The organism is Streptomyces sp. TP-A0356 (assembly GCF_001417775.1).
Classification (GTDB): domain Bacteria; phylum Actinomycetota; class Actinomycetes; order Streptomycetales; family Streptomycetaceae; genus Streptomyces.
The window spans coordinates 287,910-403,252 of sequence record NZ_BBZJ01000014.1; the positions used below are offsets into that span (position 1 = coordinate 287,910).

The 115,343-nt window shown below is 72.2% G+C and carries 94 protein-coding genes (2 of these 94 cut by a window edge); 40 read left to right on the top strand and 54 right to left on the bottom strand.

What is annotated here, in order from left to right; translation table 11 throughout:
• Positions 1-1,291, bottom strand: partial view of a hypothetical protein gene (locus ASC56_RS07305; protein ID WP_234376867.1) — the 5' portion only. Its footprint begins 773 nt before the window's first position; the window shows 1,291 of its 2,064 coding nt (coding positions 1-1,291); it begins with the start codon at positions 1,289-1,291; its stop codon lies beyond the left edge, outside the window.
• A 165-nt stretch (positions 1,292-1,456) separates the two neighbouring features.
• The gene (locus tag ASC56_RS07310; RefSeq protein WP_055490399.1) at positions 1,457-2,209 is read right to left on the bottom strand and encodes a hypothetical protein; all 753 of its coding nucleotides are present in this window, start codon (positions 2,207-2,209) and stop codon (positions 1,457-1,459) included.
• A gap of 405 nt (positions 2,210-2,614) precedes the next feature.
• On the opposite strand from ASC56_RS07310, the gene ASC56_RS07315 reads away from it, so the two are divergent.
• A complete protein-coding gene (locus ASC56_RS07315; RefSeq protein WP_055490400.1) occupies positions 2,615-3,142 on the top strand; it encodes a Pycsar system effector family protein in 528 nt (175 codons plus the stop codon).
• An 18-nt stretch (positions 3,143-3,160) separates the two neighbouring features.
• Here the strand turns inward: ASC56_RS07315 and ASC56_RS07320 are convergent, their stop codons facing one another.
• Positions 3,161-3,859, bottom strand: a complete 699-nt coding sequence (locus ASC56_RS07320) for a Crp/Fnr family transcriptional regulator (protein WP_055490401.1) — start codon at positions 3,857-3,859, stop codon at positions 3,161-3,163.
• Positions 3,860-3,908: 49 nt separating this feature from the next.
• The gene (locus tag ASC56_RS07325) at positions 3,909-5,135 is read right to left on the bottom strand and encodes a hypothetical protein (protein WP_055490402.1); all 1,227 of its coding nucleotides are present in this window, start codon (positions 5,133-5,135) and stop codon (positions 3,909-3,911) included.
• Between the two features lie 78 nt (positions 5,136-5,213).
• Here ASC56_RS07325 and ASC56_RS07330 point away from each other — a divergent pair, with 78 nt between their 5' ends.
• Complete coding sequence (locus ASC56_RS07330) at positions 5,214-6,182, top strand: helix-turn-helix transcriptional regulator (RefSeq protein WP_055490403.1); 969 nt, start codon at positions 5,214-5,216, stop codon at positions 6,180-6,182.
• A 35-nt stretch (positions 6,183-6,217) separates the two neighbouring features.
• Positions 6,218-6,727 (top strand): glutathione peroxidase, encoded by a 510-nt coding sequence (locus tag ASC56_RS07335; protein ID WP_055490404.1) that lies wholly within the window; start codon positions 6,218-6,220, stop codon positions 6,725-6,727.
• A gap of 172 nt (positions 6,728-6,899) precedes the next feature.
• On the opposite strand, the gene ASC56_RS07340 is transcribed toward ASC56_RS07335, so the two are convergent.
• The gene (locus tag ASC56_RS07340; RefSeq protein WP_055490405.1) at positions 6,900-8,945 is read right to left on the bottom strand and encodes a hypothetical protein; all 2,046 of its coding nucleotides are present in this window, start codon (positions 8,943-8,945) and stop codon (positions 6,900-6,902) included.
• Positions 8,946-9,198: 253 nt separating this feature from the next.
• Positions 9,199-11,865 (bottom strand): serine hydrolase, encoded by a 2,667-nt coding sequence (locus ASC56_RS07345; protein WP_055490406.1) that lies wholly within the window; start codon positions 11,863-11,865, stop codon positions 9,199-9,201.
• A gap of 228 nt (positions 11,866-12,093) precedes the next feature.
• On the opposite strand from ASC56_RS07345, the gene ASC56_RS07350 reads away from it, so the two are divergent.
• From ASC56_RS07350 to ASC56_RS37680, 3 genes are all read left to right on the top strand, one after another.
• Complete coding sequence (locus ASC56_RS07350) at positions 12,094-12,846, top strand: GPP34 family phosphoprotein (RefSeq protein ID WP_055490407.1); 753 nt, start codon at positions 12,094-12,096, stop codon at positions 12,844-12,846.
• A 416-nt stretch (positions 12,847-13,262) separates the two neighbouring features.
• A complete protein-coding gene (locus tag ASC56_RS07355) occupies positions 13,263-14,120 on the top strand; it encodes a helix-turn-helix transcriptional regulator (protein ID WP_055490408.1) in 858 nt (285 codons plus the stop codon).
• A gap of 227 nt (positions 14,121-14,347) precedes the next feature.
• Complete coding sequence (locus ASC56_RS37680; protein WP_079102349.1) at positions 14,348-14,536, top strand: DUF397 domain-containing protein; 189 nt, start codon at positions 14,348-14,350, stop codon at positions 14,534-14,536.
• Between the two features lie 150 nt (positions 14,537-14,686).
• Here the strand turns inward: ASC56_RS37680 and ASC56_RS07365 are convergent, their stop codons facing one another.
• Positions 14,687-15,526 (bottom strand): hypothetical protein, encoded by an 840-nt coding sequence (locus ASC56_RS07365; RefSeq protein WP_055490410.1) that lies wholly within the window; start codon positions 15,524-15,526, stop codon positions 14,687-14,689.
• Positions 15,527-15,623: 97 nt separating this feature from the next.
• On the opposite strand from ASC56_RS07365, the gene ASC56_RS07370 reads away from it, so the two are divergent.
• Together ASC56_RS07370 and ASC56_RS07375 are read left to right on the top strand one after the other, a co-directional pair.
• Entirely contained in the window at positions 15,624-16,409 is a 786-nt protein-coding gene (locus ASC56_RS07370) for an SDR family oxidoreductase (RefSeq protein WP_055490411.1), read from the top strand.
• 372 nt (positions 16,410-16,781) lie between these two features.
• Positions 16,782-18,353: a sodium:solute symporter family protein gene (locus ASC56_RS07375; RefSeq protein WP_055490412.1), complete on the top strand. Its 1,572-nt coding sequence runs from the start codon at positions 16,782-16,784 to the stop codon at positions 18,351-18,353.
• Between the two features lie 248 nt (positions 18,354-18,601).
• Here ASC56_RS07375 and ASC56_RS07380 read toward each other — a convergent pair whose 3' ends face one another.
• On the bottom strand, positions 18,602-19,717 hold the full coding sequence (locus ASC56_RS07380) for an ADP-ribosylglycohydrolase family protein (RefSeq protein WP_055490413.1): 1,116 nt from the start codon (positions 19,715-19,717) through the stop codon (positions 18,602-18,604).
• A 343-nt stretch (positions 19,718-20,060) separates the two neighbouring features.
• Here ASC56_RS07380 and ASC56_RS07385 point away from each other — a divergent pair, with 343 nt between their 5' ends.
• Positions 20,061-20,555, top strand: a complete 495-nt coding sequence (locus ASC56_RS07385) for a DUF2165 domain-containing protein (protein WP_055490414.1) — start codon at positions 20,061-20,063, stop codon at positions 20,553-20,555.
• Between the two features lie 32 nt (positions 20,556-20,587).
• On the opposite strand, the gene ASC56_RS07390 is transcribed toward ASC56_RS07385, so the two are convergent.
• The gene (locus tag ASC56_RS07390; RefSeq protein WP_055490415.1) at positions 20,588-23,176 is read right to left on the bottom strand and encodes a bifunctional FO biosynthesis protein CofGH; all 2,589 of its coding nucleotides are present in this window, start codon (positions 23,174-23,176) and stop codon (positions 20,588-20,590) included.
• Positions 23,177-23,400: 224 nt separating this feature from the next.
• Between ASC56_RS07390 and ASC56_RS07395 the strand changes: the two genes are divergently transcribed.
• Positions 23,401-24,921, top strand: coding sequence for a CehA/McbA family metallohydrolase (locus tag ASC56_RS07395; RefSeq protein WP_055490416.1), 1,521 nt, complete (start codon positions 23,401-23,403; stop codon positions 24,919-24,921).
• An 87-nt stretch (positions 24,922-25,008) separates the two neighbouring features.
• Positions 25,009-25,404 carry a nitroreductase/quinone reductase family protein gene (locus ASC56_RS07400; RefSeq protein ID WP_055490417.1) on the top strand — a complete coding sequence of 132 codons (396 nt, stop codon included), beginning with the start codon at positions 25,009-25,011 and terminating at the stop codon, positions 25,402-25,404.
• A gap of 25 nt (positions 25,405-25,429) precedes the next feature.
• Here the strand turns inward: ASC56_RS07400 and ASC56_RS07405 are convergent, their stop codons facing one another.
• From ASC56_RS07405 to ASC56_RS07430, 6 genes are all read right to left on the bottom strand, one after another.
• Positions 25,430-26,881 (bottom strand): aldehyde dehydrogenase family protein, encoded by a 1,452-nt coding sequence (locus ASC56_RS07405; protein ID WP_055490418.1) that lies wholly within the window; start codon positions 26,879-26,881, stop codon positions 25,430-25,432.
• Entirely contained in the window at positions 26,878-28,608 is a 1,731-nt protein-coding gene (locus ASC56_RS07410; protein ID WP_055490419.1) for an amidohydrolase family protein, read from the bottom strand. Before ASC56_RS07410 ends, ASC56_RS07405 begins: the two co-directional genes overlap by 4 nt.
• A gap of 12 nt (positions 28,609-28,620) precedes the next feature.
• A complete protein-coding gene (locus ASC56_RS07415; RefSeq protein WP_079102350.1) occupies positions 28,621-29,739 on the bottom strand; it encodes an LLM class flavin-dependent oxidoreductase in 1,119 nt (372 codons plus the stop codon).
• A 100-nt stretch (positions 29,740-29,839) separates the two neighbouring features.
• Entirely contained in the window at positions 29,840-30,616 is a 777-nt protein-coding gene (locus ASC56_RS07420) for an SDR family NAD(P)-dependent oxidoreductase (RefSeq protein ID WP_055490421.1), read from the bottom strand.
• 8 nt (positions 30,617-30,624) lie between these two features.
• Positions 30,625-31,530 carry an LLM class F420-dependent oxidoreductase gene (locus ASC56_RS07425; RefSeq protein WP_055490644.1) on the bottom strand — a complete coding sequence of 302 codons (906 nt, stop codon included), beginning with the start codon at positions 31,528-31,530 and terminating at the stop codon, positions 30,625-30,627.
• A gap of 20 nt (positions 31,531-31,550) precedes the next feature.
• The gene (locus ASC56_RS07430; protein ID WP_055490422.1) at positions 31,551-32,801 is read right to left on the bottom strand and encodes an amidohydrolase family protein; all 1,251 of its coding nucleotides are present in this window, start codon (positions 32,799-32,801) and stop codon (positions 31,551-31,553) included.
• Between the two features lie 209 nt (positions 32,802-33,010).
• Between ASC56_RS07430 and ASC56_RS07435 the strand changes: the two genes are divergently transcribed.
• Together ASC56_RS07435 and ASC56_RS07440 are read left to right on the top strand one after the other, a co-directional pair.
• Complete coding sequence (locus ASC56_RS07435; protein ID WP_055490423.1) at positions 33,011-35,953, top strand: BTAD domain-containing putative transcriptional regulator; 2,943 nt, start codon at positions 33,011-33,013, stop codon at positions 35,951-35,953.
• Positions 35,954-36,147: 194 nt separating this feature from the next.
• Complete coding sequence (locus ASC56_RS07440; protein ID WP_055490424.1) at positions 36,148-36,327, top strand: hypothetical protein; 180 nt, start codon at positions 36,148-36,150, stop codon at positions 36,325-36,327.
• 88 nt (positions 36,328-36,415) lie between these two features.
• Here the strand turns inward: ASC56_RS07440 and ASC56_RS07445 are convergent, their stop codons facing one another.
• Complete coding sequence (locus ASC56_RS07445) at positions 36,416-38,053, bottom strand: FadD3 family acyl-CoA ligase (RefSeq protein WP_107309199.1); 1,638 nt, start codon at positions 38,051-38,053, stop codon at positions 36,416-36,418.
• A gap of 74 nt (positions 38,054-38,127) precedes the next feature.
• On the opposite strand from ASC56_RS07445, the gene ASC56_RS07450 reads away from it, so the two are divergent.
• From ASC56_RS07450 to ASC56_RS07460, 3 genes are read left to right on the top strand one after another with little or no spacing between them, the layout of a single operon-like run.
• Complete coding sequence (locus ASC56_RS07450) at positions 38,128-39,294, top strand: lipid-transfer protein (protein WP_055490425.1); 1,167 nt, start codon at positions 38,128-38,130, stop codon at positions 39,292-39,294.
• Positions 39,295-39,309: 15 nt separating this feature from the next.
• Positions 39,310-39,726, top strand: a complete 417-nt coding sequence (locus ASC56_RS07455) for a Zn-ribbon domain-containing OB-fold protein (RefSeq protein WP_055490646.1) — start codon at positions 39,310-39,312, stop codon at positions 39,724-39,726.
• Entirely contained in the window at positions 39,723-40,502 is a 780-nt protein-coding gene (locus tag ASC56_RS07460) for an enoyl-CoA hydratase/isomerase family protein (protein ID WP_055490426.1), read from the top strand. Before ASC56_RS07455 ends, ASC56_RS07460 begins: the two co-directional genes overlap by 4 nt.
• Before the next feature lie 128 nt (positions 40,503-40,630).
• On the opposite strand, the gene ASC56_RS07465 is transcribed toward ASC56_RS07460, so the two are convergent.
• Positions 40,631-42,955: a serine/threonine-protein kinase gene (locus ASC56_RS07465; protein WP_055490427.1), complete on the bottom strand. Its 2,325-nt coding sequence runs from the start codon at positions 42,953-42,955 to the stop codon at positions 40,631-40,633.
• A 391-nt stretch (positions 42,956-43,346) separates the two neighbouring features.
• On the opposite strand from ASC56_RS07465, the gene ASC56_RS07470 reads away from it, so the two are divergent.
• A complete protein-coding gene (locus tag ASC56_RS07470; protein WP_079102352.1) occupies positions 43,347-43,994 on the top strand; it encodes a TetR family transcriptional regulator in 648 nt (215 codons plus the stop codon).
• Positions 43,995-44,138: 144 nt separating this feature from the next.
• Here the strand turns inward: ASC56_RS07470 and ASC56_RS07475 are convergent, their stop codons facing one another.
• The 3 genes from ASC56_RS07475 to ASC56_RS07485 are packed head-to-tail and all read right to left on the bottom strand — an operon-like array spanning position 44,139 to position 46,297.
• The gene (locus tag ASC56_RS07475; RefSeq protein ID WP_055490429.1) at positions 44,139-44,600 is read right to left on the bottom strand and encodes an Lrp/AsnC family transcriptional regulator; all 462 of its coding nucleotides are present in this window, start codon (positions 44,598-44,600) and stop codon (positions 44,139-44,141) included.
• Positions 44,601-44,654: 54 nt separating this feature from the next.
• Positions 44,655-45,128, bottom strand: a complete 474-nt coding sequence (locus tag ASC56_RS07480) for a nitroreductase family deazaflavin-dependent oxidoreductase (protein ID WP_055490430.1) — start codon at positions 45,126-45,128, stop codon at positions 44,655-44,657.
• Complete coding sequence (locus tag ASC56_RS07485; protein ID WP_055490431.1) at positions 45,125-46,297, bottom strand: acyl-CoA dehydrogenase family protein; 1,173 nt, start codon at positions 46,295-46,297, stop codon at positions 45,125-45,127. The genes ASC56_RS07480 and ASC56_RS07485 overlap by 4 nt, the downstream gene beginning before the upstream one ends.
• Before the next feature lie 98 nt (positions 46,298-46,395).
• Here ASC56_RS07485 and ASC56_RS07490 point away from each other — a divergent pair, with 98 nt between their 5' ends.
• Both ASC56_RS07490 and ASC56_RS07495 read left to right on the top strand, forming a co-directional pair.
• On the top strand, positions 46,396-47,568 hold the full coding sequence (locus tag ASC56_RS07490) for an acetyl-CoA acetyltransferase (protein ID WP_055490432.1): 1,173 nt from the start codon (positions 46,396-46,398) through the stop codon (positions 47,566-47,568).
• Positions 47,569-47,634: 66 nt separating this feature from the next.
• Complete coding sequence (locus ASC56_RS07495; protein ID WP_055490433.1) at positions 47,635-48,300, top strand: pyridoxal 5'-phosphate synthase; 666 nt, start codon at positions 47,635-47,637, stop codon at positions 48,298-48,300.
• A 65-nt stretch (positions 48,301-48,365) separates the two neighbouring features.
• Here the strand turns inward: ASC56_RS07495 and ASC56_RS07500 are convergent, their stop codons facing one another.
• From ASC56_RS07500 to ASC56_RS07510, 3 genes are read right to left on the bottom strand one after another with little or no spacing between them, the layout of a single operon-like run.
• The gene (locus tag ASC56_RS07500; RefSeq protein ID WP_055490434.1) at positions 48,366-48,971 is read right to left on the bottom strand and encodes a GNAT family N-acetyltransferase; all 606 of its coding nucleotides are present in this window, start codon (positions 48,969-48,971) and stop codon (positions 48,366-48,368) included.
• A 31-nt stretch (positions 48,972-49,002) separates the two neighbouring features.
• Positions 49,003-49,416: a Zn-ribbon domain-containing OB-fold protein gene (locus ASC56_RS07505; protein WP_055490647.1), complete on the bottom strand. Its 414-nt coding sequence runs from the start codon at positions 49,414-49,416 to the stop codon at positions 49,003-49,005.
• A complete protein-coding gene (locus ASC56_RS07510) occupies positions 49,413-49,865 on the bottom strand; it encodes a hypothetical protein (protein WP_055490435.1) in 453 nt (150 codons plus the stop codon). The genes ASC56_RS07505 and ASC56_RS07510 overlap by 4 nt, the downstream gene beginning before the upstream one ends.
• A gap of 252 nt (positions 49,866-50,117) precedes the next feature.
• On the opposite strand from ASC56_RS07510, the gene ASC56_RS07515 reads away from it, so the two are divergent.
• From ASC56_RS07515 to ASC56_RS07530, 4 genes are all read left to right on the top strand, one after another.
• Entirely contained in the window at positions 50,118-51,317 is a 1,200-nt protein-coding gene (locus ASC56_RS07515; protein ID WP_055490436.1) for an NAD(P)/FAD-dependent oxidoreductase, read from the top strand.
• A 121-nt stretch (positions 51,318-51,438) separates the two neighbouring features.
• Complete coding sequence (locus tag ASC56_RS07520) at positions 51,439-53,664, top strand: acetate--CoA ligase family protein (protein WP_055490437.1); 2,226 nt, start codon at positions 51,439-51,441, stop codon at positions 53,662-53,664.
• 31 nt (positions 53,665-53,695) lie between these two features.
• Positions 53,696-54,511 (top strand): enoyl-CoA hydratase/isomerase family protein, encoded by an 816-nt coding sequence (locus ASC56_RS07525; RefSeq protein ID WP_234376868.1) that lies wholly within the window; start codon positions 53,696-53,698, stop codon positions 54,509-54,511.
• Between the two features lie 53 nt (positions 54,512-54,564).
• Positions 54,565-55,170 carry a flavin reductase family protein gene (locus ASC56_RS07530; RefSeq protein WP_055490648.1) on the top strand — a complete coding sequence of 202 codons (606 nt, stop codon included), beginning with the start codon at positions 54,565-54,567 and terminating at the stop codon, positions 55,168-55,170.
• A gap of 232 nt (positions 55,171-55,402) precedes the next feature.
• Here the strand turns inward: ASC56_RS07530 and ASC56_RS07535 are convergent, their stop codons facing one another.
• Positions 55,403-56,650, bottom strand: coding sequence for an MFS transporter (locus tag ASC56_RS07535; protein WP_371330044.1), 1,248 nt, complete (start codon positions 56,648-56,650; stop codon positions 55,403-55,405).
• Positions 56,651-56,802: 152 nt separating this feature from the next.
• Between ASC56_RS07535 and ASC56_RS07540 the strand changes: the two genes are divergently transcribed.
• Entirely contained in the window at positions 56,803-57,924 is a 1,122-nt protein-coding gene (locus ASC56_RS07540) for a GlxA family transcriptional regulator (RefSeq protein ID WP_079102354.1), read from the top strand.
• Here the strand turns inward: ASC56_RS07540 and ASC56_RS07545 are convergent.
• The 3 genes from ASC56_RS07545 to ASC56_RS07555 form a co-directional block, all read right to left on the bottom strand.
• Positions 57,914-58,963 (bottom strand): Zn-dependent alcohol dehydrogenase, encoded by a 1,050-nt coding sequence (locus tag ASC56_RS07545; protein ID WP_055490440.1) that lies wholly within the window; start codon positions 58,961-58,963, stop codon positions 57,914-57,916. The two genes, ASC56_RS07540 and ASC56_RS07545, sit on opposite strands and share 11 nt — an antisense overlap.
• 10 nt (positions 58,964-58,973) lie before the next feature.
• Positions 58,974-60,128 carry an acyl-CoA dehydrogenase family protein gene (locus ASC56_RS07550; protein WP_055490441.1) on the bottom strand — a complete coding sequence of 385 codons (1,155 nt, stop codon included), beginning with the start codon at positions 60,126-60,128 and terminating at the stop codon, positions 58,974-58,976.
• A 73-nt stretch (positions 60,129-60,201) separates the two neighbouring features.
• Entirely contained in the window at positions 60,202-61,113 is a 912-nt protein-coding gene (locus ASC56_RS07555) for an SDR family oxidoreductase (RefSeq protein ID WP_055490442.1), read from the bottom strand.
• Positions 61,114-61,197: 84 nt separating this feature from the next.
• Here ASC56_RS07555 and ASC56_RS07560 point away from each other — a divergent pair, with 84 nt between their 5' ends.
• Positions 61,198-62,124, top strand: coding sequence for a cyclase family protein (locus tag ASC56_RS07560; RefSeq protein WP_055490443.1), 927 nt, complete (start codon positions 61,198-61,200; stop codon positions 62,122-62,124).
• Between the two features lie 405 nt (positions 62,125-62,529).
• On the opposite strand, the gene ASC56_RS07565 is transcribed toward ASC56_RS07560, so the two are convergent.
• The 4 genes from ASC56_RS07565 to ASC56_RS07580 form a co-directional block, all read right to left on the bottom strand.
• On the bottom strand, positions 62,530-63,021 hold the full coding sequence (locus ASC56_RS07565; RefSeq protein ID WP_199835937.1) for an ATP-binding protein: 492 nt from the start codon (positions 63,019-63,021) through the stop codon (positions 62,530-62,532).
• 477 nt (positions 63,022-63,498) lie between these two features.
• Positions 63,499-64,392, bottom strand: coding sequence for an acyl-CoA dehydrogenase family protein (locus ASC56_RS07570; protein WP_055490445.1), 894 nt, complete (start codon positions 64,390-64,392; stop codon positions 63,499-63,501).
• Between the two features lie 7 nt (positions 64,393-64,399).
• The gene (locus ASC56_RS07575) at positions 64,400-65,554 is read right to left on the bottom strand and encodes an acyl-CoA dehydrogenase (protein ID WP_055490446.1); all 1,155 of its coding nucleotides are present in this window, start codon (positions 65,552-65,554) and stop codon (positions 64,400-64,402) included.
• On the bottom strand, positions 65,554-66,747 hold the full coding sequence (locus ASC56_RS07580; RefSeq protein ID WP_055490447.1) for an amidohydrolase family protein: 1,194 nt from the start codon (positions 66,745-66,747) through the stop codon (positions 65,554-65,556). The genes ASC56_RS07575 and ASC56_RS07580 overlap by 1 nt, the downstream gene beginning before the upstream one ends.
• A 152-nt stretch (positions 66,748-66,899) precedes the next feature.
• Here ASC56_RS07580 and ASC56_RS07585 point away from each other — a divergent pair, with 152 nt between their 5' ends.
• Positions 66,900-68,414 carry a class I adenylate-forming enzyme family protein gene (locus ASC56_RS07585; protein WP_055490448.1) on the top strand — a complete coding sequence of 505 codons (1,515 nt, stop codon included), beginning with the start codon at positions 66,900-66,902 and terminating at the stop codon, positions 68,412-68,414.
• Here the strand turns inward: ASC56_RS07585 and ASC56_RS07590 are convergent.
• Together ASC56_RS07590 and ASC56_RS07595 are read right to left on the bottom strand one after the other, a co-directional pair.
• Positions 68,393-68,905, bottom strand: coding sequence for an EF-hand domain-containing protein (locus ASC56_RS07590; protein WP_055490449.1), 513 nt, complete (start codon positions 68,903-68,905; stop codon positions 68,393-68,395). The genes ASC56_RS07585 and ASC56_RS07590 overlap by 22 nt on opposite strands.
• 175 nt (positions 68,906-69,080) lie before the next feature.
• The gene (locus tag ASC56_RS07595; protein ID WP_055490450.1) at positions 69,081-69,461 is read right to left on the bottom strand and encodes an STAS domain-containing protein; all 381 of its coding nucleotides are present in this window, start codon (positions 69,459-69,461) and stop codon (positions 69,081-69,083) included.
• Between the two features lie 358 nt (positions 69,462-69,819).
• Between ASC56_RS07595 and ASC56_RS07600 the strand changes: the two genes are divergently transcribed.
• Together ASC56_RS07600 and ASC56_RS07605 are read left to right on the top strand one after the other, a co-directional pair.
• Complete coding sequence (locus ASC56_RS07600; protein WP_055490451.1) at positions 69,820-70,401, top strand: sigma-70 family RNA polymerase sigma factor; 582 nt, start codon at positions 69,820-69,822, stop codon at positions 70,399-70,401.
• Positions 70,398-71,915 carry a zf-HC2 domain-containing protein gene (locus tag ASC56_RS07605; RefSeq protein WP_055490649.1) on the top strand — a complete coding sequence of 506 codons (1,518 nt, stop codon included), beginning with the start codon at positions 70,398-70,400 and terminating at the stop codon, positions 71,913-71,915. Before ASC56_RS07600 ends, ASC56_RS07605 begins: the two co-directional genes overlap by 4 nt.
• 36 nt (positions 71,916-71,951) lie before the next feature.
• Here the strand turns inward: ASC56_RS07605 and purU are convergent, their stop codons facing one another.
• A complete protein-coding gene (gene purU, locus ASC56_RS07610; RefSeq protein ID WP_055490452.1) occupies positions 71,952-72,833 on the bottom strand; it encodes a formyltetrahydrofolate deformylase in 882 nt (293 codons plus the stop codon).
• 71 nt (positions 72,834-72,904) lie between these two features.
• The gene (locus tag ASC56_RS07615) at positions 72,905-73,405 is read right to left on the bottom strand and encodes a hypothetical protein (protein ID WP_079102355.1); all 501 of its coding nucleotides are present in this window, start codon (positions 73,403-73,405) and stop codon (positions 72,905-72,907) included.
• A gap of 117 nt (positions 73,406-73,522) precedes the next feature.
• Between ASC56_RS07615 and ASC56_RS07625 the strand changes: the two genes are divergently transcribed.
• A complete protein-coding gene (locus tag ASC56_RS07625; RefSeq protein WP_079102356.1) occupies positions 73,523-74,854 on the top strand; it encodes an ABC transporter substrate-binding protein in 1,332 nt (443 codons plus the stop codon).
• A gap of 53 nt (positions 74,855-74,907) precedes the next feature.
• On the opposite strand, the gene ASC56_RS07630 is transcribed toward ASC56_RS07625, so the two are convergent.
• Both ASC56_RS07630 and ASC56_RS07635 read right to left on the bottom strand, forming a co-directional pair.
• Positions 74,908-76,623 (bottom strand): hypothetical protein, encoded by a 1,716-nt coding sequence (locus ASC56_RS07630; RefSeq protein ID WP_055490455.1) that lies wholly within the window; start codon positions 76,621-76,623, stop codon positions 74,908-74,910.
• Between the two features lie 306 nt (positions 76,624-76,929).
• Positions 76,930-78,312, bottom strand: a complete 1,383-nt coding sequence (locus tag ASC56_RS07635) for a hypothetical protein (protein WP_055490456.1) — start codon at positions 78,310-78,312, stop codon at positions 76,930-76,932.
• Between the two features lie 379 nt (positions 78,313-78,691).
• Between ASC56_RS07635 and ASC56_RS07640 the strand changes: the two genes are divergently transcribed.
• The 3 genes from ASC56_RS07640 (at position 78,692) to ASC56_RS07650 (ending at position 81,869) form a co-directional block, all read left to right on the top strand.
• Entirely contained in the window at positions 78,692-79,366 is a 675-nt protein-coding gene (locus ASC56_RS07640) for a bifunctional DNA primase/polymerase (protein ID WP_055490457.1), read from the top strand.
• Between the two features lie 122 nt (positions 79,367-79,488).
• Positions 79,489-80,280 carry an ABC transporter ATP-binding protein gene (locus tag ASC56_RS07645; RefSeq protein ID WP_055490458.1) on the top strand — a complete coding sequence of 264 codons (792 nt, stop codon included), beginning with the start codon at positions 79,489-79,491 and terminating at the stop codon, positions 80,278-80,280.
• Positions 80,277-81,869 (top strand): hypothetical protein, encoded by a 1,593-nt coding sequence (locus ASC56_RS07650; RefSeq protein WP_055490459.1) that lies wholly within the window; start codon positions 80,277-80,279, stop codon positions 81,867-81,869. Before ASC56_RS07645 ends, ASC56_RS07650 begins: the two co-directional genes overlap by 4 nt.
• A gap of 69 nt (positions 81,870-81,938) precedes the next feature.
• Here ASC56_RS07650 and ASC56_RS07655 read toward each other — a convergent pair whose 3' ends face one another.
• Together ASC56_RS07655 and ASC56_RS07660 are read right to left on the bottom strand one after the other, a co-directional pair.
• Complete coding sequence (locus tag ASC56_RS07655) at positions 81,939-82,799, bottom strand: alpha/beta fold hydrolase (RefSeq protein ID WP_055490460.1); 861 nt, start codon at positions 82,797-82,799, stop codon at positions 81,939-81,941.
• A 784-nt stretch (positions 82,800-83,583) separates the two neighbouring features.
• Positions 83,584-84,276, bottom strand: a complete 693-nt coding sequence (locus ASC56_RS07660) for a metal-dependent transcriptional regulator (protein ID WP_055490461.1) — start codon at positions 84,274-84,276, stop codon at positions 83,584-83,586.
• A gap of 275 nt (positions 84,277-84,551) precedes the next feature.
• On the opposite strand from ASC56_RS07660, the gene ASC56_RS07665 reads away from it, so the two are divergent.
• The gene (locus ASC56_RS07665) at positions 84,552-85,340 is read left to right on the top strand and encodes an SIS domain-containing protein (protein WP_055490462.1); all 789 of its coding nucleotides are present in this window, start codon (positions 84,552-84,554) and stop codon (positions 85,338-85,340) included.
• A 48-nt stretch (positions 85,341-85,388) separates the two neighbouring features.
• On the opposite strand, the gene ASC56_RS07670 is transcribed toward ASC56_RS07665, so the two are convergent.
• Both ASC56_RS07670 and pdxH read right to left on the bottom strand, forming a co-directional pair.
• The gene (locus tag ASC56_RS07670) at positions 85,389-86,780 is read right to left on the bottom strand and encodes a PAS domain-containing protein (RefSeq protein ID WP_055490463.1); all 1,392 of its coding nucleotides are present in this window, start codon (positions 86,778-86,780) and stop codon (positions 85,389-85,391) included.
• 470 nt (positions 86,781-87,250) lie between these two features.
• Positions 87,251-87,910, bottom strand: a complete 660-nt coding sequence (gene pdxH / locus ASC56_RS07675) for a pyridoxamine 5'-phosphate oxidase (protein ID WP_055490651.1) — start codon at positions 87,908-87,910, stop codon at positions 87,251-87,253.
• Between the two features lie 482 nt (positions 87,911-88,392).
• Here pdxH and ASC56_RS07680 point away from each other — a divergent pair, with 482 nt between their 5' ends.
• The gene (locus tag ASC56_RS07680; RefSeq protein ID WP_055490464.1) at positions 88,393-89,493 is read left to right on the top strand and encodes a citrate synthase 2; all 1,101 of its coding nucleotides are present in this window, start codon (positions 88,393-88,395) and stop codon (positions 89,491-89,493) included.
• Positions 89,494-89,548: 55 nt separating this feature from the next.
• Here the strand turns inward: ASC56_RS07680 and ASC56_RS07685 are convergent, their stop codons facing one another.
• The 9 genes from ASC56_RS07685 to ASC56_RS07725 all read right to left on the bottom strand — a co-directional run bounded on the left by ASC56_RS07685 (position 89,549) and on the right by ASC56_RS07725 (position 100,953).
• The gene (locus ASC56_RS07685; RefSeq protein ID WP_055490465.1) at positions 89,549-90,565 is read right to left on the bottom strand and encodes an isopenicillin N synthase family oxygenase; all 1,017 of its coding nucleotides are present in this window, start codon (positions 90,563-90,565) and stop codon (positions 89,549-89,551) included.
• A 234-nt stretch (positions 90,566-90,799) separates the two neighbouring features.
• Entirely contained in the window at positions 90,800-91,399 is a 600-nt protein-coding gene (locus tag ASC56_RS07690) for a TetR/AcrR family transcriptional regulator (RefSeq protein WP_055490466.1), read from the bottom strand.
• On the bottom strand, positions 91,387-92,124 hold the full coding sequence (locus ASC56_RS07695) for an enoyl-CoA hydratase family protein (protein WP_055490467.1): 738 nt from the start codon (positions 92,122-92,124) through the stop codon (positions 91,387-91,389). The genes ASC56_RS07690 and ASC56_RS07695 overlap by 13 nt, the downstream gene beginning before the upstream one ends.
• On the bottom strand, positions 92,121-93,683 hold the full coding sequence (locus tag ASC56_RS07700) for a 4-coumarate--CoA ligase family protein (RefSeq protein ID WP_055490468.1): 1,563 nt from the start codon (positions 93,681-93,683) through the stop codon (positions 92,121-92,123). Before ASC56_RS07700 ends, ASC56_RS07695 begins: the two co-directional genes overlap by 4 nt.
• Before the next feature lie 41 nt (positions 93,684-93,724).
• Entirely contained in the window at positions 93,725-94,885 is a 1,161-nt protein-coding gene (locus tag ASC56_RS07705) for an acyl-CoA dehydrogenase family protein (protein ID WP_055490469.1), read from the bottom strand.
• A 79-nt stretch (positions 94,886-94,964) separates the two neighbouring features.
• Positions 94,965-96,812: a biotin carboxylase N-terminal domain-containing protein gene (locus ASC56_RS07710; RefSeq protein WP_055490470.1), complete on the bottom strand. Its 1,848-nt coding sequence runs from the start codon at positions 96,810-96,812 to the stop codon at positions 94,965-94,967.
• A gap of 6 nt (positions 96,813-96,818) precedes the next feature.
• Complete coding sequence (locus tag ASC56_RS07715; RefSeq protein WP_055490471.1) at positions 96,819-98,417, bottom strand: acyl-CoA carboxylase subunit beta; 1,599 nt, start codon at positions 98,415-98,417, stop codon at positions 96,819-96,821.
• Positions 98,414-100,159 carry an acyclic terpene utilization AtuA family protein gene (locus ASC56_RS07720; protein ID WP_055490472.1) on the bottom strand — a complete coding sequence of 582 codons (1,746 nt, stop codon included), beginning with the start codon at positions 100,157-100,159 and terminating at the stop codon, positions 98,414-98,416. The genes ASC56_RS07715 and ASC56_RS07720 overlap by 4 nt, the downstream gene beginning before the upstream one ends.
• Positions 100,156-100,953, bottom strand: coding sequence for a TIGR03084 family metal-binding protein (locus ASC56_RS07725; protein WP_055490652.1), 798 nt, complete (start codon positions 100,951-100,953; stop codon positions 100,156-100,158). The genes ASC56_RS07720 and ASC56_RS07725 overlap by 4 nt, the downstream gene beginning before the upstream one ends.
• Before the next feature lie 370 nt (positions 100,954-101,323).
• On the opposite strand from ASC56_RS07725, the gene ASC56_RS42755 reads away from it, so the two are divergent.
• The 3 genes from ASC56_RS42755 (at position 101,324) to ASC56_RS07735 (ending at position 104,837) form a co-directional block, all read left to right on the top strand.
• Positions 101,324-101,458, top strand: coding sequence for a hypothetical protein (locus ASC56_RS42755; RefSeq protein ID WP_267887608.1), 135 nt, complete (start codon positions 101,324-101,326; stop codon positions 101,456-101,458).
• A 138-nt stretch (positions 101,459-101,596) separates the two neighbouring features.
• Positions 101,597-103,711 carry an ABC transporter ATP-binding protein gene (locus ASC56_RS07730; protein ID WP_055490473.1) on the top strand — a complete coding sequence of 705 codons (2,115 nt, stop codon included), beginning with the start codon at positions 101,597-101,599 and terminating at the stop codon, positions 103,709-103,711.
• Positions 103,712-103,883: 172 nt separating this feature from the next.
• The gene (locus tag ASC56_RS07735; protein ID WP_055490474.1) at positions 103,884-104,837 is read left to right on the top strand and encodes a DMT family transporter; all 954 of its coding nucleotides are present in this window, start codon (positions 103,884-103,886) and stop codon (positions 104,835-104,837) included.
• Between the two features lie 122 nt (positions 104,838-104,959).
• Here the strand turns inward: ASC56_RS07735 and ASC56_RS07740 are convergent, their stop codons facing one another.
• The gene (locus ASC56_RS07740; RefSeq protein ID WP_055490475.1) at positions 104,960-106,084 is read right to left on the bottom strand and encodes a peptidoglycan bridge formation glycyltransferase FemA/FemB family protein; all 1,125 of its coding nucleotides are present in this window, start codon (positions 106,082-106,084) and stop codon (positions 104,960-104,962) included.
• Positions 106,085-106,266: 182 nt separating this feature from the next.
• Complete coding sequence (locus tag ASC56_RS07745; RefSeq protein WP_055490476.1) at positions 106,267-109,203, bottom strand: FAD-binding and (Fe-S)-binding domain-containing protein; 2,937 nt, start codon at positions 109,201-109,203, stop codon at positions 106,267-106,269.
• A gap of 207 nt (positions 109,204-109,410) precedes the next feature.
• Between ASC56_RS07745 and serC the strand changes: the two genes are divergently transcribed.
• From serC to ASC56_RS07760, 3 genes are all read left to right on the top strand, one after another.
• Complete coding sequence (serC, locus tag ASC56_RS07750) at positions 109,411-110,529, top strand: phosphoserine transaminase (protein ID WP_055490477.1); 1,119 nt, start codon at positions 109,411-109,413, stop codon at positions 110,527-110,529.
• 144 nt (positions 110,530-110,673) lie between these two features.
• On the top strand, positions 110,674-111,357 hold the full coding sequence (locus ASC56_RS07755) for an SGNH/GDSL hydrolase family protein (RefSeq protein WP_055490653.1): 684 nt from the start codon (positions 110,674-110,676) through the stop codon (positions 111,355-111,357).
• Between the two features lie 71 nt (positions 111,358-111,428).
• Positions 111,429-112,418, top strand: coding sequence for an aldo/keto reductase (locus tag ASC56_RS07760; protein WP_055490478.1), 990 nt, complete (start codon positions 111,429-111,431; stop codon positions 112,416-112,418).
• A 1,182-nt stretch (positions 112,419-113,600) separates the two neighbouring features.
• Here ASC56_RS07760 and thpR read toward each other — a convergent pair.
• Together thpR and ASC56_RS07770 are read right to left on the bottom strand one after the other, a co-directional pair.
• Positions 113,601-114,173, bottom strand: a complete 573-nt coding sequence (thpR, locus tag ASC56_RS07765) for an RNA 2',3'-cyclic phosphodiesterase (RefSeq protein ID WP_055490479.1) — start codon at positions 114,171-114,173, stop codon at positions 113,601-113,603.
• Between the two features lie 147 nt (positions 114,174-114,320).
• A protein-coding gene (locus ASC56_RS07770) for an MFS transporter (RefSeq protein WP_107309200.1) crosses the window boundary here: on the bottom strand, positions 114,321-115,343 show its 3' portion. 435 nt of this gene lie beyond the right edge of the window; only the last 1,023 of its 1,458 coding nucleotides appear in the window; its start codon lies off the right edge, out of view — the gene reads right to left on this strand; the stop codon is at positions 114,321-114,323.

A 115,343-nucleotide genomic window follows, 5' to 3' on the forward strand; every position in this document is an offset into this window, starting at 1 on the left:
TCTCCGCGACCTCGTCGAAGGCGGGCCGGGCGAGCAGGGCGAGACCGGCGGCGACGGACAGCTGCAGCCCGGGGTCGGGCTGGGTGCGCAGGAGTTCGGTGAGCCAGTTCCGCACCCCGTTCCAGTACGAGGTCGACCGCGTGGCCCACAGCTCCTCCAGTACCCACTGCCGGTACTGGGGGTTGGGGAAGACCAGCACCGTGCGGGTCAGCGCTCCCTGCTTCCGCTTCTCGACGGCGACCAGGGTGTTGCGGTTCAGCGAGAACCGGCGGTCGACGGCCGGCCGGGGCGCGTCGGCCGCCGCGCCCTCGGCGGGCGGTTCCCACACGGCCGGGGCCAGCCACTCCTCCAGCCGCTCCTGGCAGGTCTCGAAGTCGCGGTAGCCGGCCCCGGTGACGAAGGCCAGCGTGGTCACCTCGGCCAGCTCCTGCAACGAGCGCTCCGCCGCGAACCAGTCGCGCACGGGCCTGGCCGCACTGCTGCCGTACTCCCGCCAGACCTCGGCGGGGTCGGACCCGCGCGCGATCCGGTCGGCCGCCACGGCGACCTCCGTGATCCCGCACCCGGCGGGCAGCAGGGCGACGGCCTGCTCGACGGTGTCCCCGGCGCAGCCGGCCCGCACCAGCCGCACCCGCAGGACGGCCGCCAGGTCCGGAAGCTGCCAGGGCACATGGCGTACGGAGCCGGGCGCCTCCCCTTCCACCTGGTGGACGGTGGTGACCACCAGGTGGGCGCCGCTCTCCCGCACGGTGTCCCGGACGCGACGCCAGTCGAAGTCCGCCGTCCCGGACGGTCCGTCGTGCATCCGGTCGAGCAGCACATACCCGACGCCCTTCTCGAAGGCGGGGCGCCCGGTGGCGAGATCCTCCAGGCTGCGGCCCGGGGAGAGCACCACGTACTCCCTGCCCCCGGCGACGGCGGCGACGAGGGCCACCGCCCCGGACCGCTTCCCGGTGCCTGGCGGCCCGACGAGGACCACCACACCGTCCTGCTGAAGGGCGAGCACGGCCTCGTCGAAGCACGGGGGCTCCACATAGGACGCCAGCACCACGTCCGCCTCACCCGCGTCGAGGCGGCCGACCGCGCGGCGCCGGGCGTTGGCGGAGTCGGCGGAGCCGATGCCGAAGAGGGCCTGCGTGGCGTCCAGGGCACCGTAGAAGTACTGGTTGACGTTGTTGTGGTGCACCTGGCCGGCGGCCCCCTCGGCGCGGGAACCCTGGTCGGCGGCCCCCTCGTCCCGCGGACCCTGGCCGTCGGCGCCGGGGACTGGTCCCTCCTGAGCGGGGGCCACCGGCTCCTGCGTGGGCGCTCCTTGCGTCGGGGCCCCGTGGTCCGGGGGCGGGACGACCGCCCCCGCGAGGTCCTCAGGGGCGGATCCGGCTTCCGGCTGTCCGCCCTGGGCTCTCGGTTCGCCCTGTTCTTTTCGTTCCTCGTACATCCTCAGCCGTCACTCGGGTCACTTGGAGATTCCGAAGACGGCGCCCTCGGCGTGGACGGTTCCATGGAAGGACTGAACTACCGTGTCTCTGGGAGTAGTTGGCGCACTCAGGGGGCGCGCGCCGGCCCCTTCACCACCCCCGCCCCCACCACCACCGCCGGCGTGCGGCCCGTCGCCGTCCAGACCCAGCGCCCGGACGTCGTATCCGGGCACCCAGACCCACGCCCGCCCCGCGTACTCCTTCTCCTCGATCAGCACCTCGCGGAACTCCTGCGCCCGGATGGTGGTGTAGGCCTCGCGGACCACGTCGTTGAAGACGGTCGCCGAGACCGCGACGGCCAGGCACGCCCCCGGTGCCGCGGCCAGGGCGGCCCGCAGCACCCTGCTGTCCAGCATCCGGCCGATCTCGACGGGGGCGCGGCCGACGAAGCCGTTGGCCGCCGGGGACGCCGTGCCGAAGTGCACCACGGCCCGCAGGCGCAGCCATGCCTCCGGCAGCCGACCGTGGTTGAAGGCCCGCAGGCCGGCGTCCAGCTGCCGCATGAAGGTGTCGACGAGGGCCGGCTCCGAAGCTCCCTCGGGCAGGACGGCGAGCACCGAGTCACCGGCCTCCTGTGTGCTCCACCGCTCCCGCTGCAGACCGGCCACGGCGGCGGCCTCCCCGAGCAGCCGCTGGATGGCCTCCTGCAACTGCCGCTGCGTCAGGACGTCGACGCCCCCGTAGCCCTTCGCGTCGACCGCCAGCAGCAGTCTGCGCCCGAACGTTTCCATGCTTGAACTCCCCGCTCACTCAATGGAGTCACACCCCAGTGCCCCTCGGGTCCGGGGCGCGCTCCGGAACACGGCCGGCGTCCGCTCCCCCGGGCGCGGACGCCGGTACGCCAGTGGTACACGTCGCGCCCCGCGCGGACCCCGTCGAAATACGGGATGTGGTAGAAGGCGAAAACATACAAGGGCCGACGGACGTTACGGGCGGGTTCAGGAAGAGGGGAGTGCGGAATCGGACAGGGGGTTCACCACACGACCAGCCGAGCCCCGGAGCCCAAACGCCGAGGAATCCCGCAAGGCGGCCGCAGGCCCGCAAGAACGCCGAATCCCGCCCAAATGCCAGGTCCTTCCGCCGGCGAGCGGGTGTACTCGGTGACGACGAGCGTGCCACCGACCCGAGGAGGCCGTATGCCGTCCGCCGGTGCCGACCCGGACGACCGCCCCGCGCGGTACATGTTCACCGCCCTGCAAACCGCCCACCAGCACGCCGACACGAAGGCCGGGATCCTGGCGGCCGCGCAGGCGGCGCTGGTCGGCACGGCGGGCTCCTGGAGCGGACAGGCCCTGCACACCGCGGAACGCGGCGGGGCGGCGGGGGTGCTCGCCGGATCCCTGCTCGCGCTGTTCCTCGTCGGGCTGTTCGGCGGTGCGGGCTTCCTGGCCGCCACCCTGCGGCCCAGGGTGCTGCGCTCCGCCGAGGCCAACCGGTACGGCTTCGCCCATCTCGCGACGGGACCCGACATCCTTCCGGCAGAGGGTGCGGAGGATCCGGACGGTGACGTGGTCGTGGAGCGGCGGGAGTTGTCGCGGGCGATCCGGTTCCTCGCCCGCGTGGCCCTGCGCAAGTACCGGTGCCTGACCGGCGCTGTGGTGTGCACGACCGTGATGGGTGTCAGCGCCGGGCTGCTCGTGGCGCTGTGCCCGTTGCTGTCCTGACCGGCGCCGTGGGCGGCCTCACTCCTCGGGCCCCAGATCCGCAAGCCATCTGAGCCGGGGCAGATCACGGATGGTGGTGGAGCGGTAGCCGGTCTCCAGCAGGCCGTCCTCGCGCAGTTCCCGCAGCGCCTTCTGGACCGTGGACTCGGCCGCCCCGGTGAGCGCGGCGATCTCCGGCTGGGTCAGCCGGCAGCCGACGACCACGCCACCGTCGACCGGCTGGCCGTAGGCGGTGGCGAGTTCCACCAGCAGCCGGGCCAGCCGTACCTTCGCCGGATAGCCGCGGAACTCCAGGCGCCGCCGGTTGGCCCAGCGCAGCCGGTCGGCGACGATCCTGGTCAGGGCCATGGACACCTCCGGCCGCCGCATCATCAGGGCGTGCAGCACACCGGGTTGCAGCACCCGGGCCGTCATGGGACCGCAGGCCGTCACCGTGGCGGAGCGCGGCGAACCGTCCATGGCCGCCATCTCCCCGACCGTGTCACCACCGAAACGGACGGCGAGCAACGACGTCTCCCCGTTCTCCACCCTCGCCGTCACCTTGGCGAAGCCGGAGAGCAGTACCAGGACGTGCCGGTCGTGCGCGCCCTCGCTCAGGAGCACATCGCCCGGCTCGAACGGTCTCTCCGCCCCCAGCTGGAGCAGTTCCTGCCGGACCGGCGGCGACAGCACCCCCAGCAGGCTGCGTACGGGCCACTCCGCGGAGCTGTAGGGCATGACGCGCTCTCCCCATGCGACGGCGAATACCCCTCCATGCTGCCGCTGATCACATCGCCGGGCGACGGACTTGCTCCACACCGTCCTGCGCGGCCCCGGAACCACCCGCGACGCCCCGCGGCCGGCGCCTGGCCGCCGCCGCCAGCGTCAGCGTCACCCCCACCGACCCGGCAGCCATCACCGTCATCGCCACCGCCGGCGCGGTGAGTTGGGCCACCGCTCCCGCCAGTGCCGCGCTCACGCCCTGCATCGTGAGCCTGCCCGCCGAGTCCAGGCCCAGGGCGTGACCGCTCAGTCCCTCCGGGACCAGGGCCATCAGGCGCTCCTGCTGGACGAGGCCCGCGCTGAAGCCGACCGAGGCCAGAGCCACACAAACGGCCGCCACCGGTACGGCGGGACGCAGGGCGAACAGCAGATACGGGGTCGCCAGGAGCAGCAGGAGCGGGATGCCGAGGCGGCGGCGCAGGGCGAGCGGCAGGATGCGGCCCGTGGTGACGTCCCCGACGAACATGCCGAACGCCGCGCACGCGAACAGCACACCGGCCCGGTCCGGCGCGTAGGACACGTACAGCGACTCGCAGCCGACGACCAGGCCGTTCGGGACCCACAGGAGGAGGTAGACGGTCCAGCGTTCCCGGGACGACCACAGCAGCGCGTTGGTGCGCCAGGTCCCCGCGACCGAGGGGCGGCCCGCGGTGCGGGGGGCGCGGCGGGTCAGGCCGGACCGGGCCGCCAGGGCCCCGCCCAGGTGGAGCGCCGCGGCCGTCAGGAGCGTCCCGCGCGAGGAGAGCAGCGCCACCAGGACGCCTCCGGTCGCGTAACCGGTGATCTGCATGATCCCGTTCATCATGTTGAAGGCCGAACGGCCCAGCAGATAGCCGTTGTCGGGCAGGATCTCGTTCAGCAGGCCCCAGCGGACCCCACCGCCGAGCGACTGGACCAGGCCGAGGACCAGGATCAGGGCGAAGACCGCCGCGATCGGCAGGCCCGGTGCCGCCAGCAGCGCCGTACCGGCCGCGAACGCGCACGCGATGCCCGTCATCGTCGCGCGCGGCGGCAGTCGGTCCGCCGCCGACAGCAGCGTCGTCGCGCCCACGACCTGCGCCAGCTGCGGGCCGAACATGCTGACCGCGGACAGCAGCGGTGAGTCGGTGGCGCGGTACACCAGTGTGCCGAGGGCCAGGCCGCCCAGGGTCGAGGCGGCCGTCTGGAGGGCGGTGGACAGGAAGAGCGGGGTGAACTCCCGGGAGCGGAAGAGATCGGAGTAGCTGCGCATGCGCGGAGTCTGAGCGGGCGCGGAAGGCGGTCGTTATTGTTTCGCGTGCGCGCGAAACACGGGGAGGGCGGACGGACCATGGGTCTCTGGTACGTCAACGCCGACACCCTCGCCGGGAGCCGGTTCGTGCTGTCGCCGCTCGCCGAGGTCTTCGCGAGTCTGAAGCTGCTGCACGCGGGCACCGCCTGCCACCCCGGTGAACGCGCCTGGCTGGACGCCCACCTGCCCGCATACCGCCGGCGGCTGGCCGCCGACCCCGTCACCGCGCTGCTCGTCCGCAGCGGGCTGGGCCAGGAGTGGATCGCCGACTTCCTCACCCCCACCCCGAGGGACGGGGAGACCTTCGAGGAGGGCGTCGCCCGGGTGCGCGCCGCCTCACCGGCCGGGGCCCGCGCCCATCTCACCGTCTCGCTGCGCGGCCCGCTCCCCGCCCCGCTGGACCGTGACGACCTGCCCCGGCGCGCCGCCGATCTGCTGACCTACGTGTGGACGCGGACGGTACGCCCGTCCTGGGACCGGCGGCGGCGCGTCCTGGAGGCCGATGTGGTCGCGCGGACCGCACGGCTCGGCCGGGGCGGCTGGGCGGCCGCGGTGGACACCCTGCGGCCTGGCCGCACGCGCTGGCTCGGCGGGAACCGGCTCCAGGTCAACCTGCACGAGTACCCGCCGCGCGAGATCTCCGGCGCGCAGCTGGTCTTCGTCCCCGTCACCCCGCAGCGGACCGGCTGGGTGTCCTGGGAGGAGCGCGATCGGTACGCCGTCGTCTATCCGTGCGCGGGAGTACTGGCCCAGGGGCCGCGCGAGGCGGTGCCAACCGGCCTCGGCGCGCTGCTCGGGCCGGCCCGGGCCGGGGTCCTCGTCCTTCTCGACTCCCCCATGAGCACGAGCCAGTTGGTCGCCGTGACGGGGCAGGGCCTCGGGTCGGTCGGGCGCCACCTCAAGGTGCTGCTGGACGCGCGGCTGGTGGAGCGGCGGCGGGCAGGGCGGTCGGTGCTGTACTCGCGTACCGTCGCCGGTGAGGTGCTCGTCACAGCGCAGCGGGTCTGACGGGCCCGTCACGAACCGGAGTTAGCATCCGCTTCATGACGACTACTGACAACACCGCCGGCTCCGTCCTCGACGTCGAGATCGACGCCCTGCGGGGCGGCCCCGCGAACCTGTCCCAGTACACGGGCAAGGCCGTCCTCGTGGTGAACGTCGCCTCCAAGTGCGGGTTGACGCCGCAGTACGCGGGCCTGGAGCGGCTGCAGGAGCGGTACGCGCCGCTGGGCTTCACCGTGCTCGGGGTGCCCTGCAACCAGTTCCTCGGGCAGGAGCCCGGGACCTCCGAGGAGATCGCGGAGTTCTGCTCGGCCACGTACGGCGTGACCTTCCCGATGACCGAGAAGATCGAGGTGAACGGCGAGGGGCGGCACACGCTGTACGACCGCCTCGTCGGATTCGCGGACGCCGAGGGACACAGCGGGGACATCCGCTGGAACTTCGAGAAGTTCCTGATCGGGAAGGACGGCCGGGTCGCCGCCCGCTTCTCGCCGCAGACGGAGCCGGAGGCGGCGGACATCGTGGCGGCGGTGGAGAAGGCCCTCGCCTGACGCCGGGCCCCACGGGCGGCCGCCGGGCCGGACACCCGACCGTCCGGCCCGGCGGTCGACCTTGCCCCTGGGGCAGAGTTGACCCTGCCCCTGGGTCAGAGGGGAGCGTCCTCGTCACCGGGCGGAAGGCGTCCGGTGGGCCGGCCGGGGTTGCCCGCGAGGCGGGCAGCCCTCACCGCAGCTCCGGCGGGCACGGTGTGCCCCGGGGGAGCTGGTAGGGAGCAGCCAGACGGTAGGTGCCCGGGCGGGGGGCCACCAGTTCCGTCCACTTGTCGCCCGACGCGTCCTGAGCCGTCTCCATCAGACAGCCGTTGACGTTGTCGTACGTCTTCGGCGTGCCCTCCGGGCGGTGCTTCGACGTCTCCGTCTCCTGCGGCGGCTTGACGCCCTTGCCCTGTGCGTCGACCAGGCCCAGCCACGGCGAGTACGGGACGCGGATGAGCACGCGGCCCGCCTTCTTCACCTCGATCGTCAGCTCGCCCTGCTCCGCCCGGTCGACGACCGCCGGCGGATCCACCAGCGGAGTGGGGTCGGTGACCGCGAACAGCTGCCAGTTGGCGTCGCCCCAGATCTGCGTCAGATACGGCATGCCCCGCTGGACGAGTTGGCGCTCGCGCTGACCGCCGTCGCCGTCCGGCTCCCCCTTCGGCAGCACCACGTAGTGCACCGCCCAGCGCTGCAGCCAGGAGTGGTAGTTCGCGGAGTTGAGCGTGTCGTCGTAGAAGAGCGGGTTGCGCTCCATGTCGGCCTGACGGTTCCAGCCACGCGCGAGGTTCACGTACGGGGCCAGCGCCGACGCCTCTCGGTGCGAGCGCGCCGGCACGACCTCCACGCGGCCCTTCTCGGCGCCGACCACCTGCAGCTGGTTCACCAGCGGTGCCAGCTCGCGCGCCCAGGACGCCGCCGGGGTCGTGTGGACGATGTCGTCGACCGTCTTGAAGCCGATCCAGCCGGCGAAGCCCGCGACCGCGAGGACGAGGGCGTACCACTTCCGGCTGCGCGGCACCGCGAACGGGAGCGCCGCGACCAGCGCCACCCCCGCGAACAGCATCGCAAGCCGTGTGATGTTCGAGCCGATCTGCGAGCTGATCAGCCAGACCAGGAGCACGGAGAGCCCGTAGACCGCCGCCGTGATCCGTACCGTCTTCCACTCCGTGGGGACCAGCAGGAAGACCAGGACCGCGAAGAGGAAGGGCAGGGTCGCCGACGCCCATGTCATCGGCTGCGTACCGGAGAACGGGAACAGCCAGGCCGACAGCGCGACCACGACTGCCGGCGCCAGGCCCAGCGCCCAGGCGCCGGGGCGCCGCTTCTGGAGGAACAGCGCCACCGCCACGAGGCCGACGAACAGGCCCGCCACCGGGGACGACATCGTGGCCAGCGCGGCCAGCGGCGCGGCGCAGAGCGCCTTCGCCCAGCGTTTGTAGCGCCAGCGGTAGGGCCAGCAGAAGACGACCGCCGTCGCGCCCAGCGCGAACATCGTGCCCAGGCCGAACGTCACACGCCCCGAGATGGCGTTGCACAGCAGCCCGAAGACCCCGGCCAGGGCCGGCCACCACGGCTCACTGACCGCACGGCTGCGGATCAGGACCAGCGTGAGCAGCCCGGCCGAGATCGTCCCCGCGATCATCATCGTCGTACGGACGCCGAGCACCGACATCAGATACGGCGACACCACGCTGTACGACACCGGGTGCATGCCCCCGTACCAGGCGAGGTTGTACGCCGAGTCCGGGTGCCGTCCCACGAACTCCGCCCACGCATCCTGCGCGGCGAGGTCGCCGCCACTGTTCGCGAACGTGAAGAACCAGACGAGATGCAGCAACCCGGCGAGGGCCGTGACCGCCAGGACGGGGTGCCCGCGGGCCAGGTCCGCGCCGCGTGAGGACCTCAGGCGGGCGAGCAGGGCGCGGCGACGGGGCGCCGTCGCCGCCTCGTCGGCAGGGGGTTCGGAGCCCCTCGCGGGGGCCGGGGCCGGTGCCGGGGCCGACGGCCGGGCGGCGCCGCGGGGCGACGCGTCCTCGGCCGTAGACCGGGGAGCGTCGCCGGAGGACGTGTCAGCGGCCCGGGACCGGGGGCCTTCGCCGAGGGCCCCGGTGGCCGGGTGCCGCGTCGGGCCGGCGTCGGGCGCGCGCAGCGGTATTCGCGAGTCGGCCGTCCGGCCCGGTTGACGGCCCGGATCGGCGTCGTCGGCGTGTGTCGGCTCCGCTGTGGCCACCTGAAGGCACTCCCCGTGTCCCGTTTCCGTTCTCGCCCCGCGTCCGGTTCCGTTCTCGGCCCGTGTCCGGACATCCGCAAGAGTTCCGTCACCGTTCCGTCGGGGTTCTTCCGGGGGTCCGTCCCGGGCCAGGATCGACTGCTACAGACCTGCCCCGATCTCGCGACGCTAGCACGCACCCCGCCGACGGGGCCCCGGGTGGGGGCCCCGTCGGCGGGGTGCGGGTGCCCGACCGGACGTCCGGTGCGCCGGTTCAGCCCAGTCGGGTGAACTTCGCGCCGTAGCCCGGTTCGGTGAGGTCCTTCTGCAGGGCGACCGGGATGGTCACCGCATGGCCGGAGCCGTCGCCGACCGTCAGCTCGCCGACCACCTTCCCGGCCTTCGCCTCGTGCGGGACCGCTGAACCGCCGTCACCGATCGTGATCCTGGTCCGCAGGCCCGGCCAGCCGATAGCGGTCATGTCCTTGGTGGCGACCACGGGGGCCTTCCCGCCGAGCCGGTCGTCCACGTACCCGACGACCTGGCCCTTCTTCACCACCGTCGCGGTGGTCAGGCTCTGCTGGATCTTGCTGATCAGCTTCTGGCTGTTGGTGAGCGCCAGCTGGAGGCTGTCCCAGACGCGACCGGTGTGGGCGTCCTGGTTGAGGACCACGCCGTAGATCGTCTGCGTCTTGCCGTCGACCACCTTCGTGGCCGCCCACACCAGGTTGCCGCCGGCCGGGGTCGACGAACCGGTCTTCAGACCGATCACTCCGACCTGCTTCACCAGCAGGTCGTTGTTGTTGTAGATCGGCTTGGACAGCCCCGGGACGTCCGCCTTCGCCATCCCGACGATGCTGCGGAAGACCTGGTTCTGCATGACCGCCTTCGCCAGCTTCAGCTGGTCGACGGCCGTGCTCACGGTCGTCTTGTTCAGGCCGCTCGGGTCCGTGTACGTCGTGCCCGTCATGCCGAGCTTCTTGGCGGCGGCGTTCATCTTGCCGACGAAGGTCGCGTTGTCGGAGTCCCAGCGGGCCAGCAGCCGTGCCGCGTTGTTCCCGGACGGGATCATCAGCATCTGCAGCATCTGCCGCTCGGTGAACTTCTGGCCCTTGGAGATGGCCGCCGTCGATTCGTCCGGGTTCTTCGACTCGTCCGCGGCCTGCTGGTCCACCGTGATCTGGGGGCCGCCCTCGTTCCCCTTGAGCGGGTGCTCCTGGAGGGTGACGTACGCCGTCATGATCTTGGCGACGCTCGCGATCGGCTGCGGGGCCTGCTTGCCCTCGGAGCCGATCGTGCCGACGCCGTCGACCTCGACCGCCGACTGGCCCTGTCCGGGCCAGGGCACGTCGAGCTTGCCGCCGCCGAAGGTGTACGTGGCGTCGGCGGTCAGCGCGAGGGTGGGGGTCGGCAGCGGCCGGACGGCCTGCACGATCGCAAAGATGATCAGTAGCAGGGCGGCGAGCGGCGTCCAGATCTTGACCCGCCGCAGGATGGTGCGGACCGGGGTCTCCGGGGGCGGCGGGGTGTTCGTCAGCTCGGCGAGCAGGTCCAGCGGGGGCTTCGGGGGAAGCGGCTGCTGGGCGGTGCGCTCCGGGCCGACCTGGGACAGCGCGGCGGTGGCCTCGGCCGGGCTGATGGCGGGCTTCGGCTGCGCGGGCTTCGGCTGCGCGGGCTTCGGCTCGTCCAGCGGCTTCAGAGCGACGAACTTGCCGGGGCGCTCGGCGCCGGACTCGGCGGTCGGCTTCTCGGTGGACTTCGCGTCGGTGGACTTCGCGTCGGTGGCCGACGCCTCGGACTCGGTCTTGTCGGCCTTGTCGGCCTTGCCGGGCCCGGGGGCGCCCGCCTTGTCACCGGCCGCCCAGCTCGGCCTGGCGGCGGACTTGTCGGACGACTTGGTACCGCCGAGCTTGAGCATGGTCGTGGGCTGGTCCACGGGGGGCTTCGCGTCGCCCAGCTTGAGCATCGTCGTGGGCTGGTCCACGGGGGGCTTGGCGTCGTCCTTGTCGGCGGGCTTGTCCGACGGCTCGTCGGCGAGCTTGGCGGCGGTCTTGGCGTCGCCCAGCTTGAGCATCGTCGTGGGCTGATCCACCGGGGGCTTGGCGTCGTCCGCCTCCTTGCCCGATGGCTCGTCGGCGAGCTTGGCGTCGTCCTTGTCGGCGGGCTTGTCCGACGGCTCGTCGGCGGACTTGGCGGCGTCCTCAGTCTTGGACTCGGCCTCGGACTCGGCCTTCGACTCGGCCTTCGACTCGGCCTCGGCCCCCGCGGCAGCCTCGGCAGCCGACCCCTCGTCCTTCGCGGCCGTCTCGGAGTCGTTCTCCCCGGACTCCGCAGACTCCCCGGACTCCGCCGACTCCGCCGACTCCCCGGACTCTGCCGACTCTGCCGACTCCGCGGCCTCCGCGGCCTCCGCGGACGACGCACCCGCGGTCTTCCCCCCCGACGTCTCCGCGCCCCTCCCGGCGGCCGCCTCCTCCGCCTCACCGGAAGCCTCGCCATCCGAACGGCCCTCCGCCGCACCCGACTTGGGCTGCGAGTCCGCATCGGACGCGACGTCCTCCTGGTCCTCGGTGTCCTCCGCGCTGTGCACCCAGGAAGCCAGCGACGCACGTTCCCGGGCGTCGCCCCGGCCGCCGGAACCGGCGTTCGCGCGCGCCGAGTCGTCCTTCTCACCCGACTCCTCGGAACCCGCGGAACCGGCCGAACCCGCGGCCTCCTCGGACACCGCACCGGCCTTGTCCACGGCCCCGCCGGCGGAGTCATGCGACGCCCGCTTGGAGATCACCGCTGTCGCCTGGTCGACCCGCACCTTCTCGCCGGCCATCACGAGCCGGGGATCGCGGTCGCCGGTGGCCGGCGCCGGAACCGGAGCCCCGCTCCCCGACGTCCGTTCTGCCGACGACTCGTGCTGCTTCGACCTGTCGGGGGACTCGCCCGCCACCGATGCCTCCTCCTTGCGCCGCGCACCCACTCGCGCGCCTTGCCGAACCGTGAACCGCCGCCCGGACAGTGCTGTCCGAACCATGTACCAGTGTCCTGTGTGAGGGATTGACCCCTGGGCTAGACGAGAACGACATACCTACCGGTTCCACTACATTCCGGTCACGCACCCTCGACAGACCAATGTGAGAGGGGTCACCCTGTCATTCATCCACGCGGGGAGGCATGGATGGGCAGGAGCCGCAGAACAATTCCGGAGGAGCTTCTGCTGCTGGCACTGGACCCGACCACGGGTACCACTGCGCAGCCGCAGTCGCTCGACCTCGGTCTGGCCGGAGCACAGCTAGTGGAGCTGGCGCTGGCCGGACGGATAGCCCCAGACGGGGATCGTATCGCCGTGGTCGTGCCACGGCCGACTGGAGATCCAACCCTGGACAGCGCGTTGGAGTTGCTGCGCAGGCGCGGCGCTCCCGTACGAGCTGTCCACTGGATCGGCGGACCCCGTCTCGGGCTCCGCCAGATCTACCTGTCGCACCTGGAACGGTGCGGCATGGTCCAGGCCGTCCCCGGCCAGATGTGCGGGGTGCTGCCGACGACTCGGTACCAGGCCACCGACACGGCCATCAGCCGGGAGATCAGGTCCCGGCTGGATTCCGCGATCCGTACCGGCGTCCCGCCGGACCCACGGACCGCGGCGCTCGCCGCGCTGGCCCACGCGGTCGGTCTCGGCAAGCACCTGTATCCGGGCAACGAGGGACGCTCGTCCCGCTCCCGGCTGCGGGACCTGATCAGGCACGACCCCATGGGCGGTCTCGTGGCGCACGCCGTGATGGACGTCCAGAGCGGCGCGGCCGCACAGCCCCGCCGCGGGCCGGCCCCGGCCGGCCGTCCGGCCGCCACGGCCAGGCCCGCAACGGAACCCGCTGGCGGTGTTCCGATGCAGCCGCGCCGCGGATCCATGGCGCGCGTCGTGGCCCACTGAGCCGCAGCCCCACGGCCCGCAGGACCACGGCACGACCACCGGCTGAACCTGCAGGATCGGTACAGCAGGCTTGGGCGCCCACGGGCGGACAAGCCGGAGAACACAGTCCCGGTTCGGGAGCCGCCGGCCCGCGCGGGGCGATGAGACCGTACGTCCGGACGACGACACGGTCCCACCGCCCCGCGCGGCCGCATGCGTGCGTCGCGCGACGGCGTTCGGCGTACGGCAACCAGTACGACGGGACGCACTGCTGTACGACAACGGTGGCATCCTGAGCCCAACCATGGCCAAGGAACGGCCAAGTGGCGGGCAGCCACCGCATATCCGCTGTTTCCCAGCGGTAGGTAGCACCTTGGTGGCAATCTGCTCAACAGCAGATACGCAAAGTAGAGGCACGCAGCCGGAGGTGCACGTCCGTGGCGTCGAATGTCAATCCCACCGTCCGGCGGCGTCGGCTGGGCCAGGAGCTGCGCCGGCTCCGTGAACTCAAGGGCATGACGGCCGAAGAGGTCGCCGAACGGCTGCTCGTCTCCCAGTCGAAGATCAGCCGTCTGGAGAACGGCCGCCGCAGCATCAGCCAGCGTGACGTCCGCGACCTGTGCGGAGTGTACGAGGTCGAGGACCAGCGCATCGTCGACTCCCTGATGGAGATGGCGCGGGACTCACGCCAGCAGGGTTGGTGGCACGCGTTCGGGGACATCCCCTACAGCGTCTACATCGGCCTGGAGACCGATGCGGAGTCGCTGCGGGTGTACGAACCCCAGGTCATCACCGGCCTGTTGCAGACCCGTTCCTACGCCGAGGCCCTCATCCATGGCGCGCTGCCCGAGACGTCGCCCGCCGACATCGAGAAGCGCGTCCAGGTGCGGATGCGCCGCCAGGAACGTATCGCCGCCGAGAACAACCCGCTGCGCCTGTGGGTGGTCCTGGACGAGGCGACGCTGCGCCGGGTCGTGGGCAACAACCTGGTGATGCGCGAGCAGTTGGAGCACCTCGCGGAGATGTCCCGGCTGCCGCACGTCACCGTGCAGGTGCTGCCGTTCGAGGTGGGAGCGCATCCGGGCCTCAACGGCCAGTACGCGATCCTGGAGTTCGCCGACACGGCCGATTCGAGCGTGGTGTACCTGGAGGGCGTCACGAGCGACCTCTATCTGGAGAAGGCGCCGGACGTGCAGAAGTACGCCGTGATGTACGAGCATCTGCGGGCGCAGGCCCTCAATGTGGAGCAGTCCCGTCAGTTCATCGCGGACGTGGCGAAGGAGTACGCGCGCTGAGCGCCTGGGCCATGGACCGGCGAATTTTACACCAGTGAGATCTTCGCGCGTAAGGCCTCACTGGAATATGCCATCCAGTCGAGTGAACGAGCCCTCCGGACAGGGATGTTGACGAGTAGCTTCGATCACGCCATCAGTCAGAACCAGTTGGCGCGAATCGCACCGCGGGCACCGATTGGAACCCGTGGCGCGATGACAGCACTCAGCAACTCGCTACCGGAGTGAACATGGCAGTTCTCCAGGGGGCCACGGCAACGTGGACCAAGTCGTCGTACTCAGTCGGCAACGGCGCCTGCGTCGAGGTCAAGTCGCCCACCCGATCCGAGCTGGCGGTACGCGACTCGAAGGCTCCCGAGGGCCCCACGCTCGCCTTTCCGCCCGAGGCATGGACGGCCTTCGTGGCGTCCATCAAGTAGACCGAGCAGAGGATCCCCAACAGGCCCACCAATAGAGCCCTCTCGACTGGTCCGCCGTCCCGGCCGAGGGGGCCCGCTCGTCTCTACCGGGCTCGGTCCGCCTCCGGTCGCCGAGTCCCCGCTCGCCGCATGAGCCGCATGGCTGAGCCGTCAGCGGAGGTCGTCCACGTACCGGTCCGTCCCCGGCACCGTGGGAATGAACGGCGCCACCAGCTCCACCCTCCCCAGCCCTCCTTCCGCCACCGCCGCGTCCAGCCCCGTGAAGTGCTTCTCCCAGCACTCCCTCGGATCCGCCTCCAGGAACCACAGCAGGGTCAGGCGCGTGTCCACACCCTCCACCTGCTTCACATACGTCATACGGTCGCCGGGCAGCGGGGTCGGCCGGAAGACCGTGACCATGGCCGCCGGGGAGCCCGCCAGGCGCCCCGGGAGGTGACGGGTGCCCAGCCACTCCAGCAACGCGGCACGCTCCTCGGGCCCTTCCGCGTCCACCACCTCCAGGACCAGCCCCGCGTACGGGTGGTCCAGCGCATGGACATCACGCGGGCCCGCGGCGCCGTCCCGGTACACGGTCACCTCATGGTCCTGGAAGGCCGTGAAGACATGGGTGCGGTCCCGGTAGACCCGAGCGTCGCGGTTGAGACGCTTGTTGATCGCGACGGTCCAGCGCATGTGGTCGTCGTAGCGCCCGTCCGTGATCCAGTACGTCGAGAGGTAGCAGCCCGTGGTCACCGGCCGCGCCACCGCCGACTTCTCGGGACGGCGCAGGAGTTGCAGCTCCCGGGTGGCGACCCAGCGGCGGCCCGCGAACATCCACGGCATGGCCATCGCGCCCGCGTAGTAGTGGTCGTCCTCGTACCAGCGGTTGTACGCGTACTCGCGCCCCGGGTGCGGCTGCACCATGGTGATCAGGGCATGGCCCGGACGGACGCCATAGGGCCCCACGGCCGCCAGTTCCGCGTACACCTCACTGCGCGTGTCCTCACCCATTGCCGTACCCCTTCCTTCCTCCGCCGCACAGCCCTACTCTGACGCTTCGTCAGATAATTGGCCAGAGTCGCGACCGCCGCCGGGACGAGGGGGCTCGATGTCACTGCTCCAGGGCAAGACCGTCGTCGTCTCAGGGGTCGGTGCCGGACTCGGCCACCAGGTCGCGGCGGCCGTGGTGCGCGACGGCGGCAACGCGGTGCTCGGCGCGCGCACGGAGGCGAATCTCGCCAGGTCCGCCGCCGAGCTCGATCCGGACGGAGCGCACACGGCGTACCGGACGACGGACATCACCGACGAGGCGCAGTGCGAGGCGCTCGCGGCGCTGGCGCTGTGTCGGTTCGGGCGGATCGACGCGGTGGTCCACGTCGCCGCCTGGGACAGCTACTTCGGTGGCCTTCAGGACGCGGACTTCGCCACCTGGCACTCGGTCGTCGATGTGAACCTGCTGGGGACCCTGCGTATGACGAGAGCGTGCCTGCCGGCCCTCAGGACATGCGGAGGCTCGGTCGTCTTCATCGGCACTCAGTCGTCCGTGGCCGCGCCCTCCCAGGTACGGCAGGCGGCGTACGCGGCATCGAAGGGCGCACTGACCAGCGCGATGTACTCGCTGGCCCGGGAGCTCGGCCCGTACCGGATCCGGGTCAACACCGTGCTGCCCGGCTGGATGTGGGGCCCGCCCGTCGAGGCGTACGTGCAGTTCACCGCGCACGCCGAAGGCCTGCCGGAGGCGGAGGTGAAGCGGCGCCTGACGGACCGGATGGCGCTGCCCGAACTGGCCACGGACGGCGATGTGGCGGACGCGGCGGTGTTCCTGGCCTCCGACCGGGCGCGGGCGATCACGGGGCAGTCCCTGCTCGTGAACGCCGGAGAACTCATGCGCTGACCCGGTGAACCCCTGGGCAGGAAGGGTGCGTCGGCCCTTCCATCACGTCCCGCGACTCCTCTCCGGGCCGCACGGGACCCGCATCCCGTAAGCCCGATCCCTCGGATGTCCTCACTGGCGAAGTGCCCGCTCATGGTGTGTTCCGCGTCACGGGCGCGACAACCGCCACGAAGGCCAAGAGAAGGTAAATTTGTTCGCCTCACTGATCTGTGTTCACATCCGTGACCGGGAAAGGTCTTGACCGCCCGCCTGACCGGCGGTTCAATCCTCCAAGTCCCCCGCTCCCGCACGGGGGCGCCGCCCGTGTGCTCGTACTGGCGAAGTGCCGTCCGGTATCTGCAAGTTCACAAGGCGGACCCCTGGAGGGGGCACATGAACGGTCTCGACTGGGCCGTCCTGGTCGCGTACTTCGGCGTGATGACCGCGATCGGCGTCTGGTCCCACAAGCGCGTCGACGACGTCAGCGACTTCTTCACCGCGGGCGGCAGGATGCCGTGGTGGCTGTCCGGCATCTCGCACCACATGTCGGGCTACAGCGCCGTGATGTTCACGGGCTACGCCGGCATCGCCTACACCTACGGCATCACGTCCTACGTCACCTGGGCGCTGCCCATCGCCATCGGCGTGCTGATCGGCGCGAAGCTGTTCGCGCCACGCCTGAACCGGCTGCGCTCCCGGCTGCATGTGGCCTCGCCGCTGGAGTACCTCAAGGACCGCTACAACGTGCCCACGCAGCAGGCGCTGGCCTGGTCCGGCATCCTGCTGAAGATCGTGGACGTGGGCGCGAAGTGGGCCGCGATCGCGACGCTGCTGAGCGTCTTCACCGGGGTCTCGCTCACCCAGGGCATCATCATCACCGGCGCCATCACGGCCGTGTACTGCACGATCGGCGGCCTGTGGGCCGACGCTCTGACGGAACTGGGGCAGTTCGTCATCCAGTTGCTGGCGGGTCTGGCGATGCTGATCATCGCGCTGAACAAGATCTCCGACCAGGGCGGTCTGTCCAAGGCGCTGGACTCGCCGAAGCTGGCCGGGCACGGGCACGGATTCGCGGGCCCCTACATGACGGTCTTCTTCATCGCGTACCTGTTCATCAAGCTGTTCGAGTACAACGGCGGCATGTGGAACCAGGCCCAGCGCTACATGGCGACGGGCAGCGCCGGGCAGGCGACCCGATCGGCGCTGCTGTCGGCGGGTCTGTGGTTCGTCTGGCCGGTCATCCTCTTCATCCCGATGTGGCTGTCGCCGCTCCTGGTCACGGCGAAGAAGCCGGACGGCTCGGACGCGTACGGCCTGATGACCGAACAGCTGCTGCCGCACGGTCTGCTGGGCCTGGTGGTCGTGGGCTTCTTCTCCCACACGATGGCCATGTGCTCCTCCGACGCCAACGCGATCGCGGCGGTCTTCACCCGGGACGTGGTGCCGGTGCTCTCGAAGGCGGCACGGGCGTGGAACGCCCGCACGGGCCTGATCGCGGGCCGGGTGACCACGGTCGCGTTCCTCGGCCTGTCGATGGCGGTGGCGACGCAGGTCAACTCCCCCACGTTCAAGGACATCATCACGGTGGTCATCAAGTGGGTGGCCGGCCTGATGGGCCCGATCGCGATCCCGTTCATCCTGGGCCTGCTGCGCCCGTTCCGCAGGTCGGGCCCGACGGCTGCGCTCAGCAGCTGGGCGGCCGGTCTGCTGGCCTTCTTCGTCGTCAACTACCACCTCGACTTCTCCCAGCGCACGGATGTGAAGCTGGAGTACCAGGTGGCGCTGCCGATGGTGATCTCGCTGCTGCTGTATGTCCTGATCGGCCTGGTGAAGCCGGAGGACACGCCCGAGAGGGACGGGATCATCGAGAAGGTCAACACGGACGACGACGGGGCTTCGGCGGCGCTGCCGACGACGGATGCCGTTGAGCCCGCTCCGGGCACAACCAGCCCGTCCGGCGCTTGAGGACGAGGCCGTTCAGACCGAAGGAGGCTGGGGGCGCAGCTCCCGGTACGGCCCTTAAGAGCTCCGAACAAAATGGGCGCCCGGCTCGCGGCGCCTGGCACGCCCTCCCCCAAGCTCTTCGAGCAGGGGGGACCCCCAGCTGCGTTGCCGAAAGGCCCTAGTAGCTCCGCTACGAGGACCTTCCGGCGCCTTGCGATCGCACGCACCAGACGCCGCGAGCTGATCGGACTCCCATTTTGTTCGGAGCTCTAAGCCCGGGGGTAGCGCGCCAGCCATCCCGGCGCGGATCCCGTAGGGCCGTGCAGCGCAGCGCCCTGCGTCATCTCCATCGCGAAGTCGTCCGCCAGCACCAGCAGCGTGGAACGGCCCTCCAGCTCGGCCAGCCAGGCCGGCGGGAGGGCCGTTTCGCCGTACAGTGCTCCGAGCAGTCCGCCGGCCAGCGCCCCCGCGGTGCCCGAGGGCCCCCCGTGGTTCACCGCCAGGCACAGCCCGTGCCGGACGTCCTCCCCCACCAGCGCGCAGTACACGGCGACGGCCAGCACCCCCTCCGCCGTACCGGCCCCGGCCAGCTCCTCGATCCGTTCGGGCGTGGGCATCCCCTGCCGCATCGCGCCCAGCGCGTGCTGCAGCGCATCGGCGACCGGCTGCTGCCCCGGCCGGGGGGCCAGCAGTGCGAGAGCCCGCTGCACGGCCCCGTCCAGGCTCTCGCCGCGCGCCAGCGCGTGCACGATCACGGCGTACGCGCCCGCCGACAGATACGCCGTGGGGTGCCCGTGGGACTGGGCCGCGCACTCGATCGCGAGCTGCAGCACGAGCTGCGGATCCCAGCCGACGAGCAGCCCGAACGGCGCGGAGCGCGCCGCCGCCTCGGGCCCCCGCTCGCCGGGGTTCTTGGGCGCGTCCAGCGTGCCCATGATGTCGTCGCCGAAGCCGAGCAGACAGGCCCTGGCCGGGGAGCGGCGGGCGTACAGCCACTCCTCCCGGGCCAGCCAGCCGTCGTCCTTGCGGCGCTCGTCCGGCCCCCAGTCCCGCTGGGTGGCCGCCCAGCGCAGATACGCCCGGTGCAGATCGGTCGGCGGATGCCAGGCGCCGGTGTCCCGGCGGACCTGGGCGCGCACGAGCCCGTCGACGGAGAACAGGGTGAGCTGGGTGAGATGCGTGATCGCACCGCGTCGGCCGTGCCCGAACGCGAGGTCGCGGAGCCCCTCGTGACCGTGCGCCTCACGGATCTCCTCCAGCGTGAGTCCGTCGAGCGGCGCGCCCAGGGCGTCGCCGACCGCAGCGCCGAGCAGCGTCCCTCGCACGCGACTGCGAAAGTCCTGCTGCTCGGTGCGGCCCCAGACGGCACCGGCTGTCGCACCCACCCAGGCCTCCTCAGGGCACCATCCGCATGTCCGACAGTCCAGCACTGTAATCGAACGGGAACGGCCGCTTCAGCGGGCGGATCCGTATACGGTCCGTGACCTCCTCGTCCCCGACCGGCCGGTGGTCAGCCTCACCTGGTCACGCTGCGCACGGATCCGCCACTGAGCGTGTTCACCCCTGCGGGTGATCACCGCCGCGTCGGGCGTCAGTCTGCGACGGCCGCGCCCGCGCCACTCGTACACCCCCTCCACCGCCCCCTCCACCCGCACCGGAGCCCGTCCGGCTCCAATTCTGGCTCAATGTGCGCGGGCCGCACCCGGCCGCGCGGGGAAGGCCCCTGTCATGACCACCACCTCACGCACGCTCCCCCTGACCGCCACCCTGCTCATCAGTACCGTCGCCCTCTACATCGCGCTCGTCGCGTTCGGCAACATCACCGACTTCGGGACCAACCAGCAGTTCGTACGCCATGTCCTCGCGATGGACACGACGTTCAAGGACCACGACCTGATGTGGCGGGCCATCACCTCGGGCGCCTGGCAGGACGCGGCCTACGTGGCGATCATCGCCTGGGAGACGCTCGCGGCGCTGGTCCTGATCACCGCGACCTGGCTGTGGGCCCGCCGCCACCCCCGCGCCCGGCAGCTCTCCACCCTCGGCCTGCTCATGCTCCTGCTGCTGTTCGGCGCCGGGTTCGTCGCGATAGGCGGGGAGTGGTTCGCGATGTGGCAGTCCAAGACCTGGAACGGCCTGGACGCGGCCACCCGCGTGATCGTCCTGGCCGGGGTCACCCTCCTGGTGACGCATCTGCCGGGGGCGGCCCCGGAGAACGGCTGAATCCGTCTCCGTCCCACCCGGTGCGCCATTGCTCAGTCGCCCAGCACCGGCAGCAGCTCCGGCAGATGACCGTCCGACGCGGTCGCCGCACGCTGCCGCTCCGGCGGGACCTCGCCGTACAGCGTGGTGCGCGGCCTGGCGGGGCGGCCGGCCGCCTCCGCCACCGCGACGAGGTCCCGGACGGACTTGTACGAGCCGTACGACGAGCCCGCCATACGGGAGATGGTCTCCTCCATCAGGGTGCCGCCCAGGTCGTTGGCGCCGGAGCGGAGCATCTCCGCCGCCCCCTCCGTGCCCAGCTTCACCCAACTGGTCTGGATGTTGGGGATGTGGGGGTGCAGCAGCAGACGCGCCATCGCCGTCACCGCGCGGTTGTCGCGCATCGTCGGGCCGGGGCGTGCGATGCCCGCCAGGTACACCGGTGCGTTGGTGTGGATGAACGGCAGCGTCACGAACTCCGTGAAGCCGCCCGTCCGCTGCTGGATCCGGGAGAGGGTGCGGAAGTGGCCCAGCCAGTGGCGGGGCTGGTCCACATGGCCGTACATCATCGTGGACGACGAGCGGATGCCCAGTTCGTGCGCCGTCGTCACGACCTCGATCCAGGTCGCCGTCGGCAGCTTGCCCTTCGTCAGGACCCAGCGGACCTCGTCGTCCAGGATCTCGGCGGCCGTTCCGGGGATCGTGTCGAGACCCGCCTCCTTCGCCGCCGTCAGCCACTCGCGGATGGACATGCCGGTGCGTGTCGCGCCGTTGACCACCTCCATGGGGGAGAAGGCGTGCACGTGCATGCCGGGGACCCGGGACTTGACCGCCTTCGCGATGTCGAAGTACGCCGTGCCGGGGAGGTCGGGGTGGATCCCGCCCTGCATGCACACCTCCACCGCGCCCACGTCCCACGCCTGCTGGGCGCGGTCCGCGACCTGCTCCAGGGAGAGGGTGTACGCGTCGGCGTCCGTGCGGCGCTGGGCGAAGGCGCAGAAGCGGCAGCCGGTGTAGCAGACGTTCGTGAAGTTGATGTTCCGGGTGACGATGTACGTGACGTCGTCGCCGACCGCCGACCTGCGCACGTCGTCCGCGACCCGGCACAGCGCGTCCAGCGCGGGGCCGTCCGCGTGCAGCAGGGCCAGCGCCTCGTCGTCGGTCAGCCGGGTCGGGTCGGCGGCGGCGGTGCGCAGCGCCGACCGTACGTCCGTGTCGATGCGCTCCGGGGCCATGCCGGGGGCCGCGGCCTCGCGCAGCGCCTCCCAGTCGCCGTACACCTCGTCGAAGTCGTCCCGGCGGTCGCTCGTGCGCCCGTCGGTGTCGATCGTACGGTGCAGGTCCGTACGGCCGGACGCCCGGAACACCTCTTCCGGCTCCTGCCAGGGGTGTCCCTCGACGACCGCGTCCTCGCGCGCGAGGCCCGTTCCCGGGTCCGCCAGCGCCCTTACGTGCGGCAGCAGCCGGGGATCCAGCCACGGTTCCCCGCGCCGCACGAACTCCGGGTAGACGCACAGCCGTTCGCGCAGCTCGAAGCCCGCCGCCGCGGAGCGCTCCCGCAGCAACTCGATCTGTGGCCAGGGACGCTCCGGGTTCACATGGTCGATGGTCAGCGGCGAGACCCCGCCCCAGTCGTCGATGCCGGCGCCGATGAGCCGCTCGTACTCGTCGTCGACCAGGTTCGGCGGTGCCTGGAGACAGGCGCTCGGGCCCATGATGTGCCGGGCCACGGCGATCGTGGCGACCAGTTCGTCCAGTTCCGCGTCCGGCATGCCGCGCATCGCCGTGTCCGGCTTGGCGCGGAAGTTCTGGATGATCAGCTCCTGGATGCCATGGTGGGCCCGCGCCACCTTCCGCAGCGCGAACAGGGACTCCGCGCGCTCCTCGTACGTCTCGCCGATGCCGATCAGCAGCCCGCTGGTGAAGGGCACCGAGGAGCGTCCGGCGTCCTCCAGGACGCGCAGCCGGACCGCCGGTTCCTTGTCGGGTGAGCCGTGGTGCGGGCCGCCCGGCTCGGACCACAGCCGTTGAGCGGTCGTCTCCAGCATCATGCCCATCGACGGGGCGACCGGCTTGAGCCGCTGGAAGTCCGTCCAGGACATCACGCCGGGGTTGAGGTGCGGCAGCAGGCCCGTCTCCTCCAGGATCCGGATCGAGATGGCCCGTACGTAGGCGATCGTGTCGTCGTACCCGTGCGCGTCCAGCCACTCGCGGGCCTCGGGCCAGCGGTCCTCGGGCTTGTCACCGAGGGTGATCAGGGCCTCCTTGCAGCCCAGGGCCGCGCCCTTGCGGGCGACGTCGAGGACCTCGTCCGGGGACATGAACATCCCGTGCCCGGCCCGGCGCAGCTTGCCCGGCACCGTGACGAAGGTGCAGTAGTGGCACTTGTCGCGGCACAGACGGGTGAGCGGGATGAAGACGCTCTTGGAGTACGTGATGACTCCGGGCCGGCCGGCGGCCCCGAGGCCCGCGTCGCGCACCCGGGCGGCGGACACGGCGAGGTCGTCGAGGTCCGCGCCGCGGGCCTGGAGAAGCACCGCTGCCTCGGTGACGTCGAGCGCGACGCCGTCGCGGGCACGTTTGAGGGCGCGACGCATGGAGTTCTCGGTGGGGCCGGTTCCGGAGGTCGCGGAAGTCGTCATCCTCCGAGCATACGTTTGCGGTGATCAGGGCCCCCGGGGCGGATGTGTGTCGGCGGGGCGGACCGGGCGTCACGCCGTGTCAGGGCCGCCGGGGACACCGGGTGTTCCACCGGACGTGGCCGCCGATCGGCCTCCCGTGGAGCGGCGTTCACGGGTGGGCATCAGAGTGGTACGCACCATCACTGCACACCACCCCTGTCATCCGACACGCTGGGAGCAGCAGCATGTGCGAGGACGACCACGGCATCGGCAGACGCGCACTGTTCGTGACGGGTGCGGCCGCCGCGCTTACGTTGGGAACCGTGAGCTTCCCCAACGGCCCCGCCGCCGAGGCGGCGAGCAACCAGGAGACGAGGACGGTGCGCGGCACGCTGCCCACCGGCTCTCCCGACTTCGTGTATCTCCCCGTCGACGTCCCCGAGGGCGTCCGGGAGATCAAGGTCGCCTACACCTACGACAGGCCGTCCGTCCCGGCCGGCACCCCGGGCAACGCCCTCGACATCGGCATCTTCGACGAGCGTGGCACCGCGCTGGGCGGCAACGGCTTCCGCGGCTGGTCCGGCGGCGCGCGCACCGAGTTCTTCGTCCGTGCGGACGACGCGACCCCGGGGTACATCCCCGGCCCGGTCCGCCCGGGCACCTGGCACATCGCCCTGGGCCCCTACACGGTGGCGCCGCAGGGCCTCGGCTACGAGGTCACGATCACGCTCACGTACGGCGAGCAGGGCAGGACCCCGGCGCCCGGGTACCCGCCGTCCCGGGCGAGGGGCCGGGGCCGCGCCTGGTACCGCGGCGACTGCCATATGCACTCCTGGTACTCGGACGGCCGCCGTACGCCCGCCGAGATCGCGGCGCTGGCGCGGGCCGCGGGCCTCGACTTCATCAACAGCTCGGAGCACAACACCCACTCCTCGCACCCGCACTGGGCCGACCAGGCGGGCGACGACCTGCTGATCATGCTGGGCGAGGAGGTGACCACGCGCAACGGCCACGTGGTGGCCCTGGGCACCGACCCCGGCACGTTCGTCGACTGGCGCTACCGGGCGCGCGACAACCGCTGGGCCCGGTTCGCCCGGGACATCCGCCGGGCGGGCGGCCTGGTCGTCCCGGCTCATCCGCACGCCACCTGCGTCGGCTGCGGATGGAAGTTCGGCTTCGCCGAGGCGGACGCGGTCGAGGTGTGGAACGGCCCCTTCACCCCGGACGACGAGGCGACGCTGGCGGAGTGGGACAACACACTGGTGGCGTCGGTCCGGGAGGGACACGGCAGGTGGCTGCCGGCGATGGGCAACAGCGACGCACACCGCGACCCCGACGCGATCGGCACCCCGCAGACGGTGGTCCTCGCCGACGACCTGACCCGGGAGGCCGTCCAGGAGGGCATCCGCGCGGGCCGATCGTACGTCGCCGAGTCCAGGAACGTCTCGCTGGCCTTCACGGCGTCGGGCGCCCACGGCGAACACGCGGGCATCGGCGAGCGGCTGCGGGTGGGCCGCGACACCCCCGTCACGGTCCGTCTGGAGGCGCAGGGCGCGCCCCGCTGCACGATCCGCTTCGTCACCGACCAGGGCGTGCTGTTCACGAGCGACCCGCTGCCGGTGTCGGGGACCGGCTCGGCCGAGTGGCACACCACACCGGCGTACGCGGCGTACGTACGGGCGGAGCTGCGGCACGAGACGGCGGCGGGACCGGTGCCGGGAGTGATGGCCGCGTTCACGAACCCGATCTTCCTGGGCGAGGTGTGAGGCGGACCGGCGACGGGACACCCCGGTGAGGGGTCTGCGACACTGCGCGCGTACCCCTCACCGGCCGCACCCGGAGGCAACTGGACCATGTCGCGTCACGTGGACCTCAAGTACAAGGCCGTCACGGCGTTCCAGCGCCACCTCGCCAATCCGTTGCTGCGCCGACTGCCGTTCCAGACGGTCCTGGAGACGACGGGCCGCGTGTCGGGACTGCCCCGCCGGACTCCCGTGGGCGGCCGGCGCGTCGGGGACTCCTTCTGGCTGGTCTCCGAGTACGGCGAGAGGTCCCAGTACGTCCGCAACATCCGGGCGCATGCACGCGTCCGGGTCCGCATCCGGGGGCGCTGGCACACCGGTACGGCCCATCCGCTCCCGGACGACGACCCCCGGGCCCGGCTCAGGACGCTGCCTCGTCTCAACAGCGCGGCGGTACGGGCCCTGGGGGCGGAGCTGCTCACCGTGCGAGTGGACCTGGACGGCTGAGGGGTCCTTGCGCTATGCCCGCCCGTCACCCCGGCCAGACGATCGCCTGGAGCTCGCTGTACGCGTGCAGCGCGTACGAGCCGACGTCCCGGCCGACACCGCTCTTCTTGAAGCCGCCGAACGGGGCCTCCATGTTGCGCCCGACCGTGTTCACGCCGACGCCGCCCGCCCGCAGCCGGCGGGCCACGCGGAAGGCGCGGGCCACGTCGCCGGACCAGACGTAGTCGAGCAGGCCGTAGTCCGTGTCGTTGGCCAGGGCGATGCCCTCCTCCTCGGAGTCGAAGGGGACGACCACGACGACAGGACCGAAGATCTCCTCGCGGACCACCCGCATGTCGGGGGTGCAGTCCGCGAGGAGGGTGGGGGCGATGTAGAACCCGCGCTCGCACGGCGGGCGTTGGCCCCCCGCGACCAGCCGCGCACCTTCCTTACGGCCCAGTTCCACGTACGACTCCACGCGGTCCCGGTGCGCGGCCGAGATCACCGGGCCCACCACCGTGCCCCGCTCGCGCGGGTCGCCGACCGGCAAGTGACGTGCGTGGGCGGCGAGTTCGGACACCAGGCGGTCGTACACCCCCCGTTGTGCGATCACCCGTGTCGGCGCCGTGCAGATCTGGCCGCTGTAGAAGGAGAACGTGGTGCCTATTGCGGCCACCGCCGACCGGACGTCCGCGTCGTCGAAGACCAGCGCCGCGCCCTTGCCGCCCAGCTCCATCAGCTGCCGTTTCATGGACCGGCCGCACACCTCGGCGATGCGCTGCCCGACCGCCGTGGAGCCGGTGAAGCTCACCATGTCGACGTCCGGGCAGTCGACGGCGGCCTGGCCGGCCTCCGGGCCCGATCCGCTCACCACGTTGACGACGCCCGGCGGCGCGCCCGCCGCCTCCAGCACCTCGGCCATGCGGTACACCGACAGCGGGTCCTGCGGGGCGGGCTTGACCACCACCGTGTTGCCCATCGCCAGCGCGGGCGCGACCTTGCCCGCGGGGTTGGCCCACGGGTTGTTGTACGAGGTGATGCAGGTGACCACGCCGACCGGCTGGCGCACCGCGAGCGCGCCCATGACGGCGGCAGGGCCGAACGGTCCGGCCTCGTTGATCTGCGGCGGCAGCGGCTGTTCCACCGGCTCCACGCGCGCGTAGCGCCGGAACCGCGCCACCGCTACCCCGACCTGCATCCCGCGCGCGGTGCCGGTGGTGGCGCCGCTCTCCGCCTGCGCCAGGCCGGCGTACGGCACGAGGTTGCGCTGCATCACGTCCGCCGCGCGGGCGAGGACGGCCGCCCGTTCCTCCGGGGTCTTTCCCGCCCACGGTCCGAAGGCCTCGCGGGCCGCGGCGCAGGCCGCGTGCACCTGCTCCCGGGATGCCTCCGGCGCCCATCCGACGGTCTGTTCGGTCGCCGGGTCCAGGATCTCGTAGTGGCCCCCGTCGGGCTCGGTCCAGGCACCGCCGATGAACAGCCGCTGCCGCTCGCTCACCTGGTGCTCACCGTCCCGGTGTCCCGCCCGGAGCGCAGCACCCTGCCCGGTACGGCTCCGGTCACCACGTCGTCCCGGATCGCCTCGACGCCGTTGACCCAGACCGCCCTCACCCCGATCGCGCGGGAGTCCAGCCGCGGGCTGTCTCCCGGCAGGTCGCGCACCAGGGTGGCCTGCCCTGCGTCGATCCGCTCCGGGTCGAACAGGACCAGGTCCGCGTGGAAACCCTCCCGCACCCGGCCTCGCTCCCGCAGCCCGAACAGCCGCGCGGGATCGTCCGTCAGCATCCTCACGGCCCGCTCCAGCGGCACCAGCTTCCGGCCGCGCAGACAGTCCCCCAGGAACCGGGTCGTGTACGGGGCCCCGCACATGCGGTCCAGATGGGCGCCCGCGTCGGAGCCGCCGAGCAGTACGTCCTCGTGCCGCCAGGTCTCGGCCCGCAGGGCCCAGGAGTCGGGGTCGTTGTCGGTGGGCATGGGCCACAGCACCGTACGCAGGTCGTCGTTCGCGCAGATCTCGACCAGGCACGTGAAGGGGTCCTGGCCGCGCTCGGCCGCGATGTCCTTGACCACCCGCCCGGTCAGGCCCTCGTTCTCGGGGCTGTAGGTGTCCCCGATGACGTACCGGCCGAAGTTCGCGAGCCTGCGGAAGACGCCCGCCTCCCTGGAGTCGGCGCGGCGCAGCATGCCGGCTCGGACCTCCGGGTCGCGCAACCTCGCGATGCGCTCGGGCACGGGCAGGCCGAGGACCGGGCCCCATCCCGGGATCAGGTTGAGCGCGCAGAAGGTGCCGAGCGACATGTTCATCGGCGTGAGGATCGGCATGGTGAGGGCCACCACCCGGCCGCCCGCCTTCCGGGCGCGCTCGCTCGCGGCCAGCTGGCGCGGCACCCGCTCGGGGACGGCCGCGTCGATCGTGAGGACGTTCCAGTTGAGGGGGCGTGCCGCCGCCGCGCTCAGCTCCGCCAGCAGGTCGATCTCGACGTCGCTGAACTGGTCGAGGCAGCCCGCGACGATCGCCTCGATCTGTGTGCCCTCGTGCTCGCCGACGGCCCGCGCGAGCGCCAGCAGCTCCGCCGGGCGCGCGTGCCGGGAGGCGACCGGGTTCCCGTCGCCGTCGGAGTGCGTGGCGGACTGGGTGGTGGACAGGCCCCAGGCGCCCGCGTCCATGGCCTCGTGGAAGACCCGGAGCATGGCGTCCAGTTGCTCCCGGGTCGGCTGTCCGCCGATCGCTTCGGGACCCATCACATACCGCCGCAGCGCGCAGTGCCCCACCATGAAGCCCGCGTTGACGGCGATCCGGCCCACCAGGGCGTCCAGGTACTCCCCGAAGGTGTGCCAGGTCCAGGGCGCGCCCTCCTCCAGGGCGACCAGGGACATGCCCTCCACCTTGGACATCATCCGCCGGGTGTAGTCGGCGTCCTCGGGGCGCTCGGGATGGAGCGGGGCGAGCGTGAAACCGCAGTTGCCGGCCGCGACCGTGGTGACCCCGTGGTTCAGGGAGGGGGTCGCGTACGGGTCCCAGAACAGCTGGGCGTCGTAGTGGGTGTGCGGGTCGACGAAGCCGGGGGCGAGGACGAGACCGGTCGCGTCCTCGGACGTACGGGACTCCTCGGGGACCGTGCCGACCGCGGCGATACGGCCCTCCCGGATCCCCACGTCCGCGGTGTACCCGGGCGCGCCCGTCCCGTCCACGACGGTCGCTCCCCTGATGATGTGGTCGAGCACCGGGTCACCCCCTCAGACGGCCTGGCGGAACCGGGTGGTGCGGTGCACCGGGTCCGTGTCGATCTTCGGGATCACGTGCTCGCCGATGAGCCGGATCGTCCGCAGCGTCTCCTCCTTCGGGATCCCGACCGGCAGCCCGAAGCTGAGCTGGTCGGCCCCGGCCTGCTCCCACCTCTTGCACTGGGTCAGCACCTCGTCTGGGTCGCCGCAGATGAGCAGTTCCTCCTCGATGAGGAGTTCCAGGAATTCCTCGGTGTACCGGGGCAGTGTCTCGGGCCAGACGGGGAAGCCCTCGGGGCGCGGGAAGGTGTCGTGGTAGCGGAAGACGAGGGACGGCAGGTAGTGCAGTCCACCGTGCACCGCGGTCCGTATCGCCTCCTCGTGGGTGGGCGCGCAGATGGCGGTGGTCGTCACCATCACGTTGTCGTTGACGAAGTCCCCGATGGGCTCGGCGTCCACGATCGCCCTCTTGTACTGCTCCAGGACCCACTCCATGTCGGAGACCTTCTGCACGCTGAAGCCGAGCACCCCGAGCCCCTTCCTGGCGGCCATGGCGTACGACGGCGGGGACCCGGCCGCGTACCACATCGCGGGGTGCGACCTCCCGTACGGCTTGGGGAGGACCTTGCGCGGCGGCAGCGACCAGTGCTTGCCCCGGAAGCCTGCGTACTCGTCCTGGAGCCACATCTTCGGGAACTCGGCGATGGTCTCCTCCCAGATCTCCTTGGTGTGGTTCATGTCGGTGACGCCGGGGAGGAAGCCGAGGATCTCGTGGGAGCCGGCCCCGCGTCCGCTGCCGAACTCGAAGCGGTTCTCGGTGAGGTGGTCGAGCATGGCGACCTTCTCGGCGACCTTCACCGGGTGGTTGACCTGGGCGAGCGGGTTGAAGATCCCGGAGCCGAGGTGGATGCGCTCGGTGGCGTGGGCGAGGTAGCCGAGGAAGACGTCGTTGGCGGAGAGGTGCGAGTACTCCTCCAGGAAGTGGTGTTCGGACGCCCAGGCGTACTTGAAGCCGGACTTGTCCGCCTGGATGACGTACTCGGTCTCCTCCATCAGCGCCTTGTGCTCCGCGAGCGGGTCGGTCTCGGCCCGCTTGCCCACGTATCCCTGTACAAAGAGCCCGAATTCCACGGAGGTTCACCGTCCCCACGAATCTATCTGACATACCGTCAGATTCAGTTGCCGCCGACTCTGACACCGCCCGCATGGACCGTCAATAGCTGACGGTCAGTCAGACAACCGCGACGCCGGCCAGCCATCCGCCGTCGATCACGAACGGCTGCCCGGTGATGTAGGAGGAGTCGTCACAGGTCAGGAAGAGGGCTAGCCTCGCCACCTCCTCCGGCCGCCCGATCCGGCCGAGCGGCACGAGCCTGCGGTACAGCTCGTCCAGGGCCCCGGAGGTCTCCTCCGGGTCCGCGTCCGGGTCCAGCCGGGCCGGGTTGGACATCGGGGTGTCGATGGCGCCGGGGCACATGGCGTTGACCCGGACCCGCTGCCGCGCCAGCTCGATCGCGGCGACCCGGGTGAGCCCGAGGATGGCGTGCTTGGTCGCCGCGTACGTGCCCACGGCCGCCATCCCGGTCATCGCGGTGTAGGAGGCGGTGTTGACGATGGTGCCCCCGCCCGCGGCCGCGATCTCGGGCGCGACGGCCTTGATACCGAGGAAGCAGCCGACCTGGTTGACCCGCACGACGTTCATGAACTCGTCAAGAGGGGTGTCGACCAGCGCGTTGAACCGCAGGATCCCGGCGTTGTTGACCAGCCCGTCGATCCGCCCGTACGCCTCCTTGGCGGCGGTCACGGCGGCGGCCCAGTCCGCCTCGCACGCCACGTCGAGGTGCGCATACGACTGGCCCAGCGCCTTGGCGACCGCCTCCCCCTGGTCGTCGAGCACGTCCGTGAGGAGGACCCGGGCGCCCTCCGCCGTGAACAGCCGTGCCTCCTGCTCGCCCTGTCCGCGCGCCGCACCGGTGACGACGACGACGCGCCCGTCCAGCTTGCCCATGGCTCTCCTCAGTCGAGTAGGGGGGCGACCTCGGCCCCGAACGCCGCCATCTGGTCGGTGAGTTCGTCTCGGCCGCGGCTGCGGAACCGCACCTGGATCTGGTGCACGCCCATCGCGCGGTAGGCGCGCAGCGACTCGGCGAGCGCCTCCGCTGCGCCGCTGACCGTGCGCCGCCCGACGTCCCAGCCGGGCTCGCCGACGTACAGCGGCTCGGTGATGGCGCCGACGGTGAGGGGCTGCTCGATGCCCGCCTCCGCCCGCAGCCGCCGGAGCCGGGCGATCTGGGCGGGCAGCCGGTCGCGCGGATCCCCCTGGGGCAGCCAGCCGTCGCCCCTCAGCGCGGCCCGGCGCACGGCGGCGGGCGAGGAGCCGCCCACCCAGACGGGGATACGGGGCTGGGCGGGCCGGGGCCGCTGCCCGAGCCCCTCGAAGTCGTACAGCTTCCCGTGGTGCTCGGGGAACTCCTCCGGCCCGAGCGCCGCGCGCAGGGCGTCGATCGTCTCGTCGAGCACCGCGCCCCGCCGCCCGAAGTCCACCCCCAGCGCCTCGAACTCCTCGCGTACATGCCCGGCCCCCACCCCGAGGACGAGCCGTCCGCCGGAGAGATGGTCCAGGGTCGCGTACTGCTTGGCGGTCACGAGGGGATGCCGCAGCCCGACGATCGCCACATGGCTCAGCAGCCGTACGCGCTCGGTGACGGCCGCGAGATGGGCGAGGGTGGCGACGGGGTCGTACCAGACCGTGCTCATGGCGGGCGCGAGGCGGCGCGGGACGGCGACGTGGTCACAGCTCGCCAGGTAGTCGAACCCGGCGCGCTCGGCGGACCGGGCGACCGCCACGAGGTCCTCCGGGCCCGCCCCGGCCTCCCAGCCCTCGGCGTAGATCGTGCTCTGGGACTGGACGGGCAGCTGCATCCCGTACCGCAGGGGCCCGCTCAACGGGTACCGCCCGGCCCGGCCCACAGACCGTCCTCCGTCAGCCCCAGCAGCTCGATGGCGTTGCGGCGCACGATCCGCTCCACCACGTCCGCGTCCAGGTGACCCATCTGGGCCTCGCCGACCTCCCGCGACTTCGGCCAGGTGGAGTCGGAGTGGGGGTAGTCGGTCTCGTACAGGACGTTTCCGACCCCGATGGCGTCCAGGTTCCGCAGGCCGAAGGCGTCGTCGAAGAAGCAGCCGTGGACGTGCTCCGCGAAGAGTTCGGACGGCGGACGGCGGACCTTGTCGGCCACCCCGCCCCAGGCGCGGTTCTCCTCCCAGACGACGTCCGCGCGCTCCAGGATGTACGGGATCCACCCGATCTGCCCCTCCGCGTACATCACCATCAGCTGCGGGAAGCGTTCGAACTTGCCGCTCATCAGCCAGTCGACCATCGAGAAGCAGCAGTTGGCGAAGGTGATGGTGGAGCCGACGGCCGGCGGGGCGTCCGCGGACGTCGACGGCATCCTGCTGCTGGAGCCGATGTGCATGGCGACGACGGTGCCGGTCTCGTCGCAGGCCGCGAGGAAGGGGTCCCAGTCGTCGCCGTGGATCGAGGGGAGCCCCAGCCGGGGCGGGATCTCGGAGAAGGCGACCGCGCGCACGCCGCGCTCCGCGTTGCGGCGCACCTCGGCGGCGGCGAGCCCGGCGTCCCACAGGGGGATGAGGGTGAGCGGTATGAGCCGGCCGTGCGCCTCGGGCCCGCACCACTCCTCCACCATCCAGTCGTTGTAGGCCCGGATGGACAGCAGCCCGAGCTCGCGGTCCTTGGCCTCGGTGAAGGTCTGGCCGCAGAAGCGCGGGAAGGTGGGGAAGCACAGGGCGGACTGCACGTGGTTGACGTCCATGTCGGCGAGGCGCCGGGGGACGTCGTACGAGCCCGGGCGCATCTGCTCGTAGGTGATGATCTCCAGCTTGATCTCGTCCCTGCTGTACCCGACGGCGGTGTCCAGGCGCGTGAGGGGCCGGTGCAGGTCCTCGTACACCCACCAGTCGCCGAGCGGGCCGTCGTCGCCGGGCGCTCCCATGACGGGGGCGAACTTGCCGCCGAGGAAGGTCATTTCCTTCAGGGGCGCCCGGACGATGCGCGGACCGATGTCCCGGTACTTCCTCGGGAGCCGGTCCCGCCAGACGTTCGGGGGCTCCACGGTGTGGTCGTCGACCGAGATGATCCGCGGGAAGGCGCCGTTGGTCCGTGAGGTCTCCATGCCGGTCACCGTAGCGCTGAACTGACGGACCGTCAGGAGTTGTGCAAGGCCTTCCGGTCCGGGGGTGGGTGGGGAGAGCATGTGTGGGCCTTGTGATGCACCGTGCGGACGCCTGTGATCGCCGTCTCGCACGGCTGACGCATCCGCCATGAACAAGGCAAACTGGCCTCTTGGTCGTGAACGGTTCGGCAGGGTGCCAGGGGGCAGCGATGGACGGTGTACCGCGAGTACCGGAGCAGCGGAGTCCCGGTGAATCGGCGACGCTGCGCTTCGGAGTGCTCGGACCGGTGCGCGCCTGGCGCGGAGAGGAGCTGCTGGCCACGGGCTCGCCGCAGCAGCGCGCCCTGCTGGCCGCGTTACTGCTGCGCGAGGGCCGTACCGCGACGGCCTCCGAGCTGATCGACGCGCTGTGGGGCGACGACCCGCCACCACGGGCTCTGGCGGCCGTACGCACGTACGCCTCCCGGCTGCGGAAGGTCCTCTCCCCCGGAGTGCTGGTCAGCGAGTCGGGCGGATACGCGGTACGGCTGCGGGACGCCCGCTCGCTGGACCTCGTGGCGGCCCAGGAGCTGGCCGCGGAGGCGGAGAAGGCGCGGAACTCCGGGGATCTGTGCCACGCCCGGCAGGTACTCAACGAGACGCTGGCGCTGTGGGACGGCGAGACGCTGGCGAGCGTGCCGGGGCCCTACGCGGAGACTCAGCGCACGCGTCTGGAGGAGTGGCGCCAGCAACTCCTGGAGTCCCGCCTCGACATGGACCTGGAGCAGGGCTGCCACGCGGAGGCGGTCTCGGAGCTGACCGCGCTGACGGCCGCGCACCCACTGCGCGAGCGGCTGCGGGAACTGCTGATGCTGGCGCTGTACCGGTCCGGCCGCCAGGCGGAGGCACTGGCCGTGTACGCGGACACGCGCCGTCTGCTCGCCGACGAGCTCGGGGTCGACCCCGGTCCGGGCCTCAAGGAGCTGCAGCGACGGATCCTGCGGGCGGACCCGGCCCTGGCCGAACCGTCGGCGCCGGCACCGGAACCCACGTCCACGCCGGTGCGCCCGGCTCAACTGCCCGCCACCGTGCCCGACTTCACGGGCCGGGCGTCCTTCGTCGCCGAACTGAGCGCGGTGCTGGCGTCGGCCAAGGGCCGGGTGATGGCGGTCTCGGCGCTGGCGGGCATCGGAGGCGTCGGCAAGACGACCCTCGCCGTGCATGTGGCGCACCAGGCGCGCACCGCGTTCCCCGACGGCCAGCTGTATGTGGACCTGCAGGGCGCGAGCCGGCGGGCGGCGGAGCCGGAGACGGTCCTGGGGTCCTTCCTGCGGGCCCTGGGCACGGCTGACTCGGCGATCCCCGACTCGCTGGAGGAGCGTTCGGCGCTGTACCGCTCGGTCCTGGACGGCCGTCGCGTCCTGGTCCTGCTGGACAACGCGAAGGACGCGGCCCAGGTGCGCCCGCTGCTGCCGGGCACGGAGGGCTGCGCGGCCCTCGTCACCTCCCGGGTCCGCATGGTGGACCTGGCGGGCGCCCATCTGGTGGACCTGGACGTGATGTCCCCGGAGGAGGCCCTGCAGCTCTTCACGAAGATCGTGGGTGAGGAGCGGGTGGCCGCGGAGCGCGAGGCCGCCCTGGACGTGGTGGCGGCCTGCGGCTTCCTGCCGCTGGCGATCCGTATCGCGGCCTCCCGGCTGGCGGCCCGCCGCACCTGGACGGTGTCGGTCCTGGCGACGAAGCTGGCCGACGAGCGCCGACGCCTGGACGAACTGCAGGCCGGGGACCTGGCCGTGAAGGCGACCTTCGAGCTCGGCTACGGCCAGCTGGAGCCGGCCCAGGCCCGCGCGTTCCGCCTGCTGGGCCTGGCGGACGGCCCGGACATCTCGCTGGCCGCGGCCGCGGCGGTCCTGGACCTCCCCCAGGAGGACACCGAGGACCTGCTGGAGTCCCTGGTCGACACGTCCCTGCTGGAGTCGGCCGCCCCAGGCCGCTACCGCTACCACGACCTGGTCCGGCTCTACGCGCGTGCGTGCGCGGAACGGGACGAACACCCGCCGAGCGAGCGCGAGGCGGCGATGTCACGGTTGCTGGACTTCTACCTGGCGACGGCGGCGGGGGTGTACGCGATCGAGCGCCCCGGGGACCGGCTGGTGGATCACCTGGAGACCACGCAGTACCCGGGACTGACGTTCGAGGATCGCCATCAGGCCCAGGACTGGCTGTACTCGGAGGCCAACGCACTCCTCGCGTTCATCCAGCAGTCCAGGCGGAGTTCCATGCTGCGGCGTGCCGTGGACCTGCTGTGGGCGGCCAAGGACCTCGCCGAATCGGGCGCCAACTCCAAGCAGTACGAGGCGGCCGCGCTCGCCCTCCAGAACGCCGCCGACCGTGCGGACGATCCGCGGGCCAGGAGCCGTGTCCTCACGACGCTCACCAACGTCCACATCGTGGCGGGGCGCTTCGGCCAGGCGGACGAGGCGGCACGCAGGGCCATGGAACTGGCCCACGTCGCCGACGACCTCGCCCCCAGCTGCTGGGCCGCGAACGACCGGGGCATCATCGCGCTCTACCAGGGCCGTCACGCCGACGGCGAGGAGTATCTGCGGCAGGCCATCGTGAGCTTCCGTCTGGACAAGAACCTCGCCGGAGAGGCCAGCGCGCTCTGCAACCTCTCACGGATCCATCTGGCCATGGGCCGGGTCGGCAGCGCCGTGGAACTCGCGCAGCAGGGCATCGTCATCTACGACCAGCTGGGACACACGCTGCGCGGCGCCAACGGCCGCTACGCGCTGGGGCTGGCGCTGACCGGACAGGGTGAACTGGACGCCGCCGTCGGGCGGCTGGCCGAGGCTCTGGAGGTGTTCCGCGACAGCAGGCAGCGGCTCTGGGAGGGCATGACGCTCTTCAGGCTCGCGGAAGCCCACCTCGCGGGGCAGCGGCCCGCCAGGACCGCGGCCCTCGCGGAGCAGGCTCTCGCGGTCCTGCGAGGGATCGGAGGCGAATGGCGGCGAGGCAATGTGCTCACCGTCCTCGGCCGCGCGCTGAGCGGTCTGGGGCAGGCCGGCCGGGCGCAGGCCTGCTGGCAGGAGGCCCTCGCCATCTTCGATCAACTGGGCTCGCCCGAGGCCGCCGACGTGCGGCTTCTGCTCACACCCGCGGCTGCGGTGTAGCGCGCGGAACGACGTTCATCGTTCGTTTATCGCCACACGGCACTCTCTGTGTTGTCGATCCGTCGCGTCGGGGGGCAGACGGGTCAGCGGTGATCACTACCGCTAGGGTGAACGACCCTGATATGCCCGCCCGGCGGCCCTCGGGGGAGTCGCCGGACGGGCATCGCCCATCACCGAACGGGAGTTGCAAGTCCATGAGCGATGCCAAGAAGGACTCCGTGGTCAAGCCGCTCGACAACCACGCCACGGACGTCAAGGACGTCACCACGCTCGACAACCACGCCACCGACGAGAAGATCATCACGCTGGACAACCACGCGACGGGCGGCACGGTGACCCCGCTGGACAACCACGCCACCGACGAGAAGGCCTGAACAGACCGTCTCGACACGGGGATCGGCCGCGGCGGCGCGGAGGGGAGGCCGCCGCGGCCGAGGTGTGTCCCGGGGGCGACACCCCTCCCTAGGGGACTCGGCTCCGCAACTCCCCCTTCACCACCTTTCCGCTCGCGTTCCGCGGAAGGTCTCGGACGAACTCCACCGCCCGCGGCACCTTGTAGTTCGCCATCTCGCGGCGGGACCAGGCGATCAGGTCGTCGGAGGTCAGGACCGCGCCCGGGCGGCGGACCACGTACGCCTTGCCGACCTCGCCCAGCCGGGCGTCCGGTACGCCGATCACCGCGACGTCCTCCACGTCCGGGTGCAGGCCCAGCAGTTGCTCTATCTCCGCCGGGTACGCGTTGAAGCCGCCCACGACGAACATGTCCTTGATGCGGTCCGTGATGCGGAGGTTGCCCCCGGCGTCCAGCACCCCCACGTCGCCCGTGCGCAGCCAGCCGTCCGGCGTCAGGACCTCCGAGGTCGCCGTGTCGTCCTCGAAGTAGCCCCGCATGACGTTGAAGCCCCGGACGAGGACTTCGCCCGGGACGCCGGGGCCCAGCGGTGCGCCCCGACCGTCGGCCACCCGTACCTCCGTGCCGGGGATCGCCCGGCCCGATGTCGTCGCGATCACCGAGGGCTCGTCCCCCCTCCGGGACATCGTCACGACACCGCTCGCCTCCGACAGGCCGTAGGCCGTCAGGACGGTCGCCACGCCGAGTTCGCCGCGCAGGCGTTCCACCAGACGCAGCGGGATCACCGCCGCGCCCGTCACCACCAGGCGCAGGGCGGTGAGGTCGTAGGCGTCCCGGGACGGGTGGTCGAGCAGTGACTGGTGAAGGGTCGGCGGGCCCGGGAGGACCGAGACCCGTTCCGCCGCCATGTTCGCGAGCACCGTGTCCACGTTGAAGACCGGCTGCGGGATCATCGTCGCGCCCCGCATCAGACAGGCCAGGACCCCGGCCTTGTAGCCGAACGTGTGGAAGAACGGGTTGACGATCAGGTAGCGGTCGCCCTGGCGCAGGCCCGCCACATCCGTCCAGATCTCGTACGCCCTCAGCGTCTGCGCGTGCGTGATCACCGCGCCCTTGGGGCGGCCGGTCGTGCCCGAGGTGAAGATGATGTCCGAGGGGTGGGTCCCGGCGAGGGCCTCCGCGCGCCCCCGCACCTGCGGCTCTCCGACGCCCTCCCCGCTCGCCAGGAAGTCCTTCCAGGTACGGAAGTCGGCCGGGGCGTCGTCGGCCAGGACCACCACCTGCTCCAGGTGCGGCAGGCCGGGCAGGGGGCCGGCCCCGGGGCCCTGCGCCGCCGCCCGGCGCAGCGACGCCACGTAGGACGTCCCGAGGAACGTGCCCGTCACGAACAGCAGCTTCGCCCGGCTCCGCTCCAGGACGTAGGCCGCCTCCGCGCCCTTGAAGCGCGTGTTGAGCGGCACCAGGACCGCGCCCGCCGACACCGCGCCCAGCGCCGAGACGATCCAGTCCAGGGTGTTCGGCGCCCAGATCGCCACACGGTCGCCGACGTCCACGCCGTTCGCGAGGCAGGCCGCAGCCGCGCGTTCCACTCGGGCGCCCAGTTCGGCGTATGTGATCCGGGTGCGGCCCTCGACGACCGCCTCGGCATCGCCATGGCGGCGGGCCGCGCTCCGCACCAGGCCCGGAATGCTGCCCCACTCCCTGTCACCGCGCACCGCGACCTCCCGAAGCACGAGCCCGGACCGCATAGCTGACTGTCCGTCAGATTAGCGGTAGCCTGACGACCTGTCAGCCGACCGACGTCCACGCGGAGGTGTGCGCCATGGCAACGGCAGGGGCATCGGGGGGGCTCAAGGACGCCACCGCCATCGTCGGCATCGGGCAGACCGCCTTCGCACGGCGCCTTGCCGAGTCGGAGAAGGCACTCGCCTGCCGTGCCGTACTCGCCGCCCTGGACGACGCCGGGATCGCGCCGGGCGAGGTCGACGCGCTCGCCTCGTACACCATGGAGGAGACCGACGAGGTGGAGGTCGCCAAGGCCCTCGGCCTCGGCGACCTCACCTTCTTCGGCAAGGTCGGGTACGGGGGCGGCGGCTCGTGCGCCACCGTCGGGCACCTCGCCGCCGCCATCGCCACCGGACAGGCGACCGTCGGCGTCGCCTGGCGGTCGCGCAAGCGCGGCAGCGGACCCCGGCCGTGGCGGAACACGGCCGTCCAGCTGCCCACACCCGCCCAGTGGACCCGGCCCTTCGGGCTGCTCCGGCCCGTCGACGAGATCGGCATGCTCGCCCGCCGCCATATGCACGAGTACGGGACGACCAGGGACCACCTGTTCAACGTCGCCCTCGCCTGCCGGAACCGGGCCAACCAGAACCCCGCCGCGATCATGTACGAGCGGCCTCTCACCCGGGAGATGTACATGACCTCCCGGTGGATCAGCGAGCCCCTCTGCCTCTTCGACAACTGCCTGGAGACGGACGGGGCGCTCGCCTGCGTGGTCGTCTCCGCCGAGCGCGCCCGCGACTGCCGGCACCGGCCGGTGTACGTCCACTCCGCCGCCCAGGGGCTCCCCTCCCAGCACCACGGCATGGTCAACTACTGGAACGACGACCCGCTCACCGGCCCGGCCTGGACGGCGGCCCGGCACCTGTGGAAGCACGCCGACCTCACCCCGGACGACATCGACGTCGCCCAGATCTACGACGCGTTCACCGCCCTCGTACCGCTCTCCCTGGAGGGATACGGCTTCTGCGGGAGGGGCGAGGGCGGGGCGTTCACCGAGGGAGGCGCGCTGGAGATCGGCGGGCGACTGCCCGTCAACACCGGGGGCGGCGGGCTGTCCGAGGCATACGTCCACGGCTTCAACCTGATCACCGAGGGCGTGAAGCAGCTGCGCGGAACCAGCACCGCCCAGGTCCCGGGCGCCGCCACCTGTCTGGTCACCGCCGGCGAGGGGGTCCCCACCTCCGCCCTGCTGCTGAGGAGCTGAGCCATGTCCGACACCCTGCTCCCCCCGGTCCGCGACGAGGACGGCGGCCCCTTCTGGGAGTACGCCGCCCGCGGCGAGCTGCGCGTCCAGGCCTGCGCCGGCTGCGGCGAGCCGCGCTTCCCGCCGCGCCCCTGCTGCCCGCACTGCCAGTCCTTCGCGAGCGAGTGGCGGCGGATGAGCGGGAGGGGGCGGATCTGGTCGTACGTCGTTCCGTATCCCCCGCTGCTTCAGGCGTACGCGGCGCGGGCGCCGTACAACGTGATCGTGGTGGAGCTGGCCGAGGCGCCGCGCATCCGGCTCGTCGGGAACCTCGTCACCGGCCCGGACGCGCCCCTGGACTCGGTGCCCCCCAACCGGATCCGCATCGGCGCGAAGGTGCAGGTCGTCTTCGGCAAGGACGGAATGCCCCGGTGGGTTGCGGAGCGGTCGTGAGCGGCGGGCTGCGGGTCACCGCCGACCAGGACACCGGCGTCGCGGTCGTCACCCTCGACCGGCCGGCCAAGCTCAACGCCATCGACCTGGAGACCGCCTCCGAACTCTCCGCGTACTGGCTGGCGTTGCGCTTCGACGACTCCGTACGGGCCGTCGTCCTCACCGGCGCGGGCGAGCGGGCCTTCTGCACCGGCCTCGACCGCGGCGCGCAGGTGCCGCAGCCCGACTCGCCGTACATGGTGGACGATCCGCTGCTTCGGATCGGCCCGAAGGCGAACGACCTGTGGAAGCCGGTGATCGCCGCCGTGCGGGGCATGGCCTGCGGCGGGGCGTTCTATCTGCTCGGCGAGAGCGAGTTCGTGGTGGCGGACACCACCGCGACGTTCTTCGACCCGCACACCACCTACGGCATGGTCAGCGCGTACGAGTCCGTCTACATGGCGCACCGGATGCCGTACGGGGAAGCGGGGCGCATGGCCCTCATGGGCACCGCCGAGCGGATCTCCGCGCGGCGGGCGTACGAGATCGGGCTGGTGTCCGAACTCACCGAGCCGGGCGGGGCGTTGGCGGCCGCCGTGCGGTGTGCCCGCGTCATCGCCTCCCATCCGCCGCGGGGCGTGCAGGGCACCGTACGGGCCCTGTGGGCGGCCAAGGAGGCGGCCCTTGCGGGGGCCTTCGCGCAGGCGCCCCCGCTCATCGCGCTCGGCAACCTGCCGGGGGAGCGGCAGACGGAGTTGTTCGCCGGGCGGCGGACGGACGGGTTCCGGGTGCGGTAGCCCGGAAACCGCCGAGGCGATGGGCACCGTATGGCACGAGCCGAGCACTCGGCGTAGCGTCAGCCGTGACGGCCGTCGTCCGGAGCCCCTTCCGTTCGGCCCGGACGACGGCCGTCCTGACCCGCGGCTCAGGCGGTCCGTGCCGTGCCCGTGCCCTTCTCCGCATCGAGGGCGTACACACAGCGGTCCTTGCTGCACGCGTACACCACACCGTCCTTCACCACCGGCGCCCCGGTGATCTCGCCACCGGTCGCCAGCTTCCAGCGCAGCCGGCCGTCGTCGGCCTTCAGCGTGTACAGCAGGTGGTCCGTGGAGCCGAAGTGGATGCGGCCCTCCGCCACCGCGGGGGAGCCCACGATGTCGCCGCCCGCCTGGAAGCGCCACTTCGGGGTGCCGGTGACCGCGTCCAGGGTGTACAGACCCTTGCCGCTGCCCACGTGGACGTGCCCGGCGGCCACCAGGACCGGATCGATCGCCGCCCGCGCCTCCGTCGCGATGCGCCAGCGGTCACGGCCGTCGGCCGCGTCGAGGGCGTACACCGTGCCCAGGTAGTCCGCGAGGTAGAGGCCGCCGCCGCTCACCGCGGGGCCCGGCGCGAAGGCCGGCGGGCACAGGAAGACCGCCGGCGCCTCGAAGTGCCAGCGCACCATGCCGCTCGCCACCTCGATGGCCAGGACCCGGGCGCCCGCGCAGACGTACACATAGCCGTCGGGCGCATGCGTCAGGCGCACGGGGACGCCGCCGCAGGACGCCGCGTCCCCGATCGGGTACGCCCAGCGTTCCTCGCCCGTACGCGCCTCCAGGGCCCGCAGCCGGGCGTCCTTCCACACGTACACCGTGCCGTCGTGGACCGCCGGTCCGGCCTCCGGCGACTCGAAGTCCGTCTGCGCGCCGGTGATCTCCCACAGCTTCTGCCCGTTGGAGGCCTCCCACGCCTGGACGCCGCCGCCACGAGTGGCGGTGACGACCGTGCCCCGGTCGGCCTTGAGGGAGTACACCCAGCCGTCCGTGGACAGCCGCCACAGGTCCGTGCCCTCGCGGGCGTCCAGAGCCAGCAGCGTGGGGCCGTCGGAGGCGTGGATGCGGCCGTCCGCGACCGCCATCGACCAGGCCACGTCCCGGGTCTTGAAGCGGCGGCGGCCCGTCGCCACGTCCAGGGCGTGCACCTCGAAGGAGGTGACGTAGACGAGGTCGTCGGCGACCGAGGGAGTGCCCCAGACATCGTTCGACATGCGGAAACGCCAGGGGCGCCAGCCGGAGGCCGTCTCCGCGGGGACGGCCGGCGGCGGGACGGTGGCCGCGGGCCCGACCGTGCCGTTGGTCCCCGCGCCCGGCCGGGACCAGGACGCCACGAGGCCCGCCTCCGGGGGCGGCGCCTTCACCGCGGCGGCCCGGGCGTCGGCGACCCGCGGCCCCGGGCCGATCGGCACGGACGCGCCCGCGAGCCGCACCGGCCCGGAGTCGGGCGTGCCGGCCTGCGCCGGCACCGGGGCGGGCGGCACCGCCGGCCGTCCGCCCCCGCTGCTACGGCCGCCGGAGGAGGCCGGTTTCGCCGGACGCCCGCCGCGGCGCGCCTCGATCAGGCCGACCGCCTTCTCCGGCAGCCACGCCGACGCCGTACCGCTGTCGTCGGAGCCCGAACCGAAGAGGTGGGGCGCGAGCTGGGCCTGGAGGTCGGCAGGGTTGGGGCGGGCGGTGGCCTCCATCTGCATACAGGACTCGATGAGCGGCCGCAGCTCGTCCGGCAGGCCGGACAGGTCCGGGCCCTCGCGCAGCAGCATGAAGACGGTCTCGACGGGGTTGGCGCCGTGGAACGGGGGATGTCCGGTGGCCGCGAAGACGAGCATCGAGCCGAGCGAGAAGACATCGCTCGCGCCGGTCACGCTGCGAGAGTCCTTGGCCTGCTCGGGGGACATGTAGGCGGGCGTACCGACGGCGACGTTGGTCATCGTCAGACGTGTGTTCGATACCCCGGAGGCGATACCGAAGTCGATCACTCTCGGGCCGTCCTCGACGACGAGGACGTTCGAGGGCTTCAGGTCGCGGTGGACCAGGCCCGCCCCGTGGATGGACTGCAGCGCCTCCGCGACGCCCGCCGCCAGCCAGCGCACCGCCTGGGCCGGCAGCGGCCCGCACTCGGTCACTATCTCCTCGAGGGAGGGCGCGGGCACGTACGCGGTGGCGAGCCACGGCACGGCCGCGCGGGGGTCGGCGTCGACCACGGCCGCCGTGTAGAAGCCGGAGACCGCACGCGCGGCCTCGACCTCACGCGTGAAGCGCACCCGGAACAGCTGGTCCTCGGCCAGTTCCGTGCGCACCGTCTTGATCGCCACGCGCCTGCCCGACGCCGAGCGCGCGAGATAGACCAGCCCCATGCCGCCGGCACCCAGCCGTCCCAGCACCTCGAACGGCCCGATCCGCCGCGGATCGTGCTGTGTCAGCTGATCCACCACTTGCCTGCCACCTCCCCGTACGGGTCGCGTCATACGCCTTGTGCACGCGACCCCGTGCAGCGTCTCACCACCGCACCGCCGCGGCGGCACGCAACCCCGATTCTTCCTGTCCGGGGGCGCTGAGGCTAACCCGGGGGCGGAACGGGGTGTCTCTGGACAAAACCATGCCAGACGGGGGTACGGGAAGCAGGCGCCCGCATGATGGAACGCCGGCCGCGCCCCTGAGGGGAGACGGCCGCGCCCCTGAAGGGGGACGGCGGAGCCGGACCTCGCGCGCGAGACGGGCCGCGAGCCGGTGTTCCCGGACCGGCCGTGCACCCCTCTGCGGGCCCCACTCCCCATTTGCAGTCGGCCGAATCGCGCTTCGATCACCCCTCGGTAAGCTGACGGCATGACAGGACAAGTGCGTACCGTCGACGGCCGCGTGGCCGGTCGACGCGGGCAGGCGACCCGGCAGAAGCTGCTGGACTGCCTCAGCGAGATGCTCAGCTCCTCGCCCTACCGGGACGTCAAAGTCATTGATGTCGCCCGGAAGGCGGGGACGTCACCGGCGACCTTCTACCAGTACTTCCCGGACGTCGAAGGCGCCGTACTGGAAATCGCCGAGGAAATGGCAACGCACGGCGTCGCGTTGACCGAGTTGCTCGAGGGCCGCTCGTGGGTCGGCAAGGCGGGCTGGCAGACCGCGCAGGAACTCGTGGACGGCTTCCTGGAGTTCTGGCGCAAGCACGAGGCGATCCTGCGTGTCGTCGACCTGGGCGCGGCCGAGGGCGACAAACGCTTCTACAAGATCCGCATGAAGATCCTGAACTCGGTGAACAACTCCCTTGCGAACTCGATCGCCGAGCTCCAGGCGAAGGGCAGGGTCGACAAGGACGTGAACCCGGCGGCCGTGGCCGGTGCGCTGGTGGCGATGCTCGCGTCCGTGGCCTCCCACCAGAAGGGCTTCCAGTCCTGGGGCGTCAAACAGGCCGAACTCAGGCCCAACCTCGCCCTGTTGGTGCATCTGGGCGTGACCGGGAAGAAGCCGACGAGGTAGCACGCGGGGAAGTACGCACCGGAGCACTGGTGCGGGCGCGTCCTGTCCTGTCGGCCCGGCCGCTCCAGGCTCACGTTCTGTCATGCGGGCGGTGGTCCACTCCGGTGGACCACCGCCCGTTGCCGTTGCCCGCGGGCCGGTGCATCATGCGCGCGTCCCGGGCAGCGGCCGGTCCTCCACCACGTGCTTCATCACCAGCGTGGACGTCAGCCGCTGCACGCCCGGCAGGGTGGCCAGGCGGTCGTCGTAGAGCCGCTGGAAGGCGGGGAGGTCGGCGGTGGCTATCCGCAGCAGATAGTCGGGGTCGCCGAACAGCCGCTGCGCCTCCACGACGTGCTCCACCTCGCTCAGCGCCCGTTCGAACCCGGCGACGGTCTCCCGGTCCTCCTGCCGCATCGACACGAACACCAGCGCCTCGAAGTTCAGCCCGAGGGCGGCCGGGTCCACGACGGCCCGGTAGCCGCGGATCGCGCCGGTCCGCTCCAGCTCACGCAGCCGCCGGTGGCACGGCGAGACGCTGAGGCGCACCCGCGCGGCCAGCTCGGTCACGGTCAGCCGCCCGTCCTGCTGCAGCTCGGCGAGGATCTTCTGGTCCACGGAGTCCATGACGCAGATCTTCCCCCGATGGGCGCATTCGCGGGCAAACCGCGAGGGGCGTGATCAGCGCCGGACGATCCGGAACAGCCGGATCTCGCGTTCCACGCGTGCCTGGTACGTCGCGTACGGCGGCCAGAAGGCCAGCACCGCGCGCCAGGCCGCGTCCCGCTCCTCCCCCTCCAGCAGACGGGCCGTGACCGGGATGTCCTCACCCTTCCAGCTGATCTCGGCATCGGGGTGGGCGAGGAGGTTGGCGGTCCAGGCGGGGTGGCCGGTCCGCCCGAAGTTGGACCCGATGAGGAGCCAGCTGCCACCCTCCTCCGGCAGGCACGCGAGCGGCGTGCGGCGCGGCAGTCCGCTCCTCGCCCCGGTGGCCGTCAGGATCACACCCGGCAGCAGCTGCGCGCTGAGCAGGACCTTTCCGCCGGTCAGCCGGTGAACCGCGCGGTCAAGGGCGGGCACGACGTGCGGCGCGACCTTCGCGAAGGCCCGTGTGGAGGACACCTTCCGCACGATCCGTACGCCCAGGGCCGTCACACGGCCACCTCCCTCCGCTCGAAGAGCCGTGCCGCGTGGGCCGCGTGCGCCCGCAGCCGGTGCGCCGGCCCGAACAGCGACTCGTCCCCGGCCGCCCGTTTGAAGTACAGATGCGCCTCATGTTCCCAGGTGAACCCGATGCCGCCGTGCAACTGGATCCCCTCGGCCGCAGCGGCCCGCAGCGCCTCCAGCGCCTGGGCGAGCGCGAGGCCGCCCACCCGTTCCCCGTGACTGGTCGCCCAGGCCGCGTAGTACGCCGCCGAACGCGCCGCCTGCACCCGGACGTACACGGCGGCCAGCCGGTGCTTCACGGCCTGGAACGAGCCGATCGGCCGCCCGAACTGCTCCCGCTGCCCGACGTACTCGACCGTCCGCTCCAGCGCCCGGCCGGCGGCCCCCACGGCCTCACAGGCCAGCACGGCGGCGGCCCGGTCCCCGACGGCGGCGAGCGCCCCGGTCACATCGGCGCCGTCCCGCCCCACCAACTCCGCCTCCACGTTGCGGAGTTCCACACGAGCACAGGGCCGTGTCGCATCGAGGGCGGTCCCCCGCCTGCGCACCCCGCCCTCCCGCACGAGGAACAACAGGGTCCGCGAGCGGGCGAACCCCCCGGCATGGGCCGCCACGACCAGCAGCCCGGCGCTGTGCCCGTCGAGGACCTGGCCGGCCTCGCCGTACAGCCGCCAGACGCCGTCCGCCCGCCGCGCCTGGATGCCGCCGGCGCGTCCACCGCCCGCCCAGTCGCCCCGGTTGCCGCCGACGAGCGAGAGGGCGGTGGCCAGGGCCGTGCCGGGTACGGCGAGCGCTGCGGTCAGCTCCCCCGAGGAGACACGGGGCAGCAGCTCGGCACGCTGGGCGTCGGTGCCCAGGGCGAGCAGCAGGGGCGCGGCGAGCACGGCCGTGGCGAGCAGCGGGGAGGGGACGAGGCGGCGCCCCACCTCCTCGCAGGCGAGGGCGAGCTCGGTGGGAGTGCAGCCGACACCGCCGTAGGCCTCGGGAAGCGCGAGCCCGGGCAGGCCGAGCTTGGCGAGGGTGGTCCACAGCGCGGGGTCGTACCCGGCGTCGGTCCGGGCGGCGGCCCGGACGTCCCCCGGCCCGCAGCGCCCTGCCAGCGCCTCCCGCACCGTACGGCGGATCTCCTCCTGTTCGGCGGTGAAGCGGGCGTCCATGGGAGGTCCCTTCTTCATCTGACGCCCCGTCATATTAGGGGCGGAGGCATCCGCATGCACAGCCCTCCGGACACCTGATCTGATGTACCGTCAGTTCCATGACTGCTGTGACCGGTCGAAAGGTCGCGATCGCCGGTGTGGCGCTGTCCGACTGCGGTCGGGTGGACGACGCGACCCCCTACGCGCTCCACGCCCAGGCCGCCCGGCGCGCCCTGGCCGACGCGGGCCTGAACCGTACAGTGATCGACGGCTTCGCGTCGGCGGGGCTGGGCACGCTCGCGCCCGTGGAGGTCGCGGAGTACCTGGGCCTGCGGCCCAGCTGGGTCGACTCCACGTCCGTCGGCGGCTCCACCTGGGAGGTCATGGCGGCGCACGCGGCGGACGCGATCGCGGCGGGCCACGCACGGGCGGTGCTCCTGGTCTACGGTTCGACGGCCCGCGCGGACATCAAGGCGGGCCGGCGCACGGGCAACCTCTCCTTCGGCGCGCGCGGGCCCCTTCAGTTCGAGGTGCCCTACGGCCACACGCTGATCGCCAAGTACGCGATGGCCGCCCGCCGCCATATGCACGCGTACGGCACGACGATCGAGCAACTGGCCGAGGTGGCGGTGCAGGCACGCGCGAACGCGGCGGCCAACCCGGAGGCGATGTGCCGCGGCCCGATCACGGTCGACGACGTCCTGTCCGGCCCGATGATCGCGGACCCCTTCACCAAACTGCACTGCTGCATACGGTCCGACGGCGGCGCGGCGGTGCTGCTGGTGGCCGGGGAGCTGCTACGGGACTGCCGTACGGCACCGGTGTGGGTGCTCGGCACCGGGGAGCACATCTCGCACACGACGATGTCCGAGTGGCCGGACTTCACCGTGTCCCCCGCGGCGTTGAGCGGCCGTCTCGCCTTCGAGCGAGCGGGGGTGCGCCCGGAGGAGATCGACTTCGCGGAGATCTACGACGCCTTCACGTACATGACGCTGGTGACGCTGGAGGACCTCGGCTTCTGCGGGAAAGGTGAGGGCGGGGCGTTCGTGGAGAAGGGACGCCTGCTCGTGGCGGGCGGGCAGCTGCCGGTGAACACCGACGGGGGCGGCCTCTCGGCCCAGCACCCGGGGATGCGAGGACTGTTCCTGCTGGTGGAGGCGGTACGGCAACTGCGGGGCGAGGCGGGCGACCGGCAGGTCCGCAGGAGCGGGGGACGCCTGCCTGAGCTGGCCGTGGCGTCGGGGACGGGTGGCTGGTTCTGCTCGTCGGGGACGGTGGTGCTGGGTCGCTAGCCAAGAGCTCCGAACAAAATGGGCGCCCGGAGGAAGGCCGCCGGACCCGGGAGTGATACTCGGGGCATGGGAACGGATCTTCACGAGCTGCTCAGGTCCCTGCGGGTGTGGGACCCCGGGACCACCGAGCTGCCCGCCTTCGACCCGGCGGCGGCGCCCGCGGAGCCGCTGGCGCTGTTCACGGAGTGGTTCGCGCAGGCGGTGGCGGCGGGGCAGACCGAGCCGCACACGATGTCGCTGGCGACCGCGGACGCGGACGGCACGCCCGACGTCCGTATCGTGATGCTGCACGGCGCGGACGCGGACGGCTGGGCGTTCGCGACGCACTCGGGCAGTCGCAAGGGCGGACAACTGGCGGCCCGGCCGTATGCCGCCCTCTGCTTCTACTGGCCTGTCCACGGCCGACAGATCCGGGTGCGCGGACCGGTCACGACGGCCCCGGTGGAGGAGGGTCAGGCGGATCTGCACGCCCGCTCGACGGGCGCGCTGGCGGCCGCGCTCACCGGCCGCCAGAGTGAACTGCTCGGCTCCACCGAGGAGTTGGCGCGGGCGTCGGAGGAGGCCTGGGAGCGGGCGCAGCGCGAGCCGGACGCCCCGGTCCCGTCGTGGACGCTCTACCGCCTCCGGCCCGAGGAGGTGGAGTTCTTCCAGGGTGACGAGAGGCGCCGGCACGTACGGCTTGTCTATCGCCGTACGGAAGGAGGGTGGGCAAGGCAACTGCTGTGGCCCTGACGCTGTCGGCCGTCGCCCTCGAACCCCCGGGCGCGACGACACGGGGCGATAAGGGCGCGGACCTCCTACGGCACCGCCGGATCCGGGTCGCTCGCGAGGCGGGCGTGCAGGTGGACGTCCCGGAAGGCGTCCTGCCGTCCCGCCTCGAACATCGCGCCGCGCAGCGTCCCCTCGTACGGGAAGCCGCACCGTTCCGCGATGCGGCAGGACGCCTCATGGCCGAGGGCGTGGCCCAGTTCCAGGCGGTTGAGGCCCAGGTCGGTCAGGGCCCAGCCGGCGGCGAGGGCCAGGGCGCGGGTGGCGACCCCCTGGCCGCGCGCCTCGGGCAGGACCCAGTAACCGACGCGGGCGACGCGTATGACGTGGTCGATCTCGTTGACGCCGATGTGCCCCAGCGTCGTACCGCTCGCCGCGTCCGTGATGCGGAATGACGCGCTCGTCTCGTTCGCCGCGCCCGCGAGCTTCGACCGGAGCGACTCCCGCGCACTGGCCATGTCCCGCACGGTCCTGAGCGGCGTGTTCCACCGCAGGAAGTCCGGGTCGGTCAGCCCCCGGAACCATGCGTCCAGGTGGCCCCGGGACTCCGGGTCCCAGGCGCTGAGCCGCAGGCCGTGACCCCGCAGCTCGGGGAAGGGACGGTGGGTGAGGGACCTCTCGTGTATGTCGGCCATCGGCCCATTCAATCAACCCTCCGGGCTCCGCTCACCGGCTTGTGGGCCGGAACACGGGCACCCCCTCCCGGAAGGCCACCTCCAGCTCCATCCCCACCCGCAGTTCCGGCGCCGCGCACTCCACCACCTCGGTCATCATCCGCGGTCCCTCCGCGAGGTCGACGACGGCCGCGACGTACGGCACCCGGTCGCCGAAGGGCGGCAGGTCGTTGCGGTGGACGACGGACCAGGTGTAGAGGGCCGCCCGGCCGCTCGCCGGCTCCCAGGCCACGTCCTCGCTCCAGCAGTGCGGGCAGAACTCCCGGGGGTAGTGGTGGGCGCGCCCGCACGCCCCGCAGCGGCGCACCAGCAGCCGTCCCTGCGCCGCCGCGTCCCAGTAGGCGCGGGTGAAGGCGTCGGCTTCGGGCAGGTCGAAGCGGGACCGGCCGCCCGCCGCCCCGCTCACCGGAACCACCCCAGCGCGCTGTCCAGCGACCACGCCTGCCACGACATCCCGCACAGCCCGACCACCGATATCAGTGCCATCATCGAGTTCTGCCCCTGCTCGGCCCAGTCGTGGATCATGAGGGTGAAGTAGAGGACGTTCAGGAGCAGTCCGCCGACCAGGGCGACCGGCGTCAGGAAGCCCGCGACAAGTCCGAGTCCCAGGGCCAGTTCCGCGGAGACGACGACGTACGCCATCGTCCGGGGCCGCGGCGCGACCACCGTGTCGAAACCTCTGCGCACCACGGTCCAGCGGTGCCCGGCCGCGACGTCCGCCGCCCACGCGATCCCGGTGCCCCGCTCGAACCACGCCTTCTTGTCCTTGTGCCGCCAGCTCTCCAGCCACCACAGCCCGAGCCCGACGCGGAGGACGGCGAGCCATTCCGCGCCGGTGAGCCAGATCGTGTCCATGGACGCCCGCCCTCCCAGCGACCCCGTATCTGACGGTACGTCAGTTCAGCGCAGGGAGGGCGACCACGCAAGACGCGTGCAGCAAGGAGCTCACATACCCGGCGATCCACCACAACCGGTCCGGCGATCCGTCACAACCGGTCCGACTGCGCCACCGTTCCCATCCAGTTCCCCTACAGACGTGATCAATTCGCAACCGATTTCGGTCTTGACCGAGACCCATCAACGAACGTCGTGGTTACGCTCGCGCTCATGGCCGACTCCACTGCTGCTTCTCCGCGTTCCTCGGTGCCGACCCACGAGGACCGGCCGGTGTACGTCATAGGCGGCGGCCCGGGCGGGCTCGCCACGGCACACGCGCTGCGCGCCCGGGGCATACGGGCGGTCGTACTGGAGAAGTCCGACCACGTCGCAGCGTCCTGGCGGCGCCACTACGACCGGCTGCACCTGCACACCACAAGGCGCCTGTCGGCCCTGCCCGGACTGCCGATGCCACGCTCCTTCGGACGGTGGGTGTCGCGGGACAACGTGGTGCGCTACCTGGAGAAGTACGCCGAGTTCCACCAGCTGGAGATCGTCACCGGCGTCGAGGTCTCGCGCGTGGACCCCGCCCCGGACGGCACCGGCTGGCTGCTGCACGCCACCGGCGGCCGTGAACTGACCGGCCGCGCGGTCGTCGTCGCCACCGGCTACAACCACACCCCGCACGTGCCCGACTGGCCCGGCCTCGCCGACCGCACCGGCGAGTTCCTGCACGCCGGCGCGTACCGCAACGCCCAGCCCTACGCGGGCCGCGACGTCCTCGTCGTCGGTATCGGCAACACGGGCGCCGAGATCGCCGTCGACCTGGTGGACGGCGGGGCCTCGCGTGTACGGCTGTCGGTGCGCACCGCGCCCCACATCGTGCGCCGCTCCACCGCCGGATGGGCGGCCCAGTTCAGCGGGATCCTCGTACGACGGCTGCCGGTGCGGCTCGTCGACCGGTTGGCCCGGCCGCTCGCGCGGATGAGCGTGCCGGATCTGTCGGCGCACGGGCTGCCCCGGCCCGACACCGGGCTCTACTCACGGGTCAACGAGGGAGCGGTCCCCGTGCAGGACGTCGGCCTCATCAACGCCGTGCGCAAGGGGCGGGTCGAGATCGTGGCGGCCGTCGAGAGCTTCGAGGCAGACAAGGTGGTCCTCGCCGACGACACCCGGATCGAGCCCGACGTCGTGATCGCCGCGACCGGCTACGTCCGCGCCCTGGAGGGCCTCGTCGGCCACCTGGGAGTGCTCGACGACCGCGGCAAGCCGGTCGCCCACGGCGCCCGCTCGCCGCACACCGCCCCCGGTCTGTACTTCACCGGCTTCACCAACCCGATCAGCGGAATGTTGCGCGAACTGGCCCTCGACGCCGAGAGGATCGCGAAGGCGGTGGCCCGACAGCGGGATCGTGGCCGTGCGGCACCCTGAGGGGTGGCGTGGCCGCCCAGGGTGCGTCGGCGCTGTCCCGTGTCTTCCTGACATCGTGTCAGTTCAGTAATCTGACAGGGCGTCAGCTACTGAAGCCGTTACACAGGAGCGGGGCGGACCGATGCTTGGATCAACCCACGGCACCCTCACCACCGACTCCCGCCGGGCCCGGGTCATCGCATGCGGTGAGCACCCCTCGCCCGTGGTGCACGGCAGGCCCGCCGACGTCGGTGATCTCGACGTCAGCGGGCGGCCGCTGTCCGCCGATGTGCCCGACCTGGACCGGTTCTTCCGGCCCGGGTCCCTCGCCGTCGTCGGTGCCTCCGACGCCGAGGGACGCCCCGGCACCGGCATCACCCGGCAACTGCTCGGCTGGGCCGAGCGGGTGGGCGCCCGGCTGCACCCCGTGCACCCCACCCGCCGGTCCGTCTTCGGCATACCCTGCTCCGCTTCCCTCGCCGACCTGCCCGAACAGGTCGATCTCGCCGTGCTGCTGGTCTCCGACCCCCTTCCGGTCATCGAGGAACTCGACGCGGCCAAGGTGAAGTTCGCTGTCGCCTTCGCCTCCGGTTTCGCCGAGACCGGTGCGCAGGGCGCGGCCGCCCAGGCCCGGCTCGCCGCCGCCGTGGAGCGGTCCGGGGTACGGCTGCTCGGCCCCAACACCAACCTCAACGCCTTCGAGCGGATCCGGGACGACCTCGACGGGCCGGCCATCGCGCTCATCACCCAGTCCGGACACCAGGGTCGGCCCGTCTTCGCCCTGCAGGAGCTGGGCGTGCGGCTCTCCCACTGGGCTCCCACCGGCAACGAGGCCGATCTGGAGGCCGCAGACTTCATCTCCTACTTCGCCGAGCGGCCCGAGGTCGGTGCCATCGCCTGCTACATCGAGGGGCTGAAGGACGGCCGTTCCTTCCTGCTCGCCGCCGACCGGGCCGCCCGGCGCGGTGTGCCGATCGTCGCGATCAAGGTCGGCCGCACCGAGACCGGTGCCCGCACCGCCGCCTCACACACCGGCAAACTGACCGGCGCGGACGACGTGGTCGACGCCGCGATGCGGCAGTACGGCGTGATCCGGGTCGACGGGCTGGACGAACTCCAGGACACCGCCACCCTGTTGGCCCGGGCCCGCACCCCGCGCGCCGACGGTGTCGTGGTCTATTCGATCTCGGGCGGCACGGGCGCGCACGTCGCGGACCTGGCGTCCGAGGCGGGGCTCCACCTGCCGGTGCTGTCCGAGGCCAGGCAGGCCGAGTTGCACCAGTGGATACCCGAGTACCTGAGCGTGGCCAACCCGGTCGACAACGGCGGTCACCCGGTGGGCGACCGGCGCGGGCGGAAGATCATCGACGCGATCCTCGACGACCCGGAGGTGGGGGTGCTCATCTGCCCCGTCACCGGGCCCTTCCCGCCGCTCAGCGACAAGCTCGCGCAGGACCTCGTGGACGCGGCGGAGCACACGGACAAGCTGGTGTGCGTGGTGTGGGGCTCCCCGGTGGGCACCGAGGCCGCCTACCGCGAGACGCTGCTCGGGTCCTCGCGCGTGGCCACCTTCCGCACCGTCGCCAACTGCATCACGGCCGTCCGTGCCCACCTCGACCACCACCGCTTCGTCCGCGGCTACCGCTCCCCCTTCGACGAGGCGCCCCGCACCCCCAAGCCGTCCTTCCGCAAGGCTCGGGAGCTGATGCGGCCGGGGCAGCAGCTGAGCGAACACGCGGCGAAGCAGCTGCTGCGGGCGTACGGCATCCGGGTGCCGCGCGAGCAACTGGTGACCAGCGCGGCGGCGGCTGTGCGCGCGGCGGGGCTCGTCGGCTACCCGGTGGTGATGAAGGCGTCCGGCGCGCAGATCGCCCACAAGACCGAGCTCGGGCTGGTGAAGATCGGGCTGACCTCCGCCAGCCAGGTCAGGGACGCCTACCGGGAGCTGACCGAGATCGCGCGCCACGAGGGGATCCGGCTCGACGGCGTCCTCGTGTGCCAGATGGTGGAGCGGGGCGTGGAGATGGTCGTCGGTGTCTCGCACGACCCTCTCTTCGGGCCGACGGTCACGGTCGGGCTCGGCGGTGTGCTCGTGGAGGTGCTGCGCGACGCGGCCGTGCGCGTGCCGCCCTTCGGTGAGGAGCAGGCGCGGGCCATGCTGTCCGAGCTGCGCGGGCGCGCCCTGCTGGACGGTGTGCGCGGGCGCCCCCCGGCCGACCTCGACGCGCTCGTCGAAGTCGTGCTCCGAGTACAGCGCATGGCCCTGGAGCTCGGGGACGAGATCGCGGAGCTGGACATCAATCCGCTGATGGTGCTGCCCAGGGGGCAGGGCGCCGTGGCGCTGGACGCGCTGGCGGTGTGCCGCTGAGGTCCGGATCAGCAGACTCGAGAAACGGAACATGATGACGCCCTCCCCCGAAGATCCCGTCGAGTCATTGGTACGGCACGCCACTGACAATCAGGTCTCCTGGCTTACCCTCAACCGGCCGGAATCCCTCAACGCCATCACCCCTGACCTGCGCGAACTCCTCATCCAGAGATTTCTGGACGCCTCCGCCGACCCGGCGGTGCGGGCCGTCGTCCTCACCGGCGCGGGCCGCGGCTTCTGCGCGGGCGCGGACCTGCGCGGCGGGGCGGCGGCCGGTGAGCGGATCTCCGGTGACATCGCGCGGACCATCCGCCGGGGCGCCCAGCGGCTGATCGCCGCGGTCCTCGACTGCGAGAAGCCGGTCATCGCCGCCGTGAACGGCACCGCCGCCGGCCTCGGCGCCCACCTCGCCCTCGCCTGCGACCTCGTAATCGCCTCCGAGTCCGCCCGGTTCATCGAGGTGTTCGTACGGCGTGGGCTGGTTCCGGATGGCGGTGGCGCGTATCTGCTGCCCCGACTGGTCGGGCCGCGGCGCGCCAAGGAGCTGATGTTCTTCGGCGACGCGCTGACGGCCGTGGAGGCGGAACGCCTGTGCCTGGTCAACCGGGTCGTGCCGGCGGACGGCCTGGAGAAGACCGCCCGCGCATGGGCCGAGCGCCTGGCCGCCGGCCCCACCCGCGCCCTCGCGCTGACCAAACAGCTGGTCAACGCGTCCCTGGACGGCGACCGTGCCACGGCCTTCGCCGCGGAGGCCGCCGCCCAGGAGATCAACATGACCACGGCGGACGCGAACGAGGGGGTCACGAGCTTCGTCGAGCGGAGGGAACCCCGCTACCGGGGGCGTTGAGTCCTCGGCGGGACTTCACTTCTGACGGTACGTCAGTTTCAATGGACGGTGTGATGGGACATGCGGGGATGGCGGCCACCGCCGTCCGTTACCTCAGGTCGGTCGGGGCGCGCACGGTCGCGGGGCCCGTCGAAGCGCTGCCGCGGCCCGAGTTGCGGGCCGTGCGGGAGGACGAGCGGGCGCCGGTCGACCCGGGGGAGTTCCGGCGCGTCCTCGGGCACTTCGCCACCGGGGTCACCGTGATCACCGCGCCCACCGCGGACGGCGAGGCCGGACCCGCCGGTTTCGCCTGCCAGTCCTTCTCGTCCCTCTCCCTCGACCCTCCGCTGGTCGCCTTCATGGTCGGCCGGGCCTCGACGACCTGGCCGCGGATCGCCCGCGCGGGCGTGTTCTGCGTGAATGTGCTCGCCGCCCACCAGGGCGCGTTGTGCCGAGGCTTCGCGGTGAGCGGCGGGGACAAGTTCGCCGGTGTCGACCACGAACCCGCGCCCTTCTCCGGCGCGCCGCGCCTTGCGGGCGCCACGGCGTGGATCGACTGTGCGATCCACGCCGTGCACACGGGCGGCGACCATCTCATCGTGGTGGGCCGGGTGGAGGCCCTGGGATCCGGCGACGGCGACGGCACACCGCTGCTGTTCCACCAGGGCCGCTTCCGCTAGTGCTGCGACCGGAAAGGTTCACCGGCTCGCGACGCCCGGCACGGCACCTCGCCGCGTTGTCGCATCGCCCGAGTACATCCAGTACGCGGGCGACGCTCCGCCTTGCGATGCACCGCACCGGACGCCGCGAGCTTCCCGGCAAACCTTTCCGGCCACAGCACTAGGACCCAGGGCCCTGGCCGCCTCCGCGGCCCCGCGGCTCACGCGCGTGCCGGTTCACGCGTCCTCCGGCTCACGCGAGCACGGGCACCCGTACCGGGCGGCGACGGATCACCAGCGCCATCAGCGCCGCCGCCGCGCACAGCGCGCCCGACGCGTACCAGACCACGTCGTACGAGCCAAACGTGTCCCGCGCCACACCGCCGAGGAAGGCGACCAGAGCCGCGCCGACCTGGTGGGAGGCGAGGACCCAGCCGAAGACGATCGCGCTGTCCTCGCCGTACTGCTCCCGGCACAGCGCCAGGGTCGGCGGGACCGTGGCGACCCAGTCCAGGCCGTAGAAGACGATGAAGAAGATCATCGGTGGGTGCACGGAGGGGGCCAGGAGCATGGGCAGGAACAGGAGCGAGAGGCCGCGCAGGGCGTAGTACACCGCGAGCAGCCGGCGCGGTTCGTAGCGGTCGGTGAACCAGCCCGAGGCGATCGTGCCCAGCACGTCGAAGAGCCCTATGACGGCGAGGAGCGAGGCGGCCGCCGTGATCGGCATGCCGTGGTCGTGGGCCGCGGGCACGAAGTGTGTCTGGACCAGGCCGTTCGTGGAGGCGCCGCAGATCGCGAACGTGCCGGCCAGCAGCCAGAACGGGCCCGTACGCACCGCCGAGAGGAGCACCGTGACGGCCCGGCGGGCGGCTCCGGGCACGGGCTCAGGCCGGGGTACGAACTCCTGCGCGCCGTAGGGCTTCACGCCCACGTCCGCCGGGTGGTCGCGCAGCAGCAGCCAGACGAAGGGAATGACCGCGAGGGCGGCGAGGGCCACCGTCACCGCGGCCGGGCGCCAGCCGTGGTTCTCCACCATCCAGGACAGCACCGGGAGGAAGATGAGCTGCCCGGAGGCCGAGGCGGCGGTGAGGATGCCGCTCACCAGGCCGCGTCGCTCGGTGAACCAGCGATTGGTGACCGTCGCCGCGAACGCCAGCGCCATCGAGCCCGTGCCCAGGCCGACCAGCAGGCCCCAACAGAGCAGGAGCTGCCAGGCCGCCGTCATCCAGACGGTCGCGCCCGAACCGAGCGCGATGACCGCGAGAGCCACGGCGACGACCCGGCGGATGCCGAAGCGGTCCATCAGGGCGGCCGCGAAGGGAGCGGTGATCCCGTAGAGGGCGAGGTTGATCGACACGGCCGCGCCGATCGTGCCGCGCGACCAGTGGAACTCCTGGTGCAGCGGGTCGATCAGCAGACCCGGCAGGGAGCGGAAGGCGGCCGCGCCGATGATCGTCACGAAGGTGACGGCGGCGACGAACCAGGCCCGGTGCGGTGACATCAGACGGCTGCGCCGCGGGCGGATCGGCTCGGTGTGTTGTGGTTCCTCGGCGAGGGATGCGGTTGCGGTTGTCCGGCTCACGTCATAGAGCTTCCGGTCTCCGGCAGCACGGATCGAGTGGCCCGGAGGACAGCATTCGTTAGGATCGGGCCATGACCGCCGTCGAAGAGTTCCGCCCCCATCGCGTCGTCGTGCTCGCCCTGGACGGACTGCTGCCCTTCGAACTGGGCATCCCGCAGCGCATCTTCCGGCGCGCCAAGGACGCGCGGGGACGCCATCTGTACGAAGTCGTCACCTGCTCGATCCGGCCGCCGGGCCCGGTCGAGACCGACGCCGACTTCGCGATCCTGGTCGAGAACGGCCCCGAGGCCCTGGCCACCGCCGACACCGTGGTCGTCCCCGCCTCCTACGAGCTGGGCCCGGTGCACGAGGAGGGCGTACTCACCGGCGAACTCGCCGCCGCCCTCGCCCACATCCGGCCCGGCACCCGGCTCGTCGCCATCTGCACCGGGGGTTACGTCCTGGCCGCCGCCGGCTACCTCGACGGCCGTCCGGCGACCACGCACTGGGCCTGCGCCGAGCACTTCCAGCGGCTCTTCCCGAAGATCAGGGTCGACGCGGACGTGCTGTTCATCGACGACGGCGACGTCCTGACGTCCGCCGGTGTCGCGGCCGGCATCGACCTGTGCCTCCACATCGTGCGCCGCGACCACGGCACGGCCGTCGCCAACGAGGTCGCCCGCCGCACGGTCGTGCCGCCCCACCGGGACGGCGGCCAGGCGCAGTTCATCGAGCGCCCGATGCCCGAGCCGCAGCTGGCGACCACGACCGCCGCCCGCGCCTGGGCGCTCGGCCGCCTCCACGAACCCCTCCAACTGCGCGACATGGCGGAGCAGGAGTCCATGTCCGTGCGCACCTTCACGCGCCGCTTCCGCGAGGAGGTCGGCGTCAGCCCCGGCCAGTGGCTCACCCAGCAGCGCGTCGAACGGGCCCGCCATCTGCTGGAGTCCACCGACCTGTCGATCGACCAGGTGGCACGGGACGCGGGCTTCGGCACGGCCCAGTCGATGCGGCAGCACCTGCAGTCGGCCCTCGGGGTCACGCCCACGGGCTATCGGCGGACGTTCCGCACCACGGCGACGGCCCACGCGGACGGGGCCGAGCCCACCGCCGTGGCCCGCGCGGACGGGGCCGAGCCCACCGCCGTGGCCCACGCGGACGGGGCCGAGCCCACCGCCGTCTCCCGCGAAGGACGCCGGTGGATCAGAAGGTGAGCACCGCCCTCGCCACCCTCCCCGCGTGTGCGTCCGCCGCGGCCTTCTCGTAGTCCTCGACCGGGTACGTCGCCGTCACCAACTCGTCCAGGAGCAGTCGTCCTTCGCGGTACAGCTGCGCGTAGAGCGCGATGTCCCGCTGGGGGCGGGAGGAGCCGTAGCGGCACCCCAGGATCGACTTGTCCAGGTACATCGACGAGACCAGGAACGTCGCCTCGGCCGTCGACGGCGGTACGCCCAGCAGGATCGCCTGCCCGTGGCGGTCCAGGGAGTCGACCGCCGCGCGGATCAGCTCCACCCGGCCCACGCACTCGAACGCGTGGTCGGCGCCCGTGGGAAGGACGTCCTTCACCCGGTCCGTCGAGGTCAGGAACTCCGTCGCGCCGAACCGGCGCGCCATCGACTCCTTCGCGGGGTTGGCGTCCACCGCCACGATCCGCGACGCGCCCGCGATCCGCGCGCCCTGCAGGACGTTGAGGCCGATGCCGCCCGTGCCGATGACGAGGACGGTCTCGCCCTGCGCCACCCTCGCCCGGTTCAGCACGGCGCCCACCCCGGTCAGGACGCCGCATCCGATCAGCGCCGCCGCCGGCAGCGGAACGTCCTTCGGGACGCGGACGGCCTGGACCGCCTTCACCACGGTCCGTTCCGCGAAGGCGGAGTTGGACGCGAACTGGTACACCGGTCGGCCGTTGTGGGTGAACGGCTGCCCCGGCCGGCCGATCGCCCGCCGGCACATCGTCGGCCGCCCCCGGTCGCACTCCGCACACGCCCCGCAGTTGGCCAGGGTCGACAGGGACACATGATCCCCGGTCCGGACATGGGCGACGCCCGCGCCCACCGCCTCCACCACCCCCGCGCCCTCATGGCCGAGCACCACCGGAACGGGGAACGGAATGGTCCCGTCCACCACGGAGAGATCGCTGTGGCACAGCCCCGCCGCCGAGATCGCCACCAGCACCTCGCCGGGGCCGGGGTTCCGTACCGCCAGATCGTCCACGACCTGCGGCCGGGTGCCGTCGTAGAGCACGCCTCGCATAACAACCCCCTCAGCCCTGGGCTCCCCTGGGTTCCTTCGGCAGGCCGAGCACGCGCTCGGCGATGATCGTGCGCTGGATCTCGTCCGAGCCGCCGTAGATCGTGTCGGCCCGGCTGAAGAGGAACAGGTGCTGGAGCGCGTCCAGTTCGTACGGCGCCGTGGGCGACCAGTCGGCCGGGCCCACCGCCCCCGCCGCGCCCCGTACCTCCATCGCCAGCTCACCCAGCCGCCGGTGCCAGCGGCCCCACAGCAGCTTGGCGACGCTGGGGGCGCCGGCGTCCGCCGTGTCTCCCAGGGTGCGCAGGGCGTTCCAGCGCATCGCGCGCAGTTCGGCCCACTGCCGGACGATGCGGTCGCGCACGACCGGATCGTCAGCCGCTCCCGTGGCCACCGCCGTCCGTACGACCTCCCCCAGCTCCCGTGCGAAGCCGACCTGCTGGGCCAGAGTGGACACGCCCCGCTCGAAGCCGAGCAGGCTCATGGCGACGCGCCAGCCCCCTCCCTCTCCGCCGACGACATGCTCGGCGCGGGCCGTCGCACCGTCGAAGAACACCTCGTTGAACTCGCTCGTTCCGGTGAGCTGCCGGATCGGGCGAACCTCGATGCGGCCGGGCTGGTCCATGGGGACGAGGAGGAAGCCGAGGCCGTGGTGGCGGCGGGAGGCAGGGTCGGTGCGGGCCAGGACGAAGCACCAGTCCGCCTCGTGGGCCAGGGAGGTCCAGATCTTCTGGCCGGTGATGCGGTAGGTGTCCGGGGTGTCGCGTACGGCGGTGGTGCGGAGGCCGGCCAGGTCGGAGCCGGCGCCGGGCTCGCTGTAGCCCTGGCACCAGAGTTCGTCGCCGCGCGCTATGGGGGGCAGGAAGCGGGCCTTCTGCTCCGGGGTGCCGTGGGCGATGAGGGTGGGAGCGAGGAGGTTCTCACCGATGTGGCCGCAGCGCGGTGGGGCCTGGGAGCGGGCGTACTCCTCCGCCCAGACGACCTGTCGGGTGAGGCCGGCCCGGCGGTTGCCGTACCCGTCTTCGGGCCAGCCGAGGCCGATCCATCCGTCCCGGCCGAGCGTGCGTTCCCAGTCCCGGCGGTTCGGCGTGCCACCGAGGTGGGCCTTCAGCCATGCCCGTGCCTCGCGCCGGAACAGGTCGTCCTTTGGGCCGAACCCGAAATCCATGGTCTCCGCCTCAGGTCGAGTGGGCGACGGTCGGTGGTGGCGGCCCGGGAGATACGGGCTGCTCGACGTGTCCTCAGGCGTTGGGCCGCGCGCCCTCCCGCGCCGCCCTCTCCATCGCCTCCAGCCGCTCCAGCAGCGGCATCGGGTCCGTTCCCACCGTTCCGGGAAGGAAGTCCGCGATCCGCTCCGGGGTCCAGGGGCCCTCCGCGTAGGCCGCCCTCAGCTCCCTCGGCTGGGCCCAGACCGCCAGCTTCGGACCCGCGACGGTGTACACCTGCCCGGTGATGCGTTCCTCCCGCGCACGGTCCGACAGCAGGTAGACGACCAGGGCGGCGACATCCTCCGGTTCGCCGATCTCCTTGAGCTCCATGGGCACGTTCGCCGACATCCGCGTCCGCGCCACCGGCGCGACCGCGTTCGCCGTCACACCGTACTTGTGCAGGCCGAGCGCGGCGCTGCGGACGAGCGAGATGATGCCGCCCTTCGCCGCGCTGTAGTTGGCCTGTGCGACGGATCCCTGGTGATTGCCGCTCGTGAAGCCGATCAGCGTGCCCGAACGCTGCCCGCGCATCACCGCCGATGCCGCGCGGAAGACGGTGAACGTGCCCTTGAGGTGTGTGGCGACCACCCGGTCCCACTCCTCCTCGGTCATGTTGAAGAGCATCCGTTCGCGCAGGATGCCCGCCACGCACACCACCCCGTCCAGCCTGCCGTACGAGGCGAGCGCCTCGTCCACCACCCGCTGCCCGCCCGCCATCGTGGAGATGTCGTCGGCGATGGCTACGGCCTCTCCGCCCGCTGCCTCGATCTCCTTGACCACGCGTTGCGCGACCTCGCTGGTGGGTGAGGCGCCGTCCACCGAGACCCCGTAGTCGTTGACGACGACCCGTGCCCCCTGTGCCGCCGCGGCCAGCGCGACCGCCCGTCCGATGCCGCGGCCCGCGCCCGTCACGGCGACGGCCTTGCCTGCCAAGAAGTTCCCCACGCCCGGCTCCTTCCCGCGGTTTCTGACGGTCCGTTAGATTCTATGACCTGTCGGACTCTCGGAGACAAGCCCCGGGGAGGACTCATGTCACTGCCTGACGAGTTCCACGACATCGCCGAGCGCGTCAACAACTGGGGACGCTGGGGCAGCGACGACGAGATCGGGACCCTGAACCTCATCACGGACGAGGCGGTGCGGCAGGCCGCGGCCTGTGTGCGCACAGGGCGGCGCGTTCCGCTGGCCCTGCCCCTCCAGCAGGACGGCGTGCAGACCGGGGTCATCCCCGGCCGGGTCAATCCCCTGCACGTGATGGTGCAGATCAACCAGGAGCTGTTCGGACCCGGCACCGTCGCGTGCAGCGACGACGTCGTGACCACGGGACTGCAGGCGGCCACCCACTGGGACGCACTCTCCCATGTGTCGCACTCCGGGAAGCTGTACAACGGCCGCCCGGCCGGCACGATCACGGCCCACGGCGGCGCCGCCTTCGGCGGGATCGACAAGCCGCGGCACATCGTCTCCCGTGGGGTACTGCTCGACATCCCCCGCGCGCTCGGGGTGGAGCGGCTCGACGGTTCGCACGCCGTCACCCCGCAGGACCTCGACGCGGCCGAGGAACTGGCCGGTACGCGCGTACGGGCCGGCGACATCGTCCTCGTACGGACCGGGCAGATCAGGACCTATCTGGCGGGCGACAAGCAGGCCTACGGGTATCCCTCGCCGGGGCTGTCCGTGCGCACCCCGGAGTGGTTCCACGCGCGTGATGTGGCGGCCGTCGCCAACGACACACTGACGTTCGAGATCTTCCCTCCCGAGATCGAGGATCTGTGGCTGGCCGTCCATGCCCTCGACCTGGTGGAGATGGGGATGCCGCAGGGCCAGAACTGGAATCTCGAAGAGTTGTCCACAGCCTGTGGAGAAGAAGGCCGCTACGCCTTCCTGCTGTCGGCGATGCCCGAGCCCTTCGTCGGCGGCACCGGCACACCGGTCGCGCCGGTCGCCGTTCTCTAGAGCACCTGTGGACGCAAGAGAGGGCATCGGCTGGCGGCGCGCCACTGCTCGCCCCGAGCACGGCACTGCGCGCCGCCATCCGGCTCCGGCGTACCCGCCCTGCTCCCCGGACGACCCCACGGGACCGTCCGACCTGGTAAGGAGCCGACGCCGAATCGCGACCCGCACTCGCCGAGGACTCCCGTCACCGGAACCCTCGGCGTCCCCTCGCGACGAATCGCTCCCCATAAGCGTGATCAAACGGACACGCCGCGTCAACAGCCGCTCGGGGATTCCTTGCCTACGCCCCTCTTGCGACGGCGCTCACGGAAGCATGACCCGGCGCACTCGCCAGCGGTCCGCTCCGGGAACCGAAGGCCCCCGGCCACACACCGGGCACACATCCCGGACGCCGGGAGCCACCCGCTACACCACGCCGTACGCGAACTCCGCCGCCGACGCATCCGCCCCGTACACCGCCACCCTGCCCGCGGCCCCCGCCCCGCAGCGGTCCACCTCGCACCAGATGCGCTTGCCCACGCCCTCCGGGTCCCAGCCCCAACGGTCCGCGAGACCGTCGACCAGCTCCAGACCCCGGCCGCCCGTCTCGTCGCCGCTCGCATGCCGGGGCGCCGGCGGGCGGGCACTGACGTCGGCCACTTCGAGCCGGACCGTGCCGGCCGGAGCGCCCGAGGCATCGTCCCGAACGCCCGTCAGCAGCAGCCGCAGCACGGCCGGACAGCCGGTGTGCACCACCGCATTGGTTACCAGCTCGGAGACGAGCAGGATCAGCGTCTCGGCCAGCGGCTCGTCCGCGCCTATGCCCGACCCGGCGAGCCGCGAGCGGGTCCACCTCCGCGCCCGGCCCACCTCCGCGGGGTCGGGCCGGATCTCCAGCTGCACTTGAAGCACCTGCACCGCTCACACCATCCGAACCGGCGGACACATCGCCTCGCGCCTCGAGAGGGCCACGATCGTGGTCATCGTCTGCATGGCAGGAACCAGGATCACGGACCGTGATTCCCTTGCACGACAGCATGGTTGACGTACAGTCACCCCAACAAGCGCTTCGGGCATATTCCAGCGCGAAGGAGTACGCGTACGGCATACTGTGCGACGCTTGCCATGGTGAGTCGAACAGACAGGAGCGACCGTCCGCCCTGCCCCGTGAGCGGCGCGCACCGACGACACCGGCACCGCCACAGGGGCCGCACCGCGGTGAATCAGGCTCGGAACCGCTCGCATCCCACACAAGGTACCGGAGCTCCCCGCCGACTCCAGCCCGTGACAAGTCACACCTAGGACACAACCCGGTATCAACGCTCTGTAGTTCCGTATTGCCACAATCCGTGACATGCAGGTGGGCGGTCCCGAAGAATGCCTGATGGGACCCCCTCACCTCGCCTCGGAGAGCAGGTCCGCGGCAAGCAGTTCGTCACTCTCCGTATTCGAACCCGTACGTCGGGTTCGCACCCATGCCCGCTTCAGGAACAGATGCACATCGGCCTCCCAGGTGAAGCCCATGCCGCCGTACACCTGGAGGCAGTCGCGGGCGCCGCGGACGGCGGCCTCGTCGGCGAGCAGCCGGGCCGCCGCGATGTCGAGGGGATCGGCGGTGACGGCGGCGGCATACACCGCCGCGCGGGCCGTCTCCGCCCGCACCAGCATCTGAGCGCACAGGTGTTTGACCGCCTGGAAGGCCCCGATCGGCTGTCCGAACTGCTCCCGGGTCCGCGCGTGCTCCACGGCCAGCTCGCAGGTCCGCGCGGCGCCGCCGAGCTGTTCGGCGGCGGTGAGCAGGACGGCGACGGGGTCCGGCCCGCCCGCCGGGGAGGTGCCCGCAGCCGGGGGCAGCCGGTGCAGCGGCGTCAGGGGGTCCACCGACCGCACGCAGACGGCGCCGGCCGTGTCGCCCCGTACGACGTCCGCCTCCGCCAGCCACTCCACGAGTCCCCCGGAGGGGGCCGTCACCACGGTCTGCCCGGTGGCCGCGCCCGGCACCTCGGCCGCCGCCAGATGCGTGGCCACCAGCGGGCCGGGCAGCAGCGCCCGGCCCGCCTCCTCGAAGACCAGCACCGCCTCGGGCAGGCCGAGGCCGACCCCGCCGTCCGCCTCCGGCAGCCGCAGCGCGAAGAAGCCCGCCGCGCCCAGCTCGCGCCAGAGCGCGCGGTCCAGCACACCAGGCCTCTCGACGGCGGCCCGCAGCGCGTCCCTGCCGAAGCGGCCCGCGAGCAGGTCCCGCACACCTGACTTCAACGCCTTCTGGTCATCGGTCAGTCGGAAGCGCACAGCAAGGTCACCGCCCTTTCGGCAGCCCCAGGACGCGTTCGGCCACGATGTTCCGCTGGATCTGCGAGGTGCCGGCCGCGATCGTGTAGGACAGGGACGACAGCCGGTCGAGGACCCATGGGCGCCCCAGGTCGAGACAGTCCGCGCCGAGCACCTCAGCGGCGGTGTCGTAGAGCTCCTGACGCGCGTGCGAGTACCTCAGCTTGAAGACCGAACCCCCCACGCCCGGCACCCCGCCGGTCGTCTCCGCCTCGCTCACGTTCCACTGCGTCAGCCGCCACAGGGCCCGGAACTCCGCGTTCAGCCTGCCCAGGCGCCGCCTCAGCGAGGGATCGTCCCAGCGGCCGTCGGCGCGCGCCTCGCGCGCGAGTTCACCGAGGACTCGGCGGCAGGCCACCACCTCCCCCACGAACGCCGTGCCGCGTTCGAAGGAGAGCGTCACCATGGTGACGCGCCAGCCGTCGTTCTCGGCGCCGACCCGGTTGGCCACCGGCACCCGCACCTCGTCGAGGAACACCTCCGCGAACTCGTTCGAGCCGGCGAGCGTCCGCAGCGGCCGTACGGTGACGCCCGGCGCGTCCATGGAAAGGGCGAGCCAGGTGATGCCCCGGTGCCTGGGCGCGTCCGGGTCCGTGCGCACCAGCAGTTCGCACCAGTCGGCGACCTCCGCGTGGGAGGTCCAGATCTTGGACCCGCTCACCACGTAGGCGTCACCGTCGCGCCACGCGCGCGTACGCAGCGACGCGAGGTCCGAGCCCGCGTCCGGTTCGCTGAACCCCTGGCACCAGACCTCCTCGCCGCGCAGCACCGGCGGCAGCCAGCGCGCCCGTTGTCCGGGGGTTCCCTCGGCGGCGATCGTGGGCCCCGCGTGCAGCAGCCCGACGAAGTTGGCGCCCACATAGGGCGCGCCCGCCTTCTCGGTCTCCTCCAGGAAGATCAGATGCCGGGTGGGGGAGGCTCCGCGCCCGCCCGCGTCCACCGGCCAGTGCAGGCCCGCGTACCCGGCGTCGTACAGCATCCGCTGCCAGCCGAGGTCGTACGCACGCCTGGCCGGCCAGTCGTCGGGGGACGGCTTCGGGGGCAGCGTCGCAAGCGCCTTGGCCAGCCACGCGCGCAGCCGTGCCCGGAACTCGGCCTCCTCGGGCGAGTCGGCGAGGTCCACTAGCGGTCCAGGTCGAGGCCGAGCATGCGGATGGCGTTGCCGCGCATCAGTTTGTACACCGTCTCGTCGTCGAGGCCCTTCACATGGTCGAGGGCGACCTCCTTGGTGTGCGGGAAGGTCGAGTCGACGTGCGGGTAGTCGGTCTCGAAGGTGGCGTTGTCGCGGCCGACCACGTCGAGGGACGCGACGCCGTGCTTGTCGCGGAAGAAGCAGCAGAAGACCTGCCGGTAGTAGTACGCCGACGGCGGCTCCGGGATCAGGTCGCGCACCCCGCCCCAGGCGCGGTGCTCCTCCCAGACGTCGTCGGCGCGTTCCAGGGCGTAGGGGATCCAGCCCATCTGCCCCTCGGAGTAGGCGAGTGTGAGCCGTGGGAACTTCACGAGCACCCCGCTGAACAGGAAGTCCATCATCGAGGCCATGGCGTTGTTGAAGGAGAGCGACGCCTGCACGGCGGGCGGGGCGTCCGGGGACGCGGCCGGCATCTGCGACGAGGACCCGATGTGCATGTTCACGACCGTGCCGGTCTCCTGGCAGATCGCGAAGAACGGGTCCCAGTAGCCGGAGTGGATGGAGGGCAGCCCCAGGTAGGTGGGGATCTCGGAGAAGGTCACCGCCCTCACTCCACGGGCGGCGTTGCGCCCGATCTCGGCGACCGCGAGGTCGATGTCCCACAGCGGGATCAGGCACAGCGGGATCAGCCGGCCGCCGCTGTCGCCGCACCACTCCTCGACCATCCAGTCGTTGTAGGCACGTACGCAGGCCAGGGCGACCTCCTTGTCGTGCGCCTCGGCGAAGGTCTGTCCGCAGAAGCGCGGGAAGGTCGGGAAGCAGAGGCTGGCCTCGACGTGGTTGAGGTCCATGTCCTTCAGGCGCGCGGCCGGGTCCCAGCAGCCGCGCCGCATCTCCTCGCGGGTGATGCCCTCCAGGGTCATCTCGTCGCGGTCGAAGCCGACGGCGGCGATGTTGCGCTTGTACGGGAACTTCAGGTCCTCGTAGATCCACCAGTCGGCCGGCGGCCCCTCGGGGTCCATCGTGATCCGGTACTTGCCGCCCACGTAGGCGAGTTCGCCGATCCCGGCGGTGAGCGGCCTGGGCCCGCGGTCCCGGTACTTCGCCGGCAGCCAGGTCTCGAAGAGGTGCGCGGGCTCGATCACGTGGTCGTCGACGCTGATGATGCGGGGCAGTTCCGTCATGAGTCCCCTCCGCCTGGCGCTCCGTATCCAGTATCTGATGGTCCGTCAGATCTGCTTCGCCGAACAGGCTAGTCGCGCACCCCTGGACCGACAAGGCGACGGGTTCTACGCTCTGGCCGTGATCTGACTACCTGTCAGCTACAGGGGGCCCGGTGAACGAGACCGCGTACGCGCTGAGCGCCTCCCGGACGCTCTGGGAACTGGTCGCCCGCCGCGCCGACCTCACCCCCGGCCGGCCCGTCCTGCTCCAGGACGACCGGCGCCTGAGCTTCGGCGAGCTGCGCGAGAAGGCCGAGCGGGTGGCCGCCGGGCTGTACGGAATGGGCGTACGGCCGGGAACGGTGGTCGCCTGGCAGCTGCCCACCCGCATCGAGACCGCCCTGCTGTCCTTCGCGCTGGCCCGTCTGGGTGCCGTGCAGACGCCGATCATCCCCTACTACCGCGAACGCGAGGTCGGCTTCGCGCTGCGGGAGTCGAAGGCGGAGTTCTTCGCGGTACCGGGCACCTGGCGGGGCCACGACCACACGGCGATGGCGCGACGGCTCGGCGCGAGGGGGATCTTCGAGGCGTACGACGGTGACGGCCTGCCCGACGGGGATCCGTCCGCCCTTCCGCCCCCGCCCGCCGACGGCACCTCGGTCCGCTGGATCTACTGGACCTCGGGGACGACCTCCGACCCCAAGGGCGTTCTGCACACGGACCGTTCGCTGATCGCGGGCGGATCCTGCCTGGCGCACGCGCTGCGGCTGTCGGAGGAGGACGTGGGCTCGATGGCCTTCCCGTACGCGCACATCGCCGGGCCCGACTACACGGTGATGCTGCTGCTGTACGGCTTCCCGGCGGTGATGTTCGAGCACTTCGCACTGCCGGACGCGCTGGAGGGCTACCGCGGGCACGGCGTGACGGTGGCCGGCGGGTCGACCGCCTTCTACTCGATGTTCCTCGCGGAACAGCGCAAGCAGCCGGGTGTGCGGGTGATTCCCACCCTGCGGCTGCTGGCGGGCGGCGGGGCGCCCAAGCCGCCCGAGGTCTATCACCGTGTCGTCCGCGAGATGGGCGTACAGCTCACCCACGGGTACGGCATGACCGAGGTGCCGATGATCACGATGGGAGCGCCGGACGACTCCGCGGAGAACCTGGCGACGACGGAGGGGCGGCCGCCGGAGGGGATGGAGATACGGATCGTCGACGGGGAGGTACGCCTCCGGGGAGAGGCCGTCTGCCAGGGGTACCTGGATCCGGCCCGGACGGCGGAGGCGTTCGACGACGACGGGTTCTTCCTCACCGGCGACCTCGGTCACCTCACCGGCTCCGGCCACCTGGTGCTGACCGGACGCCTCAAGGACGTGATCATCCGCAAGGGCGAGAACATCTCCGCGAAGGAGATCGAGGATCTGCTGCACGGGCACCCGGCGGTCCAGGACGTCGCGGTGATCGGACTGCCCGACGAGGAACGCGGCGAACGGGTCTGCGCGGTGGTCGAACAGCCGCCGGGGGCACCGCAGCTGACCTTGACCGCGGTGACCTCGTATCTGCGCGCGGAAGGGCTGTCCGTGCACAAGCTGCCCGAGCAGCTGGAGGTGGTGGACGCCCTTCCGCGCAACGAGACGCTGCGCAAGGTGCTCAAGTACAAGCTGCGCGAACGCTACTCGGGAACGGTGAAGTAGCGCGCGAACGCGGCCACGATCTCCGCCTCCCCGACCTTGCCGTCGCCGTCGGCGTCCAGCGTCACGGCGGCCGCCGCGGCGATGTCCTCGTGCACCCCGAGGGCCTTCAGCACGCGGACGGTCTCCTCGACCGTTGCCGCGCCGTCACGGTCGCCGTCCGCCACGGCGAGCGCCGCGTGCAGGAAGGGGCGCGCGATCTCCGCGAACCGCTCCGGGTTGTCACGCAACCGCTTGACCGCGCCGCCGACGAACTCCTCGCGCGTGATGCGCTGGTCGCCGTCCCGGTCCGCTATCCCGGCCATGCCCTGCCAGAACGCCTCACCACCGGCGTACAGGGCCTGCCCCTGCTCGGACCTGGCCGTGGTGCCGAACTCGGTGAGGACCGCCTTGGCCGCCGCGCTGAAGTCCTCGCGGTCGATATAGCCGTTGCCGTCCTGGTCGAAGGTGGCGAACCGGGCGGCGATCCTGCGCTCGTACTCGGTGCTGACCATGTGTTTCGAGCCGCCTTCCCTGACATCGGGGGTTCTCGCAGGAGCGTACGACGGAGGAGGGCTCCTGGGTGACGGAAAACGACGCTTGTACCAAGACCGCGGGAATTCCGGGACAACCGTGTGGTCGGCCTGCGACGTTCCGTTGAGGGTGGGGCGCGTGCGGGCTGCGCGCGGGTCACGCCGACAGCGGGCGCGAGTCCTCGTCGGTGGCCGAGACCACATCCTGGTGGACGTCGAAGAGGCGGCGTACACCGAGCGCGGCGAGGACCCGGTTGACATGCGAGCCCACCCCGGTGTCGACCTCGGGCAGGATCAGCCGGAGCCGGCCCTGGCAGGAGCGGATCAGGCGGCGGGTGGCGATCAGCACGCCGACGCCGCTGGAGTCGCAGAAGACGACCTCGGACAGGTCGACGACCAGATCGTGACGGCCCTCCGCGACCGCGTCGTGCACCCGTTGACGCAGCACGGGTGAGGTCACCAGGTCCAGCTCGCCCGTCACGTGGAGCACGGCCCACTCACCGCGCTCCCCGTGGGTCACTTCGAGTGTCACCGCCACGCCTCTCGCTCGCCCGCACCCTGCTCGGAAACGGAAGCCGTCCCTACGCTTCCTTCAGCGCGGCTGCCCCCATACCCCTCCATGAAACACCGAATCTTCGATCGAAAGCGTGTGGTAGATGAGCCAATTCGGTCGGTAACGGTCTCGTTCGCTCATGTCTTATCCGACGCGTACGGGGTAGGCACCCGGGCGCAGCACTGGTACCGCCCATCCGCCTCTACCACGTGCGACGCGTCGACGGGCGCGCATTGCCGTAAAGGAGCATGCGCTCTCCGGCGTGCCGACTAGATTCGAAGAGGCGGACGGACACGGGCCGGCACGGGACAGCGCACCGAACGACCAGGGGTGAGAGGGCCGCATGGCGATGAAGGACGCACCGCCCCGGTGGGACCGCAGGATGCAGCAGCGGCTCACCCATGGCGAGGCGGCCGCGCTCGGTGAGTGCTACGACCGGTTCGCCTCGCTCGTGCACGGCCTCGCCCACCGTGTGCTCGGCGACGAGGACGCGGCCGACGGCATCACCCGAGAGGTGTTCGCCCACCTCTGGGAGCACCCCGAGTCCTACGACCCGAAACAGGGCCCGCTGCGCTCCTGGGTCGCCACGCTGACCCACCGGCTCGCCGTGCGGCAACTGCGGGGCACCGAGACCGCCGCGCTCGCCCGGGGCGGCCCGGGCACCCCGCAGGACCTGGAACGCAAGGTGCGCCAGGCCTCGGTCGCGGCCCGTGCCGACTACATCGTCACCTCGATGCCGGTTCCGCTGCGCGCCGCGCTGGAGCGGGCCTACTTCCAGCGCCGGGACTACCGCCAGACCGCCGCCGACCTCGGCATCACGGCGGACGAGGCCCGCCGTCGCCTCCGCCTGGGCCTCCAGCTGCTGTCCACGGCCCACGAGACGAGCCCCTCGGGCACCCCTCCCGAACCGGGAGGGACGTGGTGACGGGGGCGGAGCGCTTCAAGGGGTACGAGGAGCACGAGGGACACGGCGCTGACGGGGGCCGGGGCCGACCCGAGGACCACGGCACGACCGAAGACGAGGCTTTCGGTACGAGCGCGAACGAAGACGAGGGGCACCCGCGGGGCGCCGGCGCCTCCGCAACCGGCGGCACGGACGGACCGCGGGACGAGCGTCCGCCCTCGGACAGCGCTGCCGACGGCAGCGACGTAGGCGACGGCACCCGTGATCCAGGCGGCCCCGCGGCCGACGGCGCGGGTGGGCCCCGGGGCCCCGGCGACGCCGGGAACGTCGGGTCGGGAGGTGGCCGGGGCGCCCGTATACCGTTGCCCCGAAGTTCCGTCGAGGACACCGGGCTGCCGCTGCCCGACGTGGCGGCCGTGCCGGTCGTGATCGAGCATCGGGTGCTGACGTCGCTGCTCGGGGCGTGGGCGCTGGCCGCCTGCTCGGCGGAGGAGACCGCGGCCGTGGAGGCGCACCTCGGCGGCTGCGGCCCGTGCGCGGACGAGGCGCGGCGGCTGCGCGAGGCGGTGGGGCTGCTGCACCCCGCCGACACCCTGGACCTCGACCCGGCCCTGCGCACCCGCGTCCTGGAGAGCTGCCTCGACCGGCGTCCGCCGCGCGTCCCGGTACCGGAGTGGGCGGCACCGTACGACGCGGAGGCCGCCCGCCTGGACGCCCTGCTGCTGGACATAGGCGACGCCGAGTGGCACGCGCCGGTGCGGCTGCGCTGGTTCGACGGGACGGGACCGACGAGCCGCCGTACGACCGTGGCCGGAGTCATCGCCCACCTGCTCTCCGTGGACGGCCTGGTGGCGACGGCGCTGGGCCTCGGCGACCCGCTCGGGGACACGGCCGCCAAGGCCGCCACCCCTCAGGGCCGCACGGAGGCATACTGGCGCGCCTCGTACTTCCCGCCCACCCGCGGCGTACGCGTGCCGTGGCGGGAGCAGAGCCACGACCTGGTGCGGACGGCATCCGTCACCGGCGGAGCAGGCGAGGCGGTCGCGGTGGCGTACGGCGCTTTCGGGCTGCCGTTGCGCGACGCGATGCTGGACCGGGCCTTCGAGTGCTGGGTGCACGCGGAGGACATCGCGAGCGCCGTCGACTATCCCTACGCGCCCCCCGCGCCCCGTCATCTGAACAAGATGATCGACCTGGGGGCCCGGATGCTTCCCGCGGTGCTCGCGGCGCGGCGGCAGGCCGGGCTCGCCGGGCCCGGCCGGGCCCGCCACCTCGTGCCGGCGGGCGAGTCCGGGCGCACCGTACGCCTGGAGATCGAGGGCTCGGGCGGCGGGGAGTGGCTGATCGCCCTCGACTCGCCCGGCGCGGTCGCCTCCGCCGACCACGAGGTGGCGCATGTCGCGCTCGACGGGGTGGAGTTCTGCCGCCTGGCCGCGGGCCATGTGCCGCCGCAGGAGGCGGCCGCGGGTCAGGTCGGCGACCGGGAGGCGATCAGGGACGTCCTGTTCGCCGCCGCGTCGCTGAGCCGGATGTAGGCCGGGGCCTCAGAGCTCCGAATCTGTTCGGAGCTCTCAGGCGAACACGACCGTCCGCCGCCCGTTCAGCAGGATCCGCCGCTCGGCGTGCCACTTGACCGCGCGCGCCAGCGCCTGGCACTCCACGTCGCGGCCGATCGCGACCAGTTGGTCCGGCGTCACGCCGTGCCCCACGCGCTCGACCTCCTGCTCGATGATCGGGCCCTCGTCGAGGTCGGCGGTGACGTAGTGCGCGGTGGCACCGATCAGCTTCACACCGCGCGCATGCGCCTGGTGGTACGGCTTGGCGCCCTTGAAGCTCGGCAGGAAGGAGTGGTGGATGTTGATGATCCGGCCGCTGAGCTGCTTGCACAGGTCGTCCGAGAGCACCTGCATATAGCGGGCCAGCACCACCAGCTCGACGTCCAGCTCCCCGACCAGCTCCAGCAGCCTCGCCTCGGCCTCCGGCTTGGTGTCCTTCGTCACCGGGATGTGGTGGAAGGGGATGTTGTACGAGCCGACCAGCTCGGCGAAGTCGGTGTGGTTGGACACCACGGCCGCGATCTCGACCGGCAGCGCGCCGATCCGGGCGCGGAAGAGGAGGTCGTTCAGGCAGTGGCCGAACTTGCTGACCATGAGGATGACGCGCATCTTCTCGTCGGCCCGGTGGATCTGCCAGTCCATCTGGAAGGAGTCACCGACCGCCGCGAAGCTCGCGCGCAGCTTGTCCACGGTCACCGGCGCGTCCGCCGAGAAGTGGACCCGCATGAAGAACAGTCCCGTGTCGTGGTCGCCGAACTGCTGGCTGTCCTCGATGTTGCAACCGGTCATGAAGAGATAGCTCGACACGGCGTGCACGATGCCCTGCTTGTCCGGGCAGGACAGAGTCAGGACGTACTGGTCTGCGGGTGCCGCGGGCCGGGGGGACTGCTCATTCATGCACGCCAGGGTCTCATGCCCACGGGCCTGCGCGGACCGCCGTCCCGCCACCCGGACGGCGGCATGGGCGGCTAGGCCGTCCGGGTGAGGATCCGTAGCACCTCCAGCGTTCGCGGCGGGGCGTCCGGGTCCTCGCCGTCGCTCACCGCGAGCCGCATATGGGCGTCCCGCGCCGCCCGGACAGCCTCCGGCCACCCGTGGTTGTCGAGGTACGCCTGCACCGGCGCGTCCGGGCCGACCTGGTGCATGATCCGCAGCACGCGCAGCACGGCGGTGTCGACGAGCGCCGCCTCCTGCGAGTCGCGGAAGATCGTGCCGACGTACTTCTCGGCGGACCAGTTGTCCAGCCAGGTGTCCTCGACCAGGCGGTACACGGCGTCGGTGACGTCGCCGTACCCCTCGACACCGGCCAGCCAGATGTCCCGCTGGAACACCGGATCGGAGAGCATGTGCAGCGCGGAGCGCACATTGCTGCGCCAGCGCCACCACGGCATGTCGTTCAGTGGCATGCCGCCCATGGTGGATGAGCGACGCCCGCGACGGGAAGTGTTCTCCGAACCTTGCACAGTCACCGATCGTACGTTCCCTGTGAAATCCAGATCATCCGACCCCGTAATTCACCTCTACGCCACCTCCCGTTGACCACCGATCACACGCGGGTTAGCTGTGTGGCGGAATCGTGCGTGTCCATGACCGGCAGGCGACGCACCAGCTCCTCCACCAACCGCGCCCGCGTTCCAGGCACCCTCCGAAAAGCGGCGACTCCCCGCGTCAGGGCCGCGCTCCTGTCCGTGGGCGCACTGGTGGCGTGTACGTCGATAGCCGTGGCCTGCGGGGTCGTCCCCGGTACCACGGGCGCCGGGGACGACCCCGTGACCGTGATGACCTGGGCGCCCGAGAACACCTCGGCCACCAACAAGCCGGGCATGACGGCGATGGCGCAGGCCTACGCGCGCTGGGTCAACGCTCACGGCGGTCTGCACGGCCGCAAGCTCAACGTCCTGACCTGCAACGACCACAACGACTACGTGGGCGCCGCCAAGTGCGCCCGCCTCGCCGTCAAGGAGAACGCCGTCGCCGTCGTCGGCTCCTACAGCCAGTACGCGACATCCTTCCTCTCCCCGCTGGAGTCGGCCGGCATCCCCTACATCGGCGGCTACGGGCTCACCAGCGACGAGTTCAAGAGCGTCCTGTCCTACCCGGTCAACGGCGGTCAGCCCGCTCTGCTGGCCGGCCTCGGCGAGCAGCTGGGCAGGACCTGCGGCCCGGTGGCGCTGGTGCGCCCCGACACCGTCGCCGGCGACCAGCTCCCGCTGCAGCTCGACGCCGGGCTGAAGGCGGGCAACCACAACTCGGTCGACGACGTGCGCGCGGCCGAGGACGCCACCGCCTTCGACGACCAGGCCCAGCAGGCGCTTCGCCGGGCGACCTCGAATCCGCTGAGGAGGGGGTGCGTGGTACCCGCCCTGGACACGCGCACGGGGACCTTCATGGACTCCTTCCGCCGCCTGAGCGGCGACTACCCGGCGGTGCGCACCGCCTCCGTGCTCGGCAGCGTGGACCAGTCCGTCGTCGACGCGTCGGGCGGCAGCTCGGGACCGTACGAGGGGGCGTACGTCACCGGCTGGTACCCGGAGGCGACGGACGCGCGCTGGGCTCCGATGAAGAAGGTGATCAGCGAGCAGGCCTTCGGCGACAACCGGATCGATCCGGCGGACGCGGGCGTGCAGACCACATGGATCGCGTACACGGTCCTGAACAAGGTCGTCGACTCGCTCGGCAGCGGTGAGGTGTCCGCGCGCACGATCCGCATGACCCTGGACAACGGCCTCAAGGTCGACACGGGCGGCCTCACCCCGACCCTCAGCTGGCGCTTCCAGGACCTGACGGCGGTGGTCGACTACCCCCGTCTGATCAACTCGGACGTCACCTTCCAGGTCGTACGCGACGGACAGCTGGTGGCGGCGCGCAAGGGCTTCGTGAACGTGTCGAAGACGCTGGAGAACACGAACGGCGCGTGAGCAGTAGGCGGGTGCGTGCCGCCGCCCCCTTCAGGCGGCACGCACCCGTTCGCTCAGAGCTGGACCGGCTGGCGCTGGGTCAGGCCGTACTTCTGCGCGATGGCGTTCCACAGGTTCGCGGCCTTGGCCTTCTGGGCGCTGGCCGTACCGCTGGCCCGGTTGCCCGCCTGGACCTGGCCCGTGTTGCGCGCGTGGCCCTTCTTGCAGCCCTTGTCGCCGGCGACCTGGTCGGCCCACGCCGCGTAGTGGGTGTCCGCGGACGCGGACGCCTGCCACGCGCTGGTGAGCGCGGCGGTCAGCTCGCCGTGGTGGGGCAGCTTGTCGACCGCGAGCCCGGACAGCCGGGTGACCAGGTCGTTGCGCTGCGTGGCCGCATTGCGCAGATCGGTGGCCGCCTGCCCGAGGTTCTGGCAGGCCTTGACGTCGGCGACCGCCTTGATCACCGAGTCGCGGCTGTTGCCACTGTCGGCGAGAAGCTTGTCGAGCGCCACGGCCTGCACCTTGGCCGGGTCACCGGCCCCCGCCCCGGACGCGTCCGCAGCCGGACCGGTGGCCGAGACGGTCTTGCTGTTGTCGCCGTTACCGCTGGTGGCGCCACCCCCGCCGAGCATGGCGCCGGCCCCGATACCGAGGACGACGATGCCGACGCCGACCGCGGCGATGAGCGGGACCCGCGAGCGAGTACGGCCGCCGTCGTCGCCACCGCGCCGTCCGGCCGCCCGGCCCCCGGTTGCACCGGGCGCGTCCGCCGCGCCGAACCGGGGCGGATGCTGGGTCGCGGGGGCACCGCCCGCGTCGTTGCGGAAGAGGTTGTCGAAGTCCGTCGGCGGCTGCCGGTCGCCGCCGGGTACGCCCGGCCGCACCCCGTAGGGCGCCGGGCCCGGCTGCCCGGGCACGGGCGGGAGGTACTGCGTGGCCTGCGCGTCGGGGGCGCCGACGGACGGCGGCGGGCCCCCGGGCCGCCCGAGGAACCGCGTCGCATCGTCCCCGGGCGTCTCCGGCGGCAGCGCACCCGGCCCCACCGGTGGGAGGTACTGGGTGGCGCCCTCGTCGGGCGCGGCCGCGACGGGCGGGATGTACTGCGTGGCGCCCTCGTCGGGGCCGCCGGTCACCGGCGGGATGTACTGCGTGGCGGCCTCGTCGGCCGTCGGCCGGGGCGCACCGGCCGCGGGGGGGAGGGGCGCTGCACCCGTCGTGGGGGGCAGGGGCGCGGGGTGGGTGGCATGCGGCAGGGGCCCTGCGCCCTGCCGGGCGTCATGCGCGCCCTGGGGCGCGGGCAGCTCGCCGGGGCCGTACGACGCCTGCGTGCCCTCGGGCGGCAGCGGCCCGGCGCCCTGCTGCGCGGGGGGCTGGGCCGGCATCGGCGGTCCCTGCGGCTGCTGGGGGGCCAGAGCGCCGCCCCATCCCGGTTGCGGGCCGGAAGGCTCCCAGGACGACTGGGCTCCCTGGGCACCCCAGTCCGGTGCGGGCGGCTGCCCGGGCGCGGTCCACTGCTGTCCCGCGTCGCCGCCCCAGCCCTGGGTGCCCGGAGGCGTCTGGGCCGACTGCCCGGGACCCCACGGCTGGCCCCACGACTGTCCGCCCGCCGGAGCGGTCTGACCACCTGGGCCGGGCGCTGGGAGCGCACCGCGACCACCCGCCGGGACCGCGGAAGCGCTCGCTCCGCCCGTCTGGCCCGGCAGCAGGGGCTCGCCGCCGTCGGAGGGCAGCACGATGCCTTCGCGCGCGGGGCGCGCCGAGGGCTCCTCGCCCTGTCCACTCTGCGTCACCGGGACTCCTACGAATGGGGGACCTTCGGAATCGTCGGCTCACGCTACCGGGTCCCCCGAGCCGCATGCCACGCTGCACAGGGCGTGACCTTGTACCCATGTGACAGCAGTAACAAAACCGCGACCGGGGGCGCTGTTTACGTCCTGCCCATTGCCTCCACGCACCGCTCACAACCCGTTACCCGGGGCTTCACGCGGCCTCCGCTCATACGTTCATGTGCGGGCGCCGCGCGATCCGTCCCGAGCCCGGGTCGGATCCCAGGGGCGGTGCTCCGGGGCTCCGGGGCTCCGGGGCTCCGGGTTCGATCAAGCCGCCGCCAGCTCCAGCCGCGCCCCGAACTCCCGCACCACCGCTTCCTCCCGATAGGGCTCCAGCCGCTGCTGGAAGTCCTCCAGATACTCGGCCCCGCGGTTGGACCGCAGAGTGCCCAGCAGCTCCACGGCCTTCAGGCCGGTGTGACAGGCCTGTTCCACCTCGCGCTGCTGCACCTGCGCGGTGGCGAGCAGGACGTAGCCGATCGCCCGGCGACGGACCCGGGAGGCGGGGTGCCCGGCGAGGGACTCCTCCGCACATCGGGCCGCCGCCTCGGCCTGCCCCAGGTCCCGGTGACAGTGCGCCAGTTCGTCCGCCAGATAGGCCCGGTCGAAGTGGGCGATCCACGCCGGGTCGTCCCCGGACGCCGCGTCGGCCGCCTCCAGCGCGGTGACCGCACGCCCCGACGCGAGCTGCGCGGCGTACGCATCGCCCATCAGTGCGTGCCCACGCGCCTCGGCGGCGTGGAACATCGCCTCCACCCGTGGTGTCACCCGCCCTCGCGCGCCCTCCTGAGCCGCGCGCGCCAACTGCGCGATCTCACGCGGGTTTCCGAGCTGCGCCGCGAGATGGCTCATCGAGGCGGCGAGCACATAGCCGCCGTACCCGCGGTCGCCCGCCGCCTGCGCCAGCCGCAGCGCCTGGATGTAGTACCGCTGGGCGAGTCCGGGCTGCCCGGTGTCGATGGCCATGTACCCGGCGAGTTCGGTCAACCGCGCGACGGCCGCGAACAGTTCGCGCCCCACGGCGTCCCGGTACGAGCCCGCCAGCAGCCCGGAGACGACGCTGTTGAGGTAGTGCACGACGACCGGGCGCACATGCCCGCTGCCGTACTGGTGGTCCAGCCCCACCAGTGCCTGCGTCATCGCGCGCACCGCGGCCACGTCCGAGGGCCCCACCCGCGGGCCCGCCGAGCGGGCGACCTGCGAGTCCGGCGCGGAGATCAGCCAGTCACGGCTCGGCTCGACGAGCGCCGACGAGGCGACCGACGAACCGGACAGGAAGTCCCGGCGGCCGACGTCGCTGCGCCACAGCTCGCAGACCTGCTCGATGGCGCCGAGCACCGTCGGCGAGAACTGCAGGCCCACGCCAGACGCGAGGTTCTTGCCGTTGGCCATGCCGATCTCGTCGATCGTGACCGTGCGCCCCAGCTTGCGGCCGAGCGCCTCGGCGATGATCGCCGGCGCCCGGCCCCGTGGCTGCTGTCCGCGCAGCCAGCGGGCCACCGACGTCTTGTCGTAGCGCAGATCGAGGCCGTGCTCCGCGCCGCACATGTTGACCCGGCGGGCGAGCCCCGCGTTCGAGCAGCCCGCTTCCTGAATGAGCGCCTGCAGCCGTTCGTTGGGCTGCCGCGCGACGAGAGGCCTGGCGGCCATGGCGTACCCCCTTATGGCTCGGTTCACCGCGTGGCCGCGATGCCTGCCCACGCACCGAGTTGACGTGTCTTCAGCGACCGGTCCCCCGGGAACACCTTCGTGTGTGCCGAAAAGATCCGGCCTTGAAGATCAATGCCCAGCCGACATACCTCTAATGCCAGACATGCGAGGATTGCCGGGGTAACGGCCGATGCCGTGCCCCCCACATGGCTACCCGGCCCCCGCGGCCGTTCCTCTTGCGCGCCCCCACCCGTGCATCCATGCGCCCCGCCGCCGGAAACGGTGCTCCTCCCCGGCGCATGTGGGATAAAAAGGACATGCCCAAAAACCGCTCCTCGTATCGGAGGCGGCCTCGGACGGGCGGGCGTAACCCCCGGTGATGGCTAGAGTTGAGCTCATCGTGGAAGAGACCATCGCGGGCCCTGAAACTGCCCACATCCCGAAGCAGCGCGGCGATTCGCTCCTGGAAGCCGCCGTACGTTACGCCGAGGAACGCCACTGGGACGTGTTCCCCGGCACCTGGCTGGAAGCCGTGGACGGGACGCACCGGTGCTCCTGCGATCAGCCCGAATGCGCGCTGCCCGGCGCGCACCCGGCACGCGACGACTGGGCGACGCAGGCGACCGGCAGTGCGACCGTCGCGCGCCGGCTGTGGTCCAAGCAGGCGACCGCGTCGATCCTGCTGCCCACCGGGCGCACGTTCGACGCCATCGATGTGCCGGAGACCGCCGGGTTCCTCGCGCTCGCGCGTATGGAGCGGATGGAGCTGACGCTCGGGCCGGTGACGCTGACCCCGGACCGGCGCATGCAGTTCTTCGTGCTCCCCGGGGCGTCGGCGAAGGTCCCCGATCTGCTGCGGAAGCTGGGCTGGTCCCCCGCCTCGCTCGACCTCGTCACGCTCGGCGAGGGCGCGTACCTGGCTGCGCCGCCCACGCGGTACGGGACCAGGGGAGCCGTGCAGTGGGCCTGTCGGCCCACGCCCGCGAACCGGTGGCTGCCGGACGCGGAGGAGCTGGTGTCGCCCTTGGCCTATGCGTGCGGGCGGGATCGGTAACGGCGCCTCGGGCCGTGCGGACGCGGAGGAAGTCCGTGTTCCCCGCGGTTGACGCGTCCCTTACGGGACTCTAGTGACAGGGCGCCTCCTTGACGGGGCGCCCTGACCCATAGGGTTCTCATATGAACGAGGGAGCTGGGGCGGCAACAGCCGCCGTACGGGTGCGGGGGCTCTGGAAGCGTTTCGGGGAGCAGATCGCCGTCGGGGGGATCGATCTGGAGCTGCCCGCCGGGCGGTTCATCGGACTCGTCGGGCCGAACGGAGCCGGGAAGACCACCACTCTGTCCATGGTCACCGGGCTGCTGCGGCCCGACCAGGGCACCGTGGAGGTCGTGGGTCGCGACGTTTGGGACGACCCGGTCGGGGTGAAGGCCCGCATCGGCGTGCTGCCCGAGGGGCTGCGGCTCTTCGAACGCCTCTCCGGGCGTGAACTCCTCGCCTACACCGGCCGGTTGCGCGGGCTGCCCGGCGCCGAGGTCGACAAGCGGGCCACCCAGCTCCTGGACGTCCTCGACCTGGCCGGGGCCCAGCACAAGCTCGTCGTCGACTACTCGACCGGCATGCGCAAGAAGATCGGCCTCGCCGCCGCCCTCCTCCACAACCCCGAAGTCCTCTTCCTGGACGAGCCGTTCGAGGGCGTGGACCCCGTCTCCGCGCAGACCATCCGCGGCGTCCTGGAGCGTTACACCGCCTCCGGCGCCACCGTGGTGTTCTCCTCCCACGTGATGGAACTGGTCGAGTCGCTGTGCGACTGGGTGGCGGTCATGGCCGCGGGGCGCATCCGCGCACACGGGCCGATCGCCGAGGTACGCGGCAGCGCGCCCACCCTCCAGCAGGCCTTCCTGGAGCTGGTCGGCGCGCACGGTCGCACCCAGGGCACCGACCTCGACTGGCTCGGCGGCGGCGCGCGATGAGCACGGCCGGCCTCACTCCCACCGTCGTACGGCTCAAGCTGTCCCTGCTGCGCAACGGGCTGCGGCAGTCCGGCGGGCGGCGGGCCGCGTACATCGCGTCCCTCGTCCTGGTGCTCCTGGTCGCCGCCCTGCAACTGATCGGTCTGATCGCCCTGCGCGGCAACGCGCACGCCGCCACCATCGCGGCGCTGGCCGTCACGGTCCTGGCGCTCGGCTGGGCGGTGATGCCGTTGTTCTTCCCCAGCGGCGACGAGACGCTCGACCCCACCCGCCTGGTGATGCTGCCGCTGCAGCCGGGGCCCCTCGTGCGGGCGCTGCTGACGGCGTCCCTGGTCGGCATCGGGCCCCTGTTCACGCTGTGCCTGTTCACCGGTTCGGTGATCTCCGTGGCGCACGGGTCGGCCGCGTACGTCACCGCCGTCGTCGCCGTCGTCCTCGCGCTGCTGGTGTGCGTGGCGCTCGCGCGGGCCGTGGCCGCGGCGAACATCCGGCTGCTGACCAGCCGCAAGGGCCGCGACCTGGCCGTTCTGAGCGGCCTCGTCATCGCGGTCGGCGCGCAGCTCGTCAACTTCGGCGCCCAGCGGCTGGGCTCGGCCGGGCTGTCTCAGCTGGACCCGGCGGCCGCGGTGGCGCGCTGGGTGCCGCCCGCCTCCGCGATCGCCGCCGTGGACTCCGTGAGCAAGGGCTCGTACGGCACCGGGGCCGCCCAGCTCGGGCTGAGCGCAGCGGCGCTGGCGGGCCTGCTGGCCCTGTGGTCGCGCACCCTGACGAAGCTGATGACCTCGCCGGACCAGTCCACGCTCCAGGCCGCCGAACCGGGTGCGCGGGAGCGCACCTCGACGAGCCTGTCCCGGCTGCTGCCCACGGGCCGCACCGGCACGGTGATGGAGCGCAGCCTGCGCTATGTGTGGCGCGACCCCAAGACCAAGGCGGCATGGGTGACCTCGCTCGCGATCGGGCTGATCGTGCCGGTCTTCAACGCCCTCCAGGGCACCGGCTCGATCTACTTCGCCTGCTTCGCGGCCGGCATGCTCGGCATCCAGATGTACAACCAGTTCGGGCAGGACACGTCCGCGTTCTGGATGGTCGCGATGACGATCTCGTCCCCCCGGGACGCGTACGCCGAACTGCGCGGCCGGGCCCTGGCACTGCTGCTGATCACTCTGCCGTACGCCACCCTCGTCACCGTCGTGACGACCGCGCTGCTCGGCGCCTGGCCCAAGCTGCCCGAGGTGCTCGGCCTGTCCTTCGCCCTGCTCGGCGCGATGCTGGCCACCGGCGCCTGGTGCTCGGCCCGCTTCCCGTACTCGATCCCTCAGGAGGGCTACAAGAACGTCGCCCCCGGGCAGGCCGGGCTCGCCTGGATCTCCATCTTCGGCGGCATGGTCTCGGCCGCCCTGCTGGCAGCGCCCATGATCGCGGCGACGATCTGGCTGAACGTCGCCGCGGGCGGGGACGAATGGACCTGGCTGCTGCTGCCGGCGGGCGCCGCGTACGGGGCGCTGATCACCCTGCTCGGGCTCCGTCTCGCGGCCCCGCGGACGGCACGCCGGCTGCCGGAGATCCTGGCGGCGGTGAGCAAGGGCTAGGGCTGGGTAGGGCGCTAAACCTCCCGGGCGAACGCTGGGGGCGCGTGCCGGGCGTCGCGTCGGCGGAGGTCATGGCCTGAACAGCCCGTCCAGGAAGGGCTCGACCGCCGCGCGCCACGCCTCCGGCTGGTCGTAGTGGACGAGGTGGCCGGCGTCGGCCACCTCCGCGTACCGGCCGTGCGGCAGCACGCGGACCATCTCCTGGGCCTCCGCGCGGCCCAGTTCGCCGTCCAGGCCCCGGACCACCAGGGCCGGGCACTGCACTTGGGCCAGCTCCTCCCAGTGCGCGTCGTACACCCAGGTCTGGCGGGACTTCAGCATCTGCTCCGGTTCGAAGACGGGCCGCCAGCCGTCCTCGGACTCGGCCATCACCTCGGCGTAGAACGCGCCACGGGCCGGGTTGGGGTGCTCCACCCAGGGGTCGTCCTCGCCGAACCACTTGCGGACGTCGGCGAGCGTGGCGAAGGGAAGGGGCCAGGACTTGAACCAGTTCTCCCACTCGCGCTGCGAGGCGGCGCCGAGTGCCGAGGCGCGCATGTCGCAGATGATCAGGCCGCGTACCAGGTCGGGGCGTTTGGCGGCGAGCTGCCAGGCGGTCAGGGCGCCCATCGCGTGGCCGATGAGGACGGCCGGGGCGAGGCCGAGCTGCTCCAGGGCGGCCTCGGCGTCGCCGATGTAGGCCTCACGGGTGTACGCGCCCTCCGGCGGCTTGTCGCTCTGTCCGTGGCCCCGCTGGTCGAGGGCGACGGCGTGGTGCCGCTCGGAGAGCCAGCGGGCGGTGGACGCCCAGTGCGAGGCCCGGCCCATGAGCCCGTGCAGTAACAGCACGCCCGGCGCCCGCTCGGCCTCCCCGGTCTTGGGAGGGTCGGCGAACTCCCACGCGGCGAGGCGTACGCCGCCCGCTCCGGTCACGTCGATGCGCCGCACCATCGTCCTGGCACCCCCCTGCTCCGCCCGGACCGCTCGCTCCCGCTTCGAGCGGTCGGTCCACGCGCTCGTCGTACTGCCGCTGTCGTACTGCTGCTCCTGCTGGTGTTGCCGGTCACCGCTGTCGCCGGGTGTCGCCCTGTGCGGTGGTGCCTGATGCTCGCTCTGTGACGGAACGCGCTCTTCGGTACAGCGCGCGGTTCGGTGAGAGCGTCACTCTCACGCTATCGAATAGCTATTCGAAAGTGGCGTTTCTGGGATCAACACCCCACGTTCGAGTGACCTCCCCCGAGGATTGGCCGCCGCCTCCGTGGGGAGATCTTCAGCGGGAGGCGGACCGCTCGGGGAAAACCGGTCCGCGGGGGATGACCCTGAGAGCTCGGGGCTCCGGGTCAGCACAGGGGAGGAGAGGCCCCGGCGCTCTTGGGCGCCGGGGCCCACCCCATGTCTGCGGCACATCCTCCCACCCTCCCTGACCATGTGACATCGCTGTCACTCCCCGGCCAAGAGCCCTCAGGTCATATGCCTCATGCGACAGCCTCGCACGGGAACGGCCGGCGCGCTGCGATTCCGGACACTGAATCTTGGTTGCAGAAGAATCGCGGAAGCATCACAACTGCCCCTTCAGTCACACACGTCGAGGGGTTGCGGAGCATTCGGGGCGCTTTGGAAGCAGCGGCGCCACGTGGGCTGTCGCGCGGCGCGGCGAGCAGGGGCACCTCCCGGCCGAAGGCTGGGGCGCGTGCCGGGCTTCACGACGCCGCGTAGATCCGCCGGAAGAGCCCTCCTAGCGCTTGGCGACGAAGACGTGGGACGCCACGTCCGACTCCAGCTCGGCCGCCTCGCCGCCGCTGCCGACCAGCACACCGCCCGCGGACTCCGTCACACTGACCACCGAGCCGGGCTGCACGCCGGCCCGCCGCAGCGTGTACATCAGCTGCGCGTCCGTCTGGATGGGCTCGCCGATGCGCCGTACGACGACCGTCTTGCCGTCCGTGCCCGGGTCCAGGTCGGCCAGGGACACCATGCCCTCGTCCAGGAACGGGTCGGCGCCGTCCTTCTCGCCCAGCTCCTCCAGGCCCGGGATCGGGTTCCCGTACGGCGACTCGGTGGGGTGGCGCAGCAGCTCCAGGACACGGCGCTCCACCGCCTCGCTCATCACGTGCTCCCAGCGACACGCCTCGGCGTGCACCTGCTCCCACTCCAACCCGATCACGTCGACCAGCAGGCACTCGGCGAGGCGGTGCTTGCGCATCACACGGGTGGCGAGGCGACGGCCCTCGTCCGTGAGCTCCAGGTGACGGTCCGCGGCGACCGACACCAGACCGTCGCGCTCCATCCGCGCCACCGTCTGGCTGACCGTCGGACCGCTCTGGTCGAGCCGCTCGGCGATGCGGGCACGCATGGGGACCACACCTTCCTCCTCCAGCTCGAGGATGGTGCGGAGATACATCTCCGTGGTGTCGATCAGTCCGGACATACGTGCCCCTCGATGATGATCTGCCGGAGGCTCGACGGCTCACCGGCCTGTGCGCTGGCCCTGCATTCAATTCTGACGCATCCCACTGACAACCGTGCCGCGGCGATGAAACCACGGAGTCACGGGAGAAGGGGCGGTCGTATTGACATGTCGCTGGTCCAGACCGCAACGTGATCCGCGACACGGGCCGTCACGGACGCCGGCGCGTGATCGGTGCGCTGTGTGGTCGTCGTCCGTCGGGAACCAGACACCGAGACTTCGAAGGGGCGTCGCCGATGAGCGAGCAGCCGAAGGGCGGGGAGCCACGGGCCGCAGGCGAACTGGCCGGACGGTTCTTCGACGCGGCGATCGGGCTGCTGCGACGGGTGCGCGACGAGGACGCGGAACCGATCGCGGCGGCCGGCACCCTGATCGCGGACACCGTCGCCGCGGGCGGCCGGCTGTTCGCCTTCGGGGCCGGGCACTCCTCGCTGGCCGCACAGGACCTCGTCTACCGCGCCGGCGGCCTCGCCCTGATGAACCTCCTCGCGGTCCCCGGCGTCGTCGGCGTCGACGTCATGCCGGCCACGCTCGGCTCCGCACTGGAGCGGGTCGACGGACTGGCGAGCGCGGTCCTCGACTCCAGCCCGGTGCGGGCGGGCGACCTCCTCGTGATCATCTCCCTGTCCGGCCGCAACGCGCTCCCGGTGGAAATGGCGATCAACGCCCGCGCGCTCGGCGTCAAGGTCATCGGGGTGACCTCGGTGGCGTACGCCTCCGAGACGAAATCACGGCATGCCACCGGTACGTACCTCAAGGACCACTGCGACATCGTCCTCGACTCGAAGATCGCGGTGGGTGACGCGGAGCTCACCCTCGACACCATCCCGGCCCCCTTCGCCCCCGCCTCCACCGTCGTCACCACCGCCCTGCTCCAGGCGGTCATGGCCACGGCCGCCGGTGCCCTCGCGGACCGCGGCATCGAACCGCCCCTGCTCCGCTCGGGCAACGTCGACGGCGGCCACGAGTGGAACGGCCGGGTGCTGCGGGAGTACGGCGACCGGATCTTCTACCGGCATGCTTAGGGATCCTTGCACCATGCCCGCCCGGGTCGCTCATAGTGCAAGGACCCCTTAGAGCTCCGACCCCCGGTCCACCACATCGGCCAGGTCCAGCGCCGCCGCGATCCGCACCGCCACGTCCTCCGCGTACACGGCGTCGGCCCGCTCGAACCGGCTGCGTCCGGCTCCCCGCAGAAACGTCACCACGCCCAGCGTCCGGCCCCGGCTGCGCAGCACCGCGCACAGCGCGTGCACCGCGTCCGCGGGCCACTGCCGGGCGAGCGCCCACTCACGCGCGCGCTCCGGACCGACATCGCCCGCGCCGGCCCGCACCGACCCCGAGCGCTGCACGCACTGCACGGCCGGATGCCCCTCGCCGTACCGCACGGGCAGCCCCGCCTTCCCGGCCAGGACGCTCGGCCCGGGCGCACCGGACGGCGTCTCGGCGGCCCGCACCAGCCGTACCGGCCCCTCCCCGTCCTCCACCGAACCGCCCGCCACCCGGTCGATCAGCGCGTGATCCGCGAACCCCGCGAGCGCGAAGTCCAGATGCACGGTGGCCGCCTCCCCCGGCTCCTCGCACTCGGCGGCCGCCCGCGCGGCCCGATGCAGCTGATTGGAGCGGAAGCGCAGCAGCGCGGCCTCCTGCTCGGTCTGCTTGGCCTCGGTCACGTCCTGGAACAGCCACCCGACACCCAGCGGAACCGGCTCCTCCGCCAGCGGGGAGGACAGCCGCACGAAGCCACTGCGCCAGCACCGCCGCTTCTCGCCCTCCGCAGTCCGCACACTCACCCACATCTCGGCGGGAGCGGGCGGGGCACCCTCGGCGAGCACATGGGTCAACGCGCTCTCCAGTTCCTCGACCCCCTGGGACAGCAGGTCCCCGAGGGGCCGCCCGAGCACGGCCGTCCGTCCGGTGCCCAGCGCGCGGGCCGCATGAGCGTTGACGACGGCGGGCCGCAGATCCGCGTCGACGAGCACGACACCCCAGCTCGCGTCCTCGAACAGCGCCTCGCTCAACGCGATCGACCGCTCCAGATCGATCTGCGCATGGACCTCGCTGAAGGCGCAGTACATCCCGGCGGCCTTCCCCTCCGGCCCCCGCACGGCCGCGGACTGGGTCCGCACCAGCACCCGCCCGCCGTCCTTGGTGAGCAGCGCGAACTCGTGCACCTGCCGCCCCGGGGCCTCCCTCGCGGACATCAGCCACGCCTCGACCTCCGCGGCGTCGGCGGCCCGCACCGCCCACCCCGCGAAGCCGCGCCGTCCCACGGCCTCGGCCGCGGACCACCCCAGAATCCGCTCGGCCTCCCGGTTCCAATGGGTCACGACCCCGTCGGCGTCGAAGGCGCACAGAGCCGCGTCCATCCCGTCGAGGAGGGCGGCGAGAAGATCCGAACCGTCCCGCTCGGGCTCGCCCGGCCCCAGCTCGTCCGTGGTCCCACTACGCCGGGAAGCACTCACCTGAACCCCCTGCAGGCTGCTGCGTCCGCTCGTACGGCGCGTTTGCTCACTGCATTCATTCAACTCGAACGTGACCCAGCACACATCTGCTTCCCAAAAGATGGGACGAATTCACCGCACCCGGATTTCCGGCCCTCCCGACTGCGGGGCCCGGACGGAATCCGCGTCTCGACGTCTCACGAAACGCGCCTGGACGTCTCGCGAAAACCGGTTGATCCCGGCACGGCCGGTTCTTAGGGTGGTGACACTTCGGAAGGGAGGTGGTTCGGCAGATGTATGCAGACCGGACGGAAGAGGTGGCCGCGGGCTAGTGGCCCGTCACCACACCAAGTGCGGTGCCGGACCAGCGCGTGTGAGATGCGTGCAGCCGGCCTAATCCAACGCAGTCACCCGACCCGCGAGCTCGCCGGTACGTCCGGCCGGCTTCTCCGCCGTCAGGCGGGGGACCTGAGCTCGCGGGTCGTCTGCGTTCAGGGGCTGAGGCGCTCCACCCGCCAGGTGCCGTTCGGCTCCGCGACGTAGCGGAGGCGGTCGTGGAGGCGGTTGGCGCGGCCCTGCCAGAACTCGACCGTCTGGGGCGCGATACGGAAGCCGCCCCAGTGCGGCGGGACGGGGACCTGGGAGCCCTCGGGGTAGCGGGCGCTGAGCTCCGCGTACGCGGCGTCGAGCTCGGCGCGGGAGTAGATGACCGAGGACTGCTCGCTGGCCCAGGCGCCGAGCTGGGAGCCGTGCGGCCGGGTGCGGAAGTAGGCGGCGGTCTCGTCGCGTCCGGTCCGGCGGGCGGTGCCGGTGACGATCACCTGGCGGGCCATGGGGTGCCAGGGGAAGAGCAGCGAGACATAGGGGTTGACCGCCAGGTCCTGGGCCTTGCGGGAGTCGTAGTTGGTGTAGAAGACGAAGCCCTGTTCGTCGTACTGCTTCAGCAGGACCGTGCGTGAGCTGGGGCGTCCGTCCGCGTCCGCCGTGGAGACGACCATCGCGTTCGGCTCGTAGATCATGCCCTGCACGGCGGCCTGGGCGGCCTGCTTGAACCAGCGGGCGAACTGGTCCATGGGGTGGGCGGCCAGTGACGACTCGTCGAGCCCCTCGGCGCGGTAGTGCGCCCGCATCTCGGCGGGGTTGTCGGCCATGTCCTCGAGGGGGCCTTCGGCCGCGTGTTCGACAATGGGTTCGAGGACCGGCTCCTCGGCGGATTCGGCGGAGGGCCGGGCGGCGGCCTCGGGTCCGTGTTCAGCAGCGGGTTCGGGTGCGGGTTCGTCCGGGAAACGGTCGGTCACGCCGTCATCTTGCCGTATGGACCCTGGCCCCCGGTGGGGGTGTGGTTCATCACTGAGTGGCACTGAGTGCCGCATGCTCTCCCCAACGGTGGCACTCGGGGATATCGTGCTGATGCCGTTCGGTTGGGTGACCGCCGATCGATCGGGGCATCACCCGGGTGACTGTTTCGGACCGCGAGTCTTCGAGAACGACCGTGAACGACCGTGGAACCGGGGCGGCGAACCCTTCCGACAGCTGACGTCCGCCGCCTGATTCGGTCCCACCGGGCCCTCGGACGACGGCCGACGGGAACCCACAGACCACATCCGCCGCACACATCACGAGGAGCCGCCTGATGTCCGACTTCGTACCCGGGCTCGAAGGAGTCGTCGCGTTCGAGACGGAGATCGCCGAACCGGACAAGGAAGGTGGTGCCCTGCGGTACCGGGGCGTCGACATCGAGGAACTGGTCGGTCACGTCTCGTTCGGCAACGTCTGGGGGCTGCTCGTCGACGGCGCCTTCAACCCCGGGCTGCCGCCCGCCGAGCCGTTCCCGATCCCGGTGCACTCCGGCGACATCCGTGTGGACGTGCAGTCGGCACTCGCCATGCTGGCCCCGGTGTGGGGGCTGAAACCGCTCCTCGACATCGACGCCGAGCAGGCCCGCGACGACCTGGCCCGCGCCGCCGTCATGGCGCTGTCGTACGTCGCCCAGTCGGCCCGCGGCCAGGGCCTGCCGATGGTGCCGCAGCGCGAGATCGACAAGGCGCACTCCGTCGTGGAGCGGTTCATGATCCGCTGGCGGGGCGAGCCGGACCCGAAGCACGTCGCGGCCGTCGACGCCTACTGGACGTCGGCCGCCGAGCACGGCATGAACGCCTCCACGTTCACGGCGCGGGTCATCGCGTCCACGGGCGCGGACGTGGCCGCCGCGCTGTCGGGTGCGGTGGGTGCCATGTCCGGGCCGCTGCACGGCGGTGCTCCGTCCCGTGTCCTCGGCATGATCGAGGAGATCGAGCGCACCGGTGACGCGGAGGCGTACGTCAAGCATGCGCTCGACAGGGGCGAGCGGCTGATGGGCTTCGGCCACCGGGTGTACCGCGCGGAGGACCCGCGGGCGCGTGTGCTGCGCCGTACGGCCCGTGAGCTGGGGGCCCCGCGCTTCGAGATCGCGGAGGCGCTGGAGAAGGCGGCTCTGGAGGAGCTGCACAACCGCCGCCCCGACCGCGTCCTCGCCACGAACGTGGAGTTCTGGGCGGCGATCATGCTGGACTTCGCCGAGGTACCGGCGCACATGTTCACGTCGATGTTCACGTGTGCCCGTACGGCCGGCTGGTCCGCGCACATCCTGGAGCAGAAGCGCACGGGCCGGCTGGTGCGCCCGTCGGCGCGCTATGTGGGTCCGGGTCCGCGCAGCCCCCAGGAGATCGAGGGGTACGCGGACATCGCGCACTGATCCATGACGGTGCTCCCGCGCGGGCGCCGGGTCGCGGGCCCGCGCGGGAGTGCGTTCACGCCGCGGTGAGCAGCTGGGCGTGGTGGCGCTCGGCGACCAGCGGATGGGCGCGCAGCTTGCCCTTCAGCTCGTTGAAGCCGTACTCGGCGAACAGCGGGTTGGCCGGGTCGTCGGTGATGCCGGGTGCGGTGGCGGCGTGCGGGAAGGGCAGCGGTTCGACGCGGGCGTCCAGGCGCGGGTTGTAGAAGAACGGGACGGAGAACCGCTCGGTGGCGCCGGGCGGGGAGACTACACGGTGGTTGGTGGCCAGGAGATAGCCGTTGGTGGCGACCTCCAGCAGCTCGCCGAGGTTGACCACGAAGGCCCCTTCCAGCGGCGGTACGTCGTGGAAGAGTCCGTCCTCGCGCTGCACCTGGAGTCCGCCGACCTGGTCCTGGAGCAGCAGGGTCAGGAAGCCGTAGTCCTTGTGCGCGCCGACGCCCTGGTCCGCGCCGTCGCCGGGGCTGCCCGGGTAGCGCACGAGCTTGAGGTGGGGGTGGGCGTGCTCGCCGAAGACCGGGTCGTAGAAGCCGGCGGGTGCGCCGATCGCGGTGAGCAGCTCGTGCAGCAGCCGCCGGGCGACCGCGCTGAGCCGGTCGATCCAGGCCAGCGCGGCGGTGCGCAGCTCGGGGAGGGCGGCGGGCCACTGGTTGGGGCCTTCCAGCCACCAGTAGGCGGGCTCGCCCCGGCCGGGTGCGCGGGCGGGCCGCTCGGCCCCTATGTCCAGCTGGTCGCGCCAGTCGCGGGCGCCGCCGGTGCGCTCGTCGCCGGTGCGTGTGTAGCCGCGGAAGTGGGGCGAGTTGATGTTGTCGAGGGCGCGGCGGTCGGCCTCGGGGAGTGCGAAGAAGGCGTGCATAGCGCCGAGGAGGGCGTCCGTCTCGGCCCGGGTGACGCCGTGCCCGACGAGCTGGAAGAAGCCCACGTCGTGGGCGGCGCTGTGGAGCTGGGCGTGGAGCAGCGCCCGGGCCTGGGGGCCCCGGTCGGCCGCGGAGAGGTCGATGATCGGGAGTTGGTCGTACGACGGGTTCGTCATGGGATGCGTCCGCAGGGTGTACGGGGGCACGGGCGGCCGCCGAGGGTGGGGCGGCGCCCCGGGTGCCACGGGAAGGAAGAGGGGGCTGGGTCAGGCGGAGTGCCGACAGCCCATGCTCGTGACGCGCACGTAGTCCACGTGCCTGCGGCGTACGAGCATCGGAAGCATGGGGCAAGGGTACTGCCCGGCGCCCGGTGCGGATGTCCTGGCCGCTGGTGAGGTCCGCAACGCCCCTCAGCCCAGCGCGTCCTCCAGCAGGGCCGCCCACTGGGTCACCACCCGCTCCCGGCGGCCCGTGTCGTCGGTGAGGAGGTTCGCGAGGCCCAGGCCGCGGGCCATGTCGAGCAGGCCCTGGACGGTCTCGCGGACGCCGGGCCGGGACTCGTCGGCGCCGAGCAGGTCGACGGCGATGCGGTGGGTCTCGCGGCCGACGCGCCCCTCCAGTTCCGTGACGCGCGGGCGCAGTTGCTCCTCGTTCGAGGCGGCGACCCACAGGTGCAGGGCCGCCCGGAACAGCGGGCCGGTGTAGAGGTCGACGAGGGCCGCGACCACCGCACGGCGGTCGGCGGCGCCCTGGGGGAACAGCGCCCGTAGGGCCGTGGAGCGCTCCTCGGCGACGTACTCGACGGCCGCGGTGAACAGGTCCTCGCGGGTGGGGAAGTGGTGCTGGGCGGCGCCCCGGGAGACGCCGGCGCGTTCGGCGACGACGGAGACCGTGGAGCCGGCCCAGCCGTGTTCGGCGAGGCAGGCCACGGCGGCTTCCAGGAGCCGTTGCCGGGTCGCTCGGCTGCGGTCCTGCTTGGGTACGCGTTCGACCGTGCTCACACCACCCATACCGGATCCCGTCGTTCGAGGAAGGCCGTCATCCCCTCGCGGGCCTGCGGGGAGGAGAACAGCCGGGCCGAGAGCGCGGTCAGGTCGGCCGCGTCCCGGTCGAAGGTCTCCAGCACAGTAGCCGTGAGCAGTCGTTTGGTCTCGGCCAGCCCCTGGGGCGAGGCCCGGCGCAGTCCGTCGAGGACGGGTGCGAGCACGTCGTCGGCGTTCTCGCCCGCGGCCGTGACCAGCCCGGTGCGTACGGCTTCGGCGGCGTCGAAGCGTTCACCGGTGAGGTAGTAGCGGGCGAGGGCGCGGGGGTCGGTGCGTGGCAGCAGGGGCAGGGAGATGACGGCGGGGGCGACACCGATGCGGACCTCGGTGAAGGCGAAGGTGGCCGTGGCGGAGGCGGCCGCGATGTCGCAGGCGCCCAGCAGGCCGAGGCCGCCCGCCCGTACGTGCCCGGTCACCCGGGCGACGACGGGTTTGCGCAGCTCGACGATCTGCCGCAGCAGCCCGACCAGGGCCCCTGGCTTCGGCGGGTCGCGCAGGTCGGCGCCCGCGCAGAAGGTGTTGCCGGTGTGGGTGAGGAGGACGGCGCGTGTGTCGCCGTCCTTGCCGCAGCGGGTGAGCGCCTCCGCCAGTCCGCCGACGAGCGCGGCCGACAGGGCGTTGCGGTTGCCGGGCGAGTCGAGGGTGAGGGTGGTGATGCCGCGGTCGTGCGCGGTGTGGACGAGTTCGGTCATGACCGCTCCCTCAGCTGCCGGCGGAGGATCTTGCCGGAGGCGGCCCGCGGCACCTCTTCGATGAAGGTGACCTTCCGGACGCGTTTGTAGGGGGCGACGCGTTCGGCGACGTACATCATGACCTCGCCCTCGGAGAGGTGGTCCGTGTCCGGGCGGCGCACCACGAAGGCGTGCGGGACCTCGTTGTGGTCGTCGGTCGAGCCGATGACGGCGGCGTCCGCGATCTTCGGGTGGGTCAGCAGGAGTGCCTCCAGTTCGGCGGGGGCCACCTGGAAGCCCTTGTACTTGATGAGTTCCTTGACACGGTCGACGACGAACAGCCAGCCGTCGGCGTCGACGCGGCCGACGTCGCCGGTGTGCAGCCAGCCGTCCCGGTCGATCATCGCGTCGGTCGCCTCGGGCCGTCCCAGGTAGCCCTTCATCACCTGGGGACCGCGGATGGCGATCTCACCGGTCTCGCCGACGCCGAGGTCCTTGTCGGGGTCGTCGAGGGAGAGGATGCGCATCTGGGTGCCGGCGATGAGCTTGCCGACCGTTCCGGGGGGCGGGTTCTGGGCGTTCAGCGGGACCACGTGGGTGCCGGGTGACAGTTCCGTCATGCCGTAGGCCTGGCCGATCGGCGGCAGCCCGAGCCGCCGTGAGCAGGCGGTGGCCAGGCCGGCATCCAGCGGTGCGGCGGCGGAGACGATGTATTTCAGGGACGACAGGTCGTAGCCCTCGACGGCCGGGTGCTTGGCGAGGGCGAGGACGATGGGCGGCGCGACGTACAGGGCCGTGATGCGGTGCTTCTCGATGGCGGCCAGGAACGTCTCCAGGTCGAAGCGGGGCAGGACGACGACCGTGGCGCCCAGTCTGAGGGGCGCGTTCATGAGGGCGGTCAGCCCGTAGATGTGGAAGAACGGCAGCACGGCGAGGATGCGGTCGCCGGGTTCGGCCGCCACCAGGGGCTGGAGCTGCGCGAGGTTCGTGGCGATGGAGCGGTGGGTGAGCATGACGCCCTTGGGGATGCCCGTGGTCCCGGACGAGTACGGGAGGGCCGCTATGTCCTCGGCCGGGTCGATGTCGACCTGGGGTTCGGGCGCGTTGGTGGCCAGCATGTCGATCAGGGAGCGGTGGCCGGGCGCGCTGTCGCAGACGAAGATCTCCCGTATGCCGCCCACCTTCTCCGCGGCTGTGTGCGCCGTCTCCAGGAAGGGCGACACGGTGACGATCCAGCGGGCGGCCGAGTCGCGCAGTTGCGCCGCGAACTCGTCGGCGGTGGCGAGCGGGTGCACGGTGGTGACCGACGCCCCCGCGCGCGTGGCCGCGTAGAAGGCGGTGGGGAAGGCGATCGTGTTGGGGCTGTGCAGGGCGAGCACATCGCCCTTGCGCACGCCCGCCTCGGCGAAGGCGGCGGCCAGCCGCCGGTGGAACCGGTCGAGCTGCTCGTACGTGAGGGTGGTGCCGTCCACGCCGTCGATCAGGGCGGGCAGTTCGGCGAACTCGGCGGCGCGGCCCAGGACCGCCTCGTGGATGGGGAGTTCGACGGCGGGGACGTCTGCGTACTGGCTTCGGAACACGGTTCCTCCTCGTACGGCTCGGTACGGCTCAGGCTCGGCGCCTAGTACGACTTCGGCAGGCCCAGGGTCTGGTGGGAGACGTAGTTGAGAATCATCTCCCGGCTCACCGGTGCGATACGAGACACGCGCGAGGCCGTGATGAGCGAGGCGAGCCCGAACTCCCGGGTGAGGCCGTTGCCGCCGAGGGTGTGCACGGCCTGGTCGACAGCCTTCACACAGGCCTCCCCGGCCGCGTACTTGGCCATGTTGGCTGCCTCTCCGGCGGCGATGTCGTCCCCGGAGTCGTAGAGGAAGGCGGCCTTCTGCATCATCAGGCGGGCCAGTTCGAGGTCGATGTGGGACTGCGCGAGGGGGTGCGCGATCGCCTGGTGGGCGCCGATGGGCTGCTTCCAGACGGTACGGTCGCGCGCGTAGTCGACGGCACGGGACAGGGCGTAGCGGCCCATGCCGATCGCGAAGGCGGCGGTCATCACGCGTTCGGGGTTGAGGCCGGCGAACAGCTGGAGCAGTCCCGCGTCCTCGTCGCCGACGAGCGCGTCGGCGGGCAGCCGTACGTCGTCGAGGCTCACCTCGAACTGCTTCTCCGCCCCGGCCAGTTCCATGTCGATCTGCCGCCGTTCGAAGCCGGGCGCGTCCCGCGGGACGATGAACAGGCAGGGCTTGAGCCTGCCGGTGCGGGCGTCCTCGGCGCGGCCGACGATCAGGGTCGCGTCGGCGATGTCGACGCCGGAGATGAACACCTTGCGGCCGCTGAGGACCCAGTCCTGGCCGTGGTGGCGGGCGGTGGTGGTGATGCGGTGGGAGTTGGAGCCGGCGTCGGGTTCGGTGATGCCGAAGGCCATGGTGCGGGTGCCTTCGGCGATACCGGGGAGCCAGGTCCGCTTCTGTTCGTCGGTGCCGAAGCGGGCGATGACCGTGCCGCAGATGGCCGGGGAGACGACGAGCATGAGGAGGGGGCTGCCGGCCGCGCCCAGCTCTTCGAGGACGATGGCGAGTTCGGCTATGCCGCCGCCTCCGCCGCCGTACGCCTCCGGCAGGTTGACGCCGAGGTAGCCGAGTTCGGCGGCCTCGGACCAGAGTTCGGTGGGGTGGCGGTTCTCGGCGATGACGGTGGTGAGGTAGTCGCGGCCGTAGCGTTTGCCGAGGGCGGCGACGGCCGCGCGGAGGGTCTTGTGCTCGTCGGTTTCGATGATGGGGCTCATGTCGGTCTCCCGAGTGCGAGTTGTTCGTGGTTGCTCGCGCCCACGCGGCTGGGCCGCATGCCGGTACGGTCCCGCGCCCCTATCGGGGCGGGTTGTCGTGCACCACGGCCAGCAGTGTGCCCAGTTCCACCTGCCGTCCGGGCGTCACGTGCAGGGCCGTGAGCGTGCCTGTGACCGGTGCCGTGATCTTGTGTTCCATCTTCATCGCCTCCAGCCACAGCAAAGGCTCTCCGGCCCGCACGGCGGCTCCGACGCTCAGACCGTCGGCGACCCGTACGACCGTTCCCGGCATGGGGGCCAGCAGGGAGCCGGGGGCGTGGTCGGCGGTGGGTTCGCGGAAGCGGGGCAGGGCGGTGAGCGCGGTCGGGCCGACGTACACCTGGTCGCCGTACCGCGCCACGTCGAACTTCCGCCGGACACCGTCCACTTCCAGGATCACCAGGCGGGCGTCGGCGTGCACCACGCGCACCCCGTCCGCGGCCGGGCCCGAGCGGGTGTGCCGGTAGCGGACCTCGTGTTCCTCGCCCGCCATGAGGTACCGCTTGGTCTGCGGCTGCGAGGGCAGGTTGCGCCAGCCGCCGAACCGCGAGCGCCCGTGGGCGTCGGCGAGGGCGGCGGCCAGGGGGGCGTGCGGGTCGGGGTCGGGCTCCGTCAGCTCGGGCAGATGGCGGTCGTAGAAGCCGGTGTCCATCCGGGCGGCCGTGAGCTCCTCGTGGCGCAGGGACCGCACGAGCAGGTCCCGGTTCGTCACCGGGCCGTGGATCCCGGCCCTCTCCAGGGCGCCCGCGAGCCTCCGGATCGCCTCCGCGCGCGTGGGGGCGTGGGCGACGGCCTTGGCGAGCATGGGGTCGTAGTGGACACCGATGGCGTCGCCGTCCGCGTACCCCGTGTCCAGGCGCACGTCCGGTACGGCGAGGCGGTGCAGCGTGCCGGTCTGCGGGGCCCAGTCCCGGGCCGGGTCCTCGGCGTAGAGCCGGGCCTCGATCGCGTGGCCACGCGCGCGTGGCGGCTCGCTGTCGAGGGCCGCGCCTTCCGCCACCCGGATCTGCAGGGCCACCAGGTCGATCCCGAAGACGGCCTCGGTGACCGGGTGTTCCACCTGGAGCCGGGTGTTCATCTCCAGGAAGTGCGCCCGGCCGTCCGCGACCAGGAACTCCACCGTGCCGGCGCCCACGTAGTCGACGGCACGGGCGGCCCGCACGGCCATCGCGCACAGGGAGCCGGTCAGTTCGGGCGTCAGACCCGGTGCGGGGGCCTCCTCGATCACCTTCTGGTGGCGGCGCTGGAGGGAGCAGTCGCGGGTGCCCAGCGCCCACACGGTGCCGTGCGTGTCGGCGAGGATCTGCACCTCCACATGGCGTCCGCCCTCGACGTAGGGCTCGACGAAGACCTCGTCGTCACCGAAGGCGCTCAGCGCCTCGGCGCGGGCGGCGGTCAGCTCGGCGTCCAGGGCGGCCAGTTCGCGTACCACCCGCATCCCGCGCCCGCCGCCGCCCGCCGCCGCCTTCACCAGGACGGGCAGGTCGTCGGCGGTGACCGTGGTCAGCGGCGCCAGGCCCATCAGCTTCTTCGCGCGCGTCTTGGAGGCCATGGCCTCGATCGCCTCGGGTGGCGGGCCGATCCACACCAGGCCCGCCTCGCGCACCGCACGCGCGAAGTCGGCGTTCTCGGACAGGAAGCCGTAGCCGGGGTGCACGGCGTCGGCGCCGGCGGCCAGGGCCGCCCTGACGATCAGGTCACCGCGCAGATACGTGTCCGTGGGTGCCGCCCCCGGCAGTCGTACCGCGGCGTCGGCCACGCGCGCGTGGAGGGCGTTCCGGTCGGCGTCCGAGTGCACGGCGACGGTACGGATTCCGAGTTCCCGGCAGGTGCGGAAGACACGGCAGGCGATCTCGCCGCGGTTCGCCACCAGAACGGAAGTAATCACGGGGCCTCACATCCGGAAGACGCCGAACCCGCCACGCGCGCCCTCGTAGGGCGCCGTGTGGATCGCGGACAGGCACAGGCCGAGGACGGTGCGGGTGTCGCGCGGGTCGATGACTCCGTCGTCGTACAGCCGCCCCGACAGGAACATCGGCAGGGACTCGGACTCGATCTGCTGCTCCACCATGGCGCGCAGGGCGGCGTCCGCGTCCTCGTCGTAGGGCTGCCCCTTCGCGGCCGCCGACTGGCGGGCGACGATCGAGAGGACACCGGCGAGCTGCTGCGGGCCCATGACGGCCGACTTGGCGCTGGGCCAGGCGAACAGGAAGCGCGGGTCGTAGGCCCGCCCGCACATGCCGTAGTGGCCGGCCCCGTACGAGGCCCCCAGGAGCACGGACAGATGCGGCACCCGGCTGTTGGACACCGCGTTGATCATCATCGCGCCGTGTTTGATGATGCCGCCCTGCTCGTACTCCCGGCCGACCATGTAGCCGGTGGTGTTGTGCAGGAACAGCAGGGGGATGTCACGCTGGTTGGCCAGCTGGATGAACTGCGCCGCCTTCTGGGACTCCTCGCTGAAGAGGACCCCCTGGGCGTTCGCCAGCACCCCGACCGGATAGCCGTGCAGGGTGGCCCACCCGGTGCACAGGCTGGTCCCGTACAGGGGTTTGAACTCGTCGAAGTCGGAGGCGTCGACGACCCGGGCGATGACCTCGCGCGGGTCGAACGGCACCTTCAGGTCGCCGGGCACGATCCCCAGGAGTTCCCCCGCGTCGTACTTGGGAGGGACGGCCGGGCCGGGATCGGCGTACGCCTTGCGGTGGTTGAGGCGGGCGACCACGCGCCGTGCCTGCCGCAGCGCGTCCTGCTCGTCGACGGCGTAGTGGTCCGCGAGTCCGGACACGCGCGCGTGCATCTCGGCGCCGCCGAGGGACTCGTCGTCGCTCTCCTCGCCGGTGGCCATCTTCACCAGCGGCGGCCCGCCGAGGAAGACCTTGGCGCGCTCCTTGACCATGATCGTGTGGTCGGACATGCCGGGGATGTAGGCGCCGCCGGCGGTCGAGTTCCCGAAGACGACGGCGATGGTCGGGATCCCGGCCGCCGACAGCCGGGTGAGGTCGCGGAAGATCGCTCCCCCGGGGATGAAGATCTCCTTCTGGGACGGCAGATCGGCGCCGCCCGACTCGACGAGGCTGATGCACGGCAGCCGGTTGGCGAGCGCGATGTCGTTGGCGCGCAGGGCCTTCTTCAGGCTCCACGGGTTGCTGGCGCCGCCGCGCACCGTCGGGTCGTTCGCGGTGATCAGGCACTCGACGCCCTCGACGACGCCGATGCCGGTGACCAGGGAGGCGCCCACGGTCCAGTCGCTGCCCCAGGCGGCGAGCGGGGACAGTTCCAGGAAGGGCGTGTCGGGGTCGAGGAGGAGTTCGATGCGCTCGCGGGCGAGCAACTTGCCGCGCCCGCGGTGCCGCGCCACGTACTTCTCGCCGCCGCCCGCGAGCGCCTTGGCGTGCTCGGCCTCCAGCTCGGCGAGTCTGGCGAGCATGGCCGCGCGGTTGGCGCGGTGGTCGGGGCTGCCCACGTCCACAGCGGACGACAGGACCGTCACAGCAGGGCCTCCGGTAGGTCGAGGTGGCGGGCGCGCAGCCATTCGCCCAGGGCCTTGGCCTGCGGGTCGAAGCGGTGCTGCGCGGCGACGCCCTCGCCGAGGAGCCCCTCGACGACGAAGTTCAGGGCGCGCAGGTTGGGCAGGAGATGGCGTACGACCGGCAAGCCCGCCGTCTCCGGGAGGAGTTCGCGGAACCGATCGACGGTGAGGGTGTGCACGAGCCACGCCCAGGCCCCGTCCGTGCGCGCCCACACGCCCACGTTGGCGCTCCCGCCCTTGTCCCCGCTGCGGGCCCCGGCGACCCGACCGAGCGGGGCACGTCGTAGCGGACCCGGGGGCGGTGGCTCGGGCAGTGACGGCTCCGGCACGTCGCCGAGTACGAGGGTGTCGTGGGCCGGGGCCACGGGTATGCGTCGCCCGTCGTGGAGCACGGCCCTGTGGTCCACGGCGGCGCGGTCGACGTAGGCCGCCTCGAAGATCCCGTACGGCGCTCCCTTGCCCGGCGGTGCGACCACATGGAAGCCGGGGTAGCTCGCGAGCGCCAGTTCGACGGCGGCGCCGCTGAGCGCCCGGCCCACCGTCTCCTGGGCGGGGTCGCGTACGACGAGCCGGAGCAGGGCGCTCGCGGTCTCCTCGGTCGGGGCGTCGGGGTGATCGGTGCGGGCCAGGTCCCACCGGACCTCGGCCGGGCGGGACTTGGCCGCGTCCAGCGCCGCCTCCATCTGGGCCCGGACGAGCGCGGCCTTGGCCTCGATGTCGAGCCCCGTCAGGACGAAGGCGACCTCGTTGCGGAAGCCGCCGAGGCGGCTGAGGCCGACCTTCAGTTCGGGGGGCGGGGCCTCCCCGCGCACGCCCTCGATGCGCACCCGGTCGGGCCCCTCCTGGGTGAGCCGGACCGTGTCGAGGCGGGCGGTGACATCGGGGCCCGGGTACCGGGCGCCGGCCGTCTCGTACAGGAGCTGCGCGGTGACCGTGCCGACGTCCACGACACCGCCGGTGCCGTCGTGCTTGGTGATGACGCTGCTGCCGTCCTCGTGGAGTTCGGCGAGCGGGAAGCCCGGGTGGCGCAGCAGGTCGGGCGGGTGGTCGGTGAAGAAGGCGTAGTTGCCGCCGGTGGCCTGCGCCCCGCACTCCAGGACGTGCCCGGCGACCACCGCGCCCGCCAGCCGGTCGTACTCCCGCTCCCCCCAGCCGAAGTGGGCGGCGGCGGGCCCGGTGACGAGCGCGGCGTCCGTCACGCGCCCGGTGACCACGATGTCGGCGCCCTCGCGCAGACATACGGCGATGCCGTGGCCACCGAGATAGGCGTGGGCGGCCAGGGTGCCCGTGGGTGTCTCCCCTGGTCGAGCGCGGCCGGGACCTTGGGGGAGGGAGGCGGTGAGGTCGTCGCCCTCGACGTGCGCCACGCGGACGGGGATGCCGAGTCGAGCGGCCAGCTCCCGTACCGCGTCGGCGAGTCCGGCGGGGTTGAGGCCGCCCGCGTTCGCCACGATCCGCACGCCCCGCTCATGGGCGAGGCCCAGGCACTCCTCCAACTGGCCGAGGAAGGTGCGCGCGTAGCCTCCGGTGGGGTTCTTGAGGCGGTCGCGGAGAAGGATGAACATCGTGAGCTCGGCGAGGTAGTCACCGGTGAGGACGTCCAGGGGGCCGCCGGTGAGCATCTCGCGCAGGGCGTCGAAACGGTCGCCGTAGAAGCCGGAGGCGTTGCCTATGCGCAGCGGCCGGGGGTCCGCCGGGCTCACCGGGCCTCCCCCTTCGGCGCCCGTCCCGCTCCCGGCGGGCCCGCGAACGCCTGGGCGATGTCCAGCCAGCGGTCCGCGTCCGGGCCCTCGGCCCGTACCGCGAGGTCGGCCCGGTTGGCGCGCTGGGTGACCAGCAGACAGAAGTCCAGTGCGGGGCCGGTCACGCGCTGGGCGGCGTCCTGCGGCCCGTACGTCCACACCTCGCTCCCCGAGGGAGCGGTCAGTTCCACCCGGAACTCCTCGCGGGGCGCGCTCAATCCCCGTACCGCGAAGGCGAAGTCACGTGCCCGGACCCCGATGCGGGCCACATGCCGCAACCGGTCGGTGGGGGTGCGCACCACACCGAGCGTGTCGGCGACGTCCTGGCCGTGCGCCCAGGTCTCCATCAGCCGGCCGGTGGCCATGGACGCGGCGGACATGGGCGGCCCGTACCAGGGGAAGCGGGTGCCGGAGGGCGCGGCGCGCAGGGCGTGGTCCAGGGCGGTGCGCCCCGCACGCCACTCGGCGAGCAGCCGGGCGGGCGGCAGCGCGGCCCCCTCCCGCGCGGCCTCGTCGACCCAGGTGCCGGGCGACGCGAGTGCCTTCTCCACCTCCACCGCGAACGCCTTCGCGTCGGTGACGGCCAGCAGGGCGGCCCGGTCCGTCCAGGCGAGGTGCGCGATCTGATGGGCGACGGTCCAGCCGGGGGCGGGCGTGGTGAGAGCCCACCGGTCCTCGCTCAACTGGGCCACCAGGCGGTCGAGTTCCTCGCTCTCCCGGCCCAGGTCGTCGATCACGGACGATGCGTCGGACACGATGCGCTCCCCTCGGGGCACGACGGTGTGCGTGGGGAGCATGGCAGTCGGCACAGAAACAATCAAGCGTGCTTGTATTGATTCGGGTCGCGGGGCGTCCGGGAGGCGTCGGCCGGGGTGTTCGCCAGGGAGCTCACAGCAACGGTCCCCGGGGGACAACCAACACCCAGGTTCCCCCCTCGACACCCAGGCTTCTCCCAGCTATTCACAGCGCCTGTTTGCTGTTCCTTGCCATTGCGCGGTTCGGCGCCGTGTAAGTTCTTCCATGTCGGGCGGCGGAGAATCTCACGAGATGCACAACCCGAAATCCCCGCCCACGTCCGCAGAGAATTCTCACACCATTGCACAGTAAAACTCTCAAGGAGTCGGAATGAGCTTCAAGAAGCTTGCCCCGCTGCCCCCGAAGCCCGCGTCGAAGCAGCTCCCGCACCCGCCGAAGCCGCGTCCGAAGAAGAAGCACGAGCGGAAGCCGCTGCCCAAGCCGCTGCCCGGCCACGACGGCTGATCCGGCGAGGATGAAGAGGGACGACGGTGCACCGCCGTCCCTCTTCGGCATTTCCCGGTGATTGCCGAACGGCACTTCACAGCCCACTCCGAGGCATTTCAAAGCGGTGGCCCATCCTTATGGCCGAGCCTTACGGGTATGACCGCTACGGACCAGTACGAGTACGAGTACACGGACGGCGACGAGTACGCGGACGACGACACCCCCACCATTCCCGCCCGTGTCGCCTTCCGGCGCTTCTGGCCCATGACCAAGGGTCTGCGGGGCCGACTCGTGGGGGTCTGGGTGTGCACGGTGCTCGCCGCGCTCGCCGAGACCGCCGCCATCCTGCTGTTCGGCGAACTCACCGACCACGCGCTGCAGAAGGGTTCGCTCGGCGCGTTCTGGCGCCCGGCCGTCGAGTGGCTCGGGGCCGCCGTGCTCGGCGGGGCCATCGGGTACGCGGGCAACTCCCTGGCCGCGTGGATCGCCGAGCGCTTCGTGATGCGGCTGCGGGAGCACGTCTTCGACCACGTACAGCAGTTGCCGCCGCACTTCTTCCAACGGCACCGGCAGGGCGACCTGTTGTCCCGGCTGACCAGCGATGTCGAGGCGATCGAGACGATGGTCGTGTCCGGGCTGGTGGGCGCCGCCTCCGCGGCCTTCAGCGCCGTCTTCTACGCGGCCGCCGCGTTCTGGCTGCGCTGGGACCTGGCGGCGGCGACCTTCGTGCTCGCGCCGCTGTTCTGGCTGGCCGCCCGGCGCTTCTCCGGCAGCATCAAGTCCGTCTCGCGCGAGGGGCGCGTCGCCGACGGCGCGATCACCTCCGTGGTGGAGGAGTCCCTCGGCAACATCGTGCTCACACAGGCCTACGGCCGCCGGGACGCGGAGCGGCGGCGGCTCGGGCGGGAGGCGAACGCCTGGTTCCGGGCGTCGGTGCGCTCGGCCCGGCTCAACGAGCTGTACGAGCAGCTCGTCCAGGTCATCGAGACGGTGTGCGTGCTCGCGGTGATCGGCCTGGGAGCCTGGGAGATCTCCGGCGGACGGATGACGCTCGGCCAGCTCCTCGCGTTCGCGGCCTTCCTCGGCTATCTGTACCCGCCCGTACGCGGCCTCGCCCAGCTCGGGCTCACGGTCACGGCGGCCACGGCCGGCGCCGAGCGGCTGATCGAGATCCTCGACGTACGGCCCTCGGTGAGCGACCCGGCCCGCTGCCCGGACGCGCCGGTGGGCCGGCCCGACGGTGCCGTGGAGGTGCGGGACGTCTCCTTCCGCTACCCCGGCGCGGACCAGCCTGCCCTGGCGGGTCTGTCCTTCTCCGTACGGCCCGGCGAGCTGGTGATCATCACCGGGCCGAGCGGCGCGGGCAAGTCCACCGTCTCCAAGATGCTGCTGCGCTTCTACGACCCCGACTCCGGCTCGGTCCTCCTGGACGGCGCCCCGCTCGGCGCCTTCCCGCTGGCCCGGCTGCGCGAGTACATCACGCTGCTGCCGCAGGAGACCCTCGTCCTGCACGACACCGTCCGCGCGAACATCGCCTGCGGACGGCCCGGGGCCAGCGACCAGGCGATCATCGAGGCGGCCGAGGCGGCGGACGCGCACGACTTCGTGACGGGGCTGCCGGACGGGTACGACACCAGGGTCGACCCCCACTCGGCCCGGCTGTCCGGCGGTCAGCTCCAGCGCCTCGCGATCGCGCGCGCCATCCTGCGGGACGCGCCGGTCCTCGTCCTTGACGAGCCGACGACCGGCCTCGACGCGTTGGCCGCCCGACGGGTGGTCAAACCGCTGCGGCGTCTGATGGCCGGCCGCACCACGATCATGATCACGCACGATCTGAACCTGGCACCCGACGCCGACCGCGTCCTCGTCGTCGACAGGGGCCGTATCGTCGAGACGGGCCGTCACGAGGAACTGCTGGCCCGGGGCGGGGCCTACGCGCGTCTGCACCGGTCGCAGAACAACGCGCTGATGGACACGGGAGAGCTGCGGCTGCCACTGTTCGCGGCGGCGGGCGCGGGCGCCATGCCCGTGACAGTCCCGGTGCAGTACGCGGCCGGGGCGCCGACGCGGGACCCGATGGAGTACGCCGGTGAGGTGCCGGCGGCCCACCGGGGCGGCTGGTCCCCCGACCCGTACCACGTCCCCCACGTGGGGCCCCACCACCAGGACGCCCCGTACCGGTCCACCGGAGACGCACCCGGCGTCCTCCCCGACCACCTGCCGGACGGCCGTCCCCTCTTCCGCGACGACACGCCCTGGCCCGGCGTCTGACCCGCGCCGGGGGTCCCAGGCCCCGTGTCGGCACCTCGGCTGTCCCAGTACAGGCGCATGCCGTCCCAGTACAGGCGCATAAGGGGTTCACACGCCTGACTCGGTCCACTACCCTGGACTGGCAGGTACACCCTGCTGAACGAACTCTGAATGAAGCCCACCGGAAGGCCCCGTGAACACGCCCAGCGCCGCCCCCGCCACCCCGGCCTCGGTCCCCACCGCCCCGGACTCCGCCCCCGCAGCGCCCGGCGGGCCGCGTCGCGGGGGTTCCCTCGGGCCCGTCGGGCTGGTGCTCGCCGGGGGCGTCTCCGTGCAGTTCGGCGGGGCGCTCGCGGTGAGCCTGATGCCCCAGGCCGGCGCGCTCGGTGTGGTCACCCTGCGACTCGTGGCGGCGGCGGCCGTCCTGCTCCTGGTCTGCCGGCCGCGGCTGCGCGGGCACTCACGGACCGACTGGGGCACGGTCGTCGTCTTCGGCGTCACCATGGCCGCGATGAACGGCCTCTTCTACCAGGCCGTGGCCCGCATTCCGCTCGGCCCCGCCGTCACCCTGGAGGTCCTCGGCCCCCTGGCCCTCTCCGTTCTGGCGTCCCGCCGCGCGGTGAACCTGATCTGGGCGGGTCTCGCCCTGAGCGGTGTCTTCCTGCTGGGCGGCGGAGGCTTCGGCGACCTGGACCCGACGGGCGTCGCCTTCGCGCTCTCCGCGGGTGCGATGTGGGCCGCGTACATCGTCTTCAGCGCCCGCACCGGGCGGCGTTTCCCGCAGGCCGACGGACTCGCGCTGGCGATGGCGGTCGCCGCGGTGCTGTTCGTGCCGCTGGGGGTCGTCGAGTCGGGCACGAAGCTGCTCGTACCGGCGACGATCGGGCTGGGGGCGGCCGTCGCGATGCTCTCCTCGGTCCTGCCCTACACCCTGGAGCTGCTCGCCCTGCGCCGGCTGCCCGCCTCCACCTTCGCAATCCTGATGAGCCTGGAACCGGCGGTCGCGGCGACAGCGGGCTTCCTGGTCCTCGGGCAGTCCCTGACCGCGATCCAGGCGGTCGCCATCGCGCTCGTCATCGCGGCGAGCATGGGTGCGGTACGGACGCAGGTGGGCCGGGGCAAGGCGATGGCGCAGCCGGAGGCGTAGAGACAGCCGGAGGCATAGAGGCAGCGGAGGCGTAGAGGCAGCCGGAGGCGTAGATCAGGGGGCTCCGTCATCCGGCTCCGACGCCCCTGACGCCCGCGACGCCCCCGACATGCCATCCCGGCTCAACGGCGGGACATGTACATCTCCAGTGCCTTGTGGAGCAGGCGGTTGAGCGGGTAGTCCCACTCCCCCAGGTACTCCACCGCGTGCCCGCCCGTGCCGGCCTTGAAGCGGAGCAGGCCCAGGAGGTGGTTGGTGTCCTCCAGGGTGTCGGTGATGCCGCGCAGGTCGTAGACGGCGGCGCCCCTGTCGTGGGCGTCGGTCAGCATGCGCCACTGGATGGCGTTGTTCGGCTGGACCTCGCGGCGCCGGCTGGTGGAGGCGCCGTAGGAGTACCAGGCGTGGCTGCCGACCGTCAGCATCGTCGCGGCCGCCAGGACCTCGCCGTCGTGGTGGGCGAGATAGAGCCGCATGCGGCCGGGGTCCTCCGCAGTCAGCGCGGTCCACATCCGCTGGAAGTACGGCAGCGGGCGGGGGACGAAGCGGTCGCGCTCGGCGGTCTCGGTGTAGAGGGTGTAGAAGGCCGGCAGGTCCTCGTAGCCGCCCTGCACCACCTTCACGCCCGCCTTCTCGGCCTTCTTGACATTGCGGCGCCACTGCTGGTTCAGGCCGCGCTGGATGTCGTCGAGCGTCCGTCCGGCGAGCGGCACCTGGAAGACGTACCGGGGCTGGCCGGCCGCGAAGCCCTCCTCGCCGTCCGCCCGCGCCGGCCGCCAGCCCATGCGGCGCAACCGGTCCTCGATACCGCCCGCGCCCGGCTGGTGGTCGGTGGCCGGGACGTCCCGCAGCCGCCGCGCCCCCGGGTCCGCGATGGCGGCCTTGACGGCGTCCGCGCTCCAGCGGCGTACGACGACGGGCGGGCCGATCTTCACCGAGAAGGCACCGCGGCCCTTCAGATACGCGAGCAGGGGCTCCAGCCACCGGTCGAGGTCCGGCGCGTACCAGTCGATCAACGGCCCTTCGGGCAGATACGCCAGATACCGTCTGAGCTTCGGCAAGGGGCGGAACAGCACCAGGCCCACCCCGGCCGGCCGGTCCCCGCCCTCCTCGAACCAGCCCAGGCTCTCCGCCCGCCAGTCCGGCTTCACATCACCCCATGAGGGCATCTGCAGAGGGCTGGCCGACGGGCGCGAGGCGATGAACGCCAGGTGTTCCTCACGGGAGATCGGGCGGATGCGCAGGGACATGCGAAGGCTCCTCGGCGGGACACGGTGACGCCTGGTCGGACTGCGGACGGACCGGAGCCGGCTCCGGGCGTCGGGGTGTCGCGGTCACCGGCCGGGGCGAGCCCGCTCAGCTCCGCCCTTCCATCTTTCCGACTACCTGTGATGCCGCCACTCCGCCGACGCGGAGTTCACCGCGTTGGTCCTCACTCCTTGGTCCCTTCCAGCGCCTGCGCCAGTACCTCCGCCAGGTGCCGTGCCCTCCGGCCCGCCAGCTGCTCCAGCTGGGTGCGGCAGGAGAAGCCGTCCGCGAGGACGACCGCGTGTTCGGGCACCGTCCGTACCGCCGGGAGCAACTGGTCCTCCGCGCAGGCCCTCGAGACCTCGAAGTGGCCCTTGGCGAAGCCGAAGTCGCCCGCCAGTCCGCAGCAGCCGCCGCTCAGTTCGCCGGTGAGGCCCGCCGCTGCGCGCAGCCGGCGGTCGGCCGCGTCGCCGAGGACCGCGTGCTGATGACAGTGCGTCTGCCCGGCCACCGGGCGCTCCACCCGTGGCGGCGTCCAGTGCGGGGCGTGCCGCTCCAGGGCCTCCGCGAACGTCGTCACCGCCGCCGCCAGCCGGGGGGCTCGTGGGTCGTCGCCCAACAGCTCGGGCAGGTCCGTGCGCAGGGCGGCCGCACAGCTCGGTTCCAGGACGACCACCGGGACGCCGGTCGCGAGCACGGGCTCCATCAGGTCGAGTGTGCGGCGCGTGACGGTACGGGCGCGGTCCAACTGGCCCGTGGAGACGTACGTCAGTCCGCAGCACACCGGGCCCAGGAGGGAGGTCGGCCCGGTGCGCGGGAGCCGTGCGCCGCCGTCCCGGCCCGGCCGTCCGCGCACCGTCGGCGGCAGGACCACCCGCAGACCCGCCGCCTCCAGCACCCGTACGGCCGCCCGGCCGACGGAGGGCGACAGATGCTCCGTGAAGGTGTCCGGCCACAGGACGACCCGGGGGCCGTCACCGGGTCCGCCGCCGACCCGGCAAGCCGCGCGGCGGCGCCTCGCGGACTCCCGCCTCCACCACCGGGTGAACGTCTCCTCGGCCAGGCGCGGAATCGCACGCTCGGGCGCGATCCCGCCCAGCCGTTTGCCGAGCGCCGCCAAGGGCCGCACCGAGGCCAGGGCGTTGATCACCGCGGCCGTGCGGGTGCGGGCGACCGCCCGCAGCCAGACCGGCAGCCATCCCATCGCGTAGTGGGCGGCCGGTCTGCGCCGCCCCGCGTAGTGGTGGTGCAGGAACTCGGCCTTGTAGGTGGCCATGTCGACGCCGACCGGGCAGTCCGTGCGGCAGCCCTTGCAGGACAGGCACAGGTCCAGCGCGTCCCTGACCTCCGTCGACCGCCAGCCGTCGGTGACCACCTCACCCGCCAGCATCTCGTGCAGCAGCCGGGCCCGCCCGCGGGTGGAGTGCTCCTCCTCGCCGGTCGCCCGGAAGGAGGGGCACATCACGGCCGCGCCGGACACCGTCGTCGTACGGCACTTGGCGACGCCCACGCACCGGCGGACGGCCGCCGAGAAGTCTCCGGCGTCCGCCGGGTAGCCGAAGGCGACCGGCACCGGCTCCCGGGGCAGCACCGCGAACCGCAGGTTCTCGTCCAGCCGGGCGGGCCGCACCAGCGTCCCCGGGTTGAGCAGGTCGTCCGGGTCCCAGACGTCCTTGGCGCGCTCGAAGAGGCCCACCAGTTCCGGTCCGTACATCGTCGGCAGCAGCTCCGCCCGCGCCTGGCCGTCGCCGTGCTCCCCGGAGAGCGAGCCGCCGTGGGCGACGACCAGCTCCGCCAGGTCCCGCGAGAAGCGGCGGAAGCGGGCGATGCCCGGCCGGGTCATCAGGTCGAAGTCGATGCGGACGTGGATGCAGCCGTCCCCGAAGTGGCCGTACGGCGCGCCGCGCAGGCCGTGGTCGGCCAGCAGGCGCCGGAACTCCCCGAGGTACTCCCCCAGCCGGGCCGGCGGCACCGCGCAGTCCTCCCAGCCCGGCCATGCCTCGCTGCCGTCCGGCATCCGCGTCGCCGTACCGCTCGCGTCCTCGCGCAGGCGCCACAGGGCCCGCTGTCCGGCCGGGTCCGTGACCACCGCGGCGTCCGTCACGTCCGCCGCCCGGACGATCGCCTCCGCGTGCGCGCGTGCCTCCGCCGCGCTCTGCCCGCCCACCTCCACGAACAGCCAGGCGCCGCCGCGTGGCAGCCCAGCCGACGGGGGTACGAGGTCGGCGGCCATGCCCTCCACCGTCAGCGGGCCGTGCGGCAGCAGTCCGGCCGCCGCCTGGGCCGCCGCGCTCTCGTCCGCGTACGCCAGCACGGCGAGCGCCCGCGCGCGGGGTGCCTCGACGAGGCTGACGACCGCCTCCGTCAGGATCCCCAGGGTGCCCTCGGAGCCGCAGAAGGAACGGGCGACGTCCGCGCCTTTCTCGGGCAGCAGCGCATCCAGCGCGTACCCCGAGATGCGGCGCGGGAGGGACGGGTAGCCGGTGCGCAGCAGCGCCAACTCGCCCTCCGCCAGCGCCCGCAGGCCTTCGGGGGCGCCCCGCCACTGCCGACCCAGGGTCAGCGCGTCGCCCCGCGCGGTGAGCACCGACAGTTCTCGGGCGCTGTCCGCCGTGGTGCCCCAGGCCACCGAGTGGGAGCCGCACGCGTTGTTGCCGATCATGCCGCCCAGGGTGCAGCGGCTGTGCGTGGACGGGTCCGGGCCGAAGCGCAGCCCGTGCGGGGCGGCGGCCTCCTGGAGGCGGTCCAGGACCAGGCCCGGCTGCACCACCGCGGTACGCGCCTCGGGGTCGAGGGAGACGATCCCGTTCATGAACCGGGTGAAGTCGAGCACCACGCCCGTGCCCGTGGCCTGCCCGGCGATGGCCGTGCCGCCGCCGCGGGCGACGACCGGCACGCCGTGCGCCCGGCACACGCTCAGTACGGCCGCCACGTCGTCCGCGTCCCGGGGAGCGACCACACCGAGGGGCACCCGCCGGTAGTTGGACGCGTCCATGGTGTGCAGCGCGCGCGCCGTCGTACCGAACTCGACCGCGCCGCGCACCGCAGTGCGCAGCCGCGCCAGCAGTGCGCCCGCGTCCACGCTCACGGCCCCCTGCCCCCGCTTCCCGAGATCCGTCATGTTCCCCAGGATGCACGGGCACGGCGAGCACCCCCCTGAAGACCGGGAGTCCTCGTGGGTCCCCCGGTCGGGGGGTCCTCGTAGATCCTCGTGGGTCCCCCGGTCGGGGGTCCTCGTAGATCCTCACAAGGCCACCGGCCGCAGGACCTCGTCTCATCGAACGGACACGTTTCCGTCCGGTTTCACCGAGGGGATACCCTCCGGCTCGTGGCTGATATCCAGATTCCTGCTGACATCAAGCCCGCGGATGGTCGTTTCGGCGCGGGTCCCTCCAAGGTGCGGGTCGAGGCGCTGGACGCCCTCGCCGCCACGGGTAAGTCCCTGCTCGGCACGTCCCACCGCCAGGCCCCGGTCAAGAACCTCGTCGGCAAGGTGCGGGAGGGTATCCGCGAGCTCTTCCAGCTCCCCGAGGGCTACGAGGTCATCCTCGGCAACGGCGGCTCCACCGCGTTCTGGGACATCGCGACCCACGGCCTGATCGAGAACAAGTCGCAGCACCTCAGCTTCGGCGAGTTCTCCTCCAAGTTCGCGAAGGCCGCGAAGCTCGCCCCCTGGCTGGCCGAGCCCACCGTGATCTCCACCGACCCGGGCACGCACCCCGAGGCGGAGGCCGAGGCGGGCGTCGACGTGTACGCCTTCACGCACAACGAGACGTCGACGGGCGTCGCGATGCCGATCAAGCGTGTCGCGGGCGCCGACGAGGGCTCCCTGGTCCTCGTGGACGCCACCTCCGGGGCCGGCGGCCTTCCCGTCGACATCGCCGAGACGGACGTCTACTACTTCGCCCCGCAGAAGTCCTTCGCCTCCGACGGCGGCCTGTGGATCGGCGTCTTCTCGCCGGCCGCGATCGAGCGTGCCGAGCGCGTCCACGCCTCCGGCCGCCACATCCCGGAGTTCTTCAGCCTCCCCACGGCGATCGACAACTCCCGCAAGAACCAGACGTACAACACCCCGGCCCTCGCCACCCTGTTCCTGCTCAACGAGCAGCTGGAATGGCTCAACGGCCAGGGCGGCCTCGACTGGTCGGTGCGCCGCACGGCCACCTCCGCGCGCACCCTCTACGGCTGGGCCGAGGACATCAAGTACGCCAACCCGTTCGTCGCCGACCCGGCCAAGCGCTCGCAGGTCATCGGCACGATCGACTTCGCGGACGAGATCGACGCCTCGGCCGTCGCCAAGGTCCTGCGCGCCAACGGCATCGTGGACACCGAGCCGTACCGCAAGCTCGGCCGCAACCAGCTCCGTGTCGCGATGTTCCCGGCGATCGACCCGGCGGACATCGAGGCGCTGACGAAGTGCATCGACTACGTGATCGAGAAGCTCTGACCTTCCCGGTACGCGGATGAGGGGCGCCCGGGACACACACCGGACGCCCCTCTGGACCGATCCGTGCGCCCGGCGCCGCGGGGCGTGTCGATCCTCACACCGGGCCACCCCACACGTCCCATGGTGATCGTCCATGATGAGCGGATGCTCAGGCTCATGCCCGTAGGCGACTCCATGACCATCGGCAGCGCGGGCGAACACACATGGCGCTACCGGCTGTGGCAGCACCTGTGCGCGACGTACGGCGGCCCGTGCTCGCTCGTCGGCCCGCGCGAGACGCTGTACGACAAGGCGACCGACACGCCGACGTCGTACGCCTACGCCGAGCCGGACTTCCCGCGCGCCCATCTGGCGGGCTGGGGCGAGGGCTGGGTGCACATGGCCCCCCTGATCGCCCAGGCCGTCAGGGAGACCCGGGCGGACGTACTGCTCGTCTCCCTGGGCCTGATCGACCTGGGCTTCTACACGAACGCCGAACAGACGGCGGAGAACGTACGGCGCTTCGTGGCCCAGGCCCGGACGGCCAATCCGCGCATCCGCATGGTGCTGCTGCCGGTGATCCCGAACATCCGGGCGCAGGCGGACGCCCCGTTCGCGGCCCAGGTGGAGCTCTTCAACGAACTGCTGGCCAAGACGACCGCCGACCTGGACGAGCCCGGCTCGCCGCTGCTGGCGGCCTCACTCCCGCCCTCGTACGACATCCACACGGACACCTACGACGGCACGCACCCGAACGCGAGCGGTGAACACAAGATCGCGGCGGCGTTCGCGGGGGCGATGTACGAGGGGTGGGGGCTGGGGGAGGCGTACGCGGCCGGAAGACGGTGACCGAACCTGAAGCCGACCCGCGGCCAACTCCCCTTGCCTAGAGCGCACTCCACACCGTTGGCTAGGCAGTCATGAAGTACACGCAGCTCGGACGCACAGGACTCAAGGTCAGCCGGCTCGTCCTCGGGACCATGAACTTCGGCCCGCAGACCGAGGAGGCCGACAGCCACGCGATCATGGACGCGGCGCTGGACGCGGGCATCAACTTCTTCGACACCGCCAACGTGTACGGCTGGGGCGAGAACAAGGGCCGTACCGAGAGGATCATCGGCACCTGGTTCGCCCAGGGCGGCGAGCGGCGCGACAAGGTCGTGCTCGCCACCAAGGTGTACGGCAACATGGCCCCGGACGGCGACGCCTGGCCCAACCATGACAAGCTCTCCGCCCTCAACATCCGTCGCTCGGTCGACGCCAGCCTCAAGCGGCTGGGGACCGACTACATCGACCTGTACCAGTTCCACCACATCGACCGGAGCACTCCGTTCGACGAGATCTGGCAGGCCATGGACGTGCTGGTGCAGCAGGGGAAGATCCTCTACGCGGGCTCCAGCAACTTCCCCGGCTACAAGATCGCCCAGGCCAACGAGACCGCCGCCGGGCGCGGCTCCTTGGGGCTCGTCAGCGAACAGTGCCTCTACAACCTCTACGAGCGCCGCGCCGAGATGGAGGTCATCCCGGCCGCGCGGGACTACGGGCTCGGCGTCATCCCGTGGTCGCCGCTGCACGGCGGGCTGCTGGGCGGCGTCATCAAGAAGGAGGCCGAGGGTGGACGCCGGGCGAGCGGCCGGACCGCCGACGCACTCACCGATCCCGCCGTCCGCGCCAAGATCCAGGCCTACGAGGAACTGCTGGAGAAGCACGGGCTCGAACCCGGCGAGGCCGCCCTCGCGTGGCTGCTGACCCGCCCCGGCATCACCGGCCCGATCGTCGGCCCGCGCACCGCGCAGCAGCTGGAATCGGCGCTGCGCGCGGTCGAGCTGGAGCTCTCGGAGGAGGTGCTGGCGGGCCTGGAGGAGATCTTCCCGGGCACGGGCCCGTCCCCGGAGGCATTCGCCTGGTAGCCGGTGGGGCGGCACGCGGAGCGGCCCGGCCGCGGGGCCGCGCGGGTGGGGCGGCACGCGGAGCCGCCCGGCCGCGGGGCCGCGCGCCGAAGCCGTTGCCAGGCCGCCGCCGGCGATTCCGGGACGCGCAGGGCACGCCCGAGGGCTGAGCCACCCCGGCGGGGGTCGGCCCCGCCGGGTCGCCGGGGTCCGGGAGCCGCGCCCTGGCCGAGAACCCGGGCCCGGGCCCGGGGGTCGGCTGGAAGGCCGACTCCGGGCTCCGGGCGATCGGCCGGGAGGCCAGCTCCAGGCTCCGGGCGATCGGCCGGAAGGCCAGCTCCAGGCCCCGAGCGTCAGCCGCAAGGTCGGGCTTCAGGCTCCGCGTCGGCCGGAAGGCTGGCCACAGGCCCCGGGCCCGGGCGTCAGCCGCAAGGCTGGCCACAGGCCCCGAGCGTCAGCCGCAAGGCCAGCTCCGGGCTCGGGCGTCGGCCGGGAGGCCGGCTTTCAGGCTCCGGGCGTCAGCCGCAAGGCCAGCTCCAGGCCCCGAGCGTCAGCCACAAGGCCAGCTCCAGGCTCCGGGCGATCGGCCGGAAGGCCAGCTCCAGGCCCCGGGTGTCAACCGCAAGGCCGGCTTCAGGCTCCGGGCCCGGGCGTCGGCCACAAGGCCAGCTCCGGGCTCGGGCGTCGGCCGGAGGCCGGCTTTCAGGCTCCGGGCGGCAGCCGCAAGGCCAGCCACAGCCCCCGAGCGTCAGCCGCAAGGTCGGCTTCAGGCCCCGGGCGTCGGCCGGAAGGCCAACCACAGACCCCGAGCGTCGGCCACAAGGCCAACCACAGACCCCGAGCGGCAGCCGCAAGGCCAGCTCCAGGCCCCGGGCGGCAGCCGAAGCCAGCTCCAAGCTCCGAGGTCGGCAAGGCCAGCTCCAGCCTCCGGGCGGCAGCCGGAAGCCGGCTCCACGCTCCGGGCGTCGGCCGTAAGCCGGCTTCATCCGGGCTCCCGGCGTCGGCCGACAGGTCTCAGGGACAAGAGCCAACCCGCCCGGCGGGCCTCACGACAACAGCGAACCCGCCCGGGCAGGGCGCTGGCGGTGGTCTACTTGCCGACCGCCGCCGCCAGCGCCACCACCGCGAACATCAGCACGAGCACACCGGCCATGATCCGGTTACGGGTCTTCGGGTCCACGTACCGAGACTAACCGGCCCTCATCACCCGTCCGCGCCGAGCCCCCACCGCTCCACCGTCTCGTGCCGCGGCTGCTCACCCGCCACCCCCGACCTCGGCAGCCGACTGCGTACCAGGCACAGCTCGTCGACCGTCCACTCCTGCCCCACGAACGCGTCCAGCGCCGTGACGTAGGGCCGGAAGTCCGCGGAACCCCGGTTGCTGCGGGCCAGCGTCAGATGCGGACGGTAGCGGCGGTGCTCCCCCGTCTCCACCCCCGCCTTCCGGCCCGCGGACTCCGCGCGGTCGGCGAGCAGCCGCATCGCCGCGACATCGCCGGACGCCCCCACCCACAGCGCCCGTCCGCCGAAGTGTCCGCCCCGGCACAGGGACAGCGGAAACGGCTCGGTGCGCCGGGCCGCCCGCGACAGCCGCTCCGAGAGGTCCGGTACCACGTCTTCCGCCACCTCGCCGTAGAAGGCGAGTGTGAAGTGCCAGGCCGGCCGTTCCGTCCAGCGCAGCCCCCGGGCCCCCGGCATCCCCTCCAACTCGTGTACGACCGAGGCGAGTTCACGGATCGCGTCCGGGGGTGGCAGCACCGCGGCGAAGAGTCTCATGACGTCACCCTTCCAGGGAACGGATCACGCGGCCAACGGCCATCAGACCCAGGCCTTCACCGTCGGGGACGACCGGTGGCCCGGACAGGTGCCGGCGCGCCGCGTGTGAGCCGCGCCGGGGGCGCCCCGTGGGCGCCCCCTACCCGGTCACACCGACACGGGCGCCGACCGCGCCGGCTGCTCCAGCCGCTCACGCGGCACGAACCGCACCCGGGGGTGCCCCTGGTGCCAGCCCACGGCGAGGCGCAGACCGCCGGACCGGGCCAGGATCAGACCGATGGTCACGGCCGCCGCCGCCGAGACCAGTCCGCCCGCGGCGAAGCCGACCCGGGCGCCGTACGCGTCCGTGATCCAGCCGACCACCGGCGCTCCCAGCGGCGTACCGCCCATGAAGACCATCATGAACAGGGCTATGACGCGGCCGCGCATCGCAGGGTCCGTGCCCATCTGGACGGCCGTGTTCGCCGTGACGTTCACCGTCAGGCCGAAGATCCCTATCGGGACCATGAGCAGCGAGAACAGCCACAGCGACGGGGCGCCGGCCGCCACGATCTCCAGCGCGCCGAAGAGGGCCGCCGCCGCGATCAGCACGCGCAGCCGGGCCGTGCCGCGGCGGGCGGCGAGCAGCGCGCCGGTCAGTGAGCCGAGCGCCATCAGCGTGTTGAAGAGGCTGTAGGCACCGGCGCCCGCGTGGAAGACGTCGTCCGCGTACGCCGACAGCCAGACCGGGAAGTTGAAGCCGAAGGTGCCGATGAAGCCGACCAGGACGATCGGCCAGATCAGCTCCGGGTGCCCGGCGACATAGCGCAGGCCCTCGCGGAGCTGGCCCTTGCCGCGCGGGGCGCGTTCCACGACGTGCAGCTCCCGGGCGCGCATCAGCAGCAGGCCGGCGACGGGGGCGAGGAAGGACAGGCCGTTGAGCAGGAAGGCCCAGCCCGTGCCGACGCCGGTGATCAGGACGCCGGCCACCGCGGGACCGACCAGACGGGCGGACTGGAAGTTCGCCGAGTTCAGGCTGACCGCGTTCTGGAGCTGCCGGGGGCCGACCATCTCGGAGACGAAGGACTGGCGGGCCGGGTTGTCGACGACCGTGGCCAGTCCGACGGCGAAGGCCGCCAGGTATACGTGCCAGACCTGGACATCGCCGGAGAGGGTCAGGAATGCCAGGAC

Excerpts from the sequence above, each read along its gene's own strand:
- ASC56_RS07545 (WP_055490440.1), bottom strand. The coding sequence starts at position 58,963 with ATGCGAGGCGTGCTCTACGACGGCACCCGGCCGCAGGTCGTGGACGAT.
- ASC56_RS07370 (WP_055490411.1), top strand. The coding sequence starts at position 15,624 with ATGTCACTGCTCCAGGGCAAGACCGTCGTCGTCTCAGGGGTCGGTGCC.
- ASC56_RS07510 (WP_055490435.1), bottom strand. The coding sequence starts at position 49,865 with ATGGACACGATCTGGCTCACCGGCGCGGAATGGCTCGCCGTCCTCCGC.
- ASC56_RS07625 (WP_079102356.1), top strand. The coding sequence starts at position 73,523 with ATGACCGGCAGGCGACGCACCAGCTCCTCCACCAACCGCGCCCGCGTT.
- ASC56_RS07560 (WP_055490443.1), top strand. The coding sequence starts at position 61,198 with ATGTCACTGCCTGACGAGTTCCACGACATCGCCGAGCGCGTCAACAAC.
- ASC56_RS07680 (WP_055490464.1), top strand. The coding sequence starts at position 88,393 with ATGTCCGACTTCGTACCCGGGCTCGAAGGAGTCGTCGCGTTCGAGACG.
- ASC56_RS07495 (WP_055490433.1), top strand. The coding sequence starts at position 47,635 with ATGGGAACGGATCTTCACGAGCTGCTCAGGTCCCTGCGGGTGTGGGAC.
- ASC56_RS07325 (WP_055490402.1), bottom strand. The coding sequence starts at position 5,135 with ATGCGCAGCTACTCCGATCTCTTCCGCTCCCGGGAGTTCACCCCGCTC.
- ASC56_RS07335 (WP_055490404.1), top strand. The coding sequence starts at position 6,218 with ATGACGACTACTGACAACACCGCCGGCTCCGTCCTCGACGTCGAGATC.
- ASC56_RS07755 (WP_055490653.1), top strand. The coding sequence starts at position 110,674 with ATGCTCAGGCTCATGCCCGTAGGCGACTCCATGACCATCGGCAGCGCG.
- ASC56_RS07400 (WP_055490417.1), top strand. The coding sequence starts at position 25,009 with ATGTCGCGTCACGTGGACCTCAAGTACAAGGCCGTCACGGCGTTCCAG.
- ASC56_RS37680 (WP_079102349.1), top strand. The coding sequence starts at position 14,348 with ATGGCAGTTCTCCAGGGGGCCACGGCAACGTGGACCAAGTCGTCGTAC.
- ASC56_RS07590 (WP_055490449.1), bottom strand. The coding sequence starts at position 68,905 with ATGGTCAGCACCGAGTACGAGCGCAGGATCGCCGCCCGGTTCGCCACC.
- ASC56_RS07655 (WP_055490460.1), bottom strand. The coding sequence starts at position 82,799 with ATGGTGCGGCGCATCGACGTGACCGGAGCGGGCGGCGTACGCCTCGCC.
- ASC56_RS07550 (WP_055490441.1), bottom strand. The coding sequence starts at position 60,128 with ATGGATTTCGGGTTCGGCCCAAAGGACGACCTGTTCCGGCGCGAGGCA.
- ASC56_RS07635 (WP_055490456.1), bottom strand. The coding sequence starts at position 78,312 with ATGGCCGCCAGGCCTCTCGTCGCGCGGCAGCCCAACGAACGGCTGCAG.
- ASC56_RS07665 (WP_055490462.1), top strand. The coding sequence starts at position 84,552 with ATGAGCGAGCAGCCGAAGGGCGGGGAGCCACGGGCCGCAGGCGAACTG.
- ASC56_RS07690 (WP_055490466.1), bottom strand. The coding sequence starts at position 91,399 with ATGGGTGGTGTGAGCACGGTCGAACGCGTACCCAAGCAGGACCGCAGC.
- ASC56_RS07695 (WP_055490467.1), bottom strand. The coding sequence starts at position 92,124 with ATGACCGAACTCGTCCACACCGCGCACGACCGCGGCATCACCACCCTC.
- ASC56_RS07530 (WP_055490648.1), top strand. The coding sequence starts at position 54,565 with ATGGGACATGCGGGGATGGCGGCCACCGCCGTCCGTTACCTCAGGTCG.
- ASC56_RS07365 (WP_055490410.1), bottom strand. The coding sequence starts at position 15,526 with ATGGGTGAGGACACGCGCAGTGAGGTGTACGCGGAACTGGCGGCCGTG.
- ASC56_RS07385 (WP_055490414.1), top strand. The coding sequence starts at position 20,061 with ATGACCACCACCTCACGCACGCTCCCCCTGACCGCCACCCTGCTCATC.
- ASC56_RS07580 (WP_055490447.1), bottom strand. The coding sequence starts at position 66,747 with ATGACGGAACTGCCCCGCATCATCAGCGTCGACGACCACGTGATCGAG.
- ASC56_RS07535 (WP_371330044.1), bottom strand. The coding sequence starts at position 56,650 with ATGTCACCGCACCGGGCCTGGTTCGTCGCCGCCGTCACCTTCGTGACG.
- ASC56_RS07320 (WP_055490401.1), bottom strand. The coding sequence starts at position 3,859 with ATGCCCTACAGCTCCGCGGAGTGGCCCGTACGCAGCCTGCTGGGGGTG.
- ASC56_RS07440 (WP_055490424.1), top strand. The coding sequence starts at position 36,148 with ATGAGCGATGCCAAGAAGGACTCCGTGGTCAAGCCGCTCGACAACCAC.
- ASC56_RS07600 (WP_055490451.1), top strand. The coding sequence starts at position 69,820 with ATGGCGATGAAGGACGCACCGCCCCGGTGGGACCGCAGGATGCAGCAG.
- ASC56_RS07450 (WP_055490425.1), top strand. The coding sequence starts at position 38,128 with ATGGCAACGGCAGGGGCATCGGGGGGGCTCAAGGACGCCACCGCCATC.
- ASC56_RS07500 (WP_055490434.1), bottom strand. The coding sequence starts at position 48,971 with ATGGCCGACATACACGAGAGGTCCCTCACCCACCGTCCCTTCCCCGAG.
- ASC56_RS42755 (WP_267887608.1), top strand. The coding sequence starts at position 101,324 with ATGAGCTTCAAGAAGCTTGCCCCGCTGCCCCCGAAGCCCGCGTCGAAG.
- ASC56_RS07640 (WP_055490457.1), top strand. The coding sequence starts at position 78,692 with ATGGCTAGAGTTGAGCTCATCGTGGAAGAGACCATCGCGGGCCCTGAA.
- ASC56_RS07350 (WP_055490407.1), top strand. The coding sequence starts at position 12,094 with ATGGGCAGGAGCCGCAGAACAATTCCGGAGGAGCTTCTGCTGCTGGCA.
- ASC56_RS07740 (WP_055490475.1), bottom strand. The coding sequence starts at position 106,084 with ATGTCCCTGCGCATCCGCCCGATCTCCCGTGAGGAACACCTGGCGTTC.
- ASC56_RS07420 (WP_055490421.1), bottom strand. The coding sequence starts at position 30,616 with ATGGGCAAGCTGGACGGGCGCGTCGTCGTCGTCACCGGTGCGGCGCGC.
- ASC56_RS07425 (WP_055490644.1), bottom strand. The coding sequence starts at position 31,530 with ATGCAGCTGCCCGTCCAGTCCCAGAGCACGATCTACGCCGAGGGCTGG.
- ASC56_RS07470 (WP_079102352.1), top strand. The coding sequence starts at position 43,347 with ATGACAGGACAAGTGCGTACCGTCGACGGCCGCGTGGCCGGTCGACGC.
- ASC56_RS07645 (WP_055490458.1), top strand. The coding sequence starts at position 79,489 with ATGAACGAGGGAGCTGGGGCGGCAACAGCCGCCGTACGGGTGCGGGGG.
- ASC56_RS07730 (WP_055490473.1), top strand. The coding sequence starts at position 101,597 with ATGACCGCTACGGACCAGTACGAGTACGAGTACACGGACGGCGACGAG.
- ASC56_RS07650 (WP_055490459.1), top strand. The coding sequence starts at position 80,277 with ATGAGCACGGCCGGCCTCACTCCCACCGTCGTACGGCTCAAGCTGTCC.
- thpR (WP_055490479.1), bottom strand. The coding sequence starts at position 114,173 with ATGAGACTCTTCGCCGCGGTGCTGCCACCCCCGGACGCGATCCGTGAA.
- ASC56_RS07395 (WP_055490416.1), top strand. The coding sequence starts at position 23,401 with ATGTGCGAGGACGACCACGGCATCGGCAGACGCGCACTGTTCGTGACG.
- ASC56_RS07315 (WP_055490400.1), top strand. The coding sequence starts at position 2,615 with ATGCCGTCCGCCGGTGCCGACCCGGACGACCGCCCCGCGCGGTACATG.
- pdxH (WP_055490651.1), bottom strand. The coding sequence starts at position 87,910 with ATGGCCGACAACCCCGCCGAGATGCGGGCGCACTACCGCGCCGAGGGG.
- ASC56_RS07540 (WP_079102354.1), top strand. The coding sequence starts at position 56,803 with ATGACCGCCGTCGAAGAGTTCCGCCCCCATCGCGTCGTCGTGCTCGCC.
- ASC56_RS07745 (WP_055490476.1), bottom strand. The coding sequence starts at position 109,203 with ATGACGGATCTCGGGAAGCGGGGGCAGGGGGCCGTGAGCGTGGACGCG.
- ASC56_RS07390 (WP_055490415.1), bottom strand. The coding sequence starts at position 23,176 with ATGACGACTTCCGCGACCTCCGGAACCGGCCCCACCGAGAACTCCATG.
- ASC56_RS07485 (WP_055490431.1), bottom strand. The coding sequence starts at position 46,297 with ATGGACGCCCGCTTCACCGCCGAACAGGAGGAGATCCGCCGTACGGTG.
- purU (WP_055490452.1), bottom strand. The coding sequence starts at position 72,833 with ATGAATGAGCAGTCCCCCCGGCCCGCGGCACCCGCAGACCAGTACGTC.
- ASC56_RS07475 (WP_055490429.1), bottom strand. The coding sequence starts at position 44,600 with ATGGACTCCGTGGACCAGAAGATCCTCGCCGAGCTGCAGCAGGACGGG.
- ASC56_RS07520 (WP_055490437.1), top strand. The coding sequence starts at position 51,439 with ATGCTTGGATCAACCCACGGCACCCTCACCACCGACTCCCGCCGGGCC.
- ASC56_RS07310 (WP_055490399.1), bottom strand. The coding sequence starts at position 2,209 with ATGGAAACGTTCGGGCGCAGACTGCTGCTGGCGGTCGACGCGAAGGGC.
- ASC56_RS07445 (WP_107309199.1), bottom strand. The coding sequence starts at position 38,053 with ATGCGGTCCGGGCTCGTGCTTCGGGAGGTCGCGGTGCGCGGTGACAGG.
- ASC56_RS07525 (WP_234376868.1), top strand. The coding sequence starts at position 53,696 with ATGATGACGCCCTCCCCCGAAGATCCCGTCGAGTCATTGGTACGGCAC.
- ASC56_RS07760 (WP_055490478.1), top strand. The coding sequence starts at position 111,429 with ATGAAGTACACGCAGCTCGGACGCACAGGACTCAAGGTCAGCCGGCTC.
- ASC56_RS07430 (WP_055490422.1), bottom strand. The coding sequence starts at position 32,801 with ATGGAGACCTCACGGACCAACGGCGCCTTCCCGCGGATCATCTCGGTC.
- ASC56_RS07660 (WP_055490461.1), bottom strand. The coding sequence starts at position 84,276 with ATGTCCGGACTGATCGACACCACGGAGATGTATCTCCGCACCATCCTC.
- ASC56_RS07685 (WP_055490465.1), bottom strand. The coding sequence starts at position 90,565 with ATGACGAACCCGTCGTACGACCAACTCCCGATCATCGACCTCTCCGCG.
- ASC56_RS07490 (WP_055490432.1), top strand. The coding sequence starts at position 46,396 with ATGACTGCTGTGACCGGTCGAAAGGTCGCGATCGCCGGTGTGGCGCTG.
- ASC56_RS07515 (WP_055490436.1), top strand. The coding sequence starts at position 50,118 with ATGGCCGACTCCACTGCTGCTTCTCCGCGTTCCTCGGTGCCGACCCAC.
- ASC56_RS07375 (WP_055490412.1), top strand. The coding sequence starts at position 16,782 with ATGAACGGTCTCGACTGGGCCGTCCTGGTCGCGTACTTCGGCGTGATG.
- ASC56_RS07435 (WP_055490423.1), top strand. The coding sequence starts at position 33,011 with ATGGACGGTGTACCGCGAGTACCGGAGCAGCGGAGTCCCGGTGAATCG.
- ASC56_RS07705 (WP_055490469.1), bottom strand. The coding sequence starts at position 94,885 with ATGAGCCCCATCATCGAAACCGACGAGCACAAGACCCTCCGCGCGGCC.
- ASC56_RS07330 (WP_055490403.1), top strand. The coding sequence starts at position 5,214 with ATGGGTCTCTGGTACGTCAACGCCGACACCCTCGCCGGGAGCCGGTTC.